Source organism: Sutcliffiella horikoshii, assembly GCF_021991925.1.
GTDB classification, from domain to species: Bacteria; Bacillota; Bacilli; order Bacillales; family Bacillaceae_I; genus Sutcliffiella_A; species Sutcliffiella_A horikoshii_F.
This window is the reverse complement of sequence record NZ_RXZI01000009.1, coordinates 1-112,733: the sequence shown is the minus strand read 5'-3', so window position 1 is coordinate 112,733 and position 112,733 is coordinate 1. Positions and strand designations below refer to the sequence as shown.

The 112,733-nt window shown below is 43.8% G+C and carries 134 protein-coding genes, 1 pseudogene, 1 riboswitch and 1 other annotated feature (1 of these 137 running past the window's edge); of the genes and pseudogenes, 108 read left to right on the top strand and 27 right to left on the bottom strand.

The window, feature by feature from the left end; translation table 11 throughout:
- From pcrB to EKQ44_RS18820, 7 genes are all read left to right on the top strand, one after another.
- Positions 1-62, top strand: partial view of a heptaprenylglyceryl phosphate synthase gene (gene pcrB / locus EKQ44_RS18850; protein ID WP_237665135.1) — the 3' portion only. Its footprint begins 628 nt before the window's first position; only the last 62 of its 690 coding nucleotides appear in the window; its start codon lies beyond the left edge, outside the window; its stop codon occupies positions 60-62.
- Between the two features lie 253 nt (positions 63-315).
- The gene (gene pcrA / locus EKQ44_RS18845) at positions 316-2,613 is read left to right on the top strand and encodes a DNA helicase PcrA (RefSeq protein ID WP_237665100.1); all 2,298 of its coding nucleotides are present in this window, start codon (positions 316-318) and stop codon (positions 2,611-2,613) included.
- A gap of 34 nt (positions 2,614-2,647) precedes the next feature.
- Positions 2,648-4,654, top strand: a complete 2,007-nt coding sequence (ligA, locus tag EKQ44_RS18840; protein ID WP_237665099.1) for an NAD-dependent DNA ligase LigA — start codon at positions 2,648-2,650, stop codon at positions 4,652-4,654.
- A 12-nt stretch (positions 4,655-4,666) separates the two neighbouring features.
- A complete protein-coding gene (locus EKQ44_RS18835) occupies positions 4,667-5,812 on the top strand; it encodes a CamS family sex pheromone protein (protein WP_237665098.1) in 1,146 nt (381 codons plus the stop codon).
- Positions 5,813-6,164: 352 nt separating this feature from the next.
- Entirely contained in the window at positions 6,165-7,712 is a 1,548-nt protein-coding gene (pruA, locus tag EKQ44_RS18830; protein ID WP_237665097.1) for an L-glutamate gamma-semialdehyde dehydrogenase, read from the top strand.
- A gap of 299 nt (positions 7,713-8,011) precedes the next feature.
- Positions 8,012-8,674 carry a DUF4397 domain-containing protein gene (locus tag EKQ44_RS18825; RefSeq protein ID WP_237665096.1) on the top strand — a complete coding sequence of 221 codons (663 nt, stop codon included), beginning with the start codon at positions 8,012-8,014 and terminating at the stop codon, positions 8,672-8,674.
- Positions 8,675-8,846: 172 nt separating this feature from the next.
- On the top strand, positions 8,847-9,446 hold the full coding sequence (locus EKQ44_RS18820) for a hypothetical protein (RefSeq protein WP_237665095.1): 600 nt from the start codon (positions 8,847-8,849) through the stop codon (positions 9,444-9,446).
- 176 nt (positions 9,447-9,622) lie between these two features.
- Here EKQ44_RS18820 and putP read toward each other — a convergent pair whose 3' ends face one another.
- On the bottom strand, positions 9,623-11,128 hold the full coding sequence (gene putP, locus EKQ44_RS18815) for a sodium/proline symporter PutP (RefSeq protein ID WP_237665094.1): 1,506 nt from the start codon (positions 11,126-11,128) through the stop codon (positions 9,623-9,625).
- A gap of 334 nt (positions 11,129-11,462) precedes the next feature.
- Here putP and EKQ44_RS18810 point away from each other — a divergent pair, with 334 nt between their 5' ends.
- The 4 genes from EKQ44_RS18810 (at position 11,463) to gatB (ending at position 15,981) form a co-directional block, all read left to right on the top strand.
- The gene (locus EKQ44_RS18810) at positions 11,463-12,377 is read left to right on the top strand and encodes a branched-chain amino acid transaminase (RefSeq protein WP_237665093.1); all 915 of its coding nucleotides are present in this window, start codon (positions 11,463-11,465) and stop codon (positions 12,375-12,377) included.
- Positions 12,378-12,762: 385 nt separating this feature from the next.
- The gene (gene gatC, locus EKQ44_RS18805; protein ID WP_237665092.1) at positions 12,763-13,053 is read left to right on the top strand and encodes an Asp-tRNA(Asn)/Glu-tRNA(Gln) amidotransferase subunit GatC; all 291 of its coding nucleotides are present in this window, start codon (positions 12,763-12,765) and stop codon (positions 13,051-13,053) included.
- Positions 13,054-13,076: 23 nt separating this feature from the next.
- Positions 13,077-14,534 (top strand): Asp-tRNA(Asn)/Glu-tRNA(Gln) amidotransferase subunit GatA, encoded by a 1,458-nt coding sequence (gatA, locus tag EKQ44_RS18800; protein WP_237665091.1) that lies wholly within the window; start codon positions 13,077-13,079, stop codon positions 14,532-14,534.
- 16 nt (positions 14,535-14,550) lie between these two features.
- On the top strand, positions 14,551-15,981 hold the full coding sequence (gatB, locus tag EKQ44_RS18795) for an Asp-tRNA(Asn)/Glu-tRNA(Gln) amidotransferase subunit GatB (RefSeq protein ID WP_237665090.1): 1,431 nt from the start codon (positions 14,551-14,553) through the stop codon (positions 15,979-15,981).
- Between the two features lie 172 nt (positions 15,982-16,153).
- On the opposite strand, the gene EKQ44_RS18790 is transcribed toward gatB, so the two are convergent.
- Positions 16,154-17,059, bottom strand: a complete 906-nt coding sequence (locus tag EKQ44_RS18790) for a M15 family metallopeptidase (RefSeq protein WP_237665089.1) — start codon at positions 17,057-17,059, stop codon at positions 16,154-16,156.
- Positions 17,060-17,291: 232 nt separating this feature from the next.
- Here EKQ44_RS18790 and EKQ44_RS18785 point away from each other — a divergent pair, with 232 nt between their 5' ends.
- The 19 genes from EKQ44_RS18785 to EKQ44_RS18695 all read left to right on the top strand — a co-directional run bounded on the left by EKQ44_RS18785 (position 17,292) and on the right by EKQ44_RS18695 (position 35,358).
- Positions 17,292-17,831, top strand: a complete 540-nt coding sequence (locus EKQ44_RS18785; RefSeq protein ID WP_237665088.1) for a hypothetical protein — start codon at positions 17,292-17,294, stop codon at positions 17,829-17,831.
- A gap of 12 nt (positions 17,832-17,843) precedes the next feature.
- Positions 17,844-19,376: a flotillin family protein gene (locus tag EKQ44_RS18780; RefSeq protein ID WP_237665087.1), complete on the top strand. Its 1,533-nt coding sequence runs from the start codon at positions 17,844-17,846 to the stop codon at positions 19,374-19,376.
- A 279-nt stretch (positions 19,377-19,655) separates the two neighbouring features.
- The gene (locus tag EKQ44_RS18775) at positions 19,656-20,576 is read left to right on the top strand and encodes a diacylglycerol kinase (protein WP_237665086.1); all 921 of its coding nucleotides are present in this window, start codon (positions 19,656-19,658) and stop codon (positions 20,574-20,576) included.
- 288 nt (positions 20,577-20,864) lie between these two features.
- Complete coding sequence (locus EKQ44_RS18770; protein ID WP_237665085.1) at positions 20,865-22,334, top strand: glycoside hydrolase family 32 protein; 1,470 nt, start codon at positions 20,865-20,867, stop codon at positions 22,332-22,334.
- Between the two features lie 123 nt (positions 22,335-22,457).
- On the top strand, positions 22,458-22,919 hold the full coding sequence (locus tag EKQ44_RS18765) for a hypothetical protein (RefSeq protein WP_237665084.1): 462 nt from the start codon (positions 22,458-22,460) through the stop codon (positions 22,917-22,919).
- 311 nt (positions 22,920-23,230) lie between these two features.
- Positions 23,231-23,335, top strand: a riboswitch (SAM riboswitch).
- 117 nt (positions 23,336-23,452) lie between these two features.
- Complete coding sequence (locus tag EKQ44_RS18760) at positions 23,453-23,554, top strand: YezD family protein (protein WP_237665134.1); 102 nt, start codon at positions 23,453-23,455, stop codon at positions 23,552-23,554.
- Positions 23,555-23,846: 292 nt separating this feature from the next.
- Positions 23,847-24,563 (top strand): phosphoadenylyl-sulfate reductase, encoded by a 717-nt coding sequence (locus EKQ44_RS18755; protein WP_237665083.1) that lies wholly within the window; start codon positions 23,847-23,849, stop codon positions 24,561-24,563.
- Positions 24,564-24,593: 30 nt separating this feature from the next.
- Positions 24,594-25,673: an inorganic phosphate transporter gene (locus EKQ44_RS18750; RefSeq protein WP_237665082.1), complete on the top strand. Its 1,080-nt coding sequence runs from the start codon at positions 24,594-24,596 to the stop codon at positions 25,671-25,673.
- Between the two features lie 15 nt (positions 25,674-25,688).
- Positions 25,689-25,955, top strand: a complete 267-nt coding sequence (locus EKQ44_RS18745) for a hypothetical protein (protein WP_237665081.1) — start codon at positions 25,689-25,691, stop codon at positions 25,953-25,955.
- A 98-nt stretch (positions 25,956-26,053) separates the two neighbouring features.
- Positions 26,054-27,205, top strand: a complete 1,152-nt coding sequence (gene sat / locus EKQ44_RS18740; RefSeq protein ID WP_237665080.1) for a sulfate adenylyltransferase — start codon at positions 26,054-26,056, stop codon at positions 27,203-27,205.
- A 15-nt stretch (positions 27,206-27,220) separates the two neighbouring features.
- Complete coding sequence (gene cysC / locus EKQ44_RS18735) at positions 27,221-27,823, top strand: adenylyl-sulfate kinase (RefSeq protein WP_237665079.1); 603 nt, start codon at positions 27,221-27,223, stop codon at positions 27,821-27,823.
- Between the two features lie 15 nt (positions 27,824-27,838).
- Positions 27,839-29,470: a nitrite/sulfite reductase gene (locus EKQ44_RS18730; RefSeq protein ID WP_237665078.1), complete on the top strand. Its 1,632-nt coding sequence runs from the start codon at positions 27,839-27,841 to the stop codon at positions 29,468-29,470.
- Complete coding sequence (locus tag EKQ44_RS18725; protein ID WP_237665077.1) at positions 29,454-29,672, top strand: DUF3906 family protein; 219 nt, start codon at positions 29,454-29,456, stop codon at positions 29,670-29,672. The genes EKQ44_RS18730 and EKQ44_RS18725 overlap by 17 nt, the downstream gene beginning before the upstream one ends.
- Before the next feature lie 3 nt (positions 29,673-29,675).
- A complete protein-coding gene (cobA, locus tag EKQ44_RS18720) occupies positions 29,676-30,452 on the top strand; it encodes a uroporphyrinogen-III C-methyltransferase (protein ID WP_237665076.1) in 777 nt (258 codons plus the stop codon).
- A 15-nt stretch (positions 30,453-30,467) separates the two neighbouring features.
- Positions 30,468-31,232: a sirohydrochlorin chelatase gene (locus tag EKQ44_RS18715; RefSeq protein WP_237665075.1), complete on the top strand. Its 765-nt coding sequence runs from the start codon at positions 30,468-30,470 to the stop codon at positions 31,230-31,232.
- On the top strand, positions 31,213-31,836 hold the full coding sequence (locus tag EKQ44_RS18710; RefSeq protein ID WP_237665074.1) for a precorrin-2 dehydrogenase/sirohydrochlorin ferrochelatase family protein: 624 nt from the start codon (positions 31,213-31,215) through the stop codon (positions 31,834-31,836). The genes EKQ44_RS18715 and EKQ44_RS18710 overlap by 20 nt, the downstream gene beginning before the upstream one ends.
- A gap of 144 nt (positions 31,837-31,980) precedes the next feature.
- Positions 31,981-32,183 (top strand) — a binding site (T-box leader).
- A 263-nt stretch (positions 32,184-32,446) separates the two neighbouring features.
- Positions 32,447-33,880, top strand: a complete 1,434-nt coding sequence (gene proS, locus EKQ44_RS18705; RefSeq protein ID WP_237665073.1) for a proline--tRNA ligase — start codon at positions 32,447-32,449, stop codon at positions 33,878-33,880.
- Between the two features lie 21 nt (positions 33,881-33,901).
- Positions 33,902-35,065, top strand: a complete 1,164-nt coding sequence (locus EKQ44_RS18700; RefSeq protein ID WP_237665072.1) for a MalY/PatB family protein — start codon at positions 33,902-33,904, stop codon at positions 35,063-35,065.
- A gap of 83 nt (positions 35,066-35,148) precedes the next feature.
- The gene (locus EKQ44_RS18695) at positions 35,149-35,358 is read left to right on the top strand and encodes a hypothetical protein (protein WP_237665071.1); all 210 of its coding nucleotides are present in this window, start codon (positions 35,149-35,151) and stop codon (positions 35,356-35,358) included.
- Positions 35,359-35,449: 91 nt separating this feature from the next.
- Here the strand turns inward: EKQ44_RS18695 and EKQ44_RS18690 are convergent, their stop codons facing one another.
- Positions 35,450-36,364 (bottom strand): ketopantoate reductase family protein, encoded by a 915-nt coding sequence (locus tag EKQ44_RS18690; RefSeq protein ID WP_237665070.1) that lies wholly within the window; start codon positions 36,362-36,364, stop codon positions 35,450-35,452.
- A gap of 226 nt (positions 36,365-36,590) precedes the next feature.
- On the opposite strand from EKQ44_RS18690, the gene EKQ44_RS18685 reads away from it, so the two are divergent.
- The 6 genes from EKQ44_RS18685 (at position 36,591) to egtD (ending at position 42,210) form a co-directional block, all read left to right on the top strand.
- Positions 36,591-37,352: a class I SAM-dependent methyltransferase gene (locus EKQ44_RS18685; RefSeq protein ID WP_237665069.1), complete on the top strand. Its 762-nt coding sequence runs from the start codon at positions 36,591-36,593 to the stop codon at positions 37,350-37,352.
- Positions 37,353-37,633: 281 nt separating this feature from the next.
- Positions 37,634-38,659, top strand: coding sequence for a serine hydrolase domain-containing protein (locus EKQ44_RS18680; RefSeq protein WP_237665068.1), 1,026 nt, complete (start codon positions 37,634-37,636; stop codon positions 38,657-38,659).
- Positions 38,660-38,704: 45 nt separating this feature from the next.
- Positions 38,705-38,896, top strand: a complete 192-nt coding sequence (locus EKQ44_RS18675) for a hypothetical protein (RefSeq protein ID WP_237665067.1) — start codon at positions 38,705-38,707, stop codon at positions 38,894-38,896.
- A 438-nt stretch (positions 38,897-39,334) separates the two neighbouring features.
- Positions 39,335-39,961 (top strand): flavodoxin family protein, encoded by a 627-nt coding sequence (locus EKQ44_RS18670; RefSeq protein WP_237665066.1) that lies wholly within the window; start codon positions 39,335-39,337, stop codon positions 39,959-39,961.
- 24 nt (positions 39,962-39,985) lie between these two features.
- Complete coding sequence (gene egtB, locus EKQ44_RS18665; RefSeq protein ID WP_237665065.1) at positions 39,986-41,251, top strand: ergothioneine biosynthesis protein EgtB; 1,266 nt, start codon at positions 39,986-39,988, stop codon at positions 41,249-41,251.
- A complete protein-coding gene (egtD, locus tag EKQ44_RS18660) occupies positions 41,248-42,210 on the top strand; it encodes an L-histidine N(alpha)-methyltransferase (RefSeq protein ID WP_237665064.1) in 963 nt (320 codons plus the stop codon). The genes egtB and egtD overlap by 4 nt, the downstream gene beginning before the upstream one ends.
- 53 nt (positions 42,211-42,263) lie before the next feature.
- Here the strand turns inward: egtD and EKQ44_RS18655 are convergent, their stop codons facing one another.
- Positions 42,264-44,120: a M4 family metallopeptidase gene (locus tag EKQ44_RS18655; RefSeq protein ID WP_237665063.1), complete on the bottom strand. Its 1,857-nt coding sequence runs from the start codon at positions 44,118-44,120 to the stop codon at positions 42,264-42,266.
- A 361-nt stretch (positions 44,121-44,481) separates the two neighbouring features.
- On the opposite strand from EKQ44_RS18655, the gene EKQ44_RS18650 reads away from it, so the two are divergent.
- Positions 44,482-45,024, top strand: coding sequence for a GNAT family N-acetyltransferase (locus EKQ44_RS18650; RefSeq protein WP_237665062.1), 543 nt, complete (start codon positions 44,482-44,484; stop codon positions 45,022-45,024).
- 408 nt (positions 45,025-45,432) lie between these two features.
- Here EKQ44_RS18650 and EKQ44_RS18645 read toward each other — a convergent pair whose 3' ends face one another.
- On the bottom strand, positions 45,433-46,197 hold the full coding sequence (locus EKQ44_RS18645) for a DeoR/GlpR family DNA-binding transcription regulator (RefSeq protein ID WP_237665061.1): 765 nt from the start codon (positions 46,195-46,197) through the stop codon (positions 45,433-45,435).
- 177 nt (positions 46,198-46,374) lie between these two features.
- Between EKQ44_RS18645 and EKQ44_RS18640 the strand changes: the two genes are divergently transcribed.
- From EKQ44_RS18640 to EKQ44_RS18605, 8 genes are read left to right on the top strand one after another with little or no spacing between them, the layout of a single operon-like run.
- Positions 46,375-47,679 carry a GNAT family N-acetyltransferase gene (locus EKQ44_RS18640; RefSeq protein WP_237665060.1) on the top strand — a complete coding sequence of 435 codons (1,305 nt, stop codon included), beginning with the start codon at positions 46,375-46,377 and terminating at the stop codon, positions 47,677-47,679.
- Positions 47,676-48,221 (top strand): short-chain dehydrogenase, encoded by a 546-nt coding sequence (locus tag EKQ44_RS18635; RefSeq protein WP_237665059.1) that lies wholly within the window; start codon positions 47,676-47,678, stop codon positions 48,219-48,221. Before EKQ44_RS18640 ends, EKQ44_RS18635 begins: the two co-directional genes overlap by 4 nt.
- A 12-nt stretch (positions 48,222-48,233) precedes the next feature.
- Positions 48,234-48,593: a YybH family protein gene (locus EKQ44_RS18630; RefSeq protein WP_237665058.1), complete on the top strand. Its 360-nt coding sequence runs from the start codon at positions 48,234-48,236 to the stop codon at positions 48,591-48,593.
- Positions 48,594-48,624: 31 nt separating this feature from the next.
- Complete coding sequence (locus EKQ44_RS18625) at positions 48,625-49,404, top strand: Cof-type HAD-IIB family hydrolase (protein ID WP_237665057.1); 780 nt, start codon at positions 48,625-48,627, stop codon at positions 49,402-49,404.
- A 13-nt stretch (positions 49,405-49,417) separates the two neighbouring features.
- Positions 49,418-49,978, top strand: coding sequence for a GNAT family N-acetyltransferase (locus EKQ44_RS18620; protein ID WP_237665056.1), 561 nt, complete (start codon positions 49,418-49,420; stop codon positions 49,976-49,978).
- A 31-nt stretch (positions 49,979-50,009) separates the two neighbouring features.
- A complete protein-coding gene (locus EKQ44_RS18615) occupies positions 50,010-50,639 on the top strand; it encodes a hypothetical protein (protein ID WP_237665055.1) in 630 nt (209 codons plus the stop codon).
- A gap of 15 nt (positions 50,640-50,654) precedes the next feature.
- A complete protein-coding gene (locus EKQ44_RS18610; protein WP_237665054.1) occupies positions 50,655-51,206 on the top strand; it encodes a GNAT family N-acetyltransferase in 552 nt (183 codons plus the stop codon).
- A 1-nt stretch (position 51,207) separates the two neighbouring features.
- The gene (locus EKQ44_RS18605) at positions 51,208-51,564 is read left to right on the top strand and encodes a VOC family protein (RefSeq protein ID WP_237665053.1); all 357 of its coding nucleotides are present in this window, start codon (positions 51,208-51,210) and stop codon (positions 51,562-51,564) included.
- 44 nt (positions 51,565-51,608) lie between these two features.
- On the opposite strand, the gene EKQ44_RS18600 is transcribed toward EKQ44_RS18605, so the two are convergent.
- The 3 genes from EKQ44_RS18600 to EKQ44_RS18590 all read right to left on the bottom strand — a co-directional run bounded on the left by EKQ44_RS18600 (position 51,609) and on the right by EKQ44_RS18590 (position 53,717).
- Entirely contained in the window at positions 51,609-52,022 is a 414-nt protein-coding gene (locus EKQ44_RS18600) for a hypothetical protein (protein WP_237665052.1), read from the bottom strand.
- A 235-nt stretch (positions 52,023-52,257) separates the two neighbouring features.
- Complete coding sequence (locus tag EKQ44_RS18595) at positions 52,258-53,562, bottom strand: uracil/xanthine transporter (protein WP_237665051.1); 1,305 nt, start codon at positions 53,560-53,562, stop codon at positions 52,258-52,260.
- On the bottom strand, positions 53,559-53,717 hold the full coding sequence (locus EKQ44_RS18590) for a hypothetical protein (protein WP_237665050.1): 159 nt from the start codon (positions 53,715-53,717) through the stop codon (positions 53,559-53,561). Before EKQ44_RS18590 ends, EKQ44_RS18595 begins: the two co-directional genes overlap by 4 nt.
- A gap of 109 nt (positions 53,718-53,826) precedes the next feature.
- On the opposite strand from EKQ44_RS18590, the gene EKQ44_RS18585 reads away from it, so the two are divergent.
- The 4 genes from EKQ44_RS18585 to EKQ44_RS18570 all read left to right on the top strand — a co-directional run bounded on the left by EKQ44_RS18585 (position 53,827) and on the right by EKQ44_RS18570 (position 57,080).
- Positions 53,827-54,711 carry a LysR family transcriptional regulator gene (locus tag EKQ44_RS18585; RefSeq protein ID WP_237665049.1) on the top strand — a complete coding sequence of 295 codons (885 nt, stop codon included), beginning with the start codon at positions 53,827-53,829 and terminating at the stop codon, positions 54,709-54,711.
- A gap of 52 nt (positions 54,712-54,763) precedes the next feature.
- Positions 54,764-55,483, top strand: a complete 720-nt coding sequence (locus tag EKQ44_RS18580) for a YebC/PmpR family DNA-binding transcriptional regulator (protein ID WP_237665048.1) — start codon at positions 54,764-54,766, stop codon at positions 55,481-55,483.
- 437 nt (positions 55,484-55,920) lie between these two features.
- Positions 55,921-56,598, top strand: a complete 678-nt coding sequence (locus tag EKQ44_RS18575; protein WP_331254674.1) for a GNAT family N-acetyltransferase — start codon at positions 55,921-55,923, stop codon at positions 56,596-56,598.
- Positions 56,541-57,080, top strand: a complete 540-nt coding sequence (locus EKQ44_RS18570; RefSeq protein ID WP_237665047.1) for a GNAT family N-acetyltransferase — start codon at positions 56,541-56,543, stop codon at positions 57,078-57,080. Before EKQ44_RS18575 ends, EKQ44_RS18570 begins: the two co-directional genes overlap by 58 nt.
- Here the strand turns inward: EKQ44_RS18570 and EKQ44_RS18565 are convergent.
- From EKQ44_RS18565 to EKQ44_RS18555, 3 genes are all read right to left on the bottom strand, one after another.
- A complete protein-coding gene (locus EKQ44_RS18565; protein ID WP_237665046.1) occupies positions 57,077-57,544 on the bottom strand; it encodes a hypothetical protein in 468 nt (155 codons plus the stop codon). The genes EKQ44_RS18570 and EKQ44_RS18565 overlap by 4 nt on opposite strands.
- 68 nt (positions 57,545-57,612) lie before the next feature.
- On the bottom strand, positions 57,613-58,059 hold the full coding sequence (locus EKQ44_RS18560; protein ID WP_237665045.1) for a hypothetical protein: 447 nt from the start codon (positions 58,057-58,059) through the stop codon (positions 57,613-57,615).
- A gap of 71 nt (positions 58,060-58,130) precedes the next feature.
- Positions 58,131-58,337, bottom strand: coding sequence for a hypothetical protein (locus EKQ44_RS18555; RefSeq protein ID WP_237665044.1), 207 nt, complete (start codon positions 58,335-58,337; stop codon positions 58,131-58,133).
- Positions 58,338-58,475: 138 nt separating this feature from the next.
- Here EKQ44_RS18555 and EKQ44_RS18550 point away from each other — a divergent pair, with 138 nt between their 5' ends.
- On the top strand, positions 58,476-58,997 hold the full coding sequence (locus EKQ44_RS18550; RefSeq protein WP_237665043.1) for a DinB family protein: 522 nt from the start codon (positions 58,476-58,478) through the stop codon (positions 58,995-58,997).
- A gap of 29 nt (positions 58,998-59,026) precedes the next feature.
- A complete protein-coding gene (locus EKQ44_RS18545; protein WP_237665042.1) occupies positions 59,027-59,896 on the top strand; it encodes a GAF domain-containing protein in 870 nt (289 codons plus the stop codon).
- A gap of 47 nt (positions 59,897-59,943) precedes the next feature.
- Here EKQ44_RS18545 and EKQ44_RS18540 read toward each other — a convergent pair whose 3' ends face one another.
- The gene (locus EKQ44_RS18540; RefSeq protein ID WP_237665041.1) at positions 59,944-60,354 is read right to left on the bottom strand and encodes a DUF4181 domain-containing protein; all 411 of its coding nucleotides are present in this window, start codon (positions 60,352-60,354) and stop codon (positions 59,944-59,946) included.
- Between the two features lie 171 nt (positions 60,355-60,525).
- On the opposite strand from EKQ44_RS18540, the gene EKQ44_RS18535 reads away from it, so the two are divergent.
- From EKQ44_RS18535 to EKQ44_RS18515, 5 genes are all read left to right on the top strand, one after another.
- A complete protein-coding gene (locus tag EKQ44_RS18535; RefSeq protein WP_237665040.1) occupies positions 60,526-61,236 on the top strand; it encodes a GNAT family N-acetyltransferase in 711 nt (236 codons plus the stop codon).
- Positions 61,237-61,302: 66 nt separating this feature from the next.
- Positions 61,303-61,704 (top strand): hypothetical protein, encoded by a 402-nt coding sequence (locus EKQ44_RS18530; protein WP_237665039.1) that lies wholly within the window; start codon positions 61,303-61,305, stop codon positions 61,702-61,704.
- Between the two features lie 29 nt (positions 61,705-61,733).
- Complete coding sequence (locus EKQ44_RS18525; RefSeq protein WP_237665038.1) at positions 61,734-62,243, top strand: GNAT family N-acetyltransferase; 510 nt, start codon at positions 61,734-61,736, stop codon at positions 62,241-62,243.
- 144 nt (positions 62,244-62,387) lie between these two features.
- Complete coding sequence (locus tag EKQ44_RS18520; protein ID WP_237665037.1) at positions 62,388-62,798, top strand: GNAT family N-acetyltransferase; 411 nt, start codon at positions 62,388-62,390, stop codon at positions 62,796-62,798.
- A gap of 96 nt (positions 62,799-62,894) precedes the next feature.
- Positions 62,895-63,404, top strand: coding sequence for a DUF4269 domain-containing protein (locus tag EKQ44_RS18515; protein WP_237665133.1), 510 nt, complete (start codon positions 62,895-62,897; stop codon positions 63,402-63,404).
- Between the two features lie 56 nt (positions 63,405-63,460).
- On the opposite strand, the gene EKQ44_RS18510 is transcribed toward EKQ44_RS18515, so the two are convergent.
- Complete coding sequence (locus EKQ44_RS18510) at positions 63,461-63,904, bottom strand: hypothetical protein (RefSeq protein WP_237665036.1); 444 nt, start codon at positions 63,902-63,904, stop codon at positions 63,461-63,463.
- A gap of 104 nt (positions 63,905-64,008) precedes the next feature.
- On the opposite strand from EKQ44_RS18510, the gene EKQ44_RS18505 reads away from it, so the two are divergent.
- From EKQ44_RS18505 to EKQ44_RS21645, 16 genes are all read left to right on the top strand, one after another.
- The gene (locus EKQ44_RS18505) at positions 64,009-64,674 is read left to right on the top strand and encodes an HAD family hydrolase (protein WP_237665035.1); all 666 of its coding nucleotides are present in this window, start codon (positions 64,009-64,011) and stop codon (positions 64,672-64,674) included.
- Positions 64,675-64,722: 48 nt separating this feature from the next.
- On the top strand, positions 64,723-65,259 hold the full coding sequence (locus EKQ44_RS18500; RefSeq protein ID WP_237665034.1) for a GNAT family N-acetyltransferase: 537 nt from the start codon (positions 64,723-64,725) through the stop codon (positions 65,257-65,259).
- A gap of 11 nt (positions 65,260-65,270) precedes the next feature.
- Positions 65,271-65,687 carry a hypothetical protein gene (locus EKQ44_RS18495; protein ID WP_237665033.1) on the top strand — a complete coding sequence of 139 codons (417 nt, stop codon included), beginning with the start codon at positions 65,271-65,273 and terminating at the stop codon, positions 65,685-65,687.
- A 494-nt stretch (positions 65,688-66,181) separates the two neighbouring features.
- Positions 66,182-66,706, top strand: a complete 525-nt coding sequence (locus tag EKQ44_RS18490; protein WP_237665032.1) for a YcxB family protein — start codon at positions 66,182-66,184, stop codon at positions 66,704-66,706.
- Between the two features lie 2 nt (positions 66,707-66,708).
- Positions 66,709-67,221, top strand: coding sequence for a P-loop nucleotide/nucleoside kinase family protein (locus EKQ44_RS18485; RefSeq protein WP_237665031.1), 513 nt, complete (start codon positions 66,709-66,711; stop codon positions 67,219-67,221).
- 286 nt (positions 67,222-67,507) lie between these two features.
- Positions 67,508-68,269, top strand: coding sequence for an SDR family oxidoreductase (locus tag EKQ44_RS18480; protein ID WP_237665030.1), 762 nt, complete (start codon positions 67,508-67,510; stop codon positions 68,267-68,269).
- Between the two features lie 4 nt (positions 68,270-68,273).
- Positions 68,274-68,756, top strand: coding sequence for a GNAT family N-acetyltransferase (locus EKQ44_RS18475; RefSeq protein WP_237665029.1), 483 nt, complete (start codon positions 68,274-68,276; stop codon positions 68,754-68,756).
- Between the two features lie 192 nt (positions 68,757-68,948).
- On the top strand, positions 68,949-69,182 hold the full coding sequence (locus tag EKQ44_RS18470) for a hypothetical protein (protein ID WP_237665028.1): 234 nt from the start codon (positions 68,949-68,951) through the stop codon (positions 69,180-69,182).
- Positions 69,183-69,238: 56 nt separating this feature from the next.
- The gene (locus EKQ44_RS18465; protein WP_237665027.1) at positions 69,239-69,598 is read left to right on the top strand and encodes a hypothetical protein; all 360 of its coding nucleotides are present in this window, start codon (positions 69,239-69,241) and stop codon (positions 69,596-69,598) included.
- Between the two features lie 27 nt (positions 69,599-69,625).
- Positions 69,626-70,564: an ABC transporter permease subunit gene (locus tag EKQ44_RS18460; RefSeq protein ID WP_237665026.1), complete on the top strand. Its 939-nt coding sequence runs from the start codon at positions 69,626-69,628 to the stop codon at positions 70,562-70,564.
- 3 nt (positions 70,565-70,567) lie between these two features.
- Positions 70,568-71,464 (top strand): ABC transporter permease, encoded by an 897-nt coding sequence (locus EKQ44_RS18455; RefSeq protein ID WP_237665025.1) that lies wholly within the window; start codon positions 70,568-70,570, stop codon positions 71,462-71,464.
- Between the two features lie 3 nt (positions 71,465-71,467).
- Entirely contained in the window at positions 71,468-71,752 is a 285-nt protein-coding gene (locus tag EKQ44_RS18450) for a hypothetical protein (protein WP_237665024.1), read from the top strand.
- A gap of 41 nt (positions 71,753-71,793) precedes the next feature.
- Complete coding sequence (locus tag EKQ44_RS18445; RefSeq protein ID WP_237665023.1) at positions 71,794-72,066, top strand: hypothetical protein; 273 nt, start codon at positions 71,794-71,796, stop codon at positions 72,064-72,066.
- Between the two features lie 142 nt (positions 72,067-72,208).
- On the top strand, positions 72,209-72,577 hold the full coding sequence (locus tag EKQ44_RS18440) for a hypothetical protein (RefSeq protein ID WP_237665022.1): 369 nt from the start codon (positions 72,209-72,211) through the stop codon (positions 72,575-72,577).
- Positions 72,578-72,682: 105 nt separating this feature from the next.
- The gene (locus EKQ44_RS18435) at positions 72,683-72,967 is read left to right on the top strand and encodes a hypothetical protein (protein ID WP_237665021.1); all 285 of its coding nucleotides are present in this window, start codon (positions 72,683-72,685) and stop codon (positions 72,965-72,967) included.
- A 285-nt stretch (positions 72,968-73,252) separates the two neighbouring features.
- On the top strand, positions 73,253-73,567 hold the full coding sequence (locus EKQ44_RS21645; RefSeq protein WP_414491345.1) for a DUF4190 domain-containing protein: 315 nt from the start codon (positions 73,253-73,255) through the stop codon (positions 73,565-73,567).
- Positions 73,568-73,947: 380 nt separating this feature from the next.
- Here the strand turns inward: EKQ44_RS21645 and EKQ44_RS18430 are convergent, their stop codons facing one another.
- Positions 73,948-74,220: a hypothetical protein gene (locus tag EKQ44_RS18430; protein ID WP_237665020.1), complete on the bottom strand. Its 273-nt coding sequence runs from the start codon at positions 74,218-74,220 to the stop codon at positions 73,948-73,950.
- A 104-nt stretch (positions 74,221-74,324) separates the two neighbouring features.
- On the bottom strand, positions 74,325-74,675 hold the full coding sequence (locus EKQ44_RS18425; RefSeq protein WP_237665019.1) for a DUF2200 domain-containing protein: 351 nt from the start codon (positions 74,673-74,675) through the stop codon (positions 74,325-74,327).
- A gap of 115 nt (positions 74,676-74,790) precedes the next feature.
- On the opposite strand from EKQ44_RS18425, the gene EKQ44_RS18420 reads away from it, so the two are divergent.
- A complete protein-coding gene (locus EKQ44_RS18420; RefSeq protein WP_237665018.1) occupies positions 74,791-75,615 on the top strand; it encodes a manganese catalase in 825 nt (274 codons plus the stop codon).
- A gap of 40 nt (positions 75,616-75,655) precedes the next feature.
- Here EKQ44_RS18420 and ptsG read toward each other — a convergent pair whose 3' ends face one another.
- Positions 75,656-77,713: a glucose-specific PTS transporter subunit IIBC gene (gene ptsG / locus EKQ44_RS18415; protein WP_331254673.1), complete on the bottom strand. Its 2,058-nt coding sequence runs from the start codon at positions 77,711-77,713 to the stop codon at positions 75,656-75,658.
- A gap of 354 nt (positions 77,714-78,067) precedes the next feature.
- Between ptsG and EKQ44_RS18410 the strand changes: the two genes are divergently transcribed.
- The 16 genes from EKQ44_RS18410 to EKQ44_RS18340 all read left to right on the top strand — a co-directional run bounded on the left by EKQ44_RS18410 (position 78,068) and on the right by EKQ44_RS18340 (position 87,195).
- Positions 78,068-78,229, top strand: a complete 162-nt coding sequence (locus tag EKQ44_RS18410; RefSeq protein WP_237665017.1) for a hypothetical protein — start codon at positions 78,068-78,070, stop codon at positions 78,227-78,229.
- A 97-nt stretch (positions 78,230-78,326) separates the two neighbouring features.
- A complete protein-coding gene (locus EKQ44_RS18405; protein ID WP_237665016.1) occupies positions 78,327-78,647 on the top strand; it encodes an ArsR/SmtB family transcription factor in 321 nt (106 codons plus the stop codon).
- Between the two features lie 3 nt (positions 78,648-78,650).
- Positions 78,651-79,040, top strand: a complete 390-nt coding sequence (locus tag EKQ44_RS18400; protein WP_237665131.1) for an SRPBCC family protein — start codon at positions 78,651-78,653, stop codon at positions 79,038-79,040.
- A 19-nt stretch (positions 79,041-79,059) separates the two neighbouring features.
- Positions 79,060-79,740 carry an FAD-dependent oxidoreductase gene (locus EKQ44_RS18395; protein ID WP_237665015.1) on the top strand — a complete coding sequence of 227 codons (681 nt, stop codon included), beginning with the start codon at positions 79,060-79,062 and terminating at the stop codon, positions 79,738-79,740.
- A gap of 147 nt (positions 79,741-79,887) precedes the next feature.
- Complete coding sequence (locus EKQ44_RS18390; RefSeq protein WP_237665014.1) at positions 79,888-80,400, top strand: hypothetical protein; 513 nt, start codon at positions 79,888-79,890, stop codon at positions 80,398-80,400.
- A gap of 90 nt (positions 80,401-80,490) precedes the next feature.
- Positions 80,491-80,979 (top strand): DinB family protein, encoded by a 489-nt coding sequence (locus tag EKQ44_RS18385; RefSeq protein ID WP_237665013.1) that lies wholly within the window; start codon positions 80,491-80,493, stop codon positions 80,977-80,979.
- Positions 80,980-80,999: 20 nt separating this feature from the next.
- Positions 81,000-81,887, top strand: coding sequence for a DMT family transporter (locus EKQ44_RS18380; protein ID WP_237665012.1), 888 nt, complete (start codon positions 81,000-81,002; stop codon positions 81,885-81,887).
- A gap of 27 nt (positions 81,888-81,914) precedes the next feature.
- On the top strand, positions 81,915-82,727 hold the full coding sequence (locus EKQ44_RS18375) for a GNAT family N-acetyltransferase (RefSeq protein ID WP_237665011.1): 813 nt from the start codon (positions 81,915-81,917) through the stop codon (positions 82,725-82,727).
- Positions 82,728-82,740: 13 nt separating this feature from the next.
- Positions 82,741-82,896: a hypothetical protein gene (locus EKQ44_RS18370; RefSeq protein ID WP_237665010.1), complete on the top strand. Its 156-nt coding sequence runs from the start codon at positions 82,741-82,743 to the stop codon at positions 82,894-82,896.
- 285 nt (positions 82,897-83,181) lie between these two features.
- Positions 83,182-83,721: a flavodoxin family protein gene (locus EKQ44_RS18365; protein WP_237665009.1), complete on the top strand. Its 540-nt coding sequence runs from the start codon at positions 83,182-83,184 to the stop codon at positions 83,719-83,721.
- A 726-nt stretch (positions 83,722-84,447) separates the two neighbouring features.
- Entirely contained in the window at positions 84,448-84,582 is a 135-nt protein-coding gene (locus EKQ44_RS21520; protein WP_269151724.1) for a hypothetical protein, read from the top strand.
- A 24-nt stretch (positions 84,583-84,606) separates the two neighbouring features.
- Positions 84,607-84,825 carry an ATPase gene (locus tag EKQ44_RS18360; RefSeq protein WP_237665008.1) on the top strand — a complete coding sequence of 73 codons (219 nt, stop codon included), beginning with the start codon at positions 84,607-84,609 and terminating at the stop codon, positions 84,823-84,825.
- Positions 84,826-84,882: 57 nt separating this feature from the next.
- Positions 84,883-85,743 (top strand): S16 family serine protease, encoded by an 861-nt coding sequence (locus EKQ44_RS18355; RefSeq protein ID WP_237665007.1) that lies wholly within the window; start codon positions 84,883-84,885, stop codon positions 85,741-85,743.
- Between the two features lie 49 nt (positions 85,744-85,792).
- Positions 85,793-86,188 carry an NUDIX hydrolase gene (locus tag EKQ44_RS18350; RefSeq protein WP_237665130.1) on the top strand — a complete coding sequence of 132 codons (396 nt, stop codon included), beginning with the start codon at positions 85,793-85,795 and terminating at the stop codon, positions 86,186-86,188.
- Positions 86,189-86,206: 18 nt separating this feature from the next.
- Positions 86,207-86,656: an NUDIX hydrolase gene (locus EKQ44_RS18345; protein ID WP_237665006.1), complete on the top strand. Its 450-nt coding sequence runs from the start codon at positions 86,207-86,209 to the stop codon at positions 86,654-86,656.
- Complete coding sequence (locus EKQ44_RS18340) at positions 86,656-87,195, top strand: DJ-1/PfpI family protein (RefSeq protein WP_237665005.1); 540 nt, start codon at positions 86,656-86,658, stop codon at positions 87,193-87,195. The genes EKQ44_RS18345 and EKQ44_RS18340 overlap by 1 nt, the downstream gene beginning before the upstream one ends.
- Before the next feature lie 327 nt (positions 87,196-87,522).
- On the opposite strand, the gene EKQ44_RS18335 is transcribed toward EKQ44_RS18340, so the two are convergent.
- The 6 genes from EKQ44_RS18335 to EKQ44_RS18310 all read right to left on the bottom strand — a co-directional run bounded on the left by EKQ44_RS18335 (position 87,523) and on the right by EKQ44_RS18310 (position 92,471).
- Positions 87,523-88,881 carry an amino acid permease gene (locus tag EKQ44_RS18335; protein WP_237665004.1) on the bottom strand — a complete coding sequence of 453 codons (1,359 nt, stop codon included), beginning with the start codon at positions 88,879-88,881 and terminating at the stop codon, positions 87,523-87,525.
- A gap of 20 nt (positions 88,882-88,901) precedes the next feature.
- A complete protein-coding gene (locus EKQ44_RS18330; RefSeq protein ID WP_237665129.1) occupies positions 88,902-90,086 on the bottom strand; it encodes an MFS transporter in 1,185 nt (394 codons plus the stop codon).
- A 93-nt stretch (positions 90,087-90,179) separates the two neighbouring features.
- Positions 90,180-90,593: a gas vesicle accessory protein GvpU gene (gvpU, locus tag EKQ44_RS18325; protein WP_237665003.1), complete on the bottom strand. Its 414-nt coding sequence runs from the start codon at positions 90,591-90,593 to the stop codon at positions 90,180-90,182.
- Positions 90,594-90,972: 379 nt separating this feature from the next.
- Positions 90,973-91,602 (bottom strand): LysE family transporter, encoded by a 630-nt coding sequence (locus tag EKQ44_RS18320; RefSeq protein WP_237665002.1) that lies wholly within the window; start codon positions 91,600-91,602, stop codon positions 90,973-90,975.
- A 98-nt stretch (positions 91,603-91,700) separates the two neighbouring features.
- Positions 91,701-91,949, bottom strand: coding sequence for a hypothetical protein (locus tag EKQ44_RS18315; protein WP_237665001.1), 249 nt, complete (start codon positions 91,947-91,949; stop codon positions 91,701-91,703).
- 9 nt (positions 91,950-91,958) lie between these two features.
- Positions 91,959-92,471, bottom strand: a complete 513-nt coding sequence (locus EKQ44_RS18310; RefSeq protein ID WP_237665000.1) for a DUF3231 family protein — start codon at positions 92,469-92,471, stop codon at positions 91,959-91,961.
- A 164-nt stretch (positions 92,472-92,635) separates the two neighbouring features.
- Here EKQ44_RS18310 and EKQ44_RS18305 point away from each other — a divergent pair, with 164 nt between their 5' ends.
- Together EKQ44_RS18305 and EKQ44_RS18300 are read left to right on the top strand one after the other, a co-directional pair.
- Positions 92,636-93,490 carry a dimethylarginine dimethylaminohydrolase family protein gene (locus EKQ44_RS18305; protein WP_237664999.1) on the top strand — a complete coding sequence of 285 codons (855 nt, stop codon included), beginning with the start codon at positions 92,636-92,638 and terminating at the stop codon, positions 93,488-93,490.
- A 374-nt stretch (positions 93,491-93,864) separates the two neighbouring features.
- Positions 93,865-94,347 (top strand): HIT family protein, encoded by a 483-nt coding sequence (locus tag EKQ44_RS18300; protein WP_237664998.1) that lies wholly within the window; start codon positions 93,865-93,867, stop codon positions 94,345-94,347.
- 46 nt (positions 94,348-94,393) lie between these two features.
- Here the strand turns inward: EKQ44_RS18300 and EKQ44_RS18295 are convergent, their stop codons facing one another.
- The gene (locus EKQ44_RS18295) at positions 94,394-94,948 is read right to left on the bottom strand and encodes a nitroreductase family protein (RefSeq protein ID WP_237664997.1); all 555 of its coding nucleotides are present in this window, start codon (positions 94,946-94,948) and stop codon (positions 94,394-94,396) included.
- 204 nt (positions 94,949-95,152) lie between these two features.
- Here EKQ44_RS18295 and EKQ44_RS18290 point away from each other — a divergent pair, with 204 nt between their 5' ends.
- On the top strand, positions 95,153-95,683 hold the full coding sequence (locus tag EKQ44_RS18290; protein WP_237664996.1) for a histidine phosphatase family protein: 531 nt from the start codon (positions 95,153-95,155) through the stop codon (positions 95,681-95,683).
- Between the two features lie 296 nt (positions 95,684-95,979).
- Entirely contained in the window at positions 95,980-96,357 is a 378-nt protein-coding gene (locus tag EKQ44_RS18285; protein WP_237664995.1) for a nuclear transport factor 2 family protein, read from the top strand.
- A gap of 38 nt (positions 96,358-96,395) precedes the next feature.
- Here the strand turns inward: EKQ44_RS18285 and EKQ44_RS18280 are convergent, their stop codons facing one another.
- Complete coding sequence (locus tag EKQ44_RS18280; protein ID WP_237664994.1) at positions 96,396-96,638, bottom strand: hypothetical protein; 243 nt, start codon at positions 96,636-96,638, stop codon at positions 96,396-96,398.
- A gap of 76 nt (positions 96,639-96,714) precedes the next feature.
- Complete coding sequence (locus tag EKQ44_RS18275) at positions 96,715-97,347, bottom strand: HNH endonuclease family protein (RefSeq protein WP_237664993.1); 633 nt, start codon at positions 97,345-97,347, stop codon at positions 96,715-96,717.
- 175 nt (positions 97,348-97,522) lie between these two features.
- On the opposite strand from EKQ44_RS18275, the pseudogene EKQ44_RS21595 reads away from it, so the two are divergent.
- The 9 genes and pseudogenes from EKQ44_RS21595 to EKQ44_RS18230 all read left to right on the top strand — a co-directional run.
- A pseudogene (locus tag EKQ44_RS21595) lies at positions 97,523-98,014 on the top strand (ribonuclease FAU-1 family protein); the annotation flags it as partial.
- A 162-nt stretch (positions 98,015-98,176) separates the two neighbouring features.
- A complete protein-coding gene (locus tag EKQ44_RS18265; RefSeq protein WP_237665128.1) occupies positions 98,177-98,710 on the top strand; it encodes a GNAT family N-acetyltransferase in 534 nt (177 codons plus the stop codon).
- A 60-nt stretch (positions 98,711-98,770) separates the two neighbouring features.
- Positions 98,771-99,592: a GNAT family N-acetyltransferase gene (locus EKQ44_RS18260; protein WP_237664992.1), complete on the top strand. Its 822-nt coding sequence runs from the start codon at positions 98,771-98,773 to the stop codon at positions 99,590-99,592.
- A 64-nt stretch (positions 99,593-99,656) separates the two neighbouring features.
- On the top strand, positions 99,657-100,034 hold the full coding sequence (locus tag EKQ44_RS18255) for a hypothetical protein (RefSeq protein ID WP_237664991.1): 378 nt from the start codon (positions 99,657-99,659) through the stop codon (positions 100,032-100,034).
- A 41-nt stretch (positions 100,035-100,075) separates the two neighbouring features.
- Positions 100,076-100,636: a GNAT family N-acetyltransferase gene (locus tag EKQ44_RS18250; protein ID WP_237665127.1), complete on the top strand. Its 561-nt coding sequence runs from the start codon at positions 100,076-100,078 to the stop codon at positions 100,634-100,636.
- A 294-nt stretch (positions 100,637-100,930) separates the two neighbouring features.
- Complete coding sequence (locus EKQ44_RS18245; protein WP_237664990.1) at positions 100,931-101,164, top strand: hypothetical protein; 234 nt, start codon at positions 100,931-100,933, stop codon at positions 101,162-101,164.
- On the top strand, positions 101,154-101,495 hold the full coding sequence (locus EKQ44_RS18240) for a type II toxin-antitoxin system PemK/MazF family toxin (RefSeq protein WP_237664989.1): 342 nt from the start codon (positions 101,154-101,156) through the stop codon (positions 101,493-101,495). The genes EKQ44_RS18245 and EKQ44_RS18240 overlap by 11 nt, the downstream gene beginning before the upstream one ends.
- A gap of 579 nt (positions 101,496-102,074) precedes the next feature.
- Positions 102,075-103,448 carry a 23S rRNA (uracil(1939)-C(5))-methyltransferase RlmD gene (gene rlmD, locus EKQ44_RS18235; protein ID WP_237664988.1) on the top strand — a complete coding sequence of 458 codons (1,374 nt, stop codon included), beginning with the start codon at positions 102,075-102,077 and terminating at the stop codon, positions 103,446-103,448.
- 420 nt (positions 103,449-103,868) lie between these two features.
- Complete coding sequence (locus EKQ44_RS18230) at positions 103,869-104,885, top strand: STAS domain-containing protein (protein WP_237664987.1); 1,017 nt, start codon at positions 103,869-103,871, stop codon at positions 104,883-104,885.
- 221 nt (positions 104,886-105,106) lie between these two features.
- Here EKQ44_RS18230 and EKQ44_RS18225 read toward each other — a convergent pair whose 3' ends face one another.
- Entirely contained in the window at positions 105,107-105,982 is an 876-nt protein-coding gene (locus EKQ44_RS18225) for a mechanosensitive ion channel family protein (RefSeq protein ID WP_237664986.1), read from the bottom strand.
- Between the two features lie 516 nt (positions 105,983-106,498).
- Here EKQ44_RS18225 and EKQ44_RS18220 point away from each other — a divergent pair.
- From EKQ44_RS18220 to EKQ44_RS18195, 6 genes are all read left to right on the top strand, one after another.
- Entirely contained in the window at positions 106,499-108,085 is a 1,587-nt protein-coding gene (locus tag EKQ44_RS18220) for a BCCT family transporter (RefSeq protein WP_237665126.1), read from the top strand.
- Between the two features lie 132 nt (positions 108,086-108,217).
- On the top strand, positions 108,218-109,480 hold the full coding sequence (locus EKQ44_RS18215; RefSeq protein ID WP_237664985.1) for an MFS transporter: 1,263 nt from the start codon (positions 108,218-108,220) through the stop codon (positions 109,478-109,480).
- A gap of 127 nt (positions 109,481-109,607) precedes the next feature.
- Positions 109,608-110,141: a hypothetical protein gene (locus tag EKQ44_RS18210; protein ID WP_237664984.1), complete on the top strand. Its 534-nt coding sequence runs from the start codon at positions 109,608-109,610 to the stop codon at positions 110,139-110,141.
- Between the two features lie 338 nt (positions 110,142-110,479).
- Positions 110,480-111,448 (top strand): tRNA dihydrouridine synthase, encoded by a 969-nt coding sequence (locus EKQ44_RS18205; protein ID WP_237664983.1) that lies wholly within the window; start codon positions 110,480-110,482, stop codon positions 111,446-111,448.
- 192 nt (positions 111,449-111,640) lie between these two features.
- Positions 111,641-111,829, top strand: coding sequence for a hypothetical protein (locus tag EKQ44_RS18200; protein WP_237664982.1), 189 nt, complete (start codon positions 111,641-111,643; stop codon positions 111,827-111,829).
- A 59-nt stretch (positions 111,830-111,888) separates the two neighbouring features.
- Positions 111,889-112,338: a staygreen family protein gene (locus EKQ44_RS18195; RefSeq protein ID WP_237664981.1), complete on the top strand. Its 450-nt coding sequence runs from the start codon at positions 111,889-111,891 to the stop codon at positions 112,336-112,338.
- A 100-nt stretch (positions 112,339-112,438) separates the two neighbouring features.
- Here EKQ44_RS18195 and EKQ44_RS18190 read toward each other — a convergent pair whose 3' ends face one another.
- Positions 112,439-112,588 carry a hypothetical protein gene (locus EKQ44_RS18190; RefSeq protein ID WP_237664980.1) on the bottom strand — a complete coding sequence of 50 codons (150 nt, stop codon included), beginning with the start codon at positions 112,586-112,588 and terminating at the stop codon, positions 112,439-112,441.
- Positions 112,589-112,733: the final 145 nt, after the last annotated feature.

Genomic DNA, 112,733 nt, shown 5'->3' with positions numbered 1-112,733 from the left:
CTGTGTATGATAATCTAAAAGAAGCATTGAAGACAGTGGACGCTGTGAAGAACGAGAGCTAAATTATAGAAAAGTATTCTAGCTGTTGATTGGAGCAAATGGCGTAGACTCCAGCGGGGGAGTAGCGACAATGTTGAGACCCCGCAGGCACAGCCGAGGAGGATCAAGGTCGCCCCGCGGAAAGCGAAGCCATTTGCGGAAATCAACAGCGGTGTCAGCGACAATTACCAAAACTTCTAAAATAAATAGTAATTCAAACAACATTTTAGTATGATAGAAAATAAGAACATATGTTTGTTGGGACGGTGAAAAAATATGCAATATTTAAGTCAAAGGCTTCTTGAGGGACTGAACCCCATGCAAAAAGAAGCAGTGAAAAAAACGGACGGACCTTTACTTATCATGGCCGGAGCGGGAAGTGGAAAAACAAAGGTGCTCACGCATCGAATCGCCTACCTGATGACCGAAAAACAAGTCGCGCCATGGAATATCCTTGCGATCACCTTTACAAACAAAGCGGCCCGTGAAATGAAAGAACGTGTGGAAAAGCTGCTTGGACCTGCTGCAGAAGACATCTGGATCTCCACATTCCACTCCATGTGTGTGCGAATCTTGCGTCGTGACATTGACCGCATCGGAATTAACCGCAATTTTACCATCCTTGATACAACCGATCAGCTGTCTGTCATCAAGAATATTTTAAAAGACCGCAATATTGATCCAAAGAAGTTTGAACCGAGAACCATCCTAGGAACCATCAGTTCTGCAAAAAATGAACTGATGAACCCGGAGCAATACGCAAAACAGCCCCTTGGGCCATACGAGCAGCAGGTAGCGGAAATCTATACAGACTACCAAAAGAGGCTGAAAAAGAACCAGGCGCTTGATTTTGACGATCTGATCATGACGACCATCCATTTGTTCAAGCGTGTGCCGGAAGTGCTGGAGTACTACCAGCGCAAGTTCCAATACATCCACGTGGACGAGTATCAGGACACGAACAGAGCGCAATATACATTGGTTAATCTTTTAGCGGATCGCCTGAAAAACCTTTGTGTGGTAGGGGATTCCGATCAGTCCATCTATCGCTGGCGCGGGGCGGATATCGCGAATATCCTTTCCTTTGAAAAAGACTATCCGAATGCGGAAGTCGTGCTGCTTGAACAGAATTACCGTTCTACCAAACGTATTTTAGAAGCGGCAAACCGTGTGATAGACAACAACATCGGCCGAAAAAAGAAGAACCTATGGACGGAAAATGACGAAGGGCAAAAAATCATCCATTATCAAGCAGATTCCGAAAAATCGGAAGCGCAGTTTGTGGTCGGGAAAATGCGTGAATTGATGCGACAAGACCCAACACGAACACTTGGGGACTTTGCGATTCTCTACCGTACAAACGCCCAATCCCGTGTAATGGAGGAAATGCTCCTCATGTCCAACATCAACTACACGATCGTCGGCGGAACCAAGTTCTACGACAGAAAAGAAATCAAGGACATCCTTGCTTACCTTCGCCTGATTGCCAATCCTGATGACGATATCAGCTTGCAGCGAATCGTTAACGTACCAAAACGCGGTATCGGGGCAACGACCGTTGATAAGATTGCCAATTACGCTACACAGCATGATATCTCCATTTACACTGCTCTTGCAGAAGTGGACCTGATTGGTGTCAGTGGCCGTGCTACTTCCCAATTGAAAGAATTCCGCTCATTGATTGAAGGCTATGTGCAAATGCAAGAGTATATCTCCGTAACGGAACTTGTGGAAGAGGTACTTGAAAAATCGGGCTATCGCGAAATGCTGAAAGCCGATAAAACGATTGAGTCCCAAAGCAGACTGGAAAACATCGATGAGTTCCTTTCTGTTACGAAAAACTTTGAAGAAAAATATGATGACAAGAGCTTGGTTGCATTCCTTACAGACCTTGCGCTTGTTGCGGATATTGATAAATTGGACGAGGAAGATCCAGCACAGCAGGAAGGCGTTATTTTAATGACCCTGCATGCTGCAAAAGGACTGGAATTCCCGGTTGTATTCTTAATTGGAATGGAGGAAGGGGTATTCCCTCATAGCCGTTCGCTGTTTGAAGAAGCGGAGATGGAAGAAGAACGACGCCTTGCTTATGTGGGTATCACGCGTGCCGAAGAGCAACTGTTCATCACAAATGCCCAGATGCGTACCCTGTTTGGTCGCACGAATATCAACCCGCCTTCCCGATTTATAAAAGAGATACCGGAAGAATTGTTGGAAAGTCCAGAGCCAAAAGAAGCAGCATCAAGACCAACGCCATTCGGCGGTGGACGTGGCTCAAGCTTTGGAGGTTCTACTTTTGGAGGAGGAGCAACAGGAAGAGGACGGGCTGCAGCTCCAGCTTCCCAAACCGCACGCCGTACGACAGCACCATCCCGCGGCCTTACCGCAACAGGTGGAGAAAGCCTGGACTGGATGGTAGGGGACAAAGCGGAACATAAAAAATGGGGAGTCGGCACCGTTGTCAGCGTAAAAGGTGACGGCGACAGCAAGGAACTCGACATCGCGTTCCCAAGCCCGACAGGCATCAAACGCCTCCTAGCGAAATTTGCGCCGGTGACGAAGGTTCAACAATAGATGAAAACCGCCAAAAAAGAAAGGACGACATTGCATGGAAAAAGAACAAGCTGAAAAACGGGTTCGCGAGCTGCATGATGTGCTGAACCAATATAACTACGAATATCATGTACTGGACAAACCGTCCGTTTCAGATGCCGAATACGACTCCCTTTTACAGGAGCTGCTGACGCTAGAGAAGGATTATCCCGAGCTGCAAACCTCGGACTCCCCGACCCAGCGTGTGGGAGGAAATATTCTTGAGATGTTCAACAAGGTCGAGCACCGCACCCCGATGCTCAGCCTTGGCAATGCCTTCAACGAGGACGACCTCCGTGATTTCGACCGCCGGGTCAAACAGGCTGTCGGCGATGAGGTAACATATGTGTGCGAACTGAAAATTGACGGTCTTGCCGTGTCCTTGCGCTATGAGGATGGCCTTTTCGTTCTTGGAGCGACCCGTGGGGATGGAACGACAGGTGAGGATATCACCATGAACCTCAAAACGATCAAATCGATCCCGTTGCGTTTAAAAGAGCCGGTGACGATGGAGGTCCGCGGAGAAGCATATATGCCAAAGAACTCTTTTGAAAAGCTCAATGCGGCGAAAATGGAGCGCGAAGAAGAACCATTTGCCAACCCGCGTAACGCGGCGGCAGGATCTTTACGCCAGCTCGATCCAAAAATTGCTGCATCCCGTAACCTGTCCGTGTATGTCTACAGCCTTGCCGACGCCGGTGAGACAGGGGTGGATTCCCACAGTGAGGCCTTGGATTACCTGGATAAACTCGGCTTTAAAACAAATACGGAAAGAAAAATTTGCACTTCCATCGAAGAAGTTTTGGAATATGTCACAGCTTGGCACACAAAACGCCCGGATCTGTCGTATGATATAGACGGTATCGTCATTAAAGTGGACAACACCGAGCATCAGGAACAGCTTGGTTTTACCGCTAAAAGTCCAAGATGGGCTATTGCGTACAAGTTCCCTGCTGAGGAAGTGACCACGAAACTACTTGATATCGAACTAAATATCGGCCGTACAGGTGTTGTCACACCAACTGCCATCCTCGAACCGGTGCGTGTAGCAGGTACGACGGTCCAACGGGCGTCCCTACATAATGAAGACCTCATCCGTGAAAAGGACATCAAGCTTGGAGATACCGTCATCGTCAAAAAGGCAGGGGACATCATCCCGGAAGTGGTGAATGTACTCGTAGAGCAGCGAACTGGCGAAGAGCGAGATTTTGCGATGCCAACACACTGCCCGGAATGTGAAAGCGAGCTTGTCCGCATTGAAGGGGAAGTGGCATTGCGCTGCATCAACCCGAAGTGTCCGGCACAAATTCGAGAGGGATTGATCCATTTCGTATCCCGTAACGCCATGAACATTGATGGTCTTGGCGAAAAGGTGATTGCCCAGCTTTTCCGCGAGAACCTGATCGAGGACGTGGCAGATCTTTATAAATTGACAAAAGAACAGCTTCTGGAGCTGGAGCGGATGGGCGAGAAGTCTGCGGACAACTTGATTTCAGCGATCGAAAAGACGAAGGACAACTCGCTTGAACGCCTTCTGTTCGGTCTTGGAATCCGTCTGGTCGGAGCCAAAGCTGCCAAAACATTGGCGCAGGAATTTGACCATATGGACAGACTTGCAAGCTTGACGAAGGATGAGCTGACTGCCATCCACGAAATCGGCGATAAGATGGCTGACTCCATTGTGACCTATTTTGAACAGCCTGAAGTGTCAGAACTACTTACAGAGCTGAAAGAACTAGGTGTCAACATGGCGTATAAAGGACCAAAACCTGTGAGCGCGGAAGATGTAGATTCCTATTTTGCAGGAAAAACGATCGTCCTGACAGGAAAGCTGGAAGAAATGTCCCGAAATGATGCGAAAGCAGCCATAGAACAGCTTGGCGGAAAAGTGACCGGAAGTGTCAGCAAAAACACCCATCTCGTCATTGCCGGGGAAGAGGCGGGCTCTAAGCTTACGAAAGCGCAGGAGCTTGGGATAGAAGTTTGGAATGAAGCACAAATGCTTAAGGAAATACAATCATAAGAGGTGTTGGAAGTGAAAAGGTTTTTGTCGTTGCTCCTTGTTGTTTCTCTTTTTGCCACCGGATGTGTGCCTGGCTTCGAGAAGCAGGAAGAAGTGGTACAAGATCCAGCGCAGCAAGAAAATACGGAACAAGCCATTGTTCCACGGTATAAAATATCAGATGACTATTACCAAACCATCCTTCCCTATAAGCCCGGGGAAACCCGCGGCCAAATCGCCCCGCGCCTAAACAGCCGGGTCGATGTGGAAGAAATGGAAACCGGATTGATGCGCATGGCCCAGGAGGTATTCCCTTCAGACAGTTATTTGTATCAGGAAGGGCAGTATATTAAGCGCGGGACCATTTCTGAATGGTTGAAGCGTAAGACTGGCGAGGACGGTTTAGGTCTGAACCCGCCATTGGTACGTGGGAAAGATACGGAAGAAACCAATGAAAACAGCCCAATTTACCTTGCTCATATTCAAGAGCAAAATTACCTGATCAGAAAAGGGGAAGATCAGGTGGAACTTGGCGGTGTCTCCATTGGGATCGCGCTTAACTCTGTCCACTATTACAACCTATCAGATTCTGAAGGAGGATATCCTCGAGAGTATACTATCGATGCCGAAGAGTTGGAAGCGGAAGGTAAGAAAATTGCCGAAGAGGTAATCAAAAGGGTCCGCACAATGGAAGGACTGCAAAATGTTCCGATCATCGTCGGATTGTATAAGCAAAGTCCTGCCAATTCCGTAGTGCCTGGTAGCTTCATTGCCAAAGCGAATGTCGCTTCTGGCAATAACACCATCGGAAAATGGGATAGCGTGAATGAGGAATATCACCTTTTCCCACACAGCAAAACAACAGAACTATACCGTGATGACGCGGTACGCTTTGAAAATTTCAAGCTGGATATCGATGATTATTTTCCTAATCATACAGGTGTCATCGGCAAGGGTTATTACAGTGACGGCGAAATTCAGCAGCTTTCCATTGAAGTGAATATGGAATTCAACGGTAAAGCGGAGTTGATCGGATTCACTCAATATGTGACGGGGTTGTTGGTGGAACACTTCCCGAACTATATGAATCTACAAGTATCGATTTCTTCCATAAGTGGTCAAGAAGCGTTGATTGTAAGGGATGCCGGAGCGGAAAAACCGTTTGTTCATATCTACTAATATTTTGTGCCTACTATTCTTTGGAATAGTGGGTTTTTTTGTGTGTGGACGGGGGGATGGAGGGGGGATTGTGACTACTTTTGGGGTTATTGTGACTTTTTCAGGGGTTATTGTGACTTTTTCGCAAGTTATTGCGACATTTCCAAAGGTTATTGTGACTTTTACAGACCTCATTGTAACTTTTGCAAAAAAGCAGTCAAAGACATGCCCCGCCCCACTTCTGACGCGCTATTCCAACGCCTCCAGATTTTTCTTCCTATGAGAATATAAACAATATTTGAAAGACTAGTAATGATAAGGTAGAATGAGAATTGTATGCAAGCGCTTTAGAATGCAAAGGAGGGCGAATGTAATGGTATTACCTTACAAACATGAACCATTTACTGATTTCACTAATGAGGAAAACAAACAAGCTTATCTTGAAGGCTTGAAACTAGTGAACTCTTATTTAGGACAAGATTACGACTTAATTATTGGTGGAGAGCGTGTTACGACGGAAGATAAAATCGTATCCGTGAACCCTTCAAATAAAGAAGAGGTTGTTGGTCGTGTGTCAAAGGCGGATCGTGACTTGGCTGAGAAAGCTATGCAAGTTGCTGACGAAACGTTCAAAACGTGGCGTAAAGTGAAGCCTGAAGTAAGAGCAGACATCTTGTTCCGTGCGGCAGCAATCATTCGCCGTCGTAAGCACGAATTCTCTGCACTTTTAACAAAAGAAGCGGGGAAACCTTGGAATGAAGCGGATGCGGATACAGCGGAAGCAATTGATTTCCTTGAGTACTATGCGCGTCAAATGCTTAAATTGAAAGACGGTATGCCTTTAGAGAGCCGCGTAGGCGAATACAACCGTTATAACTATATTCCACTAGGTGTAGGTGTAATTATCTCCCCTTGGAACTTCCCATTTGCAATCATGGCTGGTACGGCAGTAGCGGCGATTGTAACGGGTAACACAGTACTATTGAAGCCTGCATCCACAACTCCTGTTGTTGCGGCTAAGTTTGTAGAAGTAATGGAAGAGGCTGGCCTGCCTGCTGGCGTACTTAACTTCGTACCAGGTAGCGGTGCAGAAGTTGGGGACTATCTAGTAGACCACCCACGCACTCGTTTCATCTCGTTCACAGGATCTCGTGACGTTGGTCTACGTATCTATGAGCGTGCTTCTAAAGTGAACCCTGGCCAAATCTGGCTGAAGCGTGTCATCGCTGAAATGGGTGGGAAAGATACGATTGTGGTAGACAGCGAGGGCGACCTTGAGTTGGCAGCACAATCCATCGTAAAATCTGCATTCGGTTTCTCCGGTCAAAAATGTTCTGCGTGCTCCCGTGCGGTAATCGTGGAAGATGTGTATGACCAAGTATTGAACCGTGCAGTAGAACTGACAAAAGAATTGACAGTTGGCGACCCAACAGATCAATCCAACTACATGGGACCTGTTATCGACCAAGCTGCATTTGATAAAGTAATGAAATATGTTGGAATTGGAAAAGAAGAAGGACGCATCCTTGCAGGTGGAGAAGGAGACAACTCCAAAGGATTCTTCGTTCAGCCAACAATCGTTGCGGACGTAGATCCAGAAGCTCGCCTGATGAAAGAAGAGATCTTCGGACCGGTTGTAGCATTCGCAAAAGCAAAAGACTACAATCATGCGCTTGAGATTGCAAACAACACAGAATACGGCTTGACTGGAGCGGTTATCACAAACAACCGCGAAAAAATCGAGCAAGCACGTGAAGACTTCCACGTTGGTAACCTTTACTTCAACCGTGGATGCACAGGTGCAATCGTTGGATACCAACCATTCGGCGGATTCAACATGTCTGGAACAGACTCCAAAGCGGGCGGTCCTGACTACCTATTGCTTCACTTACAAGCAAAAACAACTTCTGAAACTTTATAATTTTTATATTAGAAGGAAAGCTGATGCCCATTGGGTGTCAGCTTTTTTTGTATGAGTGGGAGAATGATTGGGTCCGGTTCCAAAATGCTTTTCAGGGGTGTCTGGCATGAACTTGTCCCATTTTGGCACGAACTCGGCTTATTTCCGCATCAACTCGCCCTTCATCAATAAGAGCTCTAACCCAAATATCCTACATCTCCTCAAAAAATAACAATTAATTACTATTATTTTACATATTCTAAGCGAAAAATTTCATACTAACAATGTGTTCAAAAAAAGTAAGGTAAAGGAGACTTAAAATGAAGAAGATCTTAAGCGTTTTAACAGTATTGTTGTTTGTCCTTGGAGGAGCAATCAACTTGGCAGAAGCCAATACAGGAAATAAGGATGAGGCACAAGTCCGCATCCTGCATGCATCCCCTGATGCGCCGGCTGTAGACATCTACGTAGATGGAAATGCCGCGGTGGAGGGTGCGAAGTTCAAAGATGCAACTGACTATCTATTCCTTTCTGCTGGACCGCATAAAGTTGAAGTCTATCCTGCAGGTAAAAAAGACAAGGCAGTGATTGCGCAACAGCTTGAAGTGGAAGGCGGCAAATCTTACACAGTGGCAGCCGTCAATAAACTTGCAAACCTTGAATTGATTGCTGTGGAAGATGAAAGAGAAGCACCAAAAGGTAAAGCATACACGCGCGTTGGTCACCTTTCCCCAGATGCCCCAACAGTGGATGTTGGCGTCATTAAGGGAGATACAGTATTCAGTGACCTTTCTTTTAAAGACATTTCCGTTTATCAGGAGCTTGAGCCAGGAACGTACAACTTGGAGATTAGAACCCCAGATGGAAAGCAGGTTCTGGATCTTTCCGGAACAAAGCTTGATGCTGATACTGTGTATAGTGTGTTTGCGGTAAATACGGCAGATAAGCTGGAAGTATTGGTATTGGTGGATAACAAGAAATAAATGAGTTTAGGAAAAGTCGTTACCCTAGAGGTGGCGGCTTTTTTTATATTGTCGAAATTTTTTAGAGGAATAGCATTCAGCAGAATGAAGAATAGTAGAGACAAAAATCGGTCCTTGGTGGTAAAATTTTCTTGTGATTCAGATGCCTAATGGATGGGGAGAGGGTTTAGCGATGGGAAAGAAAGTTGTATCATTGATGGCAATTCTACTGTTATTATTAACAGGTTGCACCAAGGATTCCGCTACAAGTGAAGAAAAAGTAAGGGCGGAAACTCCAGGTATGGAAGACCTCGAAGCTGTAAAAGAAGAGGTGAAGAAGTTAGAAGAGGAGCTTATTGAGAAGGACAGTGCCATCAAAGAGCTACAAGACAGCGTGGAATCTATGAAAACCTCGCATCTTGACCGGATTGTAGAATTAGAAAACAAAGTCCATATGCAGGAAGTATTGCTTGCCCATTTACCAACTATTGTGCATAAGCAAGGATATATCAAGGAAATCAAAAGGGACGGGACTCAGCTGTTTTTTGTTATTGATTATGCGGCTTGGGAGCAAGATCCAAGTGCGCCAAACGGCGGGAAGCTTGTCAATGAGAAGGAGGAACAGGAGCTCATCGTTGTAAGTGAAAGCATAGCAGCGTATGTTCTTAATGGAGCGGCGGTACCTGTTTACGAGCCCATTGAAGTGTTTGAAGAGAAAAGCCATTCAGGATTATTTAACCTGTATCTGGTGGAAGGTGAGATTGTCTTGATTAGTGAACAATACCTTCCATAGCAGTAGAGAAAACATTTTTCTGATATAGCAATTTTCAAACAAACGTTTAATTAAAAATTCTAAGAGTGATTGCGCCCCAAGGTGTTCAAGCAAAAAAACGGAATTAACTTTTCAAATAACTATATCAAAAAAGAGAACCCGCATAATCTAACGGGTTCTCTTTTATATAAATCATCTTATTCTTTATTCTGTTCCGTTTCCATTGTTTCTTCCATTTCCGTAAAGCCTTCACGTACTTTCTTACGTGGGAAGTTTGTAATATAACTTACAACAATGACGGCAATCGTACTTAGGATGAACCCTGGAATGATTTCATATAAGAATGCAGTTAGTGGTTCGCCGTTAATGGTGAATGGACCATAGATCCATAATAGTACCGTTAACGTACCTACTAGCATCCCTGCAAGTGCGCCCCAACGGTTCATGCGTTTCCAGTATAGACTTAGAATCACAACTGGACCAAATGCTGCACCAAATCCTGCCCATGCGTTACCAACCAGGTTAAGGATGGTGTCGTTAGGTGTCAGGGATAGCGAGATTGCGATAATAGCAACAATTAATACAGAGATACGACCGATAAGGACAAGTTCTTTATCCGATGCTTCACGGCGTAAGAATGTTTTATAGAAATCTTCTGTCAGCGCACTAGATGTAACTAGTAGCTGAGAAGAAATGGTACTCATGATGGCAGCTAGGATTGCTGCAAGTAAGAATCCACTGATTAGTGGGTGGAACAAGAATTGAGAGAAAACAATAAAGATTGTTTCGGAATCAGCCAATTCCATTCCTGTACGGTTCACGTAGGCAATACCTACAAGTCCAGTAGCCATCGCACCGATGATAGAAACGATCATCCAGCTCATTCCGATGCGACGAGCGGCTTTAAAGTCACGGATGGACTTGATTGCCATAAATCGAACAATGATATGAGGCTGTCCAAAATATCCAAGTCCCCATGCAAGCAAGGAAATGATTCCAAGCACTGTCGTCCCTCTAAAAAAATCTAGATAGGTCGGGTCAATGGAACGCACTTCATCAAGTGTCACTCCAACTCCGCCAAGATCAGTAAAGGCGACAATCGGCACTAATACCAAGGCAAGAAGCATGATGACCCCTTGTACAAAGTCAGTTAAACTAACTGCCAAGAATCCTCCAAACAATGTATAAGCTACGACCACACCAGCTGTTACAAATAACCCGGTTCTGTAGTCTAATCCGAATGCACTATCAAAAAGTGTACCACCAGAAACTAAACCAGAGGATGTATAAAGAGTGAAGAATATAATGATAACAATCGCTGATACGAAGCGTAAAATACGGGTTCCATCATAAAAGCGGTTTTCAAAGAAATCTGGGATGGTAATGGAGTCATTCGCAGTTTCCGTATAAATCCTTAAGCGAGGTGCAACGACTAAATAGTTCACATATGCTCCGATTGTAAGCCCGATGGCGATCCACATGCTGGATACACCAGTTGCATACATGGCACCAGGTAGACCCATTAGCATCCAACCACTCATATCAGATGCCCCGGCAGATAGTGCAGTTACTCCAGGTCCTAATTTACGCCCACCAAGCATATAACCTGAAATATCATCAGTAGATGTTTTATAGGCATATAAACCTATACCTAGCATGGCGATAAAATAAAGTGCTAGGGAAATAAATACTCCTGTTTCCACAATATCAACTCCTGAATTATCTTTAATGTTGTTTGTACATCAGCAATTTCGGCGCCCCAAATTGCTCTTATAACGGTTACGAGTATTTAAGCTAACAAAGTATTTCCCTTAATTCAAGCGATTGAAACCTTTTTCAATAGGAAGAAAAGCACTGTACCCCTTGATATAATGGGCGTACTTCCCACTTGACAATTAATTAAAGTAAAACTATTCAAAATTTTCAGACGTGTAATATCTTTGTAATAGGGTTGATATTTTTAAGACCATTTTCACTAGTGCGTGAAGATATTTTATCCATAAATCCAGAAAAATATTTCAGATTTGCGATGGGGGAATGATGATGGAGTACATCTATTTCAATGGGAGATTCGTACCTGAAGGAGAAGCGAAAATCAGTGTGAAAAATAAGACTTTCAATTATGGCCTTGGAGCGATCGAGGGAATACGTGGGTACTGGAATGAGGAGCAACAGGAATTATTTCTGTTTCGGTTGGAAGATCATTATAAACGGCTGCTTAATTCGTGCAAGGTTTTGTTTATCGCTATCCCATATACGGTGAAGGAACTTTGTGAAATAACAGTGGAATTGATGAAGATCAACAAGGTGAAAAGAGATATCTCCATTCGCCCCATTGCCTTTATCAACCTTCCATCCCTGCGACCGGACCTCTTTGAAACAGAATATGGCTTGACCATTTTTATAGAGGAAACTTCCTATGTTGTAAAGCCAGCGGTGAATGCGCTGATTTCGTCTTGGCTGAGGATTGAAAATAGCACGATCCCACCGACCGTCAAGAGCATCGGTGGTTATCTTAACTCCGCTCTCGCTTATTCTCAAGCAGTTGCAGAAGGATCGGATGAAGCCATTTTTGTGACGAGGGAAGGGAATATCAGTGAGGCGAGTACAAATAATCTCTTTATGATGAAGAAAGGGGAGCTGTTCACTCCGCCACTGGCGGACAACATTTTGGAGGGAATCACAAGGGATACCATCATGAAAATCGCCGAAAAGGATTATTCTCTAAACGTTCATGAAATGAGCATCGCCAGGTCCGAACTTTATTTTGCCGAGGAGATTTTTTTGACTGGCACCGCCGTAGAAGTACTACCCGTGATTAGTGTGGATAAAAGAAAGATCGGTACAGGCGAGGCAGGCCCCATCACTACGCAGCTCCAGCGAGCATACCTGCAGATTGTAATGGGGAAGAATGCGAAATACAGAGAGTTTCTGACACCGGTTTACGGATAATCATTAGGGTGCTTGGGAGATGACAGGGAACTTCCGGCGGATATCATGAAATTATGAGATATATCATGAATTTTGGGTGGGATATCATGAAATTTTGAGATATATCATGAATTTTGGGGAGGATATCATGAAATTTTAAGATATATCAGGAAATCGACTAGGTCCCCCTTTAATCGACACAAAGGGGGGACAGATCCCTTTTAGCGCTTTAACGTAGAGAGGGTCAGACCCCTTTTAGCACTTTAACGCACTGAGGGTCAGACCCCCTTTATCCAACTAAAGAAAATTTCACCCACCAATATCCCGTCAGGATTGCTTGTGGGGGTTAAAGTTTAGTATGATAGGGGTATTGTGCAAGTTCGAATTTTTGTGGAGGTGAAAGAGGATGTCACGTATTTCAGAGGATCAGGTGAAGCATGTGGCGCATTTGGCCCGTCTTGCGATCAGTGAGGACGAGGTGGTTATGTTCACAAGTCAATTGGATGCCATTATTTCATTTGCGGAGAAGCTGAATGAATTGGATACAGAAGAAGTTCAACCGACTTCTCATGTTCTATATATGAAGAATGTCATGAGGGAGGATGTTGCGAAAGAAGGCCTGCCGGTGGACGAAGTATTGAAGAATGCGCCGGACCACAAGAATGGCCAGATTCGCGTACCAAGCATTATTGAATAGGAAGAAGTAAGGAGGGAACCCCCATGTCATTGTTTGATAAAAAGCTATCGGAATTACATAGCCTTTTACATAAAAAAGAAATCAGTGTCTCAGACCTAGTTGATACATCCTATAAACGAATCAACGAAGTCGATGACAAAGTACAAGCATTCCTCACACTTGATGAGGAGAATGCCCGTAAATATGCAAAAGTGCTCGACGAAGCGCTTGGACTTGAAAAAGATCACGGCCTATTATTCGGCCTTCCAATCGGAGTAAAGGATAACATTGTCACAAAAGGAATCCGCACAACGGCTGCGAGCAAAATCCTGGGTGACTTCGACCCGATCTACAATGCAACCGTTGTAGAAAAACTTAACCAAGCAGAGTCCGTAACAATCGGGAAAATTAACATGGATGAGTTTGCGATGGGCTCCTCCAACGAAAACTCCGCATTTGCAGCAACGAGAAATCCATGGGACTTGGACCGTGTACCAGGTGGATCCAGCGGAGGGTCTGCAGCAGCAGTCGCAGCTGGGGAAGTATTTTTCTCCTTGGGTTCTGATACAGGTGGATCCATCCGCCAACCTGCAGCATTTTGCGGTGTCGTCGGATTGAAACCTACATATGGCCGTGTCTCCCGTTACGGGTTGATCGCCTTTGCATCATCCCTTGATCAAATCGGGCCGATCACGCGCACTGTAGAGGATAATGCTTATCTTTTACAAGCAATCTCTGGAATCGACCCAATGGATTCCACATCGGCAAACGCTGATGTACCAGATTTCCTATCCAGCCTGACTGGTGATATTAAAGGCTTAAAGATTGGTGTGCCAAAAGAATACCTAGCGGAAGGTGTAAGCGAAGAGGTTCGCCAATCTGTCATGGATGCATTGAAAGTTCTCGAAGGCCTCGGTGCGACATGGGAAGAAGTTTCCCTGCCACACTCCCAATATGCGCTGGCAACTTACTATCTACTGTCCTCATCCGAAGCATCCGCAAACCTTGCCCGTTTTGACGGCGTTCGTTACGGCTACCGTACGGACAATGCGAAGAACCTTCTTGACATGTACAAGCAGACACGCAGTGAAGGTTTTGGTCCTGAGGTGAAGCGCCGTATCATGCTAGGAACCTACGCACTGAGCGCAGGCCACTATGATGCTTATTATGTAAAAGCACAAAAAGTGCGTACGCTCATCAAGCAGGATTTTGAAGATGTATTTGAAAAATATGACGTGATCATCGGGCCTACTACACCGACACCGGCATTTAAAGTTGGTGAAAACACGAAGGATCCGTTAACGATGTATGCAAACGACATCCTGACCATCCCAGTCAACCTTGCAGGCGTACCAGGAATCTCTGTACCGGCTGGTTTTGTCGACGGATTACCGGTCGGCTTACAAATCATTGGGAACCATTTTGATGAAAGCACCATTTACCGCGTTGCGCATGCGTTCGAGCAGGCAACCGACCATCATAAACAAAAACCACAACTGTAAGGGGTGAGAAACTGACATGAACTATGAAACGATTATTGGACTCGAGGTACACGTCGAGTTAAAAACAAAATCAAAAATCTTTTCGGCTAGTCCGAACGAATTCGGTGCAGAACCGAACTCCAACACAAGCGTCGTGGAACTCGGTTATCCGGGAACACTGCCTGTACTGAACAAACAGGCGGTCGAATATGCGATGAAGGCCGCGATGGCGCTAAACTGCGAAGTTGCGACCGATACCAAATTTGACCGCAAAAACTATTTCTATCCGGACAATCCGAAGGCATACCAGATCTCTCAGCATGACAAACCAATTGGGGAAAACGGCTGGATCGATATCGAAGTAAACGGCGAAAAGAAACGCATCGGTATCACGCGCCTTCACCTGGAAGAGGATGCAGGAAAATTGATGCATACAGGCGACGGCTACTCCCTTGTCGACTACAACCGACAGGGAACACCGCTTGTGGAGATCGTATCTGAACCCGATATCCGCACACCAGAAGAGGCATATGCCTACCTGGAAAAATTGAAATCCATCATTCAATATACAGGCGTTTCCGATTGTAAAATGGAAGAGGGTTCCTTGCGCTGTGATGCGAACATCTCCCTGCGTCCAGTCGGCCAGGAGAAATTCGGGACGAAAACAGAACTGAAAAACCTGAACAGCTTCAACTTTGTCCAAAAAGGATTGGAATATGAAGTGATTCGCCAAGAGCAGGTTCTTTCATCTGGAGGAGTCATCGAGCAGGAAACACGCCGTTATGACGAGTCGACAAAAGAAACCATCCTGATGCGTGTAAAAGAGGGATCCGACGATTACCGTTACTTCCCGGAACCAGATCTTGTAGCACTTCACATCGATGATGACTGGAAAGAGCGCGTGCGTGCAGACATCCCGACACTTCCGGACGAGCGCAAAAAGCGCTACGTGGAAGAGCTAGGCTTGCCAGCATACGACGCCCAAGTTCTTACCATTACAAAAGAAATGTCCGATTTCTTTGATGGGACAGTAGAAGCGGGAGCTGACGCTAAGCTTGCTTCTAACTGGCTGATGGGCGAGGTTTCAGCTTATCTGAACGCCGAAAACAAAGAACTCCATGATACCGCGCTGACTCCTGAAGGACTTGCCGGCATGATCAAACTTCTTAAAGACGGCACCATTTCATCAAAAATTGCCAAGAAAGTCTTCAAAGAACTGATCGAAAACGGCGGCGACGCAGAGAAAATCGTCAAAGAAAAAGGCCTTGTCCAAATCTCGGACGAAGGCACCCTTCGTAAAATGGTCGGCGAAACATTGGATGCAAATCCTAAATCCGTCCAGGACTACAAAGAAGGAACAGAACGCGCCATCGGCTTCCTTGTCGGCCAGATCATGAAAGCCTCCAAAGGCCAGGCCAACCCACAAATGGTGAACAAGATTTTGATTGAGGAAATTAAGAAGCGATAAGTGTAAGTAGGGAAGGCAGGGCCCCGTATGTTCATAACGGGGTTCTGCTTTTTTGAATGGGTGGGGTGGTGTCGATTTGTGTCGAATAGCGGTTATTTACTCTGACTTCGCGGATAAAATGAAAATTTCGCGGATAACCCGCCCCACTTCTGACATATCACACGGCAAACACCTAAAACTCCCTCACATCCCCAAAATACTCCTCCAATGTGATCCCTTTCGCATAAATCTCCCCAGCGATCTCCACTCCCACATACCTAAAGTGCCATGGCTCGAACGCATATCCCGTGATATTGGTCTTCCCTTTCGGATAGCGCAAAATAAAGCCATAATGATGAGCGTTCTCAGAAAGCCACTTGCCCTCAGCAGTACCCTCAAATGCCTCCACTAATTCAAGTCCCACACTCTTCGCGGTAATGTCCATGGCAAGCCCCGTTTGATGCTCGCTCGTCCCTGGCAGGGCTACATAAAGAACAGCCTTCTCATATCCGAATGTAGCAACCTCATTTTTAAAAATGGAAGCTTGTGTCTCATACGAACGGAAACCGGAACGTGCGTAAAGCTCAATGCCCTCCCCCTTGGCGACCTGGAACATGACCTCAAGCGACTCGGCAGCTTCCGCCCGCAGTTTCGAACGGTCGCTGTTTTCATCCCCAAAGGAAAATGGCACATTCGGCTTGATCAAGTCCCCAGGGCGGTACCCCTCTGGAAGCGACCAGAATTTATTGACCATGACATTCATCGCGCCAGGGTTGGCAACGACAGGAATCGCTTCGGGCTCCACCGATTCCGCCGGCTCTGCAGGCTCGTCCGTATCAGTCGGCTCCTCAGGTTGCCCCTCCTCGTTCGCAGACTCTTCCGGCTCGTCCTCCGCGGAAGTAATCTCCGTACCCGCGTCCTCTGCTTTATTAAAAAATTCATTCCAATCCATATCGTAATCCGTCATTTGTGGTACTGCCGTTTTATTGGCATGCGCACTACCAACCAATGCCCCATCTTCCTCTAATAAACGATCAAAGCTCGTACAACCTGCCAAAAGGCTCAGGCTCACACCGCAAATTAATCCTTTTTTTATCATAAGTGATAGTTTTCCCCTTTAGTTTGGTTTATGATGAAATAGGTAGATTTATGTAAATTCCTACTATTATTTTACACCTATCTCCATTCAAGAAAAAGGTAGAAAAATAGAAATGTTTTTTGAAACCTTTAGGAGATTTGACCCGTATATAATAGCGGAAGGAAATTTTGGATAGGGATCAGGATTCCAAAGGTGATTGCCTTCAATACAACAGGAAAGGAAACGATGGCTTATGACGATGTTTGGATTGGATATGATGACGCTCTACTTTTGGTGCCTCATCATCTTTGGCGGTTTGACGCTGATCTATGTTTTATTATCTGATGTGGTGGACGGGATATTTGACGTGTTACCTATTGATCCAGCTCTTATCTTTTCATTCTTTACCGTGTTTGGAGCAACAGGCTATCTGGTTGAAAAATATTCGCCGCTATCAGGATTGCTGGTGTTGGCCATTGCCACCGTCCTTGCACTTCTATTAGTCATTTTGCTTCACATCTTTGTGTTTGTACCAATCAAGTCCGCCGATTCCTCCCTCGGCTATACGGACGATGACTTAAAAGGAAAGCTTGCACGAGTCATCATCTCTGTTCCGAAAGATGGGTTTGGGGAAGTGGTACTGAGCATTGGGGGAAGCACCGTTTCACGATCTGCACAGAGCTTTGAAAACGAGGAAATTCCTTATGATACGGAAGTCCTGATCATCGACGTCCAAACCGGAGTGGTCTCTGTCACTCCATACGAAAAGGTATTAGAAAACTATAATAAATAGGGGGAAGAGAAGATGGAAATGCTTATTATCATTGGTGCCGTCGTTGCACTGATCTTCGTTCTGATCGTCGTGTTCGTAGCACGCTACAAAACAGTTGGTCCAGACGAAGCGTTAATCATCACAGGTAGCTACCTTGGTGGCAAAAATGTCCACACAGACGAAGCTGGCAACAAAATTAAGATTGTAAGAGGTGGCGGTGCATTCATCGTGCCGGTATTCCAACAATCTGAGCCATTAAGCTTGCTATCTATTAAACTAGATGTAAAAACGCCGGAAGTTTACACAGAGCAAGGTGTACCGGTTATGGCGGACGGAACGGCGATCATCAAGATCGGTAACTCGATTGGCGACATCGCTACAGCTGCCGAGCAATTTTTAGGAAAAAGAAAAGAGGACTTAGAAAACGAAGCACGTGAAGTACTAGAAGGTCACCTTCGTTCCATCCTAGGTTCCATGACAGTAGAAGAAATCTATAAAAATCGTGAAAAATTCTCTCAAGAAGTACAACGTGTTGCATCACAGGATTTAGCGAAAATGGGATTGATCATCGTATCCTTCACAATCCGTGACATCCGCGACAGCAACGGATACTTAGAGTCCCTGGGTAAACCACGTATCGCGCAAGTAAAGCGTGACGCTGACATTGCAACGGCAGAAGCGGACAAAGAAACACGTATCAAGCGTGCGGAAGCGGCAAAAGACGCACAACGAGCTGAGCTTGAGCGTGCGACGGAGATCGCAGAAGCGGAAAAAACCAACCAAATGAAGGTTGCCGAGTACCGCCGCGAGCAAGACATCGCGAAAGCCCGTGCCGACCAAGCGTACCACCTAGAGGAAGCACGTGCGAAGCAGGAAGTAACCGAGCAGCAAATGCAGATCCAAATCATCGAGCGTCAAAAGCAAATCGAGCTTGAAGAAAAAGAGATCCTGCGTCGTGAGCGTCAATATGACTCCGAAGTCAAGAAAAAAGCCGATGCAGATCGATATTCTGTGGAGCAGGCTGCAGCAGCCGACAAAGCAAAACAAATGGCAGAAGCGGATGCAAACAAATACCGCATCGAAGCAATGGCAAAGGCGGAAGCGGAAAAAGTACGTATCGACGGTCTTGCGATTGCCGATGCACAAAGAGCGCAAGGGGAATCCGAAGCAGAAGTTATCCGCCTGAAAGGTCTTGCAGAAGCGGAAGCGAAAGAGAAGATCGCAGAAGCATTCGAACAGTTCGGTCAAGCGGCTATCCTAGACATGATCATCAAAATGCTTCCTGAATACGCGAAGCAAGTTGCAGCTCCACTTGGAAACATCGACAAGATCACGGTTGTCGACACTGGTGGAAACGGCGAAAACAGCGGCGCCAACAAGGTGACTGGCTATGCAACAAACCTGATGTCCACTCTACAGGAATCCCTGAAGGCATCTTCCGGGATTGATGTAAAAGAGCTGATTGAGAACTTCTCAGGTAAAGCGAACGTGCGTCACAGCATTGACAGCTTGACGAGTGAAATCGCTACAAGCAAAAAGAGCGAAGAGAAGAAGACAGAAGAATAATCATGAGCTTTTTGCCCCCATCTGCAGCTGCTGCTTCCGAGAAGTAGTGATGCGGGTGGGGGTTTTGTTTTCAGGGGGATGCCAAACGCATTTCTCGAAATTTTCATTTTAATTGCATATAGCACACCGAATAGGCTAATATGTTATCAGTAGTGGGTTACAGGTTCCCTACTTAGTGGTATGGGTGAATATAACTATCTTAACAGACAACATAAAGAGCAGGACAAGACATAGATATAAAAGAGGGCTTAGTTAAATATAATTTTAGGATGATGGAAAATGAAACGAGCTAGGGTGATTTATAACCCAACCTCTGGGCGTGAGTTATTCAAAAAGCACTTGCCAGAAGTGTTGGTAAGATTAGAAAAGGCTGGTTATGAGACATCCTGCCATGCAACAACAGGACATGGAGATGCAACCGAGGCAGCGAAGCTTGCTGTGGAGCGCCGTTATGACCTGGTTGTGGCAGCTGGTGGAGACGGTACGATCAACGAGGTGGTCAACGGGCTTGCCGAACAAGCGTACCGCCCGCAGCTTGGTGTGATACCAGTCGGGACAACCAATGACTTTGCTAGAGCACTGGACCTTCCACGCGATGATATTTTAGGTTGTGTCGATGTCATTGCAACAGGGGTTCCGATGCCTGTTGATATTGGAAAAGCGAATGACCAGTACTTCATGAACATTGCCGGTGGCGGGAAAATGACCGAGCTATCCTATGAAGTACCAATTAAAATGAAAACGATGCTGGGACAGCTTGCCTACTACCTAAAAGGAATCGAGATGCTTCCTTCCATCCGTCCAACCAACGTAACGATCGAATACGACGGGAAAATTTTCGAAGGCGAAATCATGCTTTTCCTCGTATCACTTTCCAATTCGGTTGGCGGGTTCGAGAAACTTGCGCCTGACTCCTGCATGAATGACGGCATGTTTGACATGATCATCCTTAAAAAGGCCAACATCGCCGACTTTATCCGCATCGCCTCCTTGGCACTTCGCGGCGAACATGTGAAGGACCCGCTTGTCATCTACACCAAAGCCAATCGGGTAAAAGTGAACACGCAAGAAAAAATGCAACTTAACCTAGACGGAGAATACGGTGGACTGCTTCCGGGCGAGTTCGTTAATCTCTACCGTCATATAGATGTAATTGTAGCGGAAAAGCGTAAAGAAATCGAAATGGCTAAATGCCAATAGAAGTAAGCAGCGGTGCTCATAGCCGCTGCTTATTTAATTGGCTCTGATAAACACCGCTGTTGATTTCCGCACTAGGCTTCGCTTTCCTAGGAGCGTTTGTGGAGCCTCCTCGGCTTGCGCCTGCCGCGGGGTCTCCCCTAAACGCTATCTCCCTCAGGAGACTCCGCCTATTGCTTCAATCAACAGCTAGGTTGCTGCAAGAGTCATCCGTATACATTAATTTAAATCCATGGAAAGTTTCGTAAGTCACCCAATTCCTCTATAATGCAAGTAAAGGAGGATGAGGGCATGGACAACCACAATCAAGCACTTCAAAAAGCAAATCAATCCATACATAATGCAAAAGAAAGAGTAAAAGAACATCATTGGAGAGAGAGGTATCATGTCGAAGCTCCGGCATATTGGATCAATGATCCCAATGGTTTTTCCTTTTTTAACGGAGAATATCATCTTTTCTATCAGCACCACCCATATGATTCCACCTGGGGGCCGATGCACTGGGGACATGTGAAAAGCAGGGATCTGGCAACTTGGGAACACCTTCCGATCGCGCTGGCACCAAGTGAGGATTATGATAGGGATGGCTGTTTTTCAGGTAGTGCCTTTAAAAAGGATGGGAAACTATATTTAATGTACACAGGCAATGTCTGGACAGGGCCAGATCACGAATCTCAATTAAAGCAGGTCCAAGCCATTGCGGTCAGTGAAGATGGGATCCATTTTACTAAAATAGAAAATAACCCCGTGATTACGAAGGCTCCGGAAGAAGGAGATATCCATCCCTTTCATTTCCGTGACCCAAAAGTTTGGCAACACGATGATTCCTATTATTGCGTTTTGGGCTCCCGCACCAAAGACCATATCGGCCAAGTGCTCCTTTATAAATCGCAAGATCTAGTTGAGTGGGAGTTTGTTTCTGTTATGGCAAAAGGAGAAGGGAATTTCGGGTATATGTGGGAGTGTCCGGACTTTTTTGAACTGGAGGGGCAAGGCGTGCTGGTCATGTCACCTCAAGGGTTAAAGCCTGAAGGACATAAGTACCAAAACCTGCATCAGGCAGGCTACATTCTTGGCAGCCTTAACTATGAAACAGGGAAGCTTTCGCAGGGGTCCTTTGAAATGTTGGACCATGGCTTTGACTTCTACGCACCGCAAACGACCATCGATGAGAAGGGTCGACGGATTGCCATTGCTTGGATGAACATGTGGGAAAGCAAGATGCCGGAGCAGGAAGTCGACTGGGCAGGGGCGATGACAATTCCAAGAGAATTGAAGCTAAAGGACGGAAAAATCATTTCAAGTCCTGTAGAGGAATTAAAGAGCCTGAGGAAAAATGAAATCAGTTATACGAATCTACTGGTGGAGGGGGAAACCAGCTTTCCTGACGTAAGTGGTACTAGCTTGGAGCTGGAACTAGAAATTCACTCCCAACAGGCGACACGTTTCGGTTTGAAACTCAGAAAAAGTGAGACAGAAGAAACCGTCATCACTTACGATGTGAAGGAACAAATGATCACATTGGATCGGGAAAAAAGTGGACAAGGCCCAGGAGGAGTTCGCCAAGCACCGCTTGCTCTAGTGGAAAAAGTTTTGAAACTGCAGGTTTATCTTGATTCCAGTTCTATCGAGGTGTTCATTAATGGTGGAGAGAAAGTCATGACAGCGCGTATTTATCCTTCCGAACAAGCCCAGGCTATCAGCTTTTTTGCCGATGATCAGGTTACCATCACTTCTTTAAAAAAGTGGGAAATTAGATAAGTAGAAAATGGTGCCAGACCCCAAACATGGGATTCTAGCACCATTTTTATTTTCCTATAACGTAGACAAGGAAAAATATGTTAAGGTTTAAGAAGAAAGTACAGGGTGTAAGGGGGAAGTTGCGTGAAGAAATTAGGGGCTTTATTCTGTTTGTTATTCCTGTTGACGGCTTGCAGTATAGAAACACAAAAGGAAGCAGACCCAGTAATGGATATTACGTCCCTCTCGCTTGGGATGGGGGAAAATGAGTATGGGACGGTTCAGTATGTCCGCTACTCGATGATCCTAACATATAGTGATGATTTGAAAATAAATGAAAAAACGTTGGAACCCCTACTTGCCGGTTGGATCGAGGAGCGTATGCTCGACCATGAAATCGAGTTGGCGGATGAGATCGGGAACGGCCAGCTCAAGCTGGAAGGAAAAGTGACGTTTGATTCTAACGGCCTGACCAAACGTGATATCATCACCTTTGAAAAAATAGAGGAAACCATCCAAGGAGTTATGTTTGAAACAAAAGCTGGAAAGATGTATCAGGCCGTGTTGGTGAAAGATGGAACGAAGCTTAAAAAGATCGGGGATTGAACGGAGTAGGCTAGGACCAACTTCCTGAATTTAAAAAAATCTAAAAAAACAGTCAATTACATTGTTGACAATTCATATAAGTATGGTAGGATTAATTTTATTAAAAAGCTCTTTTCTCAAAGATTGTGGCTAGTCACGAGTAAAAAGTCGGCAATTGGACTTTTTACCGCTTGAAAAAATTTAGCTTGTGCATGCAAGATAAAATGGATAGCCAGGAAAAGAGCACAACAGCAAGGAACATAACGGTTTGTGAATACTTGCGAAAAAGAACAAAAATGCGAAAAGATCCTAATAAAAAACAAATGAAAAGACGCTTATCTAGAGCGGCTGAGGGACTGGCCCGTTGAAGCCCGGCAACCTGCTAACAGCAAGGTGCCAATTCCAGCAGAATGGATACCCATTTTGGAAGATAAGGTGCAGGATACATACGATGCGCCTTTCCATAATGGAAGAGGCGTTTTTTATTTGGGGAAACGGAGGCGAGCCAACTGGCACAATCGGAATGGGAAGATGTTGTAACCCACTTGGAAAGGATGCTGCAATCAATCAAATTTGGATCGATCACCCTTGTCGTACAGGATGGAAAAGTCATTCAGATAGAAAAAAATGAGAAGGTTCGCCTTCAGAAAAAGTAAATATTGCCAGAATACAGTTGGTGATTGGAGCAAAGGGCGAAGACTCCTTCGGGAGGTAGCGCTTAGTGGAGACCCGCAGGCTTGCCGAGGAGGCTCCACAAGCGCCCCGAGGAAAACATAGCCCGTTGCGTAAATCACCAACGTGTTTATTGAAATTTTAAAAATCAAATAAGCGCTGACCAGACAAACTGGAGGCGGTCTTTTTACATGATGCTTAGCTAGCTCAATGCAAGCAAGCACACATGTAAAGGGGCTGCCTTTTTTCATTGGTAAAGAAAGGAGCAACAAGAAGATGAACGAGAAAATAACGTATGAAAGCTGGAAGGAGATATTAGCAGACTTTGAGGTGAATGATCCTTCAAAAGGCGCAAAAGCCGTCTTGGAATGGGCGTATCAGACCTATTCATCAGATGAAATCATCTATGCCTCAAGCTTTGGTGCCGAGGCGGTCGTCCTAATTGATCTAATCCAGGAAGTAAAACCAGATGCCCATATTGTGTTTTTAGATACAGATCTGCATTTTCCGGAAACCTATCAGGTCATCGAACAGATAGAAAAAAAGTTCCCGGACTTGCAAATCGAAAAGAAGAAGCCAGCGCTAACCTTGGAAGAACAAGCATCGGCGCATGGCACGGCCCTTTGGAAAAGAGATCCCGGCCTCTGCTGCCAGAAACGCAAGGTCGAACCACTAAAAGAAGCGCTCACGCCAAGGAAGGCATGGATATCCGGTCTCAGAAGGGAGCAGTCACCAACCCGGGCCAACACAAACTTCCTGAATCGTGATGATAAATTCAAAAACTTGAAGATCTGTCCGCTCATCCATTGGACGTGGGAGGATGTGTGGAACCATATTCGTGTAAAAGGCCTGCCTTACAACGAGCTCCATGACCAAGGATATCCAAGCATCGGCTGCTTTCCCTGTACACAGGCAGTCGGAACGCCGGGGGACTCCCGCGCTGGCCGTTGGGCTGGGAGTGGCAAGACGGAGTGCGGACTGCATACAAACTAAGGTTGTCTGGGAAGTGAAGGAGGAAAAAGCATGTTAATTATGATGGCCGTCATCGTTGGTCTATTTTTCGCCATGAATATAGGGGCAAGCGGTGCGGCGGCATCCATGGGGATTGCCTATGGATCAGGAGTTATCAAAAGAAATCTGGCCTTGGTGCTGTGCGGCATTGCGGTGTTCTTTGGGGCATGGCTTGGCGGGGGCGAGGTCGTCAAGACGATGGGAAGCGGGATTGTGCCGCAAAGCACCTTTACCGTTGCCATTGCACTGATTGTGATTGCCTCTGCGGCTCTATCCTTATTTTTAGCAAATATTTTCGGCATCCCACTTTCCACTAGTGAAGTGACGGTGGGTTCAGTCGTCGGTGCCGGAATTGTCTATCAATCTGTGTTTGTCGGAAAGCTCGCCTGGATTGTTTCGTTCTGGCTATTGACTCCGGTTATCGCATTTCTGCTCGCAATCGGGGCCACCTGGGTGCTGAAACATAGAGTGATAGATCGGTGGGTAAAATCATCGCGTGCCGTTCCGATACTGTCGGTGCTTGTCGTGGTGATGGGGGTGTTTGAGGCATTCTCGGCCGGGATGAACAATGTTGCTAATGCGGTGGGACCGCTTGTAGGGGCGGGTATTATGAGCACCGGGCAAGGAATTCTCTGGGGAGGATTGTTTGTTGCACTTGGCGCGCTGTTGCTCGGTCAACGCGTCATGGAAACGAATGGAAAGAAGATAACGAAGCTTCGGTTGGAGGAAGGGTGCGTGATTTCAGGGACTGGAGCCGGGATCGTAACGGTGGCTTCGGTGTTTGGCATCCCGGTTCCGCTGACACAAATCACCACCTCATCGATTATCGGCATCGGCTTTGTGAAGCAAGGTCGTTCCGTTTTGAAAAAGGACATCGTCGTACAGCTGCTCGTTGTGTGGGTGGTGTCACCAGTGTTATCGATGGTGCTTTCCTACACGTTGATCCAACTATTGATCGAGCAGAATGTGTATCCGGTGATTGCGATGATCGGGGTGTTGGTATCGGTCTTCGGGGTGAAGTTTTTGATGCAGCGGTCGGGAGTAGGATCGGGTTCTGGTGCGGCGGTGGCGTCGACGGGGAGTAAGGAGTGAGGGGTGTTTTTTTGCATGATGGAGGTGAGTGGCGTGGGGCCGAGTGGGGCGAGTGGAGCCGAGAGACGAGATGAAGGACAAATGTCCGAAGTTTTGGCAAAGTTGACCGAAGATTTCCTGAAATTGTCCAAAGTTTTGGCAAAGTTGACCGAAGATTTTCCAAAAGTGTCCAAACCAATTTTTCAAATGTCCGAACCCCCATGTGAAATTGACCGAACCAATCAATTAGTTGACCGAATGGCATCCAACAATACGACTATTTTGTCCGAACAGGCACAATAATTGTCCGAACGATTTTAAACAGACAAAAAACACAAGATTCCTAACTTAATTTTATATAAAAAACCAAAATCCATTCAGAAAAGAGAGGGAAACAAACAATGACTCTACCAAAACCACATGGCGGCACACTTGTGCAGGCCTACCAACCAAACTATGACACATCAAACCTAACAAAAGAAATCCAAATCGATGCGATCGCACTAAGTGACCTGGAACTCATTGGAGTCGGGCTCTTCAGTCCGCTAACTGGATTCCTCACCAAATCCGACTACGAATCGGTCGTTGATAACCTGCGACTAGCAAACGGCACCATATGGTCGGTCCCGGTAACACTTCCAGTCACAAAGGAAGTGGCAGCCCCCTTGAAACAAGGAGAAACCTACAAGCTGACTCACCAAAACACCACCTACGGAGTCATCACCATCTCCGAGTGGTATGAACCGGACCTCCAAAAAGAGGCCCGCGAAGTCTACAAGACCGAAGAACTCGCACACCCAGGGGTCAAGCGGTTATTCGAAAGGGGAGACATTTACGTCGCGGGGGAAGTCAAGCTAACCAAAAAACCAAGCAAAGGCGTGGCCCAGGATGTCTGGCTCGAGCCAAAAGAAACCCGTGAACTTTTCCAACAAAAAGGCTGGAAAACGGTCGTCGGATTCCAAACGAGAAATCCTGTCCACCGCGCTCATGAATACATCCAGAAAGCGGCACTTGAAACAGTTGATGGACTATTCCTTAACCCGCTTGTCGGCGAGACAAAATCAGATGACATTCCGGCAGATGTCCGCCTTAAAAGTTACCGCGTGCTATTAGAAAATTACTATCCGACAGACCGCGTCCAGCTTGCTATTTACCCAGCTGCCATGCGCTATGCCGGACCAAGGGAGGCAATCTTCCACGCCATCGCGAGAAAGAACTTCGGCTGCACCCATTTTATTGTCGGGCGGGATCATGCGGGGGTTGGCGACTATTACGGCACCTATGACGCGCAGCATATTTTCCATCAGTTTACAGAAGAGGAGCTTGGCATCAAGCCATTGTTTTTCGAGCATAGCTTTTATTGCAATAAATGCGAGGGCATGGCCTCAGATAAAACGTGCCCGCATCCGAAGGAAGACAGGGTTATTTTATCAGGAACGAAGGTGAGGGAGCTGCTGAGAGCAGGGGAGCTGCCGCCGCCCACCTTCAGCCGAAAAGAGGTCATCGAAGTCCTGATCGACGGACTACAACAACAGAAATCAGCTGCCGTATAAGGAGGAAGCATAAAAATGAGTTCAAAAGCAACCAACATCACTTGGCACGAACAGACTATATCCAAAGAGGAGCGCCGTGCACAGAACGGACATGGCAGCTGTGTCCTCTGGTTCACCGGACTCTCGGGATCTGGTAAATCAACTATCGCAAACGCAGTCTCCACGGAACTATACCGCCAAAGTATTAACGAGTATGTACTGGATGGCGACAATGTCCGCCATGGACTCAACAAGGACCTCGGATTTTCAGAGGCGGATCGCAATGAAAACATCCGGCGCATTGGCGAAGTGGCAAAACTTTTCGTAGACAGCGGAAAAATTGTCACCACCGCATTCATCTCGCCCTTCCAAACAGACAGGGATCAGGTCAGGGCGCTGTTTGAGGAGGGGGAGTTCATTGAAGTGTTCGTGGACTGTCCGTTGGAGGAATGTGAAAAAAGAGATCCGAAACAATTATACGCGAAGGCGAGACGCGGGGAGATCAAGGACTTCACCGGCATTGATTCTCCGTACGAGGAGCCGTCCCAAGCGGAACTCACGATACATTCCAACAAGCTGACGGTGGAGGAAGCCGTCCGTACGATACTCCAATACTTAAGAGATTCAAAAATCATTTAAAAGGGGGAAACGCACATGGCATATGTAAAACACTGGGCCGACAACGAAAAGCTCAACAAGACAGAGAAAGCAAAACTGGAGAAGGATGGCCTCCGGATCCTTGATGACATCCCGCAATACGCCAAGGATGGATTCGATTCCATCCCTAAGGATCAGTGGGATTTGTTCAAGTGGGCGGGGCTTTATCTGCAACGACCGAAAGAGGACGGCTACTTTATGATGCGGGTCAATGTTCCGTCCGGCATCCTCACAAAGCTGCAGGTGGAAGCACTCGCAGGCATCGCGCGCGATTACGGCCGTGGCGTATTTGACATCACCACAAGGCAGGCGATCCAGTTTCACTGGTTGGAAATCGAACAGATTCCGGATATCTTCAATCGCCTTGAAGCAGTGGGGCTATCGAGTGCGGGCGCGTGCGGAGACATCACCCGTACCATTGTGGGCAATCCGATTGCGGGCTTAGATCCTGACGAGCTTTTTGACACAACGGCGATTGTAAAAGAGGTCTATGATTTCTTCCAGAAGAATGAGGACTTCTCCAACCTGCCGCGAAAATACAAGATGTCCATCAGCGCTAATACGAAGAATGCATCCAATGCGGAAATCAACTGTGTTTCTTTTACACCGGCGACAAAAACGATTGACGGCACGACAAAAAGTGGATTTCATCTGAAAGTCGGCGGCGGGCTTTCCTCCAGGCCGTTCCTTGCTGAGACCATCGATGTCTTTGTGGAACCAGAGAGAACGCTTGAAGTCGCCATTGCCGTCACGACCATCTTCCGTGATTTCGGCTACCGGGAAAAGCGTCACCTCGCACGCCTTAAGTTTTTGATTGCCGATTGGGGGCCGGAGAAATTCAAGGAGAAGCTACTGGAGTATACGGGCCCGCTACCTTCCAAAGGCGAAGAGCCGAAAGAGGAGTGGAATGCTGGTTACTTTTACGGCATCCATGACCAAAAGCAGGAGGGATTGAAGTTCCTAGGTTTCAACGTACCGGTCGGACGCTTGGATTCGGAAGAAGTTTTCGAGCTTGCGAGAATTTCAGGAAAGTACGGAAACGGCGAGATCAGAACCTGTAACTCTCAGAATCTCATCATCCCGAACATTCCAACTGAAAATGTGGAAGCACTCTTGAAAGAAGCGATTTTTGAACGCATTTCCATCAATCCGAACTCCTTCCTCGGCCATGCGGTTTCCTGCACAGGGATTGAATACTGCAACCTGGCCTTGGTGGAGACGAAGGAACGCATGCGACTAATTGCGGAGGAACTTGATCAGCGAATAAGTCTGGATGTCCCGATCCGCACCCATATGGTCGGCTGCCCAAATTCATGCGGTCAGCGTCAAATTGCCGACATCGGGTTGCAGGGGATGAAGATGCGTAATGAGCAAAAAGAGATGGTCGAAGCCTATGAGATCTATGTGGGCGGAACCTTGAATAAAGGCGGTAAGTTCAATGAAAAACTGAAGGGGAAAGTGGCGGCAGAGGAATTGACGGATGTCCTCGAAGAGCTATTAATCTACTTCCGTGATCAGAAAACAAAAGGCGAATCCTTCTTCGATTTTGTAGGTCGCGTGGGAGTTTCCACCTTGCAAGGCGTGCTAGATACTATTTTAGGAAAAGAAACCGATGGCGTATCTGTATAGATTTGATGTAACCATAGAAGCCAAGGAAGTTGTATCCGTCATATTTGCTGAAAATGATGAAGCGGCTTTTGAACATCTTGATGTGGAGCTTGAGAAGTTTTATCTGAAGGAGCCCGCAGTAAAAGAAGTTATTTTACGAGAGAAAAAGCGTCTCGGGAAAAAGAGTGGTTATATATTAGATCCAGAAGAGAAAGGGTGGTAGCGCATGAAGGGAAAAGTATATTTGGTGGGAGCGGGTCCCGGGGATCCCGAATTGATTACAGTGAAGGGGTTGCGCCTACTCGAACAGGCGGATGTCATCCTTTATGATCGCTTGGTGAATCCGGACCTACTAAACTATGCAAAAAAGGATGCGCAGCTCGTTTACTGCGGAAAGTTGCCACACTACCACACAATGAAACAAGAGACGATCAATCACTTTCTCGTAAAATATGCGAAAAAAGGCTACCAGGTCGTGCGCTTGAAAGGAGGCGATCCGTTTGTGTTCGGACGTGGCGGCGAGGAGGCGGAGGAGTGTTCACGGCAGGATGTCCCTTTTGAAGTCATACCGGGAATTACCGCTGGGATCGGAGCGGCTGCCTACGCCGGCATCCCAGTCACCCACAGGACCTTGAGCAAAAGTTTCGCCTTCGTCACCGGACACCAGGCAGGCGACAAGGAGGCGGAGCATCAATGGGCAAATCTTGCACATGCGGTGGATACGATCTGTGTGTACATGGGTGTTTCCCAGCTGCCAAATATACTCAAGCGCCTTCAGGAGAACGGTAAGTCAGCGAAAACACCGATTGCACTTGTACACTGGGGAACGCTTAATGAACAGCGGACCGTCGTTGGCACGCTTGCAAACATCGAGCGAAAGGTGAAGGATGCCAACATCTCCAATCCAAGCATGATCGTGATTGGGGAAGTGGTGAAACTCCATGAGAAGCTGCACTGGTTTGAAGAGGAGGTCGTGCCCCACTTGCCTGTGGTACACGGATAGAAGGGAGGGGGTTTTGTGAGAAGAGCCATTTTATATGTGGGGCATGGAACGCGGTCGAAAAAAGGTGCGGAGGAAGCGAAGGTTTTTTTGGAGCGAGTCATTGCTAGAGTCGATGTACCAATTCAGGAAATCAGTTTTCTGGAACTGACGGAGCCATATATTCCGGAAGGGTTTGAACGTTGTGTGGCTAAAGGGGCAACAGAGATCACCGTCGTCCCCATTTTTCTTTTGACGGCTGGACATATAAAAGAGGACATTCCGGAAGCGCTAGCCCCACTGCGTTTGAAATATCCTGATGTAAGAGTGGATGTGGCCCCTGCTTTTGGTGTGCAGGAGCGAATTGTGGATGCGGTCAGTGAATTGGTGAGTGCGGCTGTTGGGAGGGTGGATGCTGCAGATTCTGTTTTGGTGGTGGGCAGGGGAAGTAGTGACCCCGCTATCCATGAGGCTTTTGCAGAAATGAAAGCGGGGCTCGGCAAACGTCTTGGGGTTTCCCGTGTGGATGTCTGTTTTTTAGCTGCCACCACGCCATTATTCGCTGAGGGGATAGAATCAATTAGTTCCGAGGCTACTGGCCGGGTGCTGGTTGTGCCGTATCTGCTGTTTGCCGGGTTGCTATTAAGCGAAGTGGAAAGGGAGGTCCGCAAGAGGAAACGTGCAGGACAGGATATTCGGTTAATAGAGCCGTTAAGTCGGCACGGGGTGATCCAGGATATTGTCGTGGAGCGGGCTTCTGTTTCAGGAAAGGAGGAGGTGAGAGATGCAGCCGTTAATCATTGATTTAAAAGGGAAGAAAGTAGTCATTGCAGGCGGCGGGAGGATAGCGGCACGCAAGGCAAAGGTGTTGGATGCGGAGCAGGCGGATATCACGTTTATCGCACCGGAATTTTCCGAGGAAGTAAGGGAACTGTCGGCGTTGAGAGGCTACCGGTTGGTGGAGCGTGGAGCTAAGGCAGGGGATTTTAGGGATGCCTTTCTTGCTATCCTCGCTACGAATAACAGGAATGTGAATTCGGAACTTGTCGGTCGACTGCATCCATCACAGCTCGTATGTGTGGTAGATGAGTCAGGGGAAGGAAATGTCACCTTCCCGGCAACCGTCAGGCGCGGAAACTTGCAGATCGCAGTGACCTCCAACGGTTCCAGCCCTAAACTGACCCGTAAGTTGAAAAGGGAACTAGAGGAACAGTTCGATTTTTCATGGATTTCTTATACGGAGTTTCTGGCGGAATATCGGGAGGTGGTGAAGCGGCTGCCGTTGTCTTTTGAGGAGAAGGGGGAGCTGTTGTGGGAGATATTGGAGGATAGGTACCGGTTGGAGGAAGAGGTTCGGGGGGAGAAACTGGGGGAATTGTTGCGGTTGAAGGAAAGATTCATATCATAAGTAGTTGGTGAAAAGGCGCTCGTACTTGTCGGATTGTACGGGTGTTTTTTTTGTATGGATGAAGTTTAAAAATCAATAAACAAACTAATACTAGTAAAATAATAGATTGACAAATTTTCCAACAAACCTATATAATCTTCTCAATATCAAACGTAGAAGAGGACCAGTAAAATGATTTTGTCTATCCAAGAGAGGGTGCCGAGTGGTGAGAGGCAGCCATAGATGAGCATTTGAACCTGCCTCTGAGTTCTGCATCAGAAACGGTGCAGCGGTTCAAAACCGTTACCATGAAAGAGAGTGAAGCTTTGCTTTGAATAAGGGTGGTACCGCCGGAAATGGTCCCTTATTTAAAGCGGGGCTTTTTTTATTAATCTGAAAAATGGGTTTGGCATCAACTCGGGTTCTTTTGGCACGAACTCGTCTCATTTTGGCACGAACTCGGGGCATTTCCGCACGAACTCACTTCATTTTGGCACGAACTTTCAAAAAAGCCGTTCTCGCTGACTTGTGAAATGTTGATTTCCGTACAAAAGGCAGCAGCTTTTAAGCCTAAGTGGTCACTAACAACTAGTAAAATCGCATAAATTTTTAAAAAAAGGAGCAAACCAACATGTCCAATAAAAATTTCGTAGAAAAAATCACTAATATGGACGAAGACTTCGCGCAATGGTACACAGACGTCGTCACCAAAGCCGAACTCGTCGACTATTCCAGCGTCCGCGGCAGCATGATCATCCGCCCATACGGCTATGCGCTATGGGAAAACATTAAAGATGCGCTCGATAAAAGAATCAAAGAAACCGGCCACGAGAATGTTTACATGCCACTCTTCATTCCGGAGAGTCTCTTGCAAAAAGAAAAGGACCACATTGAAGGCTTTGCACCGGAAGTAGCCTGGGTTACCCATGGCGGCGATGAAAAGCTACAAGAACGCTTAGTGGTCCGTCCAACATCTGAAGTACTTTTCGGTGAACATTATAAAAACATCATCCATTCCTATCGCGATCTGCCAAAGCTCTACAACCAGTGGGCAAATGTCGTTCGTTGGGAAAAAACAACCAGGCCTTTCCTTAGAACACTTGAATTCCTCTGGCAAGAAGGGCACACCTGCCATGAGACAGACGAACAGGCGCACGAGGAAACGGTAAAAATGCTCAACGTCTATGCGGAAATCTGTGAGGATATCTTGGCCATCCCTGTTATCAAAGGCCAAAAAACCGAAAAGGAAAAGTTCGCCGGAGCCAAATACACCTACACCATCGAAAGCCTGATGCATGACGGAAAAGCATTGCAATCGGCAACCTCCCATCATCTTGGGGATGGTTTTGCCAAGGCATTCGGCATTCAATTCCTGAACCGTGAAGGCAAGCAAGAATATGTCCAGCAAACCTCTTGGGGCTTCACGACCCGAATCATTGGAGCCATGATCATGGTCCACGGCGATGACCGAGGTCTTGTCGTTCCTCCAAGGATTGCGCCAACGCAGGTGATGATTGTGCCAATCGCTCAGCATAAAGAAGGGGTCCTTGATTTTGCTTATGACCTGAAAGAAAAGCTATCCACTTCACTTCGCGTCGGAATTGACGCCAGCGACAAAAAGCCTGGCTGGAAATTCAACGAGTACGAAATGAAGGGGATTCCACTAAGGCTGGAAGCAGGGCCACGCGATATCGAACAACAACAAGTAGTCCTTGTCCGCCGTGACACAGGCGAGAAAATAATCACACCTATGGAAGGACTGGAAGCAAAGATCCAAGAAGTTCTCGAAGACATCCAGAAAAACCTTTTAGAAAAAGCACGTTCCCATCGCGAAGCGAAAACGAGTGTGGCCACGACTTTTGAAGATTTCAAAGAGCAAATAGAAGACAAAGGTGGCTTCATCAAAGCGATGTGGTGTGGCGAGCAAGTGTGCGAGGACAAAATAAAAGAGGAAACAAGCGCCACCTCCCGTTGTATGCCTTTTGAACAAGAACAGGTAGCCGAAACTTGTGTGTGTTGCGGAAATGAAGCGAAACATATGGTATATTGGGCTAAGGCATACTAGATCGATTAAGGGGAGAAAGCCATGCAACTGGAAAAATTCATCGACCGCAGAAAGACGCATTCCGTCAAATGGTTCATCGAAGATCAAGATATCATCCCGCTCTGCATCGCAGATATGGATTTCCAGGTTTCTGAAGAGATTGTCAGTGCCATCAGCCAAAAGGCTACTCATGGAATCTATGGGTACAGTACATTTTGCGCCCGGTACTATGACGCGATAGAATACTGGTGGAAAACGCAATACGATTGGGAGCTCAAGCAGGAATGGATCTCGTTCAGTCCGGGCATCATCCCAGGGATGAACCTTTTATTGAAAGCATTAACGCAACCGGGTGATTCGGTAATCGTGCAAGACCCTGTGTATTATCCGTTCTTTTCTACCATCCAAACACAAGGATGTACCATCTTGCATAATTCCCTCCTTTATTCGGAGGAAGGCTATAAAATGGACTTCGAGGATTTTGAAGAAAAAGCAGCTCAGCCAAATACAAAGGTGTTCATCCTTTGCAGCCCGCACAATCCGGTTGGCAGAGTTTGGACTCGTGAAGAGTTACGTAAGATCGGGGAGATTTGCGAAAAGCATGGAGTGATGGTCATCTCAGACGAAATGCATGGCGACCTCACCTATCCGGGGCACAAGCATATTCCATTCGCAAAAGTGCATCCTGACCATCTGGACTTTTCCATCACCTGCGCGGCACCAAGCAAGACGTTCAACATTGCGGGAATGCAAAGCTCTATTTTTATCATTCCGAATAAAGACATTAGAGAGAAATATGAAACATTGTTGAATGGATTTGGATTGATGCGTCCCAACGCTTTCGCGGTAGAAGGGACCATCGCCGCCTACTATAAGGGATTGCCGTGGCTGCAAGAAGTGAAGGAGTACTTAAATGACAACCTAGAGTATGTCTACACCTACTTGAAAGAGCATATTCCTGCTATAAAAGTAGTGAAACCGGAGGCAACTCATTTGATCTGGCTGGATTGCCGGGAGCTCGGAATTGCTGCAGATGAATTGCACGCCTTCTTTTTAGAAAAAGCGGGCGTCCGCCTAGACGAAGGAATGAAATTTGGAGCGGGAGGGCAAGGCTTCGAACGCATAAACATCGCTTGTCCGCGTGAGGTGCTGACGGAAGCGCTATTAAGGATGAAAGCGGCAATAAAAGAATGGGAAACCTGCTGACGCAAATTTTTGCGGGCAGGTTTTTTCTTTAGGGAAATTTCCTCCTGAGAGCGAGATGAAGACCTCTGTGGTGAGATATTTGGGTGAGAGAGGTCCTCATCGGTGTTATGAGAACCTTGGCGGTGGGAGATTTGCTTGAGAGAGGTACTCATTGGCGTAATGAAGACCTTGGTGGGGAGGGATTGGCATTAGAGGTCCTCATTGGCGCAATGAAGACCTTGATCGGGAGAGGTTTGCGTGAGGGAGGTCTTCATCGCTGTAAGGAAGACCTTGGTGTAAGGAGGTATGCGTGAACGAGGTCCTCATCCACTAACCCCTCTTGCAAACCCAAAAGTAAAAAGCTCAGAGCCACTCGACCCTAAGCTTTCAAAAGTATAACCCCTACTATCTTTGCCCCTCATAAATCCGCAAGTTGGCATAAATCTTCTCCAGAGTAGGAGCAGCTATCCCTCGCTCCTTCGCGATCCCAAGCAGATAACCATAAAAATGATTAGCCTCTACAGCCAATCCTTTTTCCATGTCACGCTGCATCGAAGACTTCATGCCTGCTTCGATGGAATGAAGCTTATCCCAGTTTCCATCCACAATGTTCTCTGCAAGAGGTGCATCCACACTTTTCATAATGGCGGCAGCTTCATTTAGAGTTTGTTTGATGGTGTCCGCACCGAGCTCATCCTCCCGTATCGGGCCGATTGGTGAACGGAACAATGTCGTGACCCCTGCCAAGGTAGCAATGAAAAGGTACTTATGCCACATGGCTTGTCCAATATTTTCGGATAAAACAAAGTTGGCTTTGGTGCCACTGAAAGAGGTAACAAGCCTCTCAACCCGTTCAGACTTTCCGCCATCCAGTTCACCGAAAACGAGATCATGAATGGCACTTGTCTGAATGATGGCCCCTTGTTCGTCCAAGGTCGACTCCACAAAGCAAAGTCCACCAATCACGTTGGACTCGTCGAAGGCCGTACTTAATTTTTCCATATGTGCTATCCCGTTAAGCAAGGGGACAATGGTCGTGTCCGGTCCGACATAACTTCTGAAGTCCTCCACCGCAGAACCTAAATGGTAGGCTTTCATAGATAATAAAATGACATCGAACGCTTCCGCTTTCTCTCCACTGACAAGTAGCTTGGGTTTTAGTGTGGCATCACCATGGGCACTTTTGATGACAAGGCCGGTTTCTTCTAGTTGCTTCTTCCGTTTTTCCCTCACAAGGAACGTTACATCCTCGCCTTTTTCCACTAAACGTCCGCCAAAATATCCACCAACGGCACCTGCCCCGACAACAAGTATCTTCACCTGCAATCCCTCCCTGTTATGTATGGCTTTATTGTAACAGGTTTGGAGAAAAATCTGGCCGGGAAAGCATTTGTCTCACTTATTTCAACTATTTGGTATAGTAGAAGAAAAGAAAAATAGGAGACAACCCAATGAATCTACTTGAACACAACATATAAAACCGTATGCGCGGACCTCCAAGCCTATCAGGCACCAGCTACTGAATTTTAAAAATGGAGGTAACTTAATGAAAACTGATCAACTTTTCCAACACTATTTAAAAGAAGCAGAAACCGATTTTTCCGGATGGGATTTCTCCCATATAACAGAAACTGGCCGTCTTGCAACAGGGATGCTTTCCTGGTCATACGGCAGCATGGCAAAAACATTGATGGCAAAAGCTACTTCCATGCTCGATATGGGAACAGGTGGAGGGGAATTGCTTTCCAAGCTGCAGCCCTTCCCGCAAACTGTCTGTGCAACCGAAGGCTACCAACCGAACTTTCCTCTTGCAAAAGAACGACTGGAACCACTCGGTGTAAGGGTGGTCAAAGTGGAGCCTGACAACCAGCTCTTTTTTCCAGACAAGTACTTTGACCTGATTATCAACAAACATGAAGAGTACGATTCGAGTGAGGTGAGAAGAGTTCTGCAAGAGGGGGGAACATTCCTTACTCAGCAGGTCGGGTGGAGTGACTGCCAGGACATCAATAGACTTCTGGGAGCACCGATTAATGAAGAGTATGCTCACTGGGATCTTGAATTTGCACACAAACAGCTCGAGGATTACGGTTTTCAGGTCCTAATCAGTAAAAAGGAATATCCTATACAGCGCTTTTACGATATCGGTGCGCTCATTTATTATTTGAAAGCCATTCCGTGGCAGGTGGTGGATTTCAGGGTAGAAGATTACCTGGATCCCTTGTACGACCTTCATCTGAAAATTAATCGGGAAGGATATCTGGATATCAGGCAAGACCGTTTTATTTTGAAAGCGACAGGCAAATAACTTTATAATCGTGGTGTTTGTCGAACGGTGTCGTTATATAGTATTTGGATTGTATTTGGGTGGGAACGGACAGTATATGCACGGAGGCGGACTGTATTTGCCCTAGTTCCGACAGTAAATGCCTTTGTTTGGACAGTAACCGGCAACTCGCCTCCGTTTTACTGCGTCAGTTCCATCCTTAATTTCCTAAATAGTGTGATAATATATATATTGAGTCTATAACCGCATATATAATGTCACCCGTCCCCCGAGTCAAAAGGATATAAAGGGGTTTAATCCAAGTGAAAGTAAAAAACGTAGAATTAGAAACAAAAGTAGCTAAAAAGGTAAGCGAAATAGACTTTTCAGGTGTGATACATGTGGAGAACCGTACTGGTATCATCCATGCTAGTGCCCATGGCTTTTCCAATTGGGCAGAATCCATTTCCAACACTACCAATACGAGATTCGGAATTGCATCAGGCTGTAAGCTTTTCACTGCGATTGGCATATGTCAGTTAGTGGAGAGGGGAACCATATCGCTTCAATCAAACGTAAGCAGCTTGTTGGACCATTCTTTCCCTCATTTCAACAGGGAGGTGACGGTCCACCATCTGTTGACCCACTCATCTGGTATACCAGATTATTTTGATGAAGATGAAATGGATGATTTTGAAGAGATATGGGTGGAGAATCCAATGTATCACATGAGAAAATTAGAAGATTTCCTCCCAATGTTTCAACATCAACAGATGAAATTCAACCCAGGCGAAAAATTCCACTATAATAATGCCGGCTATATTTTATTGGGGTTGATCATCGAAAAGGTAGCGGGCGTTCCTTTTACTGATTATGTGGAGGAACATATTTTTAACCCGGCACGAATGGCCGATTCCGGTTATTTCTCTTTAGATCGATTGCCTGGCAGAACGGCACTTGGTTACATGGAAGAGGAAGATGGTTCCTGGAAAACCAACAGTTACTCCATCCCGATAAAAGGCGGAGCGGACGGTGGTGCCTATGTTACGGCAGGCGACATGGCGAAATTATGGCAAGCACTGATGAACGGGAAGTTAGTAAGTAAAGAAATGCTTGCCAAAATGCTCACACCTTGGATTCAAACAGATAACGAAAGAGATTCCTATGGCTATGGAATCTGGATCGAGAAAGAGGCGGACGGGATAGTAAAATATCATGTCATGGGGTATGACCCAGGTGTAAGCTTCGCATCAGGCTTCTATCCGGGCTCAGAAACGATAGTTGTGATTCCGTCCAATAAAGAAAGTGGCCCCCATAAGCTGATGTATTTGCTGGAAGACTTGATCTGAATAAAGAAGAGAGACATATCTGTTAGGTGCAGGTGTGTCTTTTTTTTGCGTTTATTTATCATAAGGGGCGTCATGCCTCTAGGGGTATTGGTGGGCGGAATGCTTGGTGACGTGTGGGGAGTGAGGCCTTTATACTTTTTGATAGGCTTTATGATTGCTGGTGTCGCGTTGGTAGGGATGTTGCTACCGTATTTTAGGTTTATGGATGCGGAGATGGAGGAGCGGAAGGTATCTTGATGGGGGACGGCTATGGTCGCTCCCTTTTAATTTGTGTCGATGTGTGTCGAATGACGGTTATCTAGGCAAAAGTGGTTGATAAAATGAAAAAGTGGCGGATAAATCTAAAAAGTGGCGGATAAAATTCAAAAGTTGTTGGATAAAATGTAACGTTGTATTGAAAAGCTCATCTGTCAAAGGTGATTTTCCGTATATTTAGTCACAATAGTGCTTTAATTGCCCACTTCACCTCCAACTTGTTGGTTCCACTCTCCATAATACTACTGAAAATCCTCCAATTTGCGTTAAAACCCCAAATCCCTGCCCCCCACCCCTCTCTTCACAAACTCTTAACCAAAACCACACCCACCAAATGTATCTTTTTACGTTTTAATTTCCTTTAATAGGGTAAAGAATACTATTTTCCAAATTCCAAAATTTAAAGGAGGACTTTCCAAAATGACAAAAGCACTTTTCCTTAATTGTTCACTAAAATCTTCAAACGAAGAATCCAATACAGAAGCACTTATGAAAGAGGTCATCACTCACTTCAACAAAGAAAACGTAACATCCGAGATTGTAAGGATCGTAGATTACAATATAAAATTCGGTGTTAGCGAGGACGAGGGCTATGGGGATGAATGGCCAGAAGTGTTCAACAAGGTGAAGCAGGCGGATATCATCATCATCGGAACACCGGTGTGGCTTGGTGAGAAGAGCAGTGTTGCGAAAATGGTAATGGAACGACTTGATGGAGGAAGTGGACTAACGAACGACAAAGGACAATATATTTACTATAACAAAGTAGTAGGGGTGGTCATAACAGGGAACGAAGATGGTGCGAAAAATGCGGCTTCTTCCATTCTGTACGGCTTGACGCATATAGGATTTACGATCCCACCGAATGTGGATACATACTGGGTTGGCGAAGCCGGACCGGGACCGTCCTATATCGAAGCTGAAGGATATAAGAATGACTTTACGATGGAGCATGCCAAAATCATGGCGTACAACCTCATGCACTTTGCTAGAATGCTGAAAGAGAACCCAATCCCCGCCGAGGGTAATGTAGTCGAACAAAGCTAGAATCCAATAAAAGGAGCGGTATCCATGGAAACACAAACAATTAAATCAATTTCTCAGCGGTTTATGAATGTGCGTGACCTCACCATGAAACTTGTTCAACCATTGGAGACGGAAGATTTCATTATTCAATCACACCCGGATGTCAGCCCGCCCAAATGGCATCTGGCCCATACCACATGGTTCTTTGAGCGCTTTGTCCTTAAAGAGTACTTCGAGAACTACAGAGAGTTCCATCCAACTTACGATTTTCTTTTTAATTCCTATTACGAGACAGTTGGTCCTTTCCAGCCAAGGCATCAGCGCGGCGTTCTCTCAAGACCAAGCATCCAAGACATTTTCCAATACCGCAGTTATATTGATAATTATGTGGTGGACCTGCTCGAGCAGCATCAAAATACGAATTCCGAACAAACTGACAAAATCCATAGCCTTATAGAAATCGGCATGCAGCATGAGCAGCAGCACCAGGAGCTGATTTTGATGGATGTGAAATACAACTTCTTTGTCAATCCTTTGCATCCCGTCTATAAAGAATCCAAATCTACATCATCTGAAAAAAGAGAACCATCCTTCCATATATACGATGGGGGTCTCGTTGAAATCGGACACAATGGCGAAGGGTTTGCTTTTGATAATGAAGGGCCGAATCATAAAGTATGGCTCGAGCCATATAAGCTGGCTGACCAGCCTGTCACAAACGGTGAGTACTTGGAATTCATCGAAGCCGGCGGATATCAGAAACCTTATTACTGGCTATCCGACGGTTGGAATACGGTGAAAAAAAATGACTGGCAGGCTCCGCTTTATTGGAGTAAGGACGAGGATGGCGAGTGGTATATTTTCACCTTGGCAGGCAAAAAGAAGCTTGATCTCTATCAGCCTGTAGTACATGTCAGCTTCTATGAGGCGGATGCCTTCAGCAGATGGAAGGGCAAGCGCCTGCCGACAGAAGCGGAATGGGAGCATGCGGCAAGGGATCTCGAGATCAAAGGGAACACGATGGATACCGGAAACTATCATCCTGCCGCATCCAATCAATCAGCCGGATCCAAGATGTTTGGTGATGTGTGGGAATGGACTGCAAGCGCCTATTCGCCATACCCGGGAAGCAAGCCGCTTGAAGGGGCGCTTGGCGAATATAATGCTAAATTCATGTGCAACCAGATGGTGCTGCGCGGAGGATCCTGTGCCACACCGCAGGACCATATCCGAAACACCTACCGCAATTTCTTTCCAGCTGACAAACGCTGGCAGTTCAGCGGATTCCGATTAGCGGAGGATGCACTATGAGACTACTAGAAAACAATATCCAGAGCTATGACTTTTATATAGAAAAAGAAAACATGCATGACGAAATAGCAAAAGGACTCGCAGCTCCTGTGAAAACCATTTCCTCAAAATTTTTATATGACCATCGTGGTTCCGAATTGTTTGAGATGATAACAGAGCTTGAGGAGTACTATCCGACGCGCACCGAAAGGAGTATTTTCAACGATAAGATCCAGGAAATCACGCTCGCTGTTGGGGATGTCCAGACCTTGATAGAATATGGCAGTGGAAGCAGCAACAAAATTAAAGCGTTGCTTCATCATTTCACGAGTCTTAAAGAATACGTCCCGATTGATATCTCACGGGACTTTCTCTTTCAATCTAGCTTGGAGCTTGCGATGCAATTTCCTCATATCACCATAAAGGCGGTATGTGGGGACTATACGGCTCCTCTTACCTTGCCGTTAGAGCCGAGTGGCAAAAAGGTCATCTTTTTCCCTGGTTCTACCATCGGAAACTTCGAGCCGGTGGATGTCCGGAATTTCCTGATGAAGTCTGCCCAGCTTTTGGACGAAGGAGACGGTTTCCTTATTGGGGTCGATACGAAAAAGGACCTCCACACGTTAGAGAGTGCATATGATGACAAAAAAGGGGTCACCGCCGCATTCAATCTCAATCTCCTCACAAGGATGAACAGGGAGCTTGGGGCAAACTTCAACGAGGAACAGTTTGAACACCTCGCTTACTATAACGTGGAAAAGGGTCGTATTGAAATGCACCTTGAAAGTCAGTGCGATCAGCAGGTGATCATCGGTGAGCATGAATTCTCCTTCCGGGAAGGCGAAACCATCCACACGGAAAATTCTTATAAATACTCAATTGATGAATTCCAGACGATGGCATTGGAATGCGGATTCAGGCCGAGCAAGGTGTGGACAGATGTTGAGGAGAAATTCAGTGTGCATTATTTAGAAAAATAAATGTAAAAAAACAGTGCCTCTAATGTTAAGGAGGCACTGTTTTTTTGTTTTACTTAAAACTGTGGTGCTCTTGGATTGTCATTCACAGACCAGCCTTCATATAGACCGATATCGTCAAATGCTCCCAAGAATGCGTTATACTCGTCACTGCCCTCACCATAAAGGTCGATGGCAGATTGTAAGATCGCTTCACGGAACTCTGCAAAAGAAGCATCATAGTGCAGGTAGTCGTATGCGCGGTACCAAGTATCGGCAACCACTGTTCTACCCATACCATACTCTTCTGCTACAAGGTAGGCAGAGTGCTGGAGGATCGTACAGTTGATGTGTACGCCACCATTATCCATGTTCGCAGGCAGGTAGTAGTACTCATCCATATGGGCAGGGTAGCGACCTTCACCATCAATGCTGTAAGGCCAGTACACCGCACCTGTTGGGAATTTACCAGGATCCTCATTGCTTCGAAGAGCCGTTCTGCCATTCGCCAACCATTCCTCACCCATGATGTCCTCACCGATATCCCAGTTGCTGTCATCTACTAGTGCAGCAAAAGTATCTGAGTAAGCCTCATTGATGGCACCTGTTTCAAAGCGGTAGCGAAGTCCGCCATTGTAATGTGTGATACCGTGAACCATTTCGTGCGCCGTTACATCGAGGGCAGCAAGTGGAATGAATTGTTTTCCATCGCCATCTCCATAAGTCATCATCGCGATTCCGTTACTCCAGAAGGCGTTGTTGTATTCTTTCCAGTAGTGAACACGGGAATTGATTGCCATTCCGTTTCCATCCAAGGAGTTACGTCCATGGTTATTAAGGAAATAGTCATACACGATACGGGAGTTGGAATGCGCGTCCACTGCAGGACCTTGTCCAACCGTTTCCCATGTGCTGCTGTCCCCAGTGTATTCTACATCTTTCCAAGCAGCATTCTTGTTGGAATATAACCACATTTGATTGGACGTATTTTTCATATTATAGGTGAAAATTCCGTTCATCTGTGGAGATGTGTAATCCGCAAGGAAGAACTGGGACCCCTCTCCACTGCCAGGAACATTTCCATGTGAAAGGTTCAACAGCTTTGTTAAACCAGTCGTACCTAAGCCAGAACCACGCGCTGGCTTTAATTTTCCAGCATTCTCAACGGCTTTCGGATTTGGACCCTGCTCCACTTTTAGAGCAGAAGAACCTTCTACTTCGTTCGTTCCAATAATGTCTTCAAAGAAACCTAAACCGGTCATCGCGTTATATTGATCTAGCACTTTCCCATTGTGGGCATCCACATACACATACCAGTTTCCAGCTTCGCCTTCGAAAAACTCGAGGTTTACGCGGTAAGCAAGATGATAGTCTTCTTCAAGTGGATAGATGATTAACTCAGAGGACTCAACAGGGACTTCTGCTGGAGCGTCAACCGCTGCTTTCGCTTCTGTTACCGCTTTGTCCGCTTGGATGGAAGGTGTGGTGTTGATGTTTAAGGAATCTAATTTTGTATCGAAGTTTCCATTTACAGTCGTAATTTCATTCTTTTCATTAAAATGCACATTTAGTTCATTTCGATCGACCGGAACGCCATTTTTAGTCTGCTGCAGGCGAACGTGGGTCATCCCAAGGTCATCGGTTGTTGCTCTTACTTCCTTCAAATCTTTCTCCGGATTGTTCATGTGGAAAAAGTCCTTATGTTTACCAAGAAACTTCTTCGCATTCTGAGCATCTGCCTTTGCTTGCTTTTCTGAAAGAATCCCAGCTACAAAGGAAGGTGGTCCTTGATTGCCTTTATTGTCGACAACCCTTACCTTTCCTTTACTTTTAAATTCCTGTAGCGAGCTCGCCGCGTTCGACGATGGTCCACCGGAGAAAAGACCGGCGAAGATAAGGAATACTACTGCAGCTAAAATAAAAATCTTCTTCAAATAAACCCATCCCCTCTAAATATTTAGTGTTACGAAAATATCGGGTTGCGATATTTCGACAAGTTCATCGTAATGCAAAGGTGGAAAATGGTAAACAGACTATTCAGACTATTTTTAAGGTCAGTGGAACTTGAATGCGGGGAAAATGATAAGATATGACAGGATTTGCTAAGGCTTAAGACGCGGTAACGTGGTAAAGTACGTAGGATATTTATCCTGTTTTTTGGAAGGAGAAGTTTGGAATTTAATGTAGAAAACAAGTTAAATGATTGTTTAGAAGTATGGACAATGCTGAATAGATGTATATAATAGGAAAATATTACTTAGATTTTCTATTTTAGGATGGGAGAGGAATAGGAATATGAATATTTCTTTAGAGACAGAAAGATTACTATTGCGCAAATTAGAGTTAAATGATGCCGATCGTGTCGAAGAACTGGCAAGTGATTATGAACTTGCCAAAACAACACTGAACGTGCCCCACCCCTATCCTCCGGGATCTGCGGGGGATTTCATTCAAAGTATGTGGAAAGCAGAAGAGAGGGGAATGGTGGTATTTGCGATTGTGGAAAAAGAGAGTGACAGTTTGATAGGTATCATCAATATCAAGCAGACGCTTGCTTACAAACGCGGCGAGCTTGGATACTGGGTCGGCCGTCCTTACTGGGGGAAAGGGTATGGGACCGAGTCGGCACGTGAAGTGGTTGCATATGGTTTTGAAGAGCTTGGCCTAAACAAGGTGTTCGCTGGTGCATTCACCGATAACCCCGGATCCTGGCGCATCATGGAGAAAGTCGGCATGAAGCACGAAGGAACCTGGCGTCAGCATGCGATGAGGGACGGGAGATTTGTGGATCTCGTTTATTATGGGGTGTTGCGGGAGGAGTTTGAGAGGGAACGTTAATTTTTTATGGACATTCATCCCAGGGGATTCTGGGGGAATGTCTTTTTTAGATGGGGAGGATTAGGGTGGAACATGGGGACTGGGGCTTTGGCACGAACTTGGGGTATTTTGGCACGAACTAGGGGTGTTTTGGCACGAACTTGAGGGATTTTGGCACGAACTCGGGGCGTTTTGGCACCAACTTGGAGATTTTCTGCATTAACTCTATGTGTTTTGGGTTTCATACCACTTCAATGAACCCCGGATCTCAAGCTCGTTATCAAATCCGGGTTCCATAGGCCCTCTATGACCCCCGAATTCCATTTTCCTCATCAAATCTGAGTCCCATACGTCATCTTTTACCTGTTTATTTTCATCAAAAAAAAAACGACAGTACCCATCCATACTGTCGCTTTCCTTTTACAAATGCTATTCCCCTGCCATCAAAACCTCCACCCCAGCAGCCTTCAACGCATCTACTTTCTCCTTATCTGTCTCCGCATCCGTAATCACCACATCCAACTTTCCAACAGGGTACATGCCGGCGAACATCTCTTGCCCGACCTTGGTGTGCTCAAACATGGCAACCAGTTTCTTCGAGTTATCATAAACCGTCTTATAAAATATGGCCACTTCCGGCGTTGCGGTGCTCAGGCCTTTTGTAGAAAGAGCCCCTGCTGTTGCAAAACACAAATCAACGGTGAACTGTCGTGCGAATTCGTTCGCCAATGCATCTGTAATGTTACCGGAGCTTTTTACATTCCCACCAATTAAGAAGGTCGAAATGTTTGCAGAACCGCGCAAAGCATACGCAATTTCAAGTGAGTTGGTCAGCACCGTAAAAGGAATGTCCTTTGGTAGATATTTGAGCAACACATAATGGATCGACGCTCCACCGATAAATACTGTCTGGTTGGCTTTTACATATCCTGCAGCCATTTTGGCAATCGCATTCTGGTGTTCCGTGCCTTCCCCAAAGCGCTCTGAAGGAGGACGTGGCTTGGTACGAACGGATGCTACCGGAATCGCGCCCCCGTGTGTGCGTTTCAATAATCCCTGTTCCTCCATAATGGATAAATCCCTGCGGATGGAATCGATCGACATGTTGAATTGATCCGCCAAATCCTTCGCCAACACTCTTCCGTCCTGTTCTAATACCTTCAAAATTTCTCCCCGTCTTTCATCAGTAAACAAGATCATCACCCCAATGTTTAATTTCAACTTCTTTCCTATTATTTCATGTTTATTCCTGTTTAGTCAATATTAAAATGCCTTTTTATTCTTTTTTATTCCGTTTTGTATTATTTAAAAGGAGAAAACGAGAAGAAAATCGAAATATGTGGAATGCTTTTTTTTAGAAAGGTGATAGAAATGATGGAAAAGATTCCTGAAAGCGTACAAAAGGTTTTAGCCCTTTACATAGATAAATGTAATCAAGCGTTACCAGGACTGCTCGAGGGACTATATCTGCATGGATCCCTCGCAATAGGTGCGTACATAGAAGGAGAAAGTGACGTCGATTTTGTTGCGGTGACAAGTCGAAAGCTGACAAATAAAGAGGCGGCTCTTTTAAAAGATATTCACTTAAACCATGCAGAAACATGCAAACACCCGCAGTTGGATGGCATATATGCGCAATCCTCCAACTTAGCAGGTGAAGGCTATTTTTATAATGAAGGAACCTTTGGTAAAGCGGTTCACGATATACCGGTGACGTGGTGGTTGCTCAAGAACAAAGGGATAACAATCCTAGGGCAGGCAGCAAGCGAGCTCCCAATCAACGTAACAACAGAAAACCTCACAGCCTATGTGCGAAAAAACATGAATGACTACTGGGCAACAAGAATATCTGCCATGGAACAAAAGCAAGATCAACTTATCAATTATCCAGTCAAACACATAGAAGCGGAAATGGAATGGACGGTGCTGGGGTTGCTTCGTCAATTTTACACATTAAAGGAAGAAAATATCATTTCCAAGTTGGCTGCAGGAGAGTATGGATTGCGTGAATTTGAACCGAAATGGCATGGCCTAATACAAGAAGCAATCAACATTCGTCAAGGAAAACCAGAAAGAAGCTTTATTACAAACGAAGAGAGAGTTAATACCATGATACAGTTTGCTAAAGAGCTTATACAATTTTGTAATAAAAATGGACTTGGAGCAAAAACGAATCATAGTAAGAGTGAGGTTCAACTAGAAGCCTTTCAAACAGAACACCTGGAATATCTAGTAGGATACGAGCTTACAGAGAGTCAGCTGGAATTTACTTCTTATCCAAGGGACGCATTGAAGGCTTGTGAAGCGGATAAGGGAAGGCATCCCGTAGTTATTTTAAAGAATGGGAACCCTGCAGGCTTTTTCGTCCTTTATCAGGGTGAAGAGATTCCTTGTTATACGGACAATCCTAATGCCATTCTTTTGCGGGCATATTCCATTTCCCTACGATCTCAAGGACAAGGCATTGCAGGGAAGTCACTAGAGTTGCTTCCAGATTACGTGGGGCTGAATTTCCCTCAGGTGGATGAGGTGGTTTTGGCGGTAAATCGAAGAAATGAAGCGGCTCAGCGGGTTTACTTGAGGGCTGGGTTCGAAGACAGTGGAAAAAGAGTAATGGGGCGTATGGGAGAGCAATTTGTGTACCGATTGAAAGTAAAAGGAGAGAAAATGCCATGAAACATGCACTGGTGGTTGGTGGAACCGGGATGCTTTCAGAGGTATGCACTTGGTTAGTGGATCAGGATTATCATGTTTCTGTAATCGGAAGGAATCCTGAGAAAATGAGCCGCCTTGTAGGGAAAACAGATAAGGATAAAATAACTTCACTACTTGTCGACTATAAAAAAGTAGATCAATTAAACATGCTTCTCAAACAAACTATTCTTGAAAATGGTCCATTCACATTGGTTGTTGCGTGGGTTCATACTGGTGGAGAGCAAGGGTTAGGAAAACTAATTGAAATTGTGGCAGAAACAAATGGAACAAGTGAGTTGTATCATGTACTTGGAAGTAGGGCAAAGCTGGCGGAAGTGAAAAGTGCCCTCCACATTCCAAGGACTTGTAGCTACCATCAAGTCCAACTCGGCTTCAAGTTAGAGGAGGACACAGGAAGATGGCTGAAAAACCATGAGATTGCTGAAGGAGTTATAGAAGCTATTCAGTATAAAGCACCAACTTTCCTTGTCGGGGTGTTGGAACCAGCAGAAATGAGACCGTGAAGGAGAATACTTATGAGCTATCAAACTGCACTAAATCAATACATCAAAGCAACTAACACCCACAACTTCGATCAAGTGGAAAAATTGCTTCACGCCAATGTGGTCTATTGGTTCACCAATAAATCCTGCACAACCATGGAAGAAATCCGAGCGTTTTTCGAAAAGGCATGGGACACGATCAAAGAAGAAGTTTATTCGGCAAAGGATGTGCAGTGGATTGCGGTGGATGAGCACACGGCCACATGCCTCTACACCTTTCATTATGAAGGGTATATGAACGGAGAGTTCATTTCTGGCAGCGGGCGTGCAACCAACGTATTTGTAAAAGAAGAGGGACAATGGAAGTTGATTCACGAGCATTTGAGCCGATAAAAAGGAAAAAGGTTTGTAAAAGGGGAATGTTATGAACTGCAAAATAGTATTTTTCGATATTGATGGCACCCTTACACATCACGAGGATGGCAGTATTTCAGAGAGAACAATAGCCGCCATTCAAACGTTAAAAGAGAAAGGGATTATCGTGGTTGCTGCAACCGGCAGACCATTGTCCATGTGCGAGGAGATTCGGGAACTTGGAATTGACACGTTTATCACTGCCAATGGAGGCTATGCGAAGCATCTAGAAGAGGTCATTCACAAGATTCCGCTCGATAAAAAAGTGATGGAAGAAGTGGTTCAGTTCGCTTCGGAACAAAAACACGGACTTTCTTTTTATACGGAAGGCTTCCATATGAACGGGGTGGAAGAACCGCGGATCGCACAAGCTTTGAAAGAAACACTGGGGATACTAGGGTTAGAGGACTATTCGGTGATGGACCACACCAAAGAACAGGAAGTCTATCTCATGTGCTTGTTTGCAGCAGAAGACATGATAGAGCCATACACGGAACGATTCCCTCACCTGACATTCAGGAGGTGGCATCCATATATCTTGAATGTATTGCAAGAGGATGTTTCTAAATCTGTTGCGATTATGAAACTACTAAACTACTTCGGTATCGACAAGTCCGAGGCAGTCGCCTTCGGGGACGGGGAGAATGACATCGACATGCTCGAGCTTGTGGGATGCGGCATAGCAATGGGGAACGGCAGTGAAAGGTTGAAATCGGTTGCTGACTTTGTCACCAAGAAATCTAGTGAAGATGGAATTGACTATGCATTGAAAAAACTACAAATCATTTAGGGGGAACACAACCATGTTCATACATAAAATTGATGAGGAACTATCTTTGAAACTAGCGGAGGAAAAAGATGCGGAGCGACTTTTTAAAATTACCGACAACTCCAGGGACTATTTGCGCGAGTGGCTGCCATGGCTGGACTTTACAAAAAAAGTGGAGGACTCCAGGGATTTTATAAAAGGAACGAGACAAGGGTATGCGGAAAATAAATCAATGACCACATTGATCCTTTATAAAGGCGAAATTGTTGGTGTAGCAGGCTACAACACACTTGACTGGACCAATAAAGTGGTAACAATCGGCTATTGGCTGGATAAGGATTATCAAGGGAATGGCATCATGACAAGAGTGGCGGAAGCGTTGACGGACTATGCCATCACGGAACTAGGGATGAACCGGGTCGATATCCGTGCTGCGGTGGAGAATGTGAAAAGCAGGTCGATTCCAGAAAGACTAGGATTTACGTTGGAAGGGAAAATCCGTCAAGGGGAATGGCTGTATGACCATTATGTAGATCACGCAGTGTACGGAATGCTTGCAGAGGATTGGGAAAAACGAAAAGCTGGAGGAATGTAAGCTGAAGCGGAAAATTTTATGGTGGGGTTCAGTGGGAATCATTCTGGCCTTGCTCCTGTCGTTTGTCTTTTGGGGATCGCCTTGGGGGCTTTGGACGAAAAAGCAGGCTTTTGAAGCCTATTTGGAAGAAAAGTATGGGAAAGATTTTGTCATCGAAGATATCTCGTTTGATTTTTTCAACACAAGAAAATATCACGCTTATGCGTATGCAAAAGATGCGCCAAATATTTTATCTTATGTTGGGCAGAACCGGTACACAGGTGAAACGGAAGATGGGTATGGATTCGAGGTTTGGAGTTATACGGCAAACGAGGAGATTGGCCCAATCATTGAAAAGTATTATCCGAATCCCTCTAATTATGGGGTTAGTTTGATGTTTCCTGAAACAGAACCCAAAGAAGTAATAGGGGCTGATTATAAAAAGCATGTAACAGTTGAAGTGGGAGTCTCCGTTGAAAATATCCGAGTGAACAGCGCGAACAGCGAGAGGGAAGTCGAACGTGCTTTCTTTCTGTTACAAGCATTAAAGGATAATGAAGTTCCTCTCCATCATTTTGCAATCAGCTATGAGAACAGGATCCTTCAATTGCAGGAGAATGAGATTTCTAGCATTAACAGCTTGGAGGCCTTGGGGGACTATTTGACGGAGTATCGCAGATAAGGAGGTAGAACAAGTATGGCTTTTCATATATGGGAAGGTGCAGCCGTTCGTTTGCGACCGATCCAGCCTTCAGATTGGGAAAGATTCCACCAGGACGGAATGGATTCAGAGATTGCCAGATTGAATGACGCCATCTATGGGCCAAGGTCGGAAGAGGGCACCAAAAGATGGACAGAAAGGGAGTCCGAAAAGGGCTGGGATGGCCATAACTTCAGGCTTGCTATCGAGAACTTTGCGGGTGAACTTGTCGGTAGCATCAGCACAAACAGTTGCGATCCTCAAAATGGCACGTTCAGCTATGGTGTCAGTATTTTCCGGGAGCATTGGAAAAAAGGATATGCGAGTGATGCAGTCCTGGTCGTTCTTCGCTACTTTTTCGGGGAACTAAGATATCAAAAGGTAAATGCCCATGTGTACGCCTTTAACGAAGGCTCTATTAAGTTGCATGAACGTCTCGGATTTGTGGAAGAGGGACGCTTGCGTAATATGGTATACACAGATGGGGGCTACCATGATGTGTTGTTATTCGGCCTGACGCACGAAGAATTTAAAGAAAGGAGCAGATAGCATGAGTGCATTATTCAAAAGGATTGATACAGTATTCCTAGAGGTTTCCGACATGGAAAAGTCCATCACTTGGTACACGGAGGTACTGGGCTTTTCAGTCAGATGGCATGACGAAGAAAACGGTTATGCGGCAATCGAGATGGGGGAGACGCCCTTGACACTTGTGCGCGCAGAGAAAGTGACACCAGCATCCCATTGTCTATTGAACTTCTATTCTTCGGATATATATGGTGCGCATCATACACTGCAGGAGAACGGGGTGGAGGTAGAAGACGTGGTGGATTATGGCACAGTGCTGTCCTTTGAGTTCAAGGATCCGGACGGTCATATCCTTGGGGTCTGTTATTTTGAGGAATAGAGAGAAAGCAAAAAGCCTTTCTGCATCCGCGAAAGGCTTCTTGTTCATTTTTTCCTCTGTATGCTACTGATTAGAAACTGGACTCTCTCCTTATACCCCTCATCAAGCGATGACAGTTTTGGAATGGCAATCCCGTCTTGCAAAAGTTTCCCTTTAAAAAGTATGTAGTAGTCCTTTGTTTCGATCATTTCCGTTTGGTTGGAAAAGTTGAACCTCGATTGTTCTTTACCCGCAAGGAAGTAGTCGTCTCCCTCCTGATAGCGTACTACCATTTCCTCATCATAAATTGGCTTCCTTAACAAAATGACTCCAGCAAGAAAAGTGACCACCCTTATTAAAAGAAACGCAACAGCGAATGGAACGAGAAATGCCATCACAGCGGACATGATAAAGAGTCCGGTAGGGATTTCTCCGTACATCTGAAGCAGGTCAATAAAGGAATAGATGCTGAAAATCAAGGCTCCTATATAAAAGAGGCTCCTTCCATAACGCCAAGGTTTAAAATGATCAACCAGAGCGGATAAAGCATGTCTTGTGACTTCGTACTTGAATTCTATCTGGCGAATGACGGTTTCCCCCTAGTTCTTGATGGTTACTATCTTACCACTGGAAAGGAGAAGCGAAACATATTTGGTACAAACCATCCTCAAAAAAATCCCGATATGAAAAAAGCATAGCCAATCCACCTCAGGATTAGCTATGCTCCACCATCTTATCCTCAAACTGTCCCCAATTCGTCACCTTCTCCAACACAATCGAAAGCAGCACGCCCATGATCAATCCATTCTCCAAGAACGGTTGCAAGAGCACTGGCAACGGTCCGAAAACAGCCGGCGAGGTGTTCATCAAGCACACTCCCAACAACACAGGCGCGGCCAAACGAAAAATGGTATCGGAGTTGAAAACAGCGCCACGTAAACTACCATACGCAGTCCCGAACAATTGAAGGTACGCTACAAACAGTACGGCGTTCCCAACCGTCATCGGCATCGTCACCAAGAAAGAGGTCAAAGGTGGTACAAGGCCAATGGCTGCAAGCATGATGCCACCTATGAAAAACGGCTTCCGGTCTAATATCCTGGTACTCTGCAAAAATCCGATCGTCGATGTGAACGGCGTGTATGGAACGAGCCCAAACAGGGACGCAATCACTGAAAAAAGTCCGGTGAAAAAGAAAGAATTCCGGAATTGCCCTGGTTTAGCAGTCTCCCCATAAAGGTCAGCTGCAGCCTGGACGGATGCAATCGTATTACTCAGATTTAACACCCCGGCAAAAAAGGCGACCGCAATAATCCCGTATTCCAAGTTCGGTGCCCCGAGCGGGAATAGGTCAAATGCGAAGGTAGCAGCAGGCGCCTCCTGACCACTACATGGGAACAGCAACGCATAAGCTATCCACCCCACGATAATCCCGATGAGGATCGCGAAGTTCCCAATTACCCTCGGCGCTTTTATTTTTAACATACTTACAAAAATAACAAGTACAACAGACAGGATGCTGACTGGCACATCCATCACGCCATCCTCTGTTATGCCAAGCATCCCTTGGAAAAATACCATCATCAATTGGAAGGTTAATAGGAAGAGGTACACCGTCATGACCATCGGAGTAAAAATACGAGGTAAGACTGACGTCCAGCCGAACACCGCAAGCAGCATCGTGAACCCTCCGGCAAGCAACAGTCCTGTCGCGACACCCCCGCCAATTTCTGTGAAACTCATTCCTAGAGAGGAAGCAGTGAGCCCAAGATTCAGCATCACACCCCATAACAAACCAGAATGCCCTTCTAATAGCGGGTAACGGTGGCCCATCCACCCTTGGAAGATGCACGCAAGCCCCGTGAAAAGGAGGGAGGCACTCAGCATCATCCGACTTACTTCCGGTGACACATCAAAAGCAGCCCCGATCGAAAGCGGGACCACGACCGTATTGGCAAAAATGAAAAAGAGCCATTGTAAGGAAGAAAACATCGTAAACGATGAGATTAATTTAGTCATAGAAGTTCCTTTCCTGGGTGCATTTGTTGTACAGCATACACATGAGAATGTTGCGTCACATTGACTCTGGCATCATCAGATGTTGTTTTTGCGTCTATAAGTAAAGCAGCCATTACAATTAAATTAAGTATAATAAGGATCAGAATTGCTTTCATTCTATTCTCCTGCCTTTCTCCAAATATATGGTATCATATGTAAAACCATATGAATGATATTTGTTTTGTTGTGAAATCATATGAAAAACATATAGGAGATGAAAAGGACATGGATATTCGGCAATTGCGTTATTTTACCGTCATTGCGGAAGAGAAAAATATTTCACAAGCTGCCCGGAAGCTACATATGTCCCAGCCTCCATTGAGCCAGCAACTAAAGCTGATGGAAGAAGAATTGGGAGTAGTGCTTGTACATCGTGAAGGAAAGAAGCTTCGGTTGACGGAAGCGGGAGAAAGACTCTATCACCATGCCGTACAGGTCACGAAACTGATGGAAGAGGGCATGGAGGAAGTGAAGGAAGTGGGAGAAGGATTGAAGGGAACCTTGAAAATCGGGGTGAACACGCTGTCGGAGATGTCGCTTGCCAGATCGTTGATTGCATTCAAAGAAAAGTATCCTATGGTAACTTATGAAATCCATCAAAATGAGTCGGGACATTTATTCGAGCTTCTGCGCGAGCGTGCAATTGACCTGGCAGTGATTCGTTTTCCCGTTCAATCAGACGAATTTGGACACTTTATGCTGAAAAAGGAGCCGTTCTATTTCGTTAGCCGGGAAGAGTGGAATGAATCCATGACTTTAGAGAAGATAGCTGGCCAATCACTTGTTCTTCCAAGCACAAAGGGACAAGGACTCTACGATTATATTCTGCACTCTTTTGCACAAAGAGGATATGAACCAAACATTGTCTGTGCGAGTTCGGATCTATCCCTGCTTGCTGGTCTTGTTCAGCAAGGTTTCGGGGCAACTTTAGTACCAGAGAGTGCCATGCATATTTTTTCTGGTGCACAAGTACATTCGTATTTGGTGGATGAGGAGGGGCTGACCTCCCAATATGGTGTTGCATGGATGAAAAAGTACTATCTATCAAAGGTGGCAACCAGATTTCTGGAGATGTATAAGGAAATCACTCGTAACCCTCTGGGAACATGATGTATAATAGAGGAAGGTACATCTTTTAATTTCTGAAAGAGAGTGAATATATATGGGTCGTAAATGGAACAACATCAAGGAAAAAAAGGCGGCAAAGGATCAGAATACGAGTAGGGTCTATTCTAAATTTGCCCTTGAAATTTATGTAGCAGCAAAGCAAGGCGAGCCGGATCCGGACTCCAACATGGCGTTGAAGTTCGTGCTTGAGCGTGCGAAAACATACAACGTACCACGTAACATCATCGACCGTGCGATTGACAAAGCAAAAGGCGGCGGGGAAGAAAGCTATAATGAGCTACGTTATGAAGGTTTCGGACCGAATGGATCGATGGTCATCGTAGACACACTGACAAACAACGTGAACCGTACTGCATCCGAGGTACGTGCAGCCTTCGGTAAAAATGGCGGAAACATGGGTGTTAGTGGATCTGTTGCTTACATGTTCGACGCAACGGCAGTCTTCGCATTCGAAGGAAAAACCTCCGACGAAGTGCTGGAAGTGTTAATGGAAGCAGACCTCGACGTGCGCGATATCATGGAAGAAGAGGAAACGGTTATTGTGTACGCAGAGCCAGATCAATTCCATGCCGTGCAAACAGCGTTGAAAGATGCGGGCGTGGAAGAATTCACCGTAGCTGAGTTGACAATGCTAGCTCAAAACGAAGTGGAGCTTCCAGGAGATGCACAAGAGCAGTTTGAAAAGCTGATCGATGCATTGGAAGACTGCGACGATGTGCAGCGTGTGTATCATAATGTGGATTTAGGTGAATAAGTTGATTTTGGGGGCAGGCTTCTATCTTTCGGGATGGGGGCCTGTTTGTTTTGTAATATAGCAATCTCAAAAGTTAATTTGTTGTTTTTGCGTGAAAGCGTTGGGGCGCAAGAGGTTAGTTTTTCCTTGAACAAACGATTGTTTAAAAATTACTATGATAGTATAAGGAATTTGTACTTTTCTTGGGCGATGGGATTTTGGAGCAATTGCTTAGCGCTGAAGGCTTTAGGGGGAATTATTCAATAAACAAGAGGAAGTATACAATAAAAGGGCTAAAGTATTCAATAAACCGCTCCAATTATACAATAAAGCCTCTTAAATTGATGACAATCCATATATTTCCATGACGGAACTGAAAAATCAGTAAAAAATGAAACTAAACGCCAATCAATAACGTAAATTAGCTAATTACCTAGTATTAAAAGGAGCCCTTACTTATGACAATTTCCAAAATAACCGTACCAACCACCATCCATGGAACCAAAATCCACTTAAAACAACTCACCATCCAAGACTTGCCGCTTCTCTACCACCTAATGTATGGCGACCCAAATCCAGAGTACAAAAAGTGGGATGCCCCATACTTCCCGCTCCAACTAATCGACGAGGAAACCTACCTCACCGAAATGACGAAGCAACTAAACGAAGGGATGGACTCGATCTACCTCATCCAAACACAATCCGACGAGCCCCAGACCATCGGCAGCGTCACATACTACTGGGAGCACGAACCATCCAACTGGCTGGAGATGGGAATCATCATCTATCTGCCAGAATTCTGGAACGGGGGGTACGGAACAGAGGCCATCCAATTATGGACCGACCACCTGTTCCAAACAAAGCCACAGATTCCAAGAGTCGGCTACACAACCTGGTCCGGCAACCATCGCATGGTCAAAGTCGGCACCAAACTGAATTTCACACAGGAAGCCCGAATTCGTAACGTCCGATCCTATCAGGGCAAACTGTATGATTCCATCCGCATGGGCATGCTGCGCGAAGAGTGGGAGCAAACGAAATCCAACACCACATCCACACCATTAGGAGTAAACGAAACATGCAAACATACACCGAACTTACAAAAGAAACCGAACACGAACTTGTCCAACTGCTAACAACAGAAACCTGGCCATATCATGGAACCGGAAATCCAACAGAGGAAAGTATCCGAACATCCATCCAGCAAGGAAACTACACAAATGAAGGAACCAAAACCTTTCTCATTCGAGACAATGCCGAAAACGAATCCATTATTGGGATGTTCCGGCTTTTCGACCTAGACGACCCGACCTGCCTTTTCGACCTAAGACTTAAACAGAAATATCGAGGTCAAAACCGTGGCGCTCATGCCGTAAAATGGCTCACCGAGTTCGCATTCACGAACTACCCGCACCTTATCAGGATCGAAGGCCATACCCGCCACGACAACCTGGCGATGCGCAAAACTTTCCACAATAGCGGATACGTCAAAGAAGCCTACCACCGGAGTGCCTGGCCTCAAAACGATACGCTATTTGATTCTGTGGGCTATGCCATTACCCGCACGGATTGGGAGCAAGGCACAAAAACACCAATTGAGGACAGTGTCCCGTTTTAACATTCTTTCTGGCACAGAACCAATACCGCTTCAGAGAGGATATCAATCGCGCGCTCCAAATCAGAAGTGTCGAGAAACACATTCGTATTCTCGCCAATATACATACTTTCCACCTGTAGCTCACACCAGAGCGCACCAAAAAGGTCGTTGAGCTGTCCGGACTTTCCTGCCGGCAGCTTTACCACCTGAATGACCTGTCTTTCTTTAAATGGAAGACCGTATCCGCGCAAAACTCTTCGCATTATCTGTAGATCTTGTGTCGTTTCCGCCGTGCTGCTGCCAAGCACTAGCTTTACAAGATGGATATCCCCATCCACTTTCGTATGAAAATAGGCATTTACATTCACTTGTTGCTCTGCCAATCCGTCCAAAATGCAGCTCAACGCCCAATCATCCACCTGAAAAGAAAACTGCGTCCGAACCAAATAATCAAAGGACTCCACCACTTCCGGCATTTCCCGCATCGCCGCACAACCCCCTCAACCCGAGTTTTATCCTATACTATGCAGCACACAGGCAAAAGGCCATTATATCAGTCCAAGCAACGTGGCGGGTTCTCTTCCGATAGCAATCGGATTGCATAACCTATGTTGGAAACATCCAAGTAAATAGTATTGTCCTCCCCAAGATAAATTGCCCGGACCTGCATCTTGCACCACAGCGTGCCAAAGATAGCATTGATTTGCCCAGGCACACCTGAAACGCTATCTAGCAGTTGAATCACCTGATTCTCCCTGTAACGAACTCCAACCTGCTTCATCACCCTCCGAACCCTACGGATGTCGCTCTCGCTCTCCTCAGTCGATGTGCCGACAACCATGCGAACAAAGTTGAAATTCTTACCCGCAATCGTCTGGAAATAGCCGTTGATATTCACGTTTTCCTCAGCAAGTCCATTTAAGATGCGGCTTAAATCGCGGTCACTGATGGTAAAGGTAAATTGTGTCCTGATATTGAAATTTAGACATGCGTTTCCCATCCCTTTTCACTCCCATAAAAAAGTCTTTCCTATAAGATATGAGAAATGGCTTGGCATGCTTGGACTTTCCCCTATGTAGCTTTCCGGTCCTTCCACCATTTAAAAAGAGAGAAAAGTAGAATAATGGCAAGTGTGCATAAAATGACGATAAATTTATTCGGCTGGGCCTCAGCGGGATATGCTGCGACGGGTGCTGCCTCCACGTAAACCGCCTGCGAAAACCCCACCATCAATAAAAAACCTATAATGAATAAACGATAGTTAATCAGTAATCTCATTCTGCAACGCCCCTTTTCTTTAATATCGTGAACAAAGTCCTATTATTTTAGCTTATTAGAAAATATTCTGATAAATTCATAGGTATGAAGGGAAAATAGTAGATTATAATGTTAGAAAAAAGGGAAAGGGGAATAAGGATGACTTTTCATTTAAAAGAAGCAATGGAGATTCTCGAGCAAACACCTGCAACACTAGAAAGCTTTGTTGGGGGACTTTCTAAAGAATGGTTGAATTACGCAGAAGGAGAAGGTACCTGGAACGCACAGGAAGTCATTTCCCATTTAATAGAAGGAGAAAAGGTGAACTGGATACCACGACTCCGTTTTATTTTACAAGAGGGAAACAGCAAACCTTTTCCGGCGTTTGACCGATATTCCCATATGAAGGACAAAGAGAACTCTATTACCGAAGCGTTAATCGCATTTAAAGTGATACGCAAGGAGAATCTGGAAATTCTGAGAACGTTAATCAAGACAGATGCCCAGTTGGAGCTTAAGGGACTTCACCCGGAGCTTGGGGAAGTGAAAGTGCGCGAATTGATAGCTACCTGGGCTGTTCATGATCTTACCCATATCGCTCAAATAACCCGCGTTCTCGCCAAAGGATATACGGAAGAGGTAGGCCCATGGAAGGAATACTTAGGAATATTAAATAGATAGGATGCAAAATCCAAGAAGGGAACCGTGCAATGCAAAATACCTCTTATAGCACGCAGAAAATGATCTACAAAAACTTTGATGAGGCAGCAGACAATATCTTAAAGATGATGAGTGGTCTCCTCGACATCAACACCTTGTTCATTGCAAAAAACGACCGCAGTACGAACAGAATAATGAAAGTGCTGAACAAAAAAGATATATTGCTAGAGGAAGGAGACACCCTTCCGTTTGAGCAAACATTCTGCAAGCTATCTGTCGATTTTGGCAGTAGGACTTTGTTTATCCCTAATCTTACCCAAAGTGACCTGACAAGGGACATGGGTGTGACAAAAAAATTAGGAGGGGGTAGCTTTATCGGGATCCCCATATATTACGAGGACGGACAAAATTACGGGACACTATGTGGATTGGACAACAGACCGCATAATTTTCGGGAAGATCTGATTGAGTTATTCGAGACAATGGGATCCCTTCTTACATATGTACTAGAGTTGGATGAAGCCTACCAACAAATTCGCAGCCTTTCCGTCCCGTTCATTCCCATAACAAAAGGAGTGGCCGCCCTTACTATCACAGGCAATGTCAATGAACAACGGGCAGACACCATCATCTCCCTGGCATTAGAAAAAAGTCAAGACCTGGACTTGGACTATTTAATCATCGACCTTTCCGGCATTGGAAAAATAAACGAAATAGTCAGCTATTCCTTACTTAAAATAGTCAATCTCCTGCAAGTAATAGGCGTGAAACCAATCCTTACAGGAATCACCCCGGACGTCGCTATTAAAGCAATCGGCATCGGCTTCGAAACGGAAGACATCCTAATTCAATCCAACTTGGAGCAGGCATTAAAGAAAATAGGGTTTTCCTTGTATAAAGACAAGGTGAAAGCTAAATAAGTCATGAGAAAAAGCAACCAGGAGTGTGGTTGCTTTTTTACGTTCATCTACTGCAAATTTAAGTTTAATAAGTTCATACCAGAAACGATCACGACGGAAAGCACCATGACTATCATATCGCTGAGAGTCAATATGGCTTCTTTTGGATTATCTGAATACTTCCATTCAAAGAATGCCTGCACCAAACGATCACCTATAATGAGTAACACAAGGCCGATCACCACTACGGCTATAGAGATATTCTCATAAAGGATCATTCCTACAAGGGTGATGTTGACAATCATTATAATTATTCTCATGGCCCAATCAACTTTTCTATGTAAATCATTAATGTGATTGTATGAGAAGAACTCTTTTTTACTCTTTTTGATTTTAAATGCCCTTCTTAATAAGAATCTCACTCCGTACACAATTACCAAAACGATAACCCCAATGAGTACAAAATTCAGCCAAAACATGCCCTCACCCCTCTTATGCATACCCCTCATTATATTCCATTTATTTCTATACTATCATAAAGAAACCTATAAATTTAACATTGTATTAAAAATTTGGAAGGAATTAGTGTGGTACTTCTTGAAATGGTATGAAGCACTAGGAAAGTATGAAGAAAGTAGCGGGGGAGTAAATTGAACTTATTTAATATCATTAAAAACAAACAGGAATATTGGCTCGTAGATCAAATCAAAAAGGAAGATGCTCCAAAAGAATCGTATATACGCGAATTTACAAATATCCTCACGGAGTGGAAACGTCTGGAGATTGGTTATTTGTCCTTACTGATGGATGAACAATTTCAAAGCTGGCTGCTTGAAAATAACTTTGGCAAAGTATCAAGCATCGTGGAATATACAAGAAACCTGGAGGATTTGCCGGTCACGGATGACTTAATTGTGGGGCATTCCCTAGCAGAAGGATTGCTCGATGATTATAAATATGCAGAACTATATGAGCTTTGCCGTTCTGGCTCTGCCAATAAGAATACGAAGCAACCGATTAAACAAGTAATGAGTTCCATAGAAAATGAATTGGGACCGGTGTGGCGCAAGCATTGTTATTATTTTAAGAAAGCTGGGGCTTTTGCCGGCATAAGTATCCCTCATATTGAGAAGGGAACGGAAGAGGAAGGAAGATTATTTTATTTTGGCGTCGTACCTGACCTGAGAGGGCAAGGAATCGGGGAACAAATACATAAACTCAGTATGGCGTTACTCAAGCAATTCCATGCCACCTATTATGTCGGCAGCACCGATATCCACAATACCAACATGATAAAGATATTTGAGAAAAATGGTTGTGAGCTACGGGATAGAAAAGGTATATATAAGATAGTCAGATGAAAATTCCTTGCTATAACCACATATACTTTCTAAGTAATGTCCAATAAAAAATACAGGAGGTTTGTGATGAGGAATTTCTTGAAGTATTTTTTCTGGACGGTGGTAATCGGGTTTATCTACTATGCAGGTTCACGGTACGAGCTGCATCTAATTGAACATGGACAAATGAATTATAATATTTGGCCTGCAGTGATATTTGCAACGATATTCCCGGTCTTGATAGGAATACTCCTTCGCTTGCCAACATTAATAAAAGAGATAAAACAGGATAAAGCATGGGCCGTGAATTGGGTAAAGTTACTGGCAGTCGGACTCCCAACCCTTTACGTCGCTTTGGTTCCCCTTCTTTCATTAACTATCCTAGGTAAGTACCTACTTTTTGCAATGGTCATCATACATTATGATCTTTCCACCTTAGCTGGGGTGATCTTTGGATATGTGTTGTTGGATAGTTTAAAGGAAGATTAAAAGAAATTTATTTATTCGAGGTAATGATTATGAAGATTATAATAGAGGCTTTAAAAAAGGCTGATGCAGAAAAGTTATATGAATTTGAACTCGCAAACAGAGACTATTTTGAGCAAATGGTACCGAGTCGAGGAGATGATTATTATAACCTGAGCACTTTCCAAGAAAGACACGAGGCTTTACTTGCAGAACACACCAAAGGCCAATCCTATTATTTTTTAATTAAGGATGCGACTGGCGCAATACTTGGACGAATGAACTTAGTAGATATTGATCATGTCAAAAAGCTGGGGCACGTCGGCTATAGAGTAGGAAAAGACCACACAGGAAAAGGGATTGCCAATAAAGCATTGCGGTTGCTTTTACAAATGATGAAAAACCAAGGGGTTAACCAGATTATAGCGAAGACCACGACATATAACATCGCTTCACAAAAGGTTTTGGAGAGGAATGGGTTTACGCATTTATCAACAAGCGATGAAGAATTTGAGATGAATGGTCATATAATGAAGTTTGTTCATTATAGATGGACGCAGTAAATCTAAAGGCCAGGTAATAACTGGGAAGGGATAGGTAGAATTGATGTCGAAATAGTATTGTATTCGGCAATTAATGGAGGTATAAAACAGTGGTTAAATGGTGGAAGAACTCTTCAAAATAATTATTTTGAGGAGGAAATGAGAATGAAAATTAAGTTTAGTAGGGATAAAGAGCTTAAACTAGAACAATTAGAAAAGTTGTATAACGATGTAGAGTGGTTTGCTTACACCCAGGATTTACATGTCCTTCATCAAGCAATCTCTCAGTCTTTAGAAGTTATTTCAGCTTGGGATGAGGAAGAATTGGTGGGGTTGATCCGTATAGTGGGTGATGGGGTAACCATCATTTATATCCAAGATATTTTAGTGTTGAAAGCTTATCAAAATCAAGGGATTGCTACTCAACTGATGCAAGAAGTGCTGGATAAATATGCTCATGTTCGACAAAAGGTTTTACTAACGGAGGAAACTCCCGACGTCAGGCATTTTTATGAAAAAAATGGCTTTGCGTCTTGTGATAAGGGAACTTTAGTAGCCTTTGCAAAATTTAATTAAATGCGGATACTAAATTGGCGCTATTCAGGAATTTTGGATAGCGCTAGAGTTTTTTACGTATAGGAGAGAGGTTACTTGATCAAACTTTTCGAGCAAATGAAAACCGGAAATAAAAAGCAAAGGGAAGCATATTTAGCGATTACAAAATTGAATATTTTAAATGAGTTGCATACTTATAACCCAGTCCTATGTGGAACGCTTCCCATCGGTATTGATATAAAAGGGTCTGATTTAGACATCATTATGGAAGTGCATGAACTAGATTGGTTTGCCGAACAGCTACAAACACTTTACGCTGATAAAGAAAATTTCTCTTTGAAAAGAACAATGATTCGAGGAAGAGAAGTCGTGAAGGCGAACTTTATCTTTCATAATTTCGAGTTTGAATTGTTCGGCCAGGCTCAACCAGTACATAAACAGTTTGCGTACCTTCATATGATGATTGAATATGAACTGTTGAAAAGGAATCCCGGATTAAAAGAGAAAGTAATACACCTTAAAAATAAAGGATACAAAACCGAACCGGCATTTTGTCAGCTCTTAAACATAAACGGTGACCCTTACGAGGGTCTGATATTGTTCGGAGTGGAAGAAGGAATGGTGTAGGTGCTTTCCGGCGTTATAGTAAAAGGGTGGGGTAAAACAAAAACCTCCACCTTCTATTAGTCTATACCGCACTTAGTAATCTCAGGCTCTTCAAATGAAATGACATCAATAATGTGATTTAAGCAAGGTATTTGATAATGGATATATTCCTTTTCAGGAAACATGCCTTCAGCAAAAGTCTGCAATTTTACAAAATCTCTGAATCTAGAATGTTGATGAATTCTAAACGTATCCCCTTCATAAATTTCATTTCCCTGCATGTAAGAATATGCTTCATTAGTGGTGACATAAGAAATATAAGAGGGAAAGAAAATATGTATTTGTTTACTGCTGTCAGGAACCACTGGTGAGGCTCTTATTTCATGGTCCATCATAAATACTGACTCTTCTTCTAAGGTTGTTGTAAAGTTAACAATAATATATAAGGAGTTTTCCTCTGGTTCATACATTCTTTCAAGATAAATAGGTCCCTTTAGATCTAATAAATCTCTAAAACTCATTTAAATCACCCTTCGGAAGATTATTTTGATTATTCAGAAATATCTAGAGATAACTATATATAAGAAGTCTACATTTTGCAAGATGAAGCAAGGAGTGAGTGTTGTTGAAAAATTACAAGATCATCTTATTCGACTTAGATGGAACCCTTTCCGATCCGAAGGAAGGGATTACAAAATCGGTTCAATATGCATTAGAGAAAATGGGCATGGTCGAGCCTGATATTGATAAGCTAGAGTGGTTTATTGGTCCGCCACTCCAGGTTTCTTTTGCGGAGTACTACGGTTTTGATGAAAGGGAATCAAAACGTGCCATTGATTTTTATAGAGGAAGGTTTAAGGAGAAGGGGATGTTTGAAAATGTGTTATATCCCAATATCTCCTTGCTATTAGCAAAATTAAAAGAGAATGGCTACTTCTTAGTGGTTGCTACCTCGAAGCCTACCGTTTTTGCTGAACAAATATTGAAGTATTTTAATTTAGAACAGTACTTCCAACTCATTGTCGGGAGTAACCTAGATGGAACAAGATCCTCCAAAACGGAGATTATTCAGTACATACTAGATAAATATACTGATTATGAACCTAGCGATTTTATTATGATAGGAGACAGGAAGCACGATATCATGGGTGCGAAGAATACAGGGATTGACTCCATTGGGGTGACGTATGGTTATGGGTCGTTAGAGGAGATTAGTGAAGCCGAGCCTACTTATACCGTTAATAGTGTGGACCAATTGAAAGAAATGTTACTGGGGAGTGTGGTCAAATAAGGTTTGAATGTTTAGGCTGATTGGTGAGGTGTGAAAGGAGGGGCCGCATTGCATAACGTCAAGATAAGAAGGCCAATACCTGAGGATATTAACGAGTTAAACCATTTTTTTAGAACAGTGATAACAGATACTTTCATTAAAGAAGGTATAGGGGATAAGTTAGAGGACCTAGAAGAAGAGATCCAAGCAAAGAAAACTTACTTATCTAGTGATCTGAATAGCAATGGAAAAGAAAGATATTTTCTGCTTGCTTTAGATGGAGATAAAATTATTGGAACAATAGAATATGGGGCAGCAAGCGACCTGATATGCAAATGTACAGATAATGCCTTTAAAAGGTTCCATGAGGTGGGAACAGTGTTTGTGCATCCTACCTATCAAAGGAAGGGTATAGGTAATGTGCTTCTGACTAGAATAATGGAGATATTGCACAGTAAGGAAATAAAAGAATTTTGCCTAGATAGTGGGTATGCAAGTGCGCAGAAAATCTGGAAAAAGAAGTTTGGAGATCCTGCTTATCTCTTAAAGAACTATTGGGGCGAGAGCTATCATCATATGATTTGGAGAATCAAAGTGAGAGTTTAGGGGGATGACCAATGATTATAAGAAAGCTGCTCGCTTTTTTCCTGGCTTGTATATTGGTACCGGCAATTATTGCCCTTTTTAGCGTGGGATCTGCTTTAGAATTTCTGGGCACGTTTTGGTTGATTTTCTTTTATGGAATGCCTTTAATGTTACTGTATGGTCTGCCAATTTCTTGCCTATCCGATAAAGTCACGAGTAACTTTTCCGCTCCGGCTAGAGCCTTAGTTGCTTTTGGCTATATGTTTTTTGGGGTAATTTTAGTATTCCTCCTCCACCTCTTCAATATAGGATTTTTTAAAAATGAACCTTGGAATGATTTAAGCCAGCTTTTTCTCATTTTTTCTACTGTTGGGGCTGTTTTTGTATGGGGAATTGATGAAATTCTTCGGAAGGTGGCGGATTGGGAAAGGATACAAAGTGGGATGTAGATTATGTGATTTGGAGTGGGAGTTAGCGGCATCAAATGCAACTTCCGTTTTTTTACATTATAAAATTCATCCTCAAAAGCATGTAACATCTATGCTCCGGATTCGTATACGTTATAAAGAGGTGACCGCCGTGTGGAAAAAATACCTGAATCCGCTTAGAATCAGAAATGCGATCGTGTGGGTGTTATTTGTTGCTGCTTTTCTTAGTTTTGTAGGAGGGGTCTTAGAAAGTAAGGGCTTGATCTATATTACTTTTCTCCTCTTCTTTGTTTTTGTTATTATTTCTCTTTTGTTTTGGAGATGCCCAAATTGCAAGAAGAGACTACCACTCAAATACGACAGCGAAATCGAACTTTCCTATGCGTATGTATGTCCGAGATGTGAGAAACGTTTTTTCGATGACGGCACGATGGAGTAGCGCATCTGGTTTTACAAGGAAAATCGTTAAAGCATATGGTAATCCATGTTATCCTTGTAACAAAGGAGTGATTTTTTTGGAAGAAAAGAAAGAAACTGTTTCTGTAAGTGGGGTAATCAGTGAAGAAATGTTTCAGAAATTTATGGCTTATCATATAAAGGCATTGAATAAAGTAGCATTGCCAGTCATCTTGACCGCATTTTTTCTGTTAGTATGGTTTTTTGTTAATTTAAATTGGATTGTTTCGCTTATCCTAACCGTTATTCTATGGGGAATGGCTAATTGGATGCTCGCAAAATCAATCAAGTCCCGAGCGACAAAGGAGTATAAAAGCAACAGGCAAATCAGGAATGAGGTTTTTCTGACTTTTGATGAAGACGGTATCCGTCAGAAGCGCCTTAAGTCTGAAACGTTTTGGGAGTGGGATGATATTATTCTCATAGATGAGAAAAGGGACCTGTTCCTATTTTACGTCTCGAAAAACACTGCGGTCCTATTACCGAAAAACTTTTTGGTCAACCATGAGATGACCAAATTAAGAAAAATCATACATAACAATGCATTGACCCAAAAGGTTAAATTGTTGGAGGAAGCGGTGTAGCCATGACAAGATCCATCTATATCATTTCCGGGCCATGTGGTGTTGGAAAATCGACGGTCACAAAAGGACTCGCACGCAAATTAGAGAAGGCGGTCCTAGTGGAGGGGGACATGATTACCGGCATGTTTGTAGGCCAAGTGCAGCCACCTTGGGAAGAAAAGCTCTCCATCGTCTGGCAGAACATCAGCAGCTTGACGAAGAATTACCTCAGGAATGGATACGATGTTGTCATCGATTATGTGGTGGAAGACGAGTGGGAGTGGTTTTGCAAAGAACTACAACAGGCAGGTATGAATATTACGCTCCACTACTATGTCCTTAGGGCCGACCCCGAAGTGCTTGTAGAGAGGATAACCGAACGGGGAGACACCGAAATGATTCCCCGATCCTTGGAACTTCTCCATCAGCTGGAAAGTAAAAAAGAAAATGCTCCCCATCTGTATGACACAACCAACAAGGATCCGGACATCATCATAGAAGAAATTGCGGGCAACATTACACATTTTCATCCTTGACAGATTCCTTTGAAGTTCTTACCATAAAGGAAAGAGATGGACGGAAGGGGAATCGAAAGCCTAACAATGTGGAAAAACCTTTAATGGAAATTGAGTAATTGGATAGAGTCAGCAGTTCCGACCAAGGGATTAGTCTGACCGTCCATCATTTCATTAAAGGGATACACATGTTGTGGAGTCGATACCCCACTAGAAACAGGTGCCTTTGGTGCACCTGTTTTTTTGTGAAGAAAAACATCTCTTTCGACCACAACTGAATATGCCCTAACACTAGGAGGGTCATTTTATGACTAGAATAGCAATTGTAACTGGCGCAAGCCGTTTGAAGGGAATAGGAGCAGCTGTGTGCAGGGAGCTTGCAAAGGCGGGGCATCCTATCTTTTTTACGTATTGGACGCCTTATGATAAAGAAATGCCATGGGGTTCTGAGGCGAATGAGCCGAAACGTTTAAAAGACGAGCTGGAGGGCTTCGGTGTTCCGGTGAACATGATGGAGCTTGATTTAACAAGCACGGAAGCCCCAGAACAGTTGTTTCAAAAAGTGAGGGAGGATCTCGGTCAACCAAGCATACTGGTGAATAACGCGGCCTACTCAACCAACGATGATTATAGCACCATTACAGCAGAGGAATTGGATAAACATTATTTTGTAAACATCCGGGCTACCACTTTACTAAGCAGCAGGTTTGCTACTGAGTTCAACCTTGGGAGCGGTGGGCGCATTGTGAACCTGACATCCGGACAATCTCGTGGCGCGATGCCAGGCGAGCTTTCGTATGCAACGACGAAAGGCGCAATTGATGCCATGACCGTCACCTTGGCAGCAGAAGTGGCTAAGCTTGGGATCACTGTCAATGCCATTAATCCTGGTCCGACTGATACAGGGTGGATGACAGAGGAAATCAAGTCCAGTCTATCTGGCATGTTTCCTTCTGGAAGGGTAGGAATGCCAAGTGACGTAGCAAGGACCATTAAATTCCTTGTCAGCGAAGAGGCCGAATGGGTGACAGGACAGATCATCCATTCAGAAGGCGGATTTAGGAGGTAGTGGTGTGAGAGAATGGAATGTTGAATTGCGATCGGTTGAAAGAGCGAATCGTTCGAAGTTTTTACCCTACTTGCTTTTAGCAGATGAGAGCGAGCGTGTGGTGAAAGAGTATATCTCGGAAGGTCAAATGTTTGAGATTATAGTGGACGACGATAAGGTTGCTGGTGTTGCGTTGTTTATGGAAGAATCCGAGGATGTGGTCGAGCTGAAAAACATAGCGTTGGATCAGAAGTTGCGCGGACACGGTCTTGGTAAAAAGGTGATAGCATCGGCTTGTGATAGATATCGTGTGGAAGGCTTCCGTAAAATGATTGTCGGCACCGCCAACTCCAGCATTGCCAATATCGCATTCTATCAGAAAGCCGGGTTCAGGATGGCCGAGATTAGGAAAGACTTCTTCTTGAAGTATCCGGAACCAATCTTTGAGGATGGGATTCGGGCAGTGGATATGGTGATGTTTGAGAGGGTTTTAGAGGAAAGGGAATAATATTGAGTTTGAAAGCGCTCCATCAATCTGGGGCGCTTTTACATGTGCTTAAATAAGCACTTACGTTAATTGTGACAAATTGTAAACAATATCCACCTTACTTTTAACAAAATTTTCAAAAAACAATTGAGTATTCCGAACTATTTTGAAATAATTGGAGATAGAATAGTAGAGTAAAAAGGAGGAAGCGGATTGTTTTGGAAGAGTTTTTTCTTTCTCACCATCATTGTCTACCTTTTATTATCCTTACCTAGCATATTAGGTGTTGGATATGTTATTGACTGGGTACCGGAAGCAACGGCTTTTCAAAAGGCCAAAGGGTATATTGGGCAAGGGTTGAAAGTGAATTTTCTTCTAAAACTACTTATCGCTGTAATAGTGGCTTTGATTGCCAGCTTGCTTAGAAGGAAAAGAACCTCCATTTAACAGCCATGTGTAACTTCCCTTACATACCAACCGTCCAATGCTTGAGGTGATATTGTTTGAAAGAAACTATATGGATAATTTTCTTTTCCCTTGTTCTAGCTGCTTGTGCATCAACGAAAGAACCCATCCTCAAAGGATCATCAGAAGAAGCTTCTTGGGCTTACGAATTTGTTCGTGTTAAGGAAACCTCCTACAAGCTGACACAAAAAGAAGCGGAGGAGGGCACCAAAGGAGACCTAATCGGCGAAGTTCAGCGAAATATTGTGGATATGGATAGTGCCGAAGAGTCAGTGGAACAGCATCTAGATAGCAATTCCTTACCGCATGGAACAGCCCTCTACAAGCATACCGGAAGCAAGAGCATCATCTTATACGAGTTGGAAGACAAATACTATATCGCAGAGAAAAAAGACTGAATGTTAAAAATTTATCAGGGGGATCCAATGGATTTAAAAAAAGAATCACTTAAATTGTCTATTTCTGTTTTTTTGGCTTTGCTGTTTACCATCCTGCTCATTTTTTTCCCAAGAGGAGGGTACTATGGGGAAATTCCCATGAATCTTAATGATGGGGCATTTCCAGGTTTTCAGCTTTCTCTTTTCTTTGAAGTATACAGAACCAACATCACCGAGTTCTTTCAGCATATTTGGGAGCATAGGAGCCTTGGCGAAACCATGTTTACACAGACTTCCGTGGAACAAGAAATAGTCCGCTATTACCCAAAAAGCTTGCTGATCATTGTCATCGGATTTGTTATTAGTATTATTTTTGGTGTATTAAAGGGGATTTTTGATTATCGAAATACATATACAAAAAAGAATCTGCTTGGGAACGGCACAACTTGGCTTTTCCAGTCCATCCCTGACTTTTTCGTCGTGATTATTGCATTTTATCTAGCGTTCTATTACTTACCGATGGGACTGATCTTCAGTAATCAGAACTGGTACAGCTTTGCCGCGCCGGCCTTACTCGTTTCCATCTATCCGACCATGTATGTTGCACGGATGACCTGTGTATCGCTTTTGAACCAAGATGGCCAGGACTATATCCGTACGGCTTTTGCTAAAGGGTTTAAAGTCAAACAGGTGATAAATCGTCATATTTTAAGGAACAGTGCACTTGATTTGATTGCCCATCTGCCGACGATCATGATGGTTGTCATCTCAAACATGTTGATGGTGGAGTACTTGACTGGCTATGCTGGGGCAGGTAATAGAATGTTTGTGGCGCTAGGAGGAAGGCAGGAGACAGTTGGCTTTGGTACTACTTCTATTGAAGCGGGACTCGTCTTTGGTTATGCCCTGTGCTTCATTGCGACCGTGCTTATCGTTCATATTGTAAAAATGATACTGCTGACAAAACTCAGCCAAAAGGGGGTGTAAGGGATGCTGAAAAACAAAGCACTATGGATCGGCGTATTTTTTCTGTTGTTGTTAATCTTGGTGGCGGCATTCGGCTCCTATTTTCCGTATGTGAAAGAGGGGGTGGAGGGGAAACGGTTAATATTCCTTGAGTCAGGGGGGCTTGAGAAAGCACCCTTTGCACCATCCGCGGCCTTCCCGCTTGGTTCTGATCATGAAGGCAGAAACATGGTAAGTCTTCTCGTCATGGGTGCCAAGGATACATTGTTACTCATTTTCTTAATTACCACGATCCGTTATCTTGTAGGCATGGTGCTAGGTGCAATTGCATCATTAGGAGGTCGGGTCATCTCGAACGTTCTCAATGTGTGGGACCAGATTTTTTCCAGCATGCCTGTGATCTTCTTTGCCATCTTAGCTTTCAACCTGCCACTTTTAATTTATGCCGAAAACAGGTTCTGGATTGTCATTTTCAGCATAGCATTGGTGGAAGTGGGGCGCGTTGGCGTAACGATTCGGGATCAATTAATTCATGTGAAAAATAAACCGTATATTGAGGCGGCTCGCACATTGGGTGTCACGAATTTCGGCCTGGCCAAAAATCACTTCCTGCCTACAATTCTCCCGACCATGCTTGTTAACTATTGCTTTGATATCGGCAGAGTTGCTTTGATTATCGGTCAGCTCGGAATTTTCTCGATTTTTATTACCATGCAATTTATAGAGGTCCCACCAGGAGGAATGTTCCAGTTGGTGAATACAAGCTACAACTGGCCGACTATTTTGGGTGATGCCCGAAAAGATATCTATACGGCCGTGTGGATACCGGCAGCTGCAGCGTTTGCGCTAATGTATGTTATTTTGACGTTCAATATTTTAGGGGAAGGATTGAGAAGGCACTTTAGTCGTTTTGGGGTGTGATAGATGAAGAAATTTCTTGTTAAATACCATAGTATTTGGCTCCTGCTCTTTGCCTTTTCGCTTCTTGCTGCGGGTACCAATCCGAGTGAAAAAGAGTACCTTGAGATGTTCGATAATTCTTACAAGCAAACGTTATCCGAAGGATTGGAAGTAGAAATTAAGCGAGTGAATTTCTATCTTTTTTCCACCTATACTCCAATTATAGGATCCGAACCTGGTGTTACCCATCTAGAAATATACGGAAGCCTCTTTCCCATCTCTGGTGGACAATTCGATTATCCATGGTGATTGGAGTTGTTTATTGGACCCTATTAAAAAGGAGGAGTGCAATGGATTACAATGACTATCATTATAAGCAACCAAATCACTTAAACCATGGGACCAGTCCTGGAAGACATGACTGGGATAATAGTGAAGTAACGATTGGTACCTGGATTGTCGTCTTGCTTCTTATAGCTATCCCTCTCATCAATATTATTGTTTTGCTTGTTTTGGCTTTTGGTGATCATAACGTAAACTTGAAGAATTTTGCGAAAGCATCCTTGATTCTTATGGTTGTGGGATTCATGTTAGCTTTATTGGTGAGTGGATGTAGTTTTTGAGGCTCTAGCAAGCTGATTCTTGAGGGGGAGCGATAACAGAGAGATCTTCCTCTTCCTCAATAAATTTTCAAGCTAGGAACTTTTCCCTTATCTATTTCGTTTAGTTAATAGTAATAGAGAGGAAAGGGGGGAGCATAAAGTCATGGAATGGATAGTGATTTCTATCATATGGGGTGGGTTGATGTTGTACTTTATCATTCCTTTCCATAAAACGAAAGAAGCCCCCGAGAATCTTACATCTATAAAAGTAGCCATGAAAATAAGCCTTAAGGTGGTCACTTTCCATCGTAAAGTGTTCCTTGCGTTTGCCTTCTTACTACTTACATATCTAGCAATCTGGTACAGCAACAAAGATCTGGCCTGGTATAACGAGGCACATGGAGTTCCTCACAAATCGAACACTGTAGAAAAACTATCTTTTTATTTGGCAGGAGTCACTACTTATACCCTGTTCATCTATTTCGCTGTTGTCGTAAGAAGAGCTCTTTCCTATATGAAGACGGAGGAGTGACTGGAGTGGAATAGCAGGAGCATTTGCATTCGATCATAATGGGGTCATAGCTATAAATATCCTGCTTTATTTAATCAGAGAAAGAAGTTAATAGGAGTGTACTAGATGGGATTGTTCTTTGAAAAAGTAAACCGTAAGAAAAGCTCGAAGCCGGTAACGGCAGTTAGGATAATATTCTTTATAGGGATAATTGTACTTTTAATTCTAGGATATAAGGATGATTTCAATGAGGTGTATTTAGGGTATGCCTTTATTGTAGTTGGACTAATGAATGTCATGAATGGTGTAGAATCGCACTATCACAGAGATGAAAAGAAGGTCTATATGATGGATTACTCTCTAGGGATGTTGTTTTTATTTATGGCAACCACACAATTGTGGATCAATTAATGTGGGTAAAGGTGCCTGTCCTGGTAGGAGTCATTGTACTTATACTTATCACCCTATCTGCTTGCAGTACAGGAAATAGCAGCGATACTTATATTTTCTGGACAGAAAAAACAGATAACCAGATGGAAACGTCTAAATCAAGCCAATATATTTTATGAAATTAGGCATGGAGAGATTTGGATTAGGGAAGAGGATATAAGAAAAGTAGTGGCGTGTTGTAGCTAAGGAGGGCTATAATGCAGGTAGAGTTAAAATCTTCTAACATTCACTGAATTAGAATGGTAGGTGACGAAATTGAATAGTTCTGTTCCACATTCTGAGACGGGAAAGCTAAATAGTAATGCTATTCTTTCTTTCATTCTTGGTATCTTATCAATATTATGTTGCGTCATCAGTTTTTTGAGCATGCTCTTTGCAGTTCCAGGTTTTGTCCTCGCTCTGATTGGACTTAATGAAATCCAGAAAAAGGATCAGATAGGACGAGGTTATGCCAAGGCAGGGTTAATATGTAGCATTATTGGCATGCTTCTGCCACTCCTCATTATCCTCGTGAGTTTGTTATTCTTTGAATCGACAGACTTCATCATGGACTTAACTTAAAAAAGGAAAGGACAGCCATTATGGAAAAAGAGGTTGTCCTTTTTTGTATTCTAACATAGTAACTTTTAAACAAACGTATGATTAAGAAAAAATCAGAGCTATGGGGCAGTAAGGAGAAAAATAATTTTAAGAGATTAACTTTTAAAAAAGGTGTTGTGGTATATTTCACAAATCTATCAGCATTCGTTTCAAAGCGACAAATTTCCCGGGAAACCTTTATCCTGGGATAGAATTTTTTAAACAAACGTTTGTTGAACAAAATAATAACCCCTTGATGGACAAGGGATTCAGCGAAAAATTCCAAATTAACTTTTGAAAAAGGTATGGTGGGAAAGTGTCCTTTTTCTAATTGGGAAATCTCCAAATCTTCTTGTCGAAATCTATGGTGCTTGAAAACCGTAAATCGCAACAAATAGTAATAAAGCCCATCCACAAATACTAAGTAAGTTCGCCGCAATCAGCCAACCCTTCTGCCAGCCTTTTACTCCCACTATACTTACTGTTAAACCTACTACACCACAAACAATGGGAATGAAGATAGTCACTCTGTTGAACAGTTCAATTAATGCAGAACCCCATGAAGACATAAAGGCGACCAAAGGAATGGCGGATAATAGGAAGAGTAGTGTCCCCATTATAGTGCTCTTTTGCATAAATCTCCCCCCTTTATTTCATTAACGTATGCTGTTGACAGAGCAAAAACACCAATTCTTACGATCATTTTTTACACAAACTGGGTGGGCAAGTGGCCAGCCCCTTAAGCCCGCAAGATTTTCTCCATCTTTTTGCCCTTGGCTAATTCATCAATCAATTTATCCAAATAACGGATTTCCCGCATGGTTGTTTCTTCTATGTTTTCCACTCGGACACCGCAAACAACGCCTTTAATCAAGGATCGTGAAGCATTCATTTGGGGAGCTTCCGCAAAGAAGGTTTCAAAATCTGTTTTCTTTTCCAGTACCGATTCTAACTCCTCTTGGCTATAGCCTGTCAGCCAGCGGATGATCTCATCCACTTCTGCTTTGGTCCGTCCTTTTCTCTCTGCCTTTGATACATAGTGCGGGTAGACACTTGCGAAACTCATAGTGTAGATACGATGCTTTTCCATTTTAGATCCTCCCTTAGAGTATTTTTCTTTTATTGTATCATGGGAAATTTAGAATGTTGTACAAACCCTAGCCAGTATATATAACATGTGAAGATTAATGAAGGGTGGAGATGCTTTGTTTTTTCATATAAAAGAATTACAATACGAAGCCAAACCGAGTAAGCCTGATCCCATATTTGCCACAAGATTACAGGAGATATTGGGTGGGCAGTTCGGGGAAATTTCCGTTGCTGTTCAATATCTATTTCAAGGCTGGGGGGCAAGGAGGCATGATAAGTACCGGGATTTATTGATGGACACTGGGACGGAGGAGCTTGCACATATTGAGATGCTTGCGACCATGATAGCAAGGCTGCTTGATGGGGCACCGGTAAAAGCACAAGAGGAAGCGGCTCAAAATCCTGTCATGGCAGCGATCATGGGTGGGATGAACCCGCAGTATGCAATCGTATCGGGCCTTGGCGCGTTGCCGGTCAATAGTGTCGGGGTGCCATGGAATGCCGGATATGTTATCGCAAGTGGAAATTTACTCGCCGACTTCAGGGCAAACCTAAATGCTGAAACGCAGGGACGTCTGCAAGCAGTAAGATTATACGAACAAACAACCGACCCGGGAGTAAGAGACATGTTGTCGTTCCTAATTGCCAGGGATAGAATGCATCAAAATCAATGGCTGGCGGCAATTCATGAGCTCGAAGCACAAGAAGGCGTCATCGTTCCAAGTACATTCCCTACTGCTAAGGAAAAATCGGAAGTGTCTCATACGTTTATTGCCTTATCAGAGGGTGAACAAAGCAGCAAAGGGAAATGGGCAAGTGGCCCGGCGCCAGATGGATTGGCGAACTTCCAATACTTAAGCATGCCAGGTGCATGGGGAAGCAAACCTATACTGAATCCTGCCCCACCAGCCCTGCATAATACTCCGCCATCGGTAAAATAAAAAGCGACGTCTCGAAGTGCATTCGAGACGTCCTTGTCATTTATCCTTTTGAAATCTCTACAATTCCTTCTTCCTTCAATGAAACCTCACCTTGCTTATTCAGCTTAACCTTTTCATCGTCCTTGAGGTTGGTGAACACGATTGGTGTCATCAACGAAGGAGCGTTCTTACCGATGAAGTCCATATCAAATTTTAAGAGCTCCTGACCCTTTGTCACCTTATCACCTTGGGCAACCAGTGCTTCAAATCCTTCGCCTTTCAAGTTCACTGTATCAATACCGACATGGATCAGAATTTCGTGTCCTTCGTTCGACTCAATGCCAATCGCATGCTTTGTCGGGAAAAGGTTTACGATTTTTCCATTTACAGGGGAGACGACAAGTCCTTCTGAAGGTTCAATGGCAAAACCGTCACCCATCATTTTTCCGGAGAAGACTTGATCTGGCACGTCATCTAGTGGTTTGATTTCACCCTTGATTGGAGCGATAAATCCACCTTCTGTTGATTTAGTCTGCATCGCATCTGGGTTAATCTCTTCAATCTGCTGTTCGACTTCCTTGTTGGTGTCCGTTTTAGCAGGACGAGGCGTTTTACCATCCATAATGTCTTTCATCTGAGATTTTAATGTATCCGATTTTGGCCCGAAAATCGCTTGGATGTTGTTTCCTACTTCAAGGACACCGGAAGCACCAAGTTTTTTCAGACGCGCCTTATCAACCATTGAAATTTCATTTACCGATACACGAAGCCTTGTGATACATGCATCAAGATGGGAGATGTTCTGCTTTCCACCCATTGCTTCTAACACATCATGTGGTAAGTCGCCGGCTGTGGAAGTGGATGCGCCATCCTCATCTTCGTCCACCTCTTCACGACCAGGTGTGGCAAGGTTGAATTTTTGAATCGCAAAACGAAAACCAAAGTAATAAATGACCGAGAACACAAGCCCCACTGGTATCACCAGCCACCAAGCCGTACGGTTAGGCACAACCCCGAACAGGAGGTAATCAATGACCCCACCGGAGAACGTCATCCCGATTTTTACATCTAAGATATGCATGACCATAAAGGATAGTCCCGCAAACACTGTGTGGATCGCGAACAGTACCGGTGCGACAAACAGGAACGAGAACTCAATTGGCTCTGTAATCCCTGTCAGGAAAGATGTTAGGGCAGCAGATGCCATGATCCCACCGACCACTTTTTTCTTTTCAGGACGTGCCGTGTGGTAAATGGCAAGCGCTGCGGCAGGAAGTCCGAACATCATGAACGGGAACTTACCTGTCATGAATGTACCCGCAGTCGGCTCGACCCCATCACGCAGCTGCGCAAAGAACATCGCCTGGTCCCCACGGACAATATTCCCGGCTTCGGTCGTATAGGACCCGAACTCAAACCAGAACGGTGAATAGAAAATGTGATGAAGCCCGAATGGAATCAAGGCACGTTCAATCACACCGAAAATAAAGGCAGACACCGTTAAGTTAGTGTTGATCATACTCTCAGAAAGGGTGTTCAATCCACCTTGGATAGGTGGCCATACAAAGGACATGAGTATACCCAGCACCACTGCTGAAGCAGCAGTTACAATCGGAACAAATCGCTTACCGGCAAAGAACCCAAGGTAAGACGGCAATTCAATATTGAAGTACTTATTATACATGAATGCCGCGAGGATCCCGACGATTACCCCGCCGAACACCCCACTCTGTAGCGTGTTGATCCCAAGTACATTCGCATATGCCGGGTCTTCCAGCATTCCGTCATCCACCCCAAGCACAACCCCCATCGTCGCGTTCATAATGAGGTACCCGATGATGGCGGCAAGCGCGGCAACCCCCTCACCACCAGCAAGTCCAACTGCAACCCCAACGGCAAAGAGCACTGGGAGGTTATCAAACACAATTCCCCCGGCAGCGTCCATAATATTCGCTACCATCTGGATCCAACCCGCCCCAAGGAACGGCATCAGCTCCAGCAAATTCTCCTCCTTCAACGCATTCCCAAGTGCAAGCAAAATACCCGCAGCAGGCAAAAGCGCGACCGGAAGCATCAACGCTTTCCCGACCTTCTGCAACACACCAAACAATCTCTTCACAGAACAACCTCCTAAATATGTATTAGTCAAAGTGGTTTTAATTTCCCCTAAATGGGAGGTTTTAAACAAAAAAAGGAGGAGGTGGTGGAGGGGACATGCATAAGGACCCGAGTGGGTTACTGTGCCTGACCGAAAAGACCGACGAAACGTGTTTTGGCATCAACTTAGGGCATTTTGGCACGAACTCGGCTGATTTTGGCACGAACTCGGTGCATTTTGGCATCAACTCACACCGTTTTGGCACGAACTCTAAATGCGACAACGTAAATACCAAGAGAAAGTGCATAATATTTTATAAATTCCGCTAATATTTACATATATAGGTAACGAAATTTAAGGAAGGAGGGTCTGCGCGTGGAAATCGCAACATTAATTCTGGATTTATGGCGCAATATAAAGGGTTTCTTCTTCAATGAGGATGGAATGATAGATAAAACAAGAATGGTAACCGGTTCTGCTGTCATCCTATTTTTAACTGGGGCAATTGGGTATTTGTCTTATCGCATATTTTTTTAACTATCCATCACAATATATCCAGTTGACTGGACACCAATTAGTGTCATATAATAAAGACACTAATTGGTGTCCTATTTGTTTGAAAGGAGGAAGAACCATGAATCTTGCCCTTCAAGAAAAAGATGTGTATGTGGCCATCGCAGATCCTACCAGGCGAAAAATCATACGCCTGCTAGCAGAAAAAGAGGAACTGCCGCTCTACGAACTCACGCCACACTTTGATATGGGCCGTACTGCCGTATCTAAACATTTGTCTGTGTTGAAAGCAGCCGACTTAGTCTCAAATCGGAAAATAGGAAGAGAAACGAGGTACCGCCTAAACCCGGCCCCTTTGAAAGAAGTTCAGGACTGGCTGGCCTACTATGAGCAGTTCTGGAATGATAGCGCAATGAAATTAAAGAAGTTATTGGAGGAATAAATGATGGCCAACTTATCATTAGATTATCAATTTAAAAGCCCTATCGACAAGGTTTGGAACGCTTTAACCCATTCAGAGACACTGGCACAATGGGTGATGGAGAACAACTTCAGGCCAATTGTAGGTTACAAGTGTCAGTTTCAAAATAGAGAAATTGGATTGATTGTCAATAGTGAGGTTTTAGTGGTGGACAAGCCCCATAAATTATCATACACATGGGTTGGCGGTCCCATTGACACGATTGTCACTTGGACTTTAAAAGAAGATGGAGAAACAACTCACCTCCACTTGGAACATACAGGGTTTGAAGAAGAGAACCAAGCTTACTTTGGGGCGAAATATGGTTGGACCATGATGGTAGAAGGGTTAACCGAAATCTTAAAAGAAGGCTAATGGAAAAGGAGATACGTACATGAGTTTTTTAAAAGATACACTTTCTATTTTTAAGAAAAGTGAACTTGTCTTTATAGAAAAAGTAAAAGAATCACAAAGGGTCTATTCCTTTCTTTTCAAAAAAGATCAAGACTTGACGTGGAAGCCTGGCCAACACGGGTTATTTACTATAACACATAAGAAAATTAAAAATCACACAAAGCCATTCACCGTCTCCTCCATTCCAAGTGAGGGTGTGGTGAGGCTCACTACCACAATCGGCGAGAACCCAAGTGACTTTAAGCAGGCGTTGCTGGAATTAGAGCCAGGGATGAAAATCAACATGAGTGGGCCAGTAGGCTCCTTTTATCTAAAAGAAAAAAGCCCGGCACTCTTTATAGCAGCAGACATCGGCATCACCCCATTTCGAGCAATCATTAAGCAAATAGAAGGAGAAAATATAGGGAAACAAGTTAAACTCCTCTATTTCGATAGCGAAAATATGCATATTTATAAAGTGGATTTCAAGAATGTGGATGTTGACTTTATCACGACAAAAGAACAGCTGTTGCAGGAAATAAATATATTTAAAGAAAAACACAAAGAAAAAGGTCAATATTTTGTTGCTGGTTCAAAGGACGCTGTTAACATGGTGGTCGAGCACTTGAAGAGTAGCAATATAGCCAAACGTGCTATCAAGAAGGATGTTTTTGTGGGTTGAGGGGCAGGCACGGCGACCCGTAGCTAAAACAATTTAGCCTAAGGCAAGTATGGAGATATGCTCTATACTTGTCTTTTTTTCGTCGGTGAATACCAGGTCATGATGAAATCCAAACTATAAAAAACGAAATAGATTGGAGCCACATAAATGTCAAAATTACTATTGGTAGGTCTGCTTTTAACGATGTCCTTTCAGCCCCTGAACACGGAAACCGATTCTATTACCTCTAACTACATAAGTTCAGGCTTCACCACAGTCGAAAAAGCTACAGCTCAATATGAAAAGAATACCCGGTTAGACACAATCACACCCCAATCCATTCCCTTTAAGCCGACTCACTCTTTTGGTAGGTATAATGACAGAGGGTACTATAAAGGGAAATTACAGCTGGAATATGTGGACTCCAGTAATATGGATGTCATGGTGGTCTGGGTTGCCGGACAAGATCAGGAAGATTTTCCTCGAGCTATATCAAAGTATGTGCCACTTAAAAATGGCATGGACGGTTCGTACGTGGAAGGAAAAGAGCATGCCTCCATTTCAAAGCTTGCTTTTGAATATGAAGGAAATCATTACATGATTGAATATATACGTGCACTTTCTATGCCCTATGTAAAAGAAGGGTCACTTGTAGAAGTCGCAAATTCCATCATTCAATAAACGATAGAAATTATTACCATCTCCTTACTCATATGATACTATTAATGAAAGACGGAATATTTCTTCATTAAAGAATAAGGAGATGGGAAAATGGAGTTATTTCAAAGTCAGTACGATTGGATCAGACGGACAAGGGAGACGTTATTTCACTATTGTGAGGGGATGTCTCACGCCGACTATGTAAAGGAAATGGAAAGCTTCGGCGGGGACTCGGTCCGAAACCTTCACATACATATAGCGACGTGCTACCATTTTTGGCTGGGTACGCATGGTCTTGGAAAATCAATCGCCAAAACAGATCCACTCACGATAAAAAACGTCCACGATATGAGAGAGCTTTTTCGTAAAACAGACGAACTTGTAGAGGAATTTTTGCTCAAGTATAAGGACAACTGGGAGCACACCATTCCTTATACTTTTAAAAACGGTGAAACTTCTGACTTCAGTACACTCTGGCTGTTCACCCACACCACCACTCACGAATTCCACCATAAAGGGCAGATCGTCAAAATAGGACGACAGTTTGGCTATACCCCACCTGATACAGACTTGATTGCACCGGAAGTGGTAACAAGCTGACTCCATAAAGGGTGGGAGAAATGGACAATATCAAAAAAGGCTATTATTTAAATTTTCTATCGGTAGTAATGATGGCTATCGGCCCTTTAGTATCAAAATTTGGGCTGTTACATATTTCTCCGGGTAAGGCAGCACTTATAAATACCGTTACCATTATCGTTGTAAGCTATCTTTGGGGAGTTTTTACGAAAAACACCGTTACGTTTTATGTTGAAAAAGAGGTTATCTTACTAGCGCTATTTAATGCATGTGGAGTCATTTTTTTGTTTATGAGCATGGATTTGTTGTCACCTGTTGAAGTGGGCTTTCTCGGCAGATTTTATACCGTTTTTGCAGTTGTCTTATCGGTTTTTATCTTAAAGGAAAAAATGACAAAAACAGAAATAATCTTTATCGTCCTAGCCTTGTTTGGAGCATTCATGTTCGTTGGTGAGGGGGCAGATTGGCAAGCCTCCTTGGTTGGTAGTTTGTTTGCGATCCTTTATACCTTCTTTTTTGCGCTAACGAATGTCTACATAAAGAAGACATTGACCATTGGTAGGGAATCCAACTCCATATTGTTTACCAACAACTGTATCACGGCTATTTTTGTATTGGTTTATTCGATGCTAGCCGGAGAACTTTTTGATCCTAATTACCCTGTTAATGGGGTTTTGTTGATTGTACTTTCTTCTATCATAACGGGCTTTTTGGGCACCATTCTTCTTTACGAAGCACTAAAATACTTGCGCTTTTCCATTGCAAATATATCCAGAGCTCTGAGTCCCTTGTTGCTAGCGGTGATTTCCTTTCCGTTTTTTCCAATAAAGCTAACAATATGGAATGTTACAGGAGCAATTTTATTAATGGTTTCGGTTCTTCTATTATCTGTTGGGGAGAAGAAAAAGCAGGGAAAAGAAGAAAAATAGTTCTATCATTCACACGGAGGTAAGTTCATGTCCATCCTAACAAAAACTGAATTGGAAATCGTAGAACAGTCAGAGGTCGAAGCGCTTGAAGATAGATTGATGAGAGTAAAGGGACTTAACGATAATGCAATGGGCGTGGAGCTGAAACGCTTTGGAAATGCCGTTGCGTTCTCGGTCAAAAATATTCCCGGTCCATCATTCAACACGGTGAAGGGAATCCGCGAAGAGAATATAGATGACCTGGACGAAATAGTAGAATTTTATTCTAATAGAGGAATCCCCGCGAGGTTTGAGGTGACACCAGGCAATGCGTCAAGAGACCTCTTTCGAAAGCTCAGTACAATGGGCTTTTTTCAAAGTGGGTTTCATACGGCTCTTTATCGTTCTCTATCTACAAATGAAATGCCGATGGTAAAGGGAGGTAGTGCCACTCAGATAGAAGAAATCAGTCTTGAGAATTTCGATTTATTCGGAGAAATATATACGAAAGGTTTCGGGATGCCGGTTGCATTCAAAGACTTTGTGACCGCCAATAACAGGGTGCTTGCAGAAAGAGATAACTGGACTTTTCATCTGGCACGCGTTGATGGGGAACCAGCCGGGATAGCTGTGTTGTTTAGAAAAAATGGCATAGCGACATTGGCAGCCTCGGCAACCGTACCTGAATATAGAAACAAAGGAGTTCAAACAGCTTTAATACAAAAGCGCATCCAAACTGCGATTGATGAAGATTGCCAATATATCATCGGCCAAGCAGCTTTTGGCAGTGTGAGCCAAAAAAACATGGAACGAGCTGGGCTGAAGGTGGCTTATACGAACGCGGTTTGGGAGAAATTTTAAGGAGGAGGCTATCATGCAAGCAATCATTGACTCAATTAAAGGATTTTTCTTAGATATTTTTGCGATGGGAAAAGGATTTATATATGGCTTTATGATGATCGGGTTACTCATTGTGGGAGGAACAGCTTTGTTGTACGGGGCCCTGTGGGTAAGGAATTTATTTATATAAAGTTGCTTGAAAGGGATGTGGCCTTGATGAGGAAAGGGACACCCTTTGACGCGGAGTGTCGATTTGTGTCGATTGGCATTTATCTTGCTCAAAGTGGCTTATAAAATCAAAAAGTGGCTTATAAAAATGAATACTTGATTTTTGATTCTCATGGGTGGGGGCTAGAAGTTCAGCAAGTTAAAGAAATTCAATAAATAACATACAACTAAATAATCCTCTATCCTATGTCTCAACCACATCTTCAGTATAAAATGTACACATCAGAAGTGAAAGGAAGGGATTACTATGTCCATAGCCGTTATATATGGGGGAACCCGAGAGCAAGGAAATACAGAAACTCTAACAAAACACGCCATCCAGGGGATAGAGGTGGAAGAGATATACTTGAAAAACCACACTATCCTGCCAATCATCGATATGCGACACGATCCAAAGGGTTTCCAAAATAGAAACGATGATTACAACGCAATAATGGAACGTATTCTCGAACATGACACATTGATTTTTGCGACTCCAATCTATTGGTACAGCATGTCGGGGACGATGAAAAATTTCATCGATCGCTGGTCCCACTCCATGCGGGATACAAATTTTCCTGACTTCAAAAATAGAATGTCCACAAAAGGCGCATACGTCATTGCAGTCGGTGGAGATTCTCCATCCATCAAAGGACTACCGATGATCGAGCAATTCAAATACATATTTGAATTCATGGGAGTGGAGTTCAAGGGATATATCATTGGGAAAGGGAACCAACCAGGGGACATTCATGAGGATAAGGTTGCACTGTATCAAGCAGCAGAACTTCGAAATGAGCTTAGTTAAAATAACAAGGGAGTGGGATGTCAGTGGATACCCACTCTTTTTTTGTATTTAAAACTAATGGTACAGAACTTTTACTTTCTGCAACAAAAAGGATTGTTATAACAAAAATAGAAAAGATTAGAAGGTATTCTTTAAAGGGAGAGAAGAATAATAAAAAATTTAGGGAAATTTTTAATCTATTGGATTGCTGGCACATTAATTGGGCTCCTAGGATATAAGCTATTATTTAACGGAGAAATAGACTTGGGACTTACAATTGCAATAATAATTGGTGGACTTGTCGGAGGGATGATTAGTTATAAGCTAATGGGTTAATAATGGATTGACCCATTAGCTTATACACTTTATTAGCCTCCTGTCTGATTAGAGGAGAATTAAATGTTTGCATCTGTTTAAATAGATTAGTGTAAGCCATGTAATCGCGTTGGTTGAAGGAAGAAAAGTTCCGTACTTTATTACGTTCATTCGTCCTTTTCCAGATCGTTGCTTCTTTCTTACCAAGAAGGTAAGGAAGTGCCTACTGTTATTTTACTTGTTATTTTTCAAAAAATGAAACATTTTTCCAGTTAAATTCGTATTTATAGGTAGGGCTGGAGAAGAGTAGTGAAATTGAAAGAATGCCCTAATGTAAAAGAATTGTGTGTTAGTAAGAGGAGGACGGTCTCCTATAAGTTTTTCTAGTTTTAAATTAAAAAGTGATCTTAAAATATAGATAGGAGAATTAGAATGTTACTTGTTGGAATCGGCATATTGCTTGTGGTGTTTATTTCTTCCATGGCAGTTGAAAAGTCTTTAAGAAATATAGAAAGTCAAAATGAACAGATTATCGAGCTATTAAAGGAAAATAACAAACAGAGATAACATGGAATAACGGAGGCTGGAAAAGTGGGAAAGTCATTTTGGATACCATTAATCATTGCTTTTGGATCTATGGGTTTACTGTATTTGATTGGATTTTTGGCTGATATTAATTTTCTTGTTTTTAAATGGTCCCCTTCCTATACAGAGATTTCACTCCTACCTATTGGAGTCGGGTTGCTGCTGGGGTATATCAGTGAGCGGATAATAAAGGATAAAGCTAAAAGTAATCAGATGGGAAATTGAGTGACGGATTACCTCCTGGATCACATCTGTATGCCACCGTCATAAGGGGAAAATAAATTGGAGAAGCAAAGTAGTTTGAAACCGTTTTTAGGTACGATTTTTATTTATTTTGCATTTTTGTATCTATACTTGTTCGATCATCTCACCGGGGTGGCCTTTGCTTTATTATTACTGTTACTGCTGGTAACGAATATAGTATTCATTTTTGTATCCTTTAACTTAAAAGCATTGAGACGTGCATTTATATTTTCAGCTTTATTGACTTTTGTCCTATTTAACTATGAGTTCTCAGCATTTGGTTTTGATAACACGGATTCCATCGTTACTTTTTATCAACCATCAGAAGAGATTGTAGCTAATACTGGCATTTATATTTTGGGAGTTGGAAGTGCAGTATTGAAGGATGGAGCAACGATAACTTTTTACAATAAAGCAGATTTATATGAAGATATTGTAGCAAATAATGTTATTCGCTATCGGAGTAAAAATAATTTTATCCTTGAACTTTTGGGTGTAAAGAAGAATCATTTGGAAGATATGAGGGGAAGCGTCCATCATTATTTAAAAGACACTAACCCTGAAATTAATGATTTTTTAAATAGAGAGGATATCAATGGGAGCAGTGCCGGGTTGGCATTGGTGTTGTCTTCTATTGTACATGAGGGGAAAGGGACTAACGAACTTTCCATTGGGCTAACAGGCGCCATCAACAAAAGTGGTAAAGTGAAAAAAGTGTCTTCCATAAATGGAAAAGTTCAAACTGCAGCTCGGGATGGACACACTCATGTCATTGTCCCTCAAGGTAATTTAAAAGAGGCATTAAAGGCAAAAGAAGATTTAAATCTTATTGTGGAAATAGCGGGAGTGAAAAGTGTAGAGGAAGCGCTTGAGATTATTGAAAGATGGAATGCAGAGTAGGGCGTGTAATGCCCCAATCAACTATAGGAACAACTAGGGAGGTACCGTTCTGAGAAATAGAGGATCAGCAATTTTATTAAAAGAAAATAAAGTTGCACTGATAAAGAGAGTTCGAGAAGGGGACGTTTATTTTGTTTTCCCCGGTGGTGGGATAGAAGCCGGGGAAACTCCGGAGATGGCTACAAAAAGAGAAGTGCTTGAGGAATTAGGTGTAAAAATCCTAGTTAAAGAATGCTTCGAACAAGTTAAATATAATGGCGTTCAATATTTTTTCCTAGCAGAGGTATTGGAAGGGGAAGTGGGAATCGGTATGGGAGAAGAGTTTACTGATTTAACGAGGAGTCGGGGGACTTATGAGCCTATGTGGGTAAAAGTTAGTGATATTCCATCCTTAGATGTTAGACCACGACAAGTTGTTGAAAGGATTTGTGCTGTATTTAACTAAGCATGTGGAGGGGAAATAATGGGATACATAGAAGATCTACGAAATGTTGTTGGACACCAACCGCTGATATTAGTAGGGACGGCAGTGGCTGTACTGAACAATGAAGGGGAAATTTTGCTGCAAAAGCGTAGGGATGGAGCTTGGGGTGTGCCTGGCGGATTCATGGAGTTGGGAGAATCCACTGAGGAAGCTGGCAGGCGTGAGGTTTTAGAGGAAACGGGTTTGGAAATCGGAAAGCTGGATCTAGTTGGTGTGTATTCTGGAAAGCAACATCATGTGAAGCTTCCGAATGGAGATGAATTTTACCCGGTTACTGTCGCTTATGTTTCAAGGGACATAAAAGGTGGCGTGCTGCGAGTGGATGGCGTAGAATCCACAGAGGCGAAATTTTTCCAAGTAAATGAGTTGCCAGAGGGTCTGAATCCTTTTATAAAAAATTTGCTAAGGCAATTTGTTGGTAAGGTGTGATGGAATTGTTCACTGGAATAATGCTTTATCAAAGGTTTAGTGAGTATGAGCTTTCGGTCCTTTTGTCCGTCCTGCGTCAGGGGGGCAAAAAGGTCCTCTTTATTGGTCTTGATGACCAATTCGTAAAAGGGGAGGCAGGATTGCCTTGTATTCCGGAAATGACGATTCAGGATGTGGATTTAGAAATATTAGATAGTATTGTGCTTCCAGGAGTGGACGATTTTGAACATCTTGTTGGACATCAAGAGCTTTCTGCTTTCTTAGCAAGGGCAAATGATAATAAAAGAGTGATCGCCGCAATCTCCAGCGCACCTTATTTACTATCCATGAGCGGCTTGTTAGCGGAGAAAAAATATACAACAGGCTTAACGAAAGAGCAGAGGGATTTCCTAGGAACGTTTAACGAAGGGGATTATACGGATCTCCCAGTGGTTGTCGATGACACAATCATCACTGCTAAAGGGTCTGCTTTTATAGAATTTGCCTTCGCCTTTGGAGATCGCCTGCAACTGAACTATCAGAAAGAATGGTATGGTTGAGGTGGGGCTTTTGGGGCTGTAGGAAATCTCCCTCTGGCAAATGAAGACCTCTATGGCTTAGAAGCGGACGAAGTGATGCCTTCATAGAGGCAATGAAGACCTCTGTGAGTTGGAAGCGGACAAAGTGAGGTCTTCATAGAGGCAATGAAGACCTCTGTGAGTTGAAAGCGGACAAAGTGAGGTCTTCATAGAGTCGATGAGAACCTCCACGAGTTGGAAGCGGATGAAGACCTCTGTGAGATCAAAGCGGACAAGGTGAGGTCTTCATAAAACCGATGAAGCACGCCTCTAAGCATCGGCCCCCACGCCATCCCCCCAAAAACACCCTCAACTATACTTCAGCTTCTTCCCTCCGCCCTTCTTCCACTTCCTATGCATGATCAATGCCACGATCCCAATCAACGCTACAAAAAGGATGCTGATGAAAAAGCCATTGCGGATGGTCTTTTCAACAATGGTTCCGCTTATGGCCAATAGCAGAAGGAGCAGCCCCAGGATGGATACAATCCTCCCTTTCTCCACTAGCTTAAAAGAGGCCAGCAGGATGAATAGCCAGTTATACAATAAGAGTAATCCTGCGGCTGTGGTGATAAATTCAAACACCTTTCCTGGAAGCAGGAATGCACAGATGACGGAAGCAGCCAATCCTCCCATTCCAAGTAACAGGGAGGGAAGCGGTAGATCCTTAAAGTTTAATTTCTTTTGGAAAATCTTTGGGGCGTCCCCGTCTTTTGCCAATGTTACAAGAAGAGTGGTGACTCCGAAAAGTGCTGCGGTCATGGTCGAGAACCCGGCAATGATGATAGCGCCGTTAAATACGTGTGGAAAAAAGGCAAGGTCATAATTGGTCAGGGCGGTCACAAAGGGACTTTCCTTTTCGGTAAATTTGTCAAAAGAAGCAAGGCTAACGGCAAGCCCTAATGACCCCACATAGAGAACCATCAAAAGGGTCATCATGATGGTTCCGGCCTTTAGCGTATCTTCCTTCTTCTTCAGCTGCATGGCCATCAGTCCGATCACTTCGATGCCCCCATATGCGTAAAAGGCATAAATGAGGGAAGACCATAGTCCTTTTACCCCTAAAGGCAGCCATTCTTTGATGGTGTTCGGAAAGTTGCCTGGACTACCGCCACCAGCATCTCCTTTGATCCATCCAAAAAAGATACCCAAAGCAATGACAATGAACATCAAAATCGCCGCGATCTTGATGATGGCAAAAAGGTCTTCCATTTTATCGAACCCTTTTGTTCCCAGCATAACTACAAAAAAGGACAACACGGCATATCCTGCTGAAAAAATCCAAAGTGGCACATCGGGAAACCAGAATTGAGATAATAGGCCGAGGGCAGTCAGCTGACTACCCATGATTAGAATGTTTGAGCACCAGTAATTCCAGCCGCAGCTGAATTCCGCCCATTTGCCAAATGCCTTCCCTGCGTAATAGCAAAAGGAGCCTTCCTGTGGGTCTTGGATAGTCATTTTAGCTAATCTGCTGTATACGATATAAGTACCGGTGGCTCCTATCAAAAAGGAAAGGATAATGGAGGCTCCGGCATGCTTGATTCCTAGAGACGATCCCAGGAAAAAGCCAATACCGATGGTGCATCCGATTCCAATCAAAGATAATTGCCACCAAGCTAAATCACCTGATGCTGTTTGTTTGGTACTGCATGTGGCTTTTGACATGTGACTCTCCTTTTAACCTACTACCATAGTGTGCTTTTCTTTGGTTTTACATTTTGGATGAAAAGAAAAACCAGGACTCCTATTACGACTGCCAAGGCACCGGATATATAAAGGCTTAGTAGAAGGTTGTTTTTCATTACGACAGACATAATCGGCGGACCTGCCGCGACCCCGATGAACCGGGATGAACTATAAAAAGATGAGATCGTGCCTTTCTCTCCCTTATCTACATTTTCAGTAATCAAAGCATCAAGCGTAGGAAGCATGGCCCCGATGCTAATGCCGATAAAGCTGGATATTGTAAGCAATAAAAAAATACTTTCATTAAGATATCCAACAAAAACGATGGTAACAGCGATAATACCGAGGGAGACCATAAGAATTTTTCTCATCAATTCGATATCCCCTTTGATCACTTTTCCAGTGATAAAGGAGGAAACACACAGGGTAAATAAAGGGATAGCTAAATATAACCCTTTAGTCACACCATGAAGGTCATGCGTTTTTTCAAGAATATCTGATAAATAAAATAATAGGCCAAAAAGAATCAGCATCGCGTATATGCCGATGACGAAGGTGGTATATAGCCATTTTCCTTCTTTGTGAAAAGTCTTTTTTGTGTTTTGTATAAAAATATTTAGTGCAAGTGGTTTTTCTTCTATCTTTGGTACCTTGATGAATACAAGAACAAGAAGGATCGAAATCAGACTGAAAAAGGATATAGAGAAGAAAGGAAGATACCAAAGGACCGCAGCCAATAGTGAGCCTAAAATAGGGCTTAGAACCTTCCCGAACGTGTTCGACGTCTCAATGATTCCCAAACAAGAGCTTGTCTTCTCATCGTCATCCTGGTACAAGTCTCCAACGAGAGGCAAGATAATTGGCGTGGCTCCCGCTGCCCCGACTCCTTGAATGATACGTCCAATGATGATCCATGTGAAAGGATCATCTATCTTCCAGGAAGCAAACCCTGAAATCAATCCCCCGATAAGCGCCAGTATTAAGCTTGGCAAAATGATCATTTTCCTGCCAAACCGATCCGACAAATAACCTGCAATAGGTATTAAAAAAATAGAAGAAACCGAGTAGGAAGTAATGATCATACTCGACTGGAAGGAGGATATGCCCAACTCTTTTTCGAGCAATGGCAAAACGGGAATAAGCATAGAATTGCCCAATGTCATAATAAGAGGGATGGAAGCCATGCTTATTATGCACCAAGCACTGACTTGTCCTATTTTCTTAGTTGTCACCTCTACCCCTCCGTAGTCATTTCTATGTTTGATAAAGTAATTTGCTTAAAGCTTGAATGAAAAAGCATCAATCGAATCAATCCTTCCACGCCACCAAGCGTGACTCTTGAAAGGAGATTGTGTGTTTGCCGAAATATATACAGCATCCTTAAGATGAATAAATGTAGCGATCATATCCTGTTTGCTTTTTTCTTCTTCTTTTTGCTTTTCACTGATATAGGCTTCTTTAAGATCTGTGAATTTCTTATGTAGGACATGAGAAAGGACACTATTCTCCACATCATCTGCTGATGAAATGATTCCCTCATAATAGGTATGCGGACCGACAAGCGTCCCCGCAATCACTGCCCCATTCACATTTAACGTAAGCCCAATCTCCATCCCGTCCTTATCCGTTAGGTCAAGGAGCGTTTGCAGCACTGCATCATCCGTGGATACGTTTTCCTCTTTTTTCGCCATTTTTTACCCCACCCATTCGTTTATGTTCCTTTAATCAAGCACATAGTTAGTATAGGTAAATAGGGGTAGGATATTCTGGAAGTTTGTGCAAATGAAGACATTAAAAGGAGGGGGGAAACGAAAAAAAGCCCGATCAGCACGGGCTCTCAGTGTATAGACAAAGCTTAAAATAATGATATTCCCTAGTTGATTGTAGTGGAAGGAGCGAAGACTCCTGCGGGAGGAAAGGACATGGAAGACCCCGCAGGGCGTAGCCCGAGGAGGCTTCCGGACTGCCCGCGGAAAGCGAAGCTCCTGCAACGAAGATCAACTCTTCAAACAGAAAACCTAACTAGTTTATAGTTTGTCAACAGTCTGAAAGCTCGATCAGCATACCCTCTCACATAAACAATAATAGAAAGGCTTGTACTCCAAAATAAATACCGAACCCAATCATTGAAAGAGACGAAATAATGGAGATGAACACAAGGAAATTTGTGTGTAACAGGTTCCTTGCGATACTTGAAATCGTGGCCATGAACACATCCCATAATAATATCCCGCAGATGATCGCCGCACTATATATAGCCAATTGACTACTGGAAAAAGAGGAGGCCGTTTTTGCTAAAACGGATCCATATATACCAAGCCAAAAAAGAATGGTAAGCGGGTTTGAGATAGATAGCAGGAACCCGGAAGTCCATGATCGAAGCAATGTCGTCTTTCCTTTTGGGCCATCCACAAAATGTGATTTTTTACTCTTTATCAAACTCTCTATTCCCGTATACGTGAGCACAAAGAAACCAAAAAGCCAGAGAAACGCCTTCATCATCGGCTGTTCAATAAAATGAATCATTCCCATATATACAAGCAACATATAGCAAATATCTGCAATGAGCGCCCCAACCCCGAATATCCAAGCATGTCCAAAACCAAGTCGCAATCCTTTATCCAACTGCGCAGCATTGACCGGTCCAATAGGTGCTGCCAAGGATACCCCTAAGAATATGTAAGTAAAAATGGAATTCATATTGTAGCCCTCCCCATCCTCTCCTTACATTTCTATTCACCATCTAGGGGTTGTACCACTATTTCCATAAAAAAGAGCCCCATCATTGGGACTCTGCATTAATCGTTCCGTATCGCATTCACAGCTGCTTGTGTCTCTTTCAAGAGCCTGAGCATATCCTGTGCCTTTTGTTCTTCTATAGAAGAAGGGTGATTTCCTTTAGCTTCTTTCAACACTTGTTCCGCTCTCTCGATTGCCTGTTGGGAATAACCAAGATTATCACCAGTGCTTTCCAACTGGGTGGCATAAACTGCTTCATCAGCATGTTTGATAGCTTTAGTTAACGTATCATTTTGTTCATGTGCCATAACGGTACCCTACTTGTGTTCAGGCCCATTTAGGTGTAAAGGTGGAGGAACGAGCCATCCCTTACTTTTATTAAGTTTTAAAAGTTTTGCGCCATATTGTGCCTTTGTCATATGAAATTGGCCATACATCAAGGCAATATCCTCACGGATGCATTGTGCAATGACTTGGCTGCATGCCACAAGGGCTTCACCAGTGTTTTTAGACAACGTCGCACTGATTTCCGGATCACTGAACCTTGCTCCGACTGGTATTTCCTCCAAGTTTGCTGTTGGTCGTTCTGGTGGTGCAGGAGGTAATCCAATACCATTAGCCTTAAGCACTTGTTCAATTTGTTTATTCTCTTCTTTTAAACCTTGAATGCCTTCCTCTACCAGTTTTCTCAGATCTTCATCACCGGTATGATTCACAAACGTTTGGGAAGCGGCAATAGATCCATGATTCGCTAATAGATTGGACCACATTCCAAATACTTCTCCATAATGTAAAGGTTCATTCTGAGGATTTCCGTCTAAAATTCCCATGATAACACTCCCTATTTTCCCAAGATTCATGTGAGGCTCCTTTGTCAAGGATTTGCCCAGTTAGTTTGTGCAATAAATATAATCCTACACATTCAAATGAGTATCATTTATTCGTTTCCTTTTGGCAACAATAGAAAATAGAATTTAGTAATGGGGGTCTATTAATGTCATTATTTTCTAAAAGTCCACTGCGACCACATGTAAGAAGTGAGTATGATGTGTTAAAAAAAGTCATCCTGTGTAAACCAGAGCATATGACGATTCGAGAAGTCATCAATGAAACGCAGAAAAAGTTCAAAAATGAAGGCATTCATATCGAAATCGCAATGGCTCAACATAAAAAGTTTGTGGATACATTGGAAGAGCAAGGAGTGGAAGTGATTCTCCTACCTGCGATCAAAATGTTTCCAGAGCAGGTTTTCACACGTGATATTGGCTTCACCCTCGGAAATATTCTTTTTGTTGCGGAAATGGCCAACAAAATAAGACAAGGGGAAGAAGAAGTCCTGAAAAGCATGCTGGAGCAACATGAAATCTCCTATTTGAATTTAAAAGGCGACATGATTGAAGGTGGAGATGTCATCATCAATGGCGAAACCGTCTATGTCGGCATAAGTAATCGTACAAACGAGGATGCAATCGAACACCTGCAAACCATCCTGCCGCATTATGAAGTCGTAAAGGTTCCATTCAAGGAGAAATACCTACACCTGGATTGTGTGTTCAATATCATTTCACCTACAGAAGCACTTTATTACCCAACAGCGTTCACACAACAAGAAATAGACATCCTTTCTTCCCGATTTGAGTTGATCGAAGTAACAGAAGATGAACAGTTCTCCCTTGGCACAAACGTACTCAACATAGGCAACAAAAAAATCTTCAGCCTCCCAGTTAACCCAAAAGTAAACGCAGAGCTCAAGCAAAGAGGCTATGAAGTGATCGAAGTCGACATCATGGAAATCATCAAATCCGGTGGCTCCTTCCGCTGCTGCACGCTCCCGATCCTGCGAGAATAGAGGGAGACTCGGTACACTGTCTAATAAAAATTCCTAATAATCCACACAGGCGCTTTCCCTATTAAGGGGGCGTCTTTTCGTGTGTCTTAGAGGATTTTTTAAAAACAAATAGAAAGATACACTTAGTATGGTACCGTACTTATTCCAGAACCTAAAAAACCAGCGCATGAGCCTGTCACTCGTCGTGTTTTCTAGAGAAATCCATAGAAATCTCAAATTTCCCACAAGGCCAACGAAGTTTTCTGGAGTTATTGTGACTAATTTTATGGTTATTGTGACATTTCCGAGGGCTATTGTGACTAATTTTATAGGTATTGTGACATTTCTAGGAGTTATTGTGACATTTCCATATTCAAGCATAGGGGGATAAGCTTTTGCGACAAATTACATTATCAAATGGTAAGAAGGTGGAAGTGGAGTGTTTAAGTTGTGCATTAACGAGCGGCCTGATAGAGCCAGATGGGGGAGTGGTGTTGGAAACAGAGCACTTTCATGCGCATCAGGATGTGGCTTATCCGATCAAAGGATTGATCATCCTTGCTTCTAAGCGACATATCAAATGTTTGGATGAATTAACGGAAGAGGAACAACTGGAATATATTCAGGTACTGTCTAGGATCAGGAAAGCGCAAAGGGATGTGCTCGGTATAGAATATGTTTATTATTTTTACAACGAAGATACCTCGCATCATTTTCACACATGGATGGTACCGAGATATGACTGGATGTACGAATTTGGTCGTTCGGTGGAATCCGTCCGCCCGGTGTTGCTGCATGCTCGGAATAACATGAACGCAGGGGAGAATGTGGAGCAAGTGATGGAGGCGATTGAGGCATTGAGGCGGGAGTTGGGGTAGAGGAAGGGAGTCGAGGTGACAGGCACCCCGACCAATCTTCATAACTCTAATTTTTAAAAGTTGTCAGCTTCTTTTCCGAGGAAGTTCGCTGTCTTTTTGGTGGCACCTGTTCAAAGTATCCCAAATGCAAGAACCCAGCAATCTTTTCTCCAGGCTGAACGCCTAATATTTTATGCACCTTTGGATCGTATATATGCGGATTGGTTTTCCAGACAACGCCAAGCTTTTGTTCCCAGGCAAGCAGCTGGAAGTTCTGTATTAGGCAACTCACAGCCCCGAAGTTTTCCTCCCACTGCTTTTGTCTCGGGTCTTCCTCCATTACCACGATTAGAAAGGCAGCCGGCTGACTGAAATAATTCCTTCTATTTTCCTGCATTTCTGAGGGAAAGGTTTTGACAAGCTTCTCAACAAATCCTTCCTTCTCACTTGAAGATACAAAAATGAACCGCCAAGGCTCTCTTAATCCATGATTCGGTGCCCAGACTGCATCGTCCAGTATTTCAAGCACCGTTTCCTGTGTCACTTCTTTATCGGTATAACCAGCTTTTATCGAACGTCGCTCACGAATGGTTTGAGCTAAGGTTGATTTATTCATTTCCATTGGATTGTCTCCTTTATATATCTTTTTCGTTATGAATGTGATTATCATTCTCAATTACATTGTAGTATAGATCTTTATGTAATTCCATATCTATGGGAGAAAAGAGAAAATTGTTCATTTTCATAAAGTGCGACTTCTAAAAGAAAGTTGTAACATTTTCCCAACCTATCCGTAATTAATAGTAGAGAGAAAGGAGATCCACACATGTCAAAAAATATATACATAGTCAGGCATTGCCAAGCTGAAGGGCAACCACCAAAATCCCAGCTTACAGAAGAAGGATTAAAACAAGCTAAGGAGTTAGCCGTATTTTTTTCCCACATACCAGTAGACAGAATTGTATCAAGCCCTTTCTTGCGAGCCATCCAGACGGTTGAACCATTAAGCAAGGAATCGAACATAAATATAGAGGTCGATGATCGTTTGGCTGAACGAACGCTCAGTTCCGTAGATTTACCGGACTGGATGGAAAAACTGGAAGCAACCTATGGAGATTTGGACCTGAAATTTGAAGGCGGGGAATCCAGTAGAGAGGCGATGGACCGGATCGTCAGCGTAGTAGAAGAAGCTTTGGAAAGTGACGCGGAAAACATCATAATTGTGACACACGGAAACATCATGTCGCTTCTGTTGAAAAACTATCAAGAAAGCTTTGGGTTCGAAGACTGGAAGAACTTGAGGAATCCAGATGTGTTTCTTTTGAAAAGAGGCGTGGTACCTTTCCGTCTCACTTAGGAGAGTGCGTGATATGAAATCCGGATTATGGCTGGCTTCTTAATTGATTATCAGGTCATCGACGGTAATGCGACCTCCCCAATTATTCAATAAACGCTCCAAAGTATTCAATAAAAAGCGCGAGTTATACGATAAACCATTAAAAGTATTCAATAAATCAGTTGAAATTGACGACAATCCATATTTTGTAAACACAAAGCTTCCAAAGTAAGCTGGAGGCCAAATAGAATGGTAGAAATTTTGGCTATGAGAGGGGCGAAGTGCCAGCCTCTACAAAAAATCAGGGGAGTGTGGAAATGAAAACAGTGGAAGAAGTGATTAATCAGTATTTTCAAGCTTGGAACGAAGGATTTATTAGCAAAAATGGAGACGGCATTAGAAGGTTCATGTCACAGGATTTTGTTGGTTACTGGGCCCATTCCGAGATTACCCAGCCTGAACCGTATTTTTACTCGTATGATCTTAATGGTGTCTTGAGTCAAATGGATGATGCTGAAAAAACATTTGAGATATACTCAGTGATTGAAAGAAATAACGGAAGCCAGAGAGTTGTCATGGGCAGGGAAACAAACGTTATAGGCGGAAGACCTTTTACTGCACAATGTATGTTTATCTGGAGACTTGAAGGAAGCGAATGGAAACTTTTGAGGGAATATATTGAGCTAGAGAAATGAGTTGAAATGGGGCGCGGTGTCCCCACGACCCCACCAACTCAACTCCGCTCCAACACCTTCACAAGCATACGGTGAATGACTTCATGATCCCGCGAATCATGCAGGCGATAGTCCTCACCAGGTAAGGTGTACCATTCCGCCGCCCCGACGTAGGTGATGGCGAGTGAAAGAGCACCATTTTCCTCACACGTCGTAACAAGTTCAAGTTCGCCGCTTATGACTCCAACCTCTTTTGTCATGACGCCGTGTGACGCAGTAAAAATAGAAGATTTCTTTTCCATATATACAACTCCTTTCATCACTAATAAAATAGTACGCCTGCCAGCACCAACTCCGCTCGCAGACGTATCATCTAATCTAGTAAGCGCAGCCGTTAAGCATCGTCTGTAAAGAAGATTTCTCCGATGACTGAAGGGTTAGGTTCCAGCGGTGTTTCGTATTAATCCACCATTTTGCATAGGCACAGCGGGCGCCGGTACGAGGTGGCTGCCATGTGGATGGGTCTTGGTCTCCTTTGGAACGGTTAACGCTTGCTGTCACGGCAATCAACTGTGGGCCGTTGAGGTCGTTGGCAAACGCACGGCGCTGTTCGGTTGTCCAGCTACTGGCTCCAGAACGCCAAGCCTCTGCCAAAGGAACAATGTGATCAATGTCAATCTCAGACGGAGAATACACAATGACACCATCAAAATAACTATACCATTTTCCGGAAGTAGTGGGACAGGTGCCAGTGTAATAGTCGGCATCGCGTTGCAAGACGATTTGGCGGGTATCGCAGCCATTGCCTTGGCCGCTCCAGTGTGGGAATAAGTCCCTCGAGTACCCGGTCATAGAGCCTTCTGATTTGACAGTCAAAGAGTTCAATTGATTTTGAGCTTCAGACTTGGACGGTGTGCCAGGTGGGAGTGCAGAGACGGTTTGTGGGTCAAGCTGCAGGGCTGAGAACGACAGGATAAATGCAAAAACAACCAACATGGATTTCTTCAGCATAGATATGCCTCCTACTATAAAATTTTTATATCAAAATCTCGTGGATGGACGAGATTTTAATAGATTTAAAATAATTCGTCGACTATGTATCTACTTGAAATAATAATATATAAAAGAGCCTTAATAAGTTAAAATATTGTAAAGATTAAGAAAAGGTACTGTCCTCCTGCGCCTGATGGACCAGCAAGGGGCGGGGAGAGTCGAAGGGACAGGTCCGTTGACCCAGAGTATAGGTTGGCTTTTCCTATGTGGGTCACGGTACCTGTCCCTACAGCACACAAGGAGGATGCCGATGCTAAAACGAAGACACGGAGATCGCTCAGAATGGAAGAGGATAGTAAAGCGGCAATACTCTCAGAAGTACATCGATAGGGATGGCTTCAAAGGATATGTGACCTTACTTAACATACATAATGTTACAGAGCCATTAACTGTAAACTATGAAGAGAAGAGTGTTTGCATTGTGGATGATGGGTACATGTGGCTTCAGCACTTTCCAAGCAATGAACATTACTCCTTGACGACCATGTTTGACGCTAATGGGGAAGTTGTTCAATGGTATATCGATATAACGAATGAGAACGGGGTAGAAAACAATCTCCCATACATGGACGACTTATTCCTTGATATCATCGTGCTCTCTTCAGGAGAAGTCATCCAAAAAGATGCGGATGAATTGGAGGAAGCCCTCACCAAAGGGATGATTAATCAGGCCCAATACCAACTCGCATGGGCGGAAGCGGAAAAAATCAACCAACAGATCGAAAACAATGACTTTCCGTTGATGTGGCTGGCAAAATTACACTTGAAGATTTTATTGGAGGAGTATATGGATATAGTTATCAGGCAAGAAAGGCAAGAGGATTATAGTAAGACAGAAGATATGGTTAAACGAGCTTTTGAACATGCGGAATTTAGTGATAAAAAGGAACACTTCCTTGTACAGAAGCTTAGAAAATCGGATGCATTCATTCCAGAGCTTTCTCTCGTAGCGATAGATGAGAAGAAGGAAATCGTGGGCCATCTTCTGTTGACTAGTATAAAAATAATAAATCAGGAAGAAGAGAATGCTTCCCTTGCCCTGGCTCCAGTTTCGGTTGCACCGGAATTTCAAAGTAAAGGAATTGGCAGCACCCTCATCCGTGAGGCCATACAAAGAGCAAGGGATCTTGGGCATACCTCCATCATCGTCTTGGGCCACAAAGATTACTATCCTAAGTTCGGCTTCAAACCGGCGAATCAATGGAACATTTCTGCCCCATTCCCAGTGCCTGCCGAAATTTTCATGGCACTTGAATTAATAGAAGGTTCCCTTCAACATGTCCAAGGAACGGTTGTTTACCCTAAAGAATTCATGGAATAGGGAAGAACGTCCGCACGTAGAAAAAAATCGTATCTAACACAAACGAAAGAGGTGTAAACCATGCTGACAAAAGATCAACTAAAACAAATCAAAGAACTTCAAAGCGCCTGCGAAAAAGAAGGCGAGTTCGAACTGAAGTTGAATGAAGACATGCTGGAAACCCGCGATGATAACAGCAAAGAAGATTTCTTTCATTATGAAGATGGGCATCTTGTAGGATTCCTTGGTTGTTATGGGTTTGGAAATAAAGTAGAAATGACAGGAATGGTCCACCCGGACTACCGTAGAAAAGGAATTTTCACAAAATTGTTTGCGGAAGCGGTGGGAGAGGTGAAAAAGCAAGAGAACACCACAATCTTGCTGAATGCGCCTAGCTCCTCTGCAAGCGCAAAAAAATTTCTAGACAGCATTCCCTGTACGTTCGAGATGGCGGAGTATCAAATGAAATGGGAAGCAGGTGAGCTATTTGAGGCCACTTCCATAATCATAAGGCCATCATCGTCCCAGGAAGATATGGAAGCGGAAATCAATCTAGAAATGGCCTGCTTTGGCTTTACCGAACAAGAAGCACGAAGCTTTAACCAGCGAATGAAGCAATTAAACAGTGAAGACATGTACATCATTGAAGCGGAAGGGCGAACTGCCGGGAAAATCAGAGTATCTGAAACAAATGGGGAAGCTTGGATATATGGATTCGCAGTCTTTCCTGAGCTACAAGGCAAGGGGATTGGCCGGAAAGCCTTATCTAAAGTGGTGAAAATGGAGACTGCAAAAGGATTTCCGGTCTTTTTAGAGGTAGAAGCGAGGAATGCCCATGCGCTAAAACTCTATGAATCTTGTGGATTCAGGAGCTATCATTCACAAGATTATTATAAGTACTAAAGGGGGGTGGATGAAGAGCTCTTGTATAACTTCATTCACTAGCTAACCCTTAGGAGGATACTACATGCTAAAACGTCTCACCATCATCACCCTCATTGCCGTCATCCTAGGAATAGTCGCGTACAATAACAGATTTTACTACGCTCCGCTGCCAGTAGAGTCCGTTAGTAAAAAGGAAGTCTTGCAGTCTATCAATGAAACCTCAGAACCCATCGTTAGAATTGCGAACGAGGATGGATATGATTGGTATATTACACGAGCGAATCAAGGAGAATATAGAGAGTCTTTTAAAGAAATGCTTGGTAAAAATGGATGGGAGTTTGAATATCAAGAAGGTAGTGGTTACTTTTTTGATAAAGAGGAAGAGACGCTGATAGCTACCACACAGATGTGGACAGGGAATTATGTGATCGTGAAGTTGCCCGAGGGGTGGGAAGAGTGAATCTTTGAACAAACAGTAGGGGGGAGAAAAGAATGACCAACATAAAACCGATCTTAAAAGAGTTTCCATCAGAGTTCACCACAGATAGACTTTTAATCAGATTGCCATTGCCAGGAGACGGTCCTGCAGTGCATGATGCCATCATGCACTCTCTTCCTGAATTGAAACCGTGGATGATTTTTGCGCAACATGATCAGACAGTGGAAGATGTGGAAGCAAATATTAGAGAAAGTCATGCGGAATTTTTACAGAGAAAAGATTTAAGGCTTTTGGTTTTCCTAAAAGATACCGGTGAATTCGTCGCTTCGTCAGGGTTACATCGCATCGACTGGGCCATTCCGAAGTTTGAAATTGGGTATTGGATCGATTCACGGTTCAGCGGCAAAGGTTACATAACTGAAGCGGTGGAAGGGATTACCCAGTTTGCTTTTGAACAGCTGGGGGCCAATCGGGTGGAGATCCGTTGTGATTCCATGAATGTGAAAAGCAGAGCAGTTGCTGAGAGAGCCGGATACGAGCTGGAGGGAATCCTGAAAAAAAGTGAGCGTGATGTGGCTGGAGAGCTGCGGGATACGTGCGTTTTTGCGAAAGTGCCTTTATAGCAGGTAAGTAGAGACAAGTGTGATCACACTTGTTTTTTTTGTGGAGAAAAACTGGCCATTTTTAGCGAAGTTGTAGAAGTTGGGGGAGAAGTGGTAGAACATCCTTTGGGAAATGTAGAAGTTGGCCGTTATAAGGTAGAAGGTGAAAGGTAAAATAGTATGGAAGTAGAGATCGCACCATCTTCCCAATTAGATGATTTGGACAAAACACTAAGCCACCCCGTTCCTTCCTGTTTAGTCATCTGATTCAATGATATACTAAATATAAGTTCAATAAGAAATGAGGTGTTAGAATTGTCAGCTTTAAAAAAAGAAGATGTATTGAATGAAATTGATGCATTGGAACAATTTATTAAGTCATTATCAGATGATGAAAGAGAAGCCTTTTCAAAGCATATTAAAAGCATTAAGAAGAAGGTTCAAGAGCTTTTAAGTGAAGAAGATGAGCATCTTTACAATGGAATTGTCAATAAATCGCTTCAAGAAGTGTGGGACAATGAAAAGGATGATGCTTATAATGACTTATAACAAGAAAGACATTATTCTAGTTCCATTCCCCTTTAATGACAAACCTGGCTTTAAGAAAAGACCTGCTACTATTATCAGTAATGACGAGCATGGCAAACAATATGGAAAATATATTTGTGTAGCAATTACTAGCCAAGAAAAACCATATGGCAAAGAACGTTATGAGCATAAATTGCGAAAAACAAAATCTGTAGGTTTGCTTTTTGATAACCAGTGGGTGCTCCCCAATAAATTATTCTCCATCGAAGACAGTATAATCACCAAAAAATTAGGCACCATGGATTCATCTGATTTTGAAACATTAGAGTTAATGTTTCAAGACTTATTCTGAAGACTATAGGCTTGACTCACTAAGGGATGGTTCGTCGTACTTCCATGGAAGCACGGCGAACCGTCCTTTTTTAGCGAAGTTGTAGAAGGTTGGGGTGAAATGGTAGAACATCCTTTGGGAAATGTAGAAGTAGACGTGGGAAATGTAGAAGTTGGCCGTTATAAGGTAGAAGGTAAAGTTTGAAAGGTAGAATAGTATAGAAGCATAGTTAAAACCATCTTCTCAGATCCACTGAGAATGCCTTGTTCATTCTGGAGATTATATGCTCTACTCAACTAAGGGATGGTTCGCAGGCCATGCTCCAATGAGAGCACGGCGAACTGTCCCTTTTTAGCGAAATTGTAGAAGTGTAAGCTAAAACGGTAGAACATCGTTCGGGAAATGTAGAAGTCAGCTCGGGAAATGTAGAAGCTGTCCGTAAAATGGTAGAAGGTGAGAGCCAAGAGGTAGAATGGTCCGTAAGCATAAAAATAATTTACCAGTAAGCAAAAGCAAGTAACCGACAACCCCAACTGGCAAGCCCATCCCCCATATGGTACAATCGGAACAGCGATTTTAACGTGAAGGAAGAGAAAATACATGACAGTACCCGTTCAGAAAAATGAATACTACGATGTCACCGTCCAGGATCTGACCCATGATGGCGCCGGCGTAGCAAAAATAGATGGCTTTCCGATCTTCGTCCAAAATGCCCTTCCGGACGAGGAGATTAAAGTCAAAATTATCAAAGTGAAAAAAGGATATGCATTCGGTCGACTTGAGGAGATCCACAAGACAAGTCCTTACCGTGTCGATGCCCCGTGCCCGATTTATAAGCAATGCGGGGGCTGCCAGCTTCAGCATCTGAGCTATGAAGGTCAACTTGTGGCGAAGCAAAAGCAGGTCAAGGATGTCCTTGAACGCATCGGACACCTAAAAGACGTGCCGGTTCATGCGGTACTTGGCATGGATCACAATCCGTGGCGTTACCGAAACAAAGCCCAGGTTCCAATCGGTGAGCGCGAAGGTGGATTGATTGCAGGCTTTTACCAGCAACGCAGTCATGAAATCATCGACATGAAGGAATGCTTGATCCAGCAGGAAATCAACGACCGTGTCGTCCAAACGGTCCGCGAAATCTGCGACAAACATGGCGTTCGTGCTTATAACGAAAAAACACACAAAGGTGTGCTTCGTCACGTGATGGCCCGCTATGGCCTAGTCACTGGCGAAGTGATGATCGTGCTCATTAGCCGTACTCCAGATATCCCGAATCGCAAGGCAATTGTCGAAGAGATAGTAGCAGCCCTGCCGGAAGTGAAGTCCGTTGTGCAGAACGTCAATATGAAGAAAACAAACGTAATTTTCGGGGATGAAACGCGTGTGCTTTGGGGCAACGAATACATTTATGATTTCATCGGCGATATCAAGTTTGCGATTTCTGCGAGATCCTTCTACCAGGTCAACCCGGAGCAAACGAAGGTTTTGTATGACAAAGCGCTCGATTATGCCGACCTGACAGGCGAAGAGAGTGTCATTGACGCATACTGCGGAATTGGAACCATCTCCTTGTTCCTGGCACAAAAGGCAAAAAAAGTGTTCGGAGTCGAAATCGTGCCAGAAGCAATTGAAGATGCCAAACGCAATGCAGAACTAAACGATATCACCAATGCAGAGTTTGCGGTAGGTGAAGCGGAAGTCGTTATCCCAAAATGGTACAAGGAAGGCAACACAGCTGACGTGTTAGTGGTAGATCCACCGCGTAAGGGCTGCGATGAAGCTCTGCTGAATACCATACTGGAAATGAAACCAAAGAAAGTTGTCTACGTATCCTGTAATCCGGCGACACTTGCAAGGGATCTGCGGGTATTGGAGGATGGGGGATATAGAACGGTTGAAGTACAGCCAGTGGACATGTTCCCGCATACCGTACATGTGGAGTGCTGTGCACAACTAATTTATGAGGAAAAATAATAGATGTAACAGTGAGTTAAGAGCCTTTCTAAGCAATTGAAAGGCTCTTTTGTTATTAAAATTTTGTAAATAGGGTATTTACAGGATAATGATGTATGAATTATAAGATTTGAAATTGGTGATGGTTAAACTGGAACAGGAAATGAAAAGATTGGAAATCAAAACAGAACTGGAGAATAGGAAGACCTGGATGATCAATTAAGAAGTACGCTAAGCGACCTTGACACCAAAAAAGCTTGCAAACATAAGGACACGCAGAAGTATTACCAGTGTCGCATTTACAGAGTGATGATAAAAACATTTGTCAAATCCTACATGTAAAAATGGCAGATATATGTAGACATGAGGTGAAAACGCATGCAAACTTTACATATATCGTGTACTATTAATCTATAAAAATAACCGTGGCGAGGTATAGACATGATAATGAAAAAGGAAATTAAAGTAGGCGATGTGGATCTGAAATGGGATCTGGAGACTGGACAAGTCCTCTTTGATGGTGGAGACGTGGTATTCTTTTGGGTCTCCGCTATGAAAACATTTTTTGATACCATTAGGGAGATTTCGGGTATAGAAGCAACGAATCTGGTACTCGAAACCACAGGTTACCGTCAAGGGATAATCGTTGGCGAAGGTTTTCGTGATTTAAAGAATATTAACATGACCAACGTGGTTCAATGGATAAGCAACACGTATGCACCTGCCGGATGGGGAAAAGTTGAAATCAAAGAAATGAATGAAGAGGATAATACCTTTACCTTACATATCCAAGATGACTGGGAATATAAGATGAACAGTCTGGATGATCACAAATTTACTGGCATATTTGTGCCTTGTCACTATGCCGGAGTGTTTGCAGGGCTATTTGGGCGAAATTACTGGTATAAAATCATTCAGCTCCAGAATGACCAAAATGTAAATACCATAGTGGAATACTATCCTTCCGATGTAAATGTAGAACACAATATACATGAGCTTTCAAGGAGGAAGGAAGCGGAGCAGATTTCCCAGCTTGAAAGAATGGTGGAAGAGAAAACAAAAATGCTGCAGGCACTCGTCAAGGAGCTTTCTTCTCCGATGATTCCGGTACTCGATGGAATTGTGGTGGTGCCATTGATTGGCACCTACGATGAAGACCGTGCAGAGTATTTGATTGAAAATACACTCGCTAGATTGGGCGAGTTCCAAACACAGTATCTGCTGCTGGATCTGACCGCCTTTAACAACGATATATCTGAATATACGGCAGATCTCATTGATAAATTGGCTTCCGCCGCAAAGCTCCTCGGCACAGAAGTTATCCTGGTGGGCATTTCTGCAAAACTTGCTATGGTCATCTCTGAAACCCTGACCAATCTTAGGAAATATGAATGCCTGCAAACCCTCCAGCATGGCATCTACTACGCCCTTGGCAAAAGCGGGCGCCGGATCGTATAGACTACGCATGATTGAAGCTTATCAGGGATGATAAGCTTTTTTATGTTGGATTCTGCTCTACAAGGGTCGGGGAGGCAATTAAGTGGATAATGGTGTTGTTCCGAAAACAAGCCGAGAGGGACATTCACTGAAGGGGATTTGATGCGCCTGCCTACGTTCCATACCCCATTTTCCAGAGATGGAAAAAAGACCACAGGAGAGCCGCTCCCATGGTCCTCACACTACCGCTTCACATTCACATCCACAGGAGGCGCGCCCACAATCTCGTAGGTGGCAGAGGCGAGTTCCACTTTACCGTCACTCTGTTCGATTTCCTCCAAAATTCCGGTGAAAAGCGCATCTTTCATGATTCGGCGCTTTTTGTATTCCACGACATAACGGAGGGTGAACTGGACCCAGTTATCATTGACGGCTAACGTAACCATGGGTTTGGTGGTGGCATCCTCAATGGCGAACTTCCGGTTCATTCTCTCCCAGTATTCCCCAGCATCAATACTGTACTCTTCTGTTTTTTCCGTGGCCACCTTGTGGATCAGCTCCCTGGCATACGTATAATCACTGCCAAATCTGACGGGAATCGTAAGCTCATCCCACAAAAATGGGAAATCCGTGGAATAATTATACACGGGCTGGGTGTAAACGAAGCTGTTGGCAATTTTTACGATCCGGCCATTGTATAAGTCGCCATTTACCCATTGGCCGGCCTCCATCACCGTCGTTCGAAGGACCCCTATATCAATGACATCCCCGGTGACCCCACCGAGTTGCACCCGATCCCCTGTCTTGAACATACCGCCCACGAGGATGGTCAGCCATCCGGCAATACTTGCAATCACTTCTCGCAAGGAAAAGGCGATTCCTGCACTGGCCACCCCGAGAACCACCGTGATGCCACCAAGCATATCGCTATAAAGAATCCCGAGGAAAATGACAGCGAGGATATACCCGAAAATATTCATCGTCTTTCTCGTTTTATACCAGTTGCTGTGGTCCTTCACATAGCGCTGAACACTTTTTCTCAGGCCGGTAATGATAAAGGTGATTATGAGAATTCCCAGTAATGCAATCAGGAACTTGGTTATGGTCGTATTCGACAAGGTGTTATCCAGAATTTCATTCATATGTCGTCTCCTCTAAAAGTCTTTATGTAAAACTAGTACCCGAGAGAAGAGGGCGCAAACCAATTTGGAAAGGGTTAACAGATGGGACGGGAGTGTTATTCAAACATGGATTTGTCAAACTGATAGCATCGGAACCGTCCCTATTTCTCACAGACGGTAGTGTCAGGACCCCAAATCAGGAATTATCTGAATGTTATGTTATAATAATGCTACTTGAAAATGTTCAGGTGGATTTCATTGGAATAAACGTGGGATATCCCCTCCGTGGCATACCATGAAATCCCCTTGATATTTTAAAGTAATTTAAATCATCTCTCTTTGATGCTGGAATAGTAAGACGTATCATCTAGATACCAATACACTTCCCGCATTTATTCATCGTCCCAATAATGTGATGGAAGGGTGCCGTTGGTTCATCTAGAAAACACTACAATCAAATACGTATTTACTTCTGGCTTAGAGTAGAGATAAAGTGCTGGAGGCTTTTACGTGATGAATGGAATAAAAGGAGAGAGTAGAAAAAACTTAATAGACTACAAAATTTTTGTGCCATCGATGTTCATTATTCTAGGAATTAGTATTCCATTTGCAGTCTACGAAGCAGAGTCCCTGAATCTGTTAAATAACATTTTCAATCACATTGTGGAAATGTTTACTTGGGGATATATGTGGTATGCTGCGTTAATGGTTGCGGCCGCTTTATTTTTTTCATTTTCAAAGTATGGGAAAGTGGTGCTTGGAGATCCATTTGAGAAACCAAAGTACACCATGTTTGAATATGCTTCGATTTTAATTGCGATGGGTCTAGGATCCACCATTATGCGGACAGGCATGATTCAATGGACTAATGTTGCACTAGAACCTCCATTTGGAACGGATGCAATGTCGGCAGACGCATTGTTATGGGGAAATTCTTATAGTATGTTTTTGTGGAGTTTTCAAGTCTTTGCGATCTTTGTAATGGCAGCTCCTGCTATGGGGTACATCATGCATGTCCGTAAAAAGCCGTTGATGCGAATCTCGGAAGCATGCCGGTGCATATTTGGAGACAAATTCACAGATGGGTTCGGTGGAAAAATACTGGATGTTACTTTTTTAGTCAGTATTATCGCTGGGGCAGCTGTCACGCTTGGATTGGGAACACCCATCATTACATATAATTTATCCAAGTTGGCCAATATCGAGGTTACCTTTGGTTTGACGTTACTTGTAACCATTGTTTGGGTGGTACTATTTTCTGCAAGTGCTTATTTAGGGATTGAAAAAGGAATCAAACGATTAAGTACGCTTAATATGTATTTAGCTGCTGCTTTCGGGTTATTCATCATGATTGCAGGCCCTGGGCTATTCATCCTGAACTATTTTACTGATACTATTGGATTTTTATTTAGGAATTATATAGATATGTCTCTTTCTACAAATTCGCTGGGCCAAGGGAACTCCATTATGGAAAGCAATACCGTATTTTGGTTTGCGTATTGCGCCACTTGGGCAATGTTGCATAGTATTTTTGCGGCAAAGATCTCACGCGGTAGAACAATCAAAGAAATGATTTTGACATATCTGTTAGCACCTACACTTATTTCATGGGTTGCTACTGGCGTTCTTGGTGGTCTTAGTGTCGATCGATACCTTACGGGAGAAGTTCCTGTATTACAAATCGTCCAAGACCAAGCTGCGATGGCAGTCATTCCAGAAATACTTGCTTCTTTACCTTTTTCTACAATTGTCATAATCGTATTTGTGCTTATTACAACGATTTTCCTGACGACCACACTTGACTCCACTACGTATACTATTGCATCGTATACAGGCACAAGGGATATGAGTAAATATGAACCTTCAAAAGGGCTGCGTTTAATTGTTGCTGGAGTGGTGACGGTAATTGCTCTTGTGCTAATGAGGATTGGTGGTTTGGCACCTCTTGAAGTTCTTTCCGGCCTTATGGGAATACCGATTATCCTTATCCAATTCTTGACCATTTATGCGGCCAAGAAGATGATGGATGAGGATCGTGCTTGGGAAAGGAATGTAAGAAGAGATGTGGTAGTAGAAGGTAAAGAACGTAAGATTAGTTAGAAGTCAATCTGTTATATGTTCCCTCAAACAAGAGTTTGGGGGATTTTTATTTGTTTCGATCACAAGAAATACTGTTTCTACTGTGGCAGGAAACCCATATATATAGGGTAAAAGCTAACAGGAGTAGATAAGATGGACAAACAAAATAGTAAATTTAGATGGGTTATATTTACTTCTGTATTGTTTACATATTTATTGATGTCGGGCCAACGAACAGCTCCGGGATTGATTACAGACCAATTGATGACGGACTTTGGCATAACGGCAGCAACGGTTGGATTAGTGACAAGCATTCAATTTTTTGTATACACTAGGTTGCAAATACCAATGGGGTTTTTGGCTGATCGTTATGGACCCAGCTTTTTTCTTATTATAGGTGCCGCTCTTACAGGGATAGGTACAATCTTGTATAGTTTTGGGACACATGAATTTGTCCTATTTTCTGCTAGAATCCTAACGGGGATAGGGGATGCGACTATCTGGGTAAATATGGTGCTGATTTTAAGCCAATGGTTTAATGAAAAGGAATTTACCCGATTGATTGGTTTTGCGGGAATGACAGGGAGCCTGGGTTTCCTTATGGCAACTGTTCCTTTCTCCCTATTAATTGTCTTACTTGGTTGGAGGGGCGCGTTTCTTTCTGCTGGGGTCCTTTTATGTTTATGTAGTTTTTTTCTTTATTTTGTACTCGTAAAAAAATCAAAACAATCGCTATTCGTAAAAACTAAAAAAAAACATGAAAAAACATCAGTTCTACTACGAAGAATATTTTCGGATCGGCAGTCTTGGGCATTATTCTTTTGTCACTTTGGGATTGTCGGAGGATATATAGGGTTTATCGGTTCGTGGGCAGTTCCATATGTAATGGATGTGTATGGAATGTCACGCATAGATGCAAGCCAACTTATTATGATCAGTCTCATTGGAGCGCTTATTGGTGCACCTCTGATTGGATGGCTTTCAAGTTGTTTAGGGAAAATTAAACGGCCTTATATTTTCTTTCATATCATGGTTTTAGTATGCTGGTCTTCCTTTCTTTTATTTAGAGAGCATCCACCATATTACTTACTGATTATCCTTTTCTTTATCATTGGCTTTGGATTTGGGTCAAATTCTTTAACCTTTGCAGTCGTTCGGCAATCTTTCCCTATCACAGAATCAGGCATTGTTACCGGGTTTGCGAATACCGGTGGATTCCTAAGCGCAGTATTGCTGCCAAGCATTTTTGGCTATATATTGGATCATTTTCAGTCAACTTCAGGGAGTATTGGTCATGGATACTACTACGGCTTCCTCATTCCGGTAATCTTCTCTCTTTTTGGCTTGATGGGGGTAATGTTTATCAAGGAAAGGCGTCAGGTTGCAGGACGAAAATCAAACCGCTTGGACGACTGAACACCTCCTATTTTCGAATCTGGTGGTTCCACAAATGGAATTGTAATGAACATCCCCAAGAATAATAACCCCTAAATAGCTAATAATAACCCTCATCTGATTAAATTCGGGAAAGGGGTTAACCATTATGCTAAAAAAAGCACTGATTGTCTTTATTATTTTGGGACTGCTTACTGCTTGTGGAGGCAATGGAGATAAGGCGGGGAATGAAGCCCAAAATGTTGCCAATAAGGTTCAAGCGAAAAAGATGTCTAATAGGGGAGATTTCACGACTGCTGAAGAATTAGAAGCGATGGATCTTGATTCCAGGGACTTCAAGTGGGAAGACATTTATCTCTCAGAGCAAACATTCAATGACATTTTATACAGGTTTACCGAACCTAACGACCAAGGGGATGTACTGCTGAAGAGGGCAGAGTTAGTAGATACAAACACGGTGGAGCTAGTCGTTAATAATGCAGAAGGCGAGTCACTGGAAAATTCCCTTCAAGCTGTGTCACTAGATTCGATTGTCCGCCAACTATATAAGCATTCCGAGCTCTTCAATGGAGAAGAACCACATATCCGGATGATGGATTTAAACGGGGTTGTACTGGCAGAAAACAAAGAACCAATACATTTTGGGCAAGGAGAAAAAAAGAAAGGTAAAGGCAAGGGATAAGTTTATACGGCAATTCCTTATTTTCAATTAGAGCCTCGAAACTTGTATAAAAGAAGGCAACCAACCCCTTTGGGCGTTGCCTTTTTTACGTTTCTCCTCATACAGCCTAACCTAAAAACCCTTCCGGGATAGTAGGTATCTTCTGGCATTTTGTTTAAATAAATTCCATTGGGGGCCGTTTTTCGTTAAAATAAACATTGTCGGTTTTCGAAAGGATTTTTCCATTCACACATGTGACAAAGATACATGTGTTTGATCATAAGGTAGGAAGCATGATATAAGGTATAGGTATAAATTATGGAGCGTGGATTAGTAGGATAGGAAAGGATTTGTTTGATATGAAAGAAAATTTTTGGCGTGAATTACCGAAACCTTTTTTTGTTTTGGCGCCGATGGAAGATGTGACGGATGTTGTCTTTCGTTCTGTTGTAAGGAAAGCCGGGCGACCGGATGTGTTTTTTACAGAGTTTACAAATTCCGATAGCTATTGTCATCCGGAGGGCAAGGACAGCGTGCGTGGTCGTTTGCTTTTCACAGAAGAGGAACAGCCAATGGTGGCGCATATCTGGGGGGATAATCCTGAGTATTTCCGTCAAATGAGTATGGGCATGGCGGAGTTGGGGTTCAAAGGAATCGATATCAACATGGGTTGTCCTGTACCGAATGTGGCGACAAGAGGGAAAGGGAGCGGCCTTATCCAACGTCCGGATGTTGCCGCGGAATTGATCCAAGCTGCAAAAGCGGGCGGATTGCCTGTCAGCGTGAAAACGCGACTTGGCTTTACGGAAGTGGACGAGTGGAAGGATTGGTTGAAACATATTTTAGAACAGGATATTGCGAACCTTTCTATCCATCTGCGTACCCGTAAAGAGATGAGTGAAGTCGATGCGCATTGGGAATTGATTCCCGAGATCAAGGAATTACGGGACCGTATTGCGCCGGATACGCTTTTGACCATTAATGGAGATATTCCGGATCGTCAGAAGGGGCTAGAGCTTGCCGAGAAATATGGAATTGATGGAGTAATGATTGGACGAGGTATTTTCAAGAATCCTTTCGCTTTTGAAAAAGAACCGAAAGAGCACAGCAGCAAGGAGTATTTGGATCTATTAAGACTGCAGCTGGATCTTCAAGATCATTATGCGGAAATAGTGCCACGCTCCATCTCAAAGCTTCATCGCTTCTTCAAGATCTATGTCAAAGGATTCCGTGGGGCTGGGGAATTAAGAAATCAACTCATGAACACGAAATCAACAGACGAAGTACGTGCGTTGCTTGATAAGTTTGAAAAAGAAAATGGGTTGTAGGGACAGGCGCCTGACCCAAAATCGAACTATAAAAATCAAAGTGAAACCCCGAGAATATCTTTCATTCTCGGGGTTTTGTGTATGTCAAAAAGAAAAGGGGGCGGCGTGCCTGTCCCCAAGAATCTCCATGAAACATATTCAACCTCTTTTCCGTAATATAAATATAGAAGTACGGAGGGAGGAACCAATATCATGGATGTATCCTTACTTTTTTTCGTCATCCCCGTAATGTATTTACTGAGCTATGTGATTTTATTTTGGGTTTTTGTAGACGCAAAAGAAAAACACGGTACAAACATTGGCTGTCTTTGGGCACTAATTGTCTTCGCTACCGGTCCACTAGGTTTGATCGCTTACTTGATTGTTCGAAATGTGGATTGAGTGCAACACAAAAAAACGGGTCAAGGGCCTGTCCCCATCCCGAGGATTGGAGCTAATCTATGGGGAGATTAAATCCTGAAAAGCTACATGTGGAATTCAGGCCTGTTGTGACAACGACAAAGCCAATCCTAGGACGGAAATATACACTAACGCATTCTGACATAACAGCGGAGCTTTTTCTGACTATAGGCTTACAGTTTGCATACGACAAAATCACAAGTATGAGGGATGAGGTTATTGCAGAATGGAAAATTTCTAACTGTGGTTTGTTCCTTTATGTATACGTTTATGTAGGAGATTATGGTCCGGCTATGAACGCTCTCCGTAATACGATCTTTAGACGCGAATTGCCATTGGCACTAGAAGCTATCGTTTATGGTGATAAAATGTTCTTTAAAACAAAGCCTGCATTAACTAATTCCCCCATATGGATCAAGTTTGATTCAACGGACCCAACCTACAACCGATTTGAGTACTGGGGTACTGGTATGGATTATAGGTGGTATTGATTTAGTATAAAAAAGCCGAGAATACCAGCTATTCTCGGCTTTCTTGCGTCTATGCAAATTGTCTTCTTCATGGCCTCTATAATGACATTCCAAATTGTCTTCATCCATCCGATGATGACAATCTCGATAAGATTTTCCACTCCAAATTGTCTTCATCCATTCGATGATGACAATCTCGATAAGATTTTCCACTCCAAGTTGTCTTCATCCATTCGATGATGACAATCTCGATAAGATTTTCCACTCCCAATTGTCTTCATCCATCCGATGATGACAATCTCGATAAGATTTTCCACTCCAAATTGTCTTCATCCATCCGATGATGACAATCTCGATAAGATTTTTCACTCCAAATTGTCTTCATCCATCCGATGATGACAATCTCGATAAGATTT

What these genes read in the sequence shown, in the direction of transcription:
- pcrA (WP_237665100.1), top strand. Translation starts at nt 316, where the DNA reads ATGCAATATTTAAGTCAAAGGCTTCTTGAGGGACTGAACCCCATGCAA.
- ligA (WP_237665099.1), top strand. Translation starts at nt 2,648, where the DNA reads ATGGAAAAAGAACAAGCTGAAAAACGGGTTCGCGAGCTGCATGATGTG.
- pruA (WP_237665097.1), top strand. Translation starts at nt 6,165, where the DNA reads ATGGTATTACCTTACAAACATGAACCATTTACTGATTTCACTAATGAG.
- EKQ44_RS18825 (WP_237665096.1), top strand. Translation starts at nt 8,012, where the DNA reads ATGAAGAAGATCTTAAGCGTTTTAACAGTATTGTTGTTTGTCCTTGGA.
- EKQ44_RS18820 (WP_237665095.1), top strand. Translation starts at nt 8,847, where the DNA reads ATGGGAAAGAAAGTTGTATCATTGATGGCAATTCTACTGTTATTATTA.
- EKQ44_RS18810 (WP_237665093.1), top strand. Translation starts at nt 11,463, where the DNA reads ATGATGATGGAGTACATCTATTTCAATGGGAGATTCGTACCTGAAGGA.
- gatC (WP_237665092.1), top strand. Translation starts at nt 12,763, where the DNA reads ATGTCACGTATTTCAGAGGATCAGGTGAAGCATGTGGCGCATTTGGCC.
- gatA (WP_237665091.1), top strand. Translation starts at nt 13,077, where the DNA reads ATGTCATTGTTTGATAAAAAGCTATCGGAATTACATAGCCTTTTACAT.
- gatB (WP_237665090.1), top strand. Translation starts at nt 14,551, where the DNA reads ATGAACTATGAAACGATTATTGGACTCGAGGTACACGTCGAGTTAAAA.
- EKQ44_RS18790 (WP_237665089.1), bottom strand. Translation starts at nt 17,059, where the DNA reads ATGATAAAAAAAGGATTAATTTGCGGTGTGAGCCTGAGCCTTTTGGCA.
- EKQ44_RS18785 (WP_237665088.1), top strand. Translation starts at nt 17,292, where the DNA reads ATGACGATGTTTGGATTGGATATGATGACGCTCTACTTTTGGTGCCTC.
- EKQ44_RS18780 (WP_237665087.1), top strand. Translation starts at nt 17,844, where the DNA reads ATGGAAATGCTTATTATCATTGGTGCCGTCGTTGCACTGATCTTCGTT.
- EKQ44_RS18775 (WP_237665086.1), top strand. Translation starts at nt 19,656, where the DNA reads ATGAAACGAGCTAGGGTGATTTATAACCCAACCTCTGGGCGTGAGTTA.
- EKQ44_RS18770 (WP_237665085.1), top strand. Translation starts at nt 20,865, where the DNA reads ATGGACAACCACAATCAAGCACTTCAAAAAGCAAATCAATCCATACAT.
- EKQ44_RS18760 (WP_237665134.1), top strand. Translation starts at nt 23,453, where the DNA reads ATGCTGCAATCAATCAAATTTGGATCGATCACCCTTGTCGTACAGGAT.
- EKQ44_RS18755 (WP_237665083.1), top strand. Translation starts at nt 23,847, where the DNA reads ATGAACGAGAAAATAACGTATGAAAGCTGGAAGGAGATATTAGCAGAC.
- EKQ44_RS18750 (WP_237665082.1), top strand. Translation starts at nt 24,594, where the DNA reads ATGTTAATTATGATGGCCGTCATCGTTGGTCTATTTTTCGCCATGAAT.
- EKQ44_RS18745 (WP_237665081.1), top strand. Translation starts at nt 25,689, where the DNA reads ATGATGGAGGTGAGTGGCGTGGGGCCGAGTGGGGCGAGTGGAGCCGAG.
- sat (WP_237665080.1), top strand. Translation starts at nt 26,054, where the DNA reads ATGACTCTACCAAAACCACATGGCGGCACACTTGTGCAGGCCTACCAA.
- cysC (WP_237665079.1), top strand. Translation starts at nt 27,221, where the DNA reads ATGAGTTCAAAAGCAACCAACATCACTTGGCACGAACAGACTATATCC.
- EKQ44_RS18730 (WP_237665078.1), top strand. Translation starts at nt 27,839, where the DNA reads ATGGCATATGTAAAACACTGGGCCGACAACGAAAAGCTCAACAAGACA.
- EKQ44_RS18725 (WP_237665077.1), top strand. Translation starts at nt 29,454, where the DNA reads ATGGCGTATCTGTATAGATTTGATGTAACCATAGAAGCCAAGGAAGTT.
- cobA (WP_237665076.1), top strand. Translation starts at nt 29,676, where the DNA reads ATGAAGGGAAAAGTATATTTGGTGGGAGCGGGTCCCGGGGATCCCGAA.
- EKQ44_RS18710 (WP_237665074.1), top strand. Translation starts at nt 31,213, where the DNA reads ATGCAGCCGTTAATCATTGATTTAAAAGGGAAGAAAGTAGTCATTGCA.
- proS (WP_237665073.1), top strand. Translation starts at nt 32,447, where the DNA reads ATGTCCAATAAAAATTTCGTAGAAAAAATCACTAATATGGACGAAGAC.
- EKQ44_RS18700 (WP_237665072.1), top strand. Translation starts at nt 33,902, where the DNA reads ATGCAACTGGAAAAATTCATCGACCGCAGAAAGACGCATTCCGTCAAA.
- EKQ44_RS18685 (WP_237665069.1), top strand. Translation starts at nt 36,591, where the DNA reads ATGAAAACTGATCAACTTTTCCAACACTATTTAAAAGAAGCAGAAACC.
- EKQ44_RS18670 (WP_237665066.1), top strand. Translation starts at nt 39,335, where the DNA reads ATGACAAAAGCACTTTTCCTTAATTGTTCACTAAAATCTTCAAACGAA.
- egtB (WP_237665065.1), top strand. Translation starts at nt 39,986, where the DNA reads ATGGAAACACAAACAATTAAATCAATTTCTCAGCGGTTTATGAATGTG.
- egtD (WP_237665064.1), top strand. Translation starts at nt 41,248, where the DNA reads ATGAGACTACTAGAAAACAATATCCAGAGCTATGACTTTTATATAGAA.
- EKQ44_RS18650 (WP_237665062.1), top strand. Translation starts at nt 44,482, where the DNA reads ATGAATATTTCTTTAGAGACAGAAAGATTACTATTGCGCAAATTAGAG.
- EKQ44_RS18640 (WP_237665060.1), top strand. Translation starts at nt 46,375, where the DNA reads ATGATGGAAAAGATTCCTGAAAGCGTACAAAAGGTTTTAGCCCTTTAC.
- EKQ44_RS18635 (WP_237665059.1), top strand. Translation starts at nt 47,676, where the DNA reads ATGAAACATGCACTGGTGGTTGGTGGAACCGGGATGCTTTCAGAGGTA.
- EKQ44_RS18630 (WP_237665058.1), top strand. Translation starts at nt 48,234, where the DNA reads ATGAGCTATCAAACTGCACTAAATCAATACATCAAAGCAACTAACACC.
- EKQ44_RS18625 (WP_237665057.1), top strand. Translation starts at nt 48,625, where the DNA reads ATGAACTGCAAAATAGTATTTTTCGATATTGATGGCACCCTTACACAT.
- EKQ44_RS18620 (WP_237665056.1), top strand. Translation starts at nt 49,418, where the DNA reads ATGTTCATACATAAAATTGATGAGGAACTATCTTTGAAACTAGCGGAG.
- EKQ44_RS18610 (WP_237665054.1), top strand. Translation starts at nt 50,655, where the DNA reads ATGGCTTTTCATATATGGGAAGGTGCAGCCGTTCGTTTGCGACCGATC.
- EKQ44_RS18605 (WP_237665053.1), top strand. Translation starts at nt 51,208, where the DNA reads ATGAGTGCATTATTCAAAAGGATTGATACAGTATTCCTAGAGGTTTCC.
- EKQ44_RS18595 (WP_237665051.1), bottom strand. Translation starts at nt 53,562, where the DNA reads ATGACTAAATTAATCTCATCGTTTACGATGTTTTCTTCCTTACAATGG.
- EKQ44_RS18590 (WP_237665050.1), bottom strand. Translation starts at nt 53,717, where the DNA reads ATGAAAGCAATTCTGATCCTTATTATACTTAATTTAATTGTAATGGCT.
- EKQ44_RS18585 (WP_237665049.1), top strand. Translation starts at nt 53,827, where the DNA reads ATGGATATTCGGCAATTGCGTTATTTTACCGTCATTGCGGAAGAGAAA.
- EKQ44_RS18580 (WP_237665048.1), top strand. Translation starts at nt 54,764, where the DNA reads ATGGGTCGTAAATGGAACAACATCAAGGAAAAAAAGGCGGCAAAGGAT.
- EKQ44_RS18575 (WP_331254674.1), top strand. Translation starts at nt 55,921, where the DNA reads ATGACAATTTCCAAAATAACCGTACCAACCACCATCCATGGAACCAAA.
- EKQ44_RS18570 (WP_237665047.1), top strand. Translation starts at nt 56,541, where the DNA reads ATGCAAACATACACCGAACTTACAAAAGAAACCGAACACGAACTTGTC.
- EKQ44_RS18565 (WP_237665046.1), bottom strand. Translation starts at nt 57,544, where the DNA reads ATGCGGGAAATGCCGGAAGTGGTGGAGTCCTTTGATTATTTGGTTCGG.
- EKQ44_RS18560 (WP_237665045.1), bottom strand. Translation starts at nt 58,059, where the DNA reads ATGGGAAACGCATGTCTAAATTTCAATATCAGGACACAATTTACCTTT.
- EKQ44_RS18555 (WP_237665044.1), bottom strand. Translation starts at nt 58,337, where the DNA reads ATGAGATTACTGATTAACTATCGTTTATTCATTATAGGTTTTTTATTG.
- EKQ44_RS18550 (WP_237665043.1), top strand. Translation starts at nt 58,476, where the DNA reads ATGACTTTTCATTTAAAAGAAGCAATGGAGATTCTCGAGCAAACACCT.
- EKQ44_RS18545 (WP_237665042.1), top strand. Translation starts at nt 59,027, where the DNA reads ATGCAAAATACCTCTTATAGCACGCAGAAAATGATCTACAAAAACTTT.
- EKQ44_RS18540 (WP_237665041.1), bottom strand. Translation starts at nt 60,354, where the DNA reads ATGTTTTGGCTGAATTTTGTACTCATTGGGGTTATCGTTTTGGTAATT.
- EKQ44_RS18530 (WP_237665039.1), top strand. Translation starts at nt 61,303, where the DNA reads ATGAGGAATTTCTTGAAGTATTTTTTCTGGACGGTGGTAATCGGGTTT.
- EKQ44_RS18525 (WP_237665038.1), top strand. Translation starts at nt 61,734, where the DNA reads ATGAAGATTATAATAGAGGCTTTAAAAAAGGCTGATGCAGAAAAGTTA.
- EKQ44_RS18520 (WP_237665037.1), top strand. Translation starts at nt 62,388, where the DNA reads ATGAAAATTAAGTTTAGTAGGGATAAAGAGCTTAAACTAGAACAATTA.
- EKQ44_RS18515 (WP_237665133.1), top strand. Translation starts at nt 62,895, where the DNA reads ATGAAAACCGGAAATAAAAAGCAAAGGGAAGCATATTTAGCGATTACA.
- EKQ44_RS18510 (WP_237665036.1), bottom strand. Translation starts at nt 63,904, where the DNA reads ATGAGTTTTAGAGATTTATTAGATCTAAAGGGACCTATTTATCTTGAA.
- EKQ44_RS18495 (WP_237665033.1), top strand. Translation starts at nt 65,271, where the DNA reads ATGATTATAAGAAAGCTGCTCGCTTTTTTCCTGGCTTGTATATTGGTA.
- EKQ44_RS18485 (WP_237665031.1), top strand. Translation starts at nt 66,709, where the DNA reads ATGACAAGATCCATCTATATCATTTCCGGGCCATGTGGTGTTGGAAAA.
- EKQ44_RS18480 (WP_237665030.1), top strand. Translation starts at nt 67,508, where the DNA reads ATGACTAGAATAGCAATTGTAACTGGCGCAAGCCGTTTGAAGGGAATA.
- EKQ44_RS18460 (WP_237665026.1), top strand. Translation starts at nt 69,626, where the DNA reads ATGGATTTAAAAAAAGAATCACTTAAATTGTCTATTTCTGTTTTTTTG.
- EKQ44_RS18455 (WP_237665025.1), top strand. Translation starts at nt 70,568, where the DNA reads ATGCTGAAAAACAAAGCACTATGGATCGGCGTATTTTTTCTGTTGTTG.
- EKQ44_RS18450 (WP_237665024.1), top strand. Translation starts at nt 71,468, where the DNA reads ATGAAGAAATTTCTTGTTAAATACCATAGTATTTGGCTCCTGCTCTTT.
- EKQ44_RS18445 (WP_237665023.1), top strand. Translation starts at nt 71,794, where the DNA reads ATGGATTACAATGACTATCATTATAAGCAACCAAATCACTTAAACCAT.
- EKQ44_RS18440 (WP_237665022.1), top strand. Translation starts at nt 72,209, where the DNA reads ATGGAATGGATAGTGATTTCTATCATATGGGGTGGGTTGATGTTGTAC.
- EKQ44_RS18435 (WP_237665021.1), top strand. Translation starts at nt 72,683, where the DNA reads ATGGGATTGTTCTTTGAAAAAGTAAACCGTAAGAAAAGCTCGAAGCCG.
- EKQ44_RS18430 (WP_237665020.1), bottom strand. Translation starts at nt 74,220, where the DNA reads ATGCAAAAGAGCACTATAATGGGGACACTACTCTTCCTATTATCCGCC.
- EKQ44_RS18425 (WP_237665019.1), bottom strand. Translation starts at nt 74,675, where the DNA reads ATGGAAAAGCATCGTATCTACACTATGAGTTTCGCAAGTGTCTACCCG.
- EKQ44_RS18405 (WP_237665016.1), top strand. Translation starts at nt 78,327, where the DNA reads ATGAATCTTGCCCTTCAAGAAAAAGATGTGTATGTGGCCATCGCAGAT.
- EKQ44_RS18400 (WP_237665131.1), top strand. Translation starts at nt 78,651, where the DNA reads ATGGCCAACTTATCATTAGATTATCAATTTAAAAGCCCTATCGACAAG.
- EKQ44_RS18395 (WP_237665015.1), top strand. Translation starts at nt 79,060, where the DNA reads ATGAGTTTTTTAAAAGATACACTTTCTATTTTTAAGAAAAGTGAACTT.
- EKQ44_RS18390 (WP_237665014.1), top strand. Translation starts at nt 79,888, where the DNA reads ATGTCAAAATTACTATTGGTAGGTCTGCTTTTAACGATGTCCTTTCAG.
- EKQ44_RS18385 (WP_237665013.1), top strand. Translation starts at nt 80,491, where the DNA reads ATGGAGTTATTTCAAAGTCAGTACGATTGGATCAGACGGACAAGGGAG.
- EKQ44_RS18380 (WP_237665012.1), top strand. Translation starts at nt 81,000, where the DNA reads ATGGACAATATCAAAAAAGGCTATTATTTAAATTTTCTATCGGTAGTA.
- EKQ44_RS18375 (WP_237665011.1), top strand. Translation starts at nt 81,915, where the DNA reads ATGTCCATCCTAACAAAAACTGAATTGGAAATCGTAGAACAGTCAGAG.
- EKQ44_RS18370 (WP_237665010.1), top strand. Translation starts at nt 82,741, where the DNA reads ATGCAAGCAATCATTGACTCAATTAAAGGATTTTTCTTAGATATTTTT.
- EKQ44_RS18365 (WP_237665009.1), top strand. Translation starts at nt 83,182, where the DNA reads ATGTCCATAGCCGTTATATATGGGGGAACCCGAGAGCAAGGAAATACA.
- EKQ44_RS21520 (WP_269151724.1), top strand. Translation starts at nt 84,448, where the DNA reads ATGTTACTTGTTGGAATCGGCATATTGCTTGTGGTGTTTATTTCTTCC.
- EKQ44_RS18345 (WP_237665006.1), top strand. Translation starts at nt 86,207, where the DNA reads ATGGGATACATAGAAGATCTACGAAATGTTGTTGGACACCAACCGCTG.
- EKQ44_RS18340 (WP_237665005.1), top strand. Translation starts at nt 86,656, where the DNA reads ATGGAATTGTTCACTGGAATAATGCTTTATCAAAGGTTTAGTGAGTAT.
- EKQ44_RS18335 (WP_237665004.1), bottom strand. Translation starts at nt 88,881, where the DNA reads ATGTCAAAAGCCACATGCAGTACCAAACAAACAGCATCAGGTGATTTA.
- EKQ44_RS18330 (WP_237665129.1), bottom strand. Translation starts at nt 90,086, where the DNA reads ATGGCTTCCATCCCTCTTATTATGACATTGGGCAATTCTATGCTTATT.
- gvpU (WP_237665003.1), bottom strand. Translation starts at nt 90,593, where the DNA reads ATGGCGAAAAAAGAGGAAAACGTATCCACGGATGATGCAGTGCTGCAA.
- EKQ44_RS18320 (WP_237665002.1), bottom strand. Translation starts at nt 91,602, where the DNA reads ATGAATTCCATTTTTACTTACATATTCTTAGGGGTATCCTTGGCAGCA.
- EKQ44_RS18315 (WP_237665001.1), bottom strand. Translation starts at nt 91,949, where the DNA reads ATGGCACATGAACAAAATGATACGTTAACTAAAGCTATCAAACATGCT.
- EKQ44_RS18310 (WP_237665000.1), bottom strand. Translation starts at nt 92,471, where the DNA reads ATGGGAATTTTAGACGGAAATCCTCAGAATGAACCTTTACATTATGGA.
- EKQ44_RS18305 (WP_237664999.1), top strand. Translation starts at nt 92,636, where the DNA reads ATGTCATTATTTTCTAAAAGTCCACTGCGACCACATGTAAGAAGTGAG.
- EKQ44_RS18295 (WP_237664997.1), bottom strand. Translation starts at nt 94,948, where the DNA reads ATGGAAATGAATAAATCAACCTTAGCTCAAACCATTCGTGAGCGACGT.
- EKQ44_RS18290 (WP_237664996.1), top strand. Translation starts at nt 95,153, where the DNA reads ATGTCAAAAAATATATACATAGTCAGGCATTGCCAAGCTGAAGGGCAA.
- EKQ44_RS18285 (WP_237664995.1), top strand. Translation starts at nt 95,980, where the DNA reads ATGAAAACAGTGGAAGAAGTGATTAATCAGTATTTTCAAGCTTGGAAC.
- EKQ44_RS18280 (WP_237664994.1), bottom strand. Translation starts at nt 96,638, where the DNA reads ATGGAAAAGAAATCTTCTATTTTTACTGCGTCACACGGCGTCATGACA.
- EKQ44_RS18275 (WP_237664993.1), bottom strand. Translation starts at nt 97,347, where the DNA reads ATGCTGAAGAAATCCATGTTGGTTGTTTTTGCATTTATCCTGTCGTTC.
- EKQ44_RS18265 (WP_237665128.1), top strand. Translation starts at nt 98,177, where the DNA reads ATGGATATAGTTATCAGGCAAGAAAGGCAAGAGGATTATAGTAAGACA.
- EKQ44_RS18260 (WP_237664992.1), top strand. Translation starts at nt 98,771, where the DNA reads ATGCTGACAAAAGATCAACTAAAACAAATCAAAGAACTTCAAAGCGCC.
- EKQ44_RS18255 (WP_237664991.1), top strand. Translation starts at nt 99,657, where the DNA reads ATGCTAAAACGTCTCACCATCATCACCCTCATTGCCGTCATCCTAGGA.
- EKQ44_RS18240 (WP_237664989.1), top strand. Translation starts at nt 101,154, where the DNA reads ATGACTTATAACAAGAAAGACATTATTCTAGTTCCATTCCCCTTTAAT.
- rlmD (WP_237664988.1), top strand. Translation starts at nt 102,075, where the DNA reads ATGACAGTACCCGTTCAGAAAAATGAATACTACGATGTCACCGTCCAG.
- EKQ44_RS18230 (WP_237664987.1), top strand. Translation starts at nt 103,869, where the DNA reads ATGATAATGAAAAAGGAAATTAAAGTAGGCGATGTGGATCTGAAATGG.
- EKQ44_RS18220 (WP_237665126.1), top strand. Translation starts at nt 106,499, where the DNA reads ATGAATGGAATAAAAGGAGAGAGTAGAAAAAACTTAATAGACTACAAA.
- EKQ44_RS18215 (WP_237664985.1), top strand. Translation starts at nt 108,218, where the DNA reads ATGGACAAACAAAATAGTAAATTTAGATGGGTTATATTTACTTCTGTA.
- EKQ44_RS18210 (WP_237664984.1), top strand. Translation starts at nt 109,608, where the DNA reads ATGCTAAAAAAAGCACTGATTGTCTTTATTATTTTGGGACTGCTTACT.
- EKQ44_RS18205 (WP_237664983.1), top strand. Translation starts at nt 110,480, where the DNA reads ATGAAAGAAAATTTTTGGCGTGAATTACCGAAACCTTTTTTTGTTTTG.
- EKQ44_RS18200 (WP_237664982.1), top strand. Translation starts at nt 111,641, where the DNA reads ATGGATGTATCCTTACTTTTTTTCGTCATCCCCGTAATGTATTTACTG.
- EKQ44_RS18195 (WP_237664981.1), top strand. Translation starts at nt 111,889, where the DNA reads ATGGGGAGATTAAATCCTGAAAAGCTACATGTGGAATTCAGGCCTGTT.